The sequence below is a fragment of the Candidatus Nitrospira nitrificans genome, assembly GCF_001458775.1.
GTDB lineage: Bacteria > Nitrospirota > Nitrospiria > Nitrospirales > Nitrospiraceae > Nitrospira_D > Nitrospira_D nitrificans.
The window spans coordinates 57672-173014 of sequence record NZ_CZPZ01000001.1; the positions used below are offsets into that span (position 1 = coordinate 57672).

94 protein-coding genes (2 of these 94 cut by a window edge) are annotated in these 115343 nt (G+C 57.7%); 21 read left to right on the top strand and 73 right to left on the bottom strand.

The features are described from left to right. A protein-coding gene (locus COMA2_RS00270; protein ID WP_090893605.1) for a J domain-containing protein crosses the window boundary here: on the bottom strand, positions 1-302 show its beginning. The gene continues 328 nt to the left of window position 1, outside the view; only the first 302 of its 630 coding nucleotides appear in the window; its start codon is at positions 300-302; its stop codon lies off the left edge, out of view. Positions 303-427: 125 nt separating this feature from the next. Next, positions 428-1870, bottom strand: coding sequence for an NAD-dependent malic enzyme (locus tag COMA2_RS00275; RefSeq protein WP_090893607.1), 1443 nt, complete (start codon positions 1868-1870; stop codon positions 428-430). A gap of 250 nt (positions 1871-2120) precedes the next feature. Between COMA2_RS00275 and COMA2_RS00280 the strand changes: the two genes are divergently transcribed. The 5 genes from COMA2_RS00280 to COMA2_RS00300 all read left to right on the top strand — a co-directional run bounded on the left by COMA2_RS00280 (position 2121) and on the right by COMA2_RS00300 (position 9506). Continuing rightward, positions 2121-5801, top strand: coding sequence for an aldo/keto reductase (locus tag COMA2_RS00280; RefSeq protein WP_090893610.1), 3681 nt, complete (start codon positions 2121-2123; stop codon positions 5799-5801). Between the two features lie 33 nt (positions 5802-5834). Continuing rightward, positions 5835-6407, top strand: a complete 573-nt coding sequence (locus COMA2_RS00285) for an OmpA family protein (protein ID WP_090893611.1) — start codon at positions 5835-5837, stop codon at positions 6405-6407. Positions 6408-6536: 129 nt separating this feature from the next. Then, on the top strand, positions 6537-8084 hold the full coding sequence (locus COMA2_RS00290) for a Ppx/GppA phosphatase family protein (protein ID WP_090893613.1): 1548 nt from the start codon (positions 6537-6539) through the stop codon (positions 8082-8084). A gap of 2 nt (positions 8085-8086) precedes the next feature. Then, positions 8087-8836: a dTMP kinase gene (tmk, locus tag COMA2_RS00295; protein WP_090893615.1), complete on the top strand. Its 750-nt coding sequence runs from the start codon at positions 8087-8089 to the stop codon at positions 8834-8836. Then, the gene (locus COMA2_RS00300; protein WP_090893616.1) at positions 8784-9506 is read left to right on the top strand and encodes a dTMP kinase; all 723 of its coding nucleotides are present in this window, start codon (positions 8784-8786) and stop codon (positions 9504-9506) included. Before tmk ends, COMA2_RS00300 begins: the two co-directional genes overlap by 53 nt. Here COMA2_RS00300 and COMA2_RS00305 read toward each other — a convergent pair. Next, entirely contained in the window at positions 9503-10036 is a 534-nt protein-coding gene (locus tag COMA2_RS00305) for a SixA phosphatase family protein (protein ID WP_090893618.1), read from the bottom strand. The two genes, COMA2_RS00300 and COMA2_RS00305, sit on opposite strands and share 4 nt — an antisense overlap. 133 nt (positions 10037-10169) lie before the next feature. Here COMA2_RS00305 and COMA2_RS00310 point away from each other — a divergent pair, with 133 nt between their 5' ends. Both COMA2_RS00310 and COMA2_RS00315 read left to right on the top strand, forming a co-directional pair. Then, on the top strand, positions 10170-10688 hold the full coding sequence (locus tag COMA2_RS00310) for a phosphate-starvation-inducible PsiE family protein (RefSeq protein WP_175304283.1): 519 nt from the start codon (positions 10170-10172) through the stop codon (positions 10686-10688). Further along, the gene (locus COMA2_RS00315) at positions 10685-10888 is read left to right on the top strand and encodes a hypothetical protein (protein ID WP_090893621.1); all 204 of its coding nucleotides are present in this window, start codon (positions 10685-10687) and stop codon (positions 10886-10888) included. Before COMA2_RS00310 ends, COMA2_RS00315 begins: the two co-directional genes overlap by 4 nt. Before the next feature lie 13 nt (positions 10889-10901). Here the strand turns inward: COMA2_RS00315 and COMA2_RS00320 are convergent, their stop codons facing one another. The 23 genes from COMA2_RS00320 to gmd all read right to left on the bottom strand — a co-directional run bounded on the left by COMA2_RS00320 (position 10902) and on the right by gmd (position 42406). Further along, positions 10902-11330, bottom strand: a complete 429-nt coding sequence (locus tag COMA2_RS00320) for a tetratricopeptide repeat protein (RefSeq protein WP_090893623.1) — start codon at positions 11328-11330, stop codon at positions 10902-10904. A 155-nt stretch (positions 11331-11485) separates the two neighbouring features. Beyond that, positions 11486-12892 carry an AAA family ATPase gene (locus tag COMA2_RS00325; protein WP_090893625.1) on the bottom strand — a complete coding sequence of 469 codons (1407 nt, stop codon included), beginning with the start codon at positions 12890-12892 and terminating at the stop codon, positions 11486-11488. 30 nt (positions 12893-12922) lie between these two features. Beyond that, positions 12923-13750 (bottom strand): CpsD/CapB family tyrosine-protein kinase, encoded by an 828-nt coding sequence (locus COMA2_RS00330; protein WP_090893627.1) that lies wholly within the window; start codon positions 13748-13750, stop codon positions 12923-12925. 14 nt (positions 13751-13764) lie between these two features. Then, positions 13765-15495 (bottom strand): Wzz/FepE/Etk N-terminal domain-containing protein, encoded by a 1731-nt coding sequence (locus COMA2_RS00335; protein WP_175304284.1) that lies wholly within the window; start codon positions 15493-15495, stop codon positions 13765-13767. Between the two features lie 37 nt (positions 15496-15532). Next, a complete protein-coding gene (locus COMA2_RS00340; protein ID WP_090893631.1) occupies positions 15533-16753 on the bottom strand; it encodes a porin family protein in 1221 nt (406 codons plus the stop codon). Between the two features lie 14 nt (positions 16754-16767). Continuing rightward, positions 16768-17370: a polysaccharide biosynthesis/export family protein gene (locus COMA2_RS00345; protein ID WP_090893632.1), complete on the bottom strand. Its 603-nt coding sequence runs from the start codon at positions 17368-17370 to the stop codon at positions 16768-16770. A gap of 9 nt (positions 17371-17379) precedes the next feature. Then, positions 17380-19767, bottom strand: a complete 2388-nt coding sequence (locus tag COMA2_RS00350) for a tetratricopeptide repeat protein (RefSeq protein WP_175304285.1) — start codon at positions 19765-19767, stop codon at positions 17380-17382. 74 nt (positions 19768-19841) lie between these two features. Continuing rightward, complete coding sequence (locus COMA2_RS00355; protein WP_090893635.1) at positions 19842-21476, bottom strand: glycosyltransferase family 4 protein; 1635 nt, start codon at positions 21474-21476, stop codon at positions 19842-19844. 32 nt (positions 21477-21508) lie between these two features. Then, the gene (xrtD, locus tag COMA2_RS00360; protein WP_175304286.1) at positions 21509-23083 is read right to left on the bottom strand and encodes a VPLPA-CTERM-specific exosortase XrtD; all 1575 of its coding nucleotides are present in this window, start codon (positions 23081-23083) and stop codon (positions 21509-21511) included. 181 nt (positions 23084-23264) lie between these two features. Further along, the gene (locus COMA2_RS00365; RefSeq protein WP_090893639.1) at positions 23265-23930 is read right to left on the bottom strand and encodes a hypothetical protein; all 666 of its coding nucleotides are present in this window, start codon (positions 23928-23930) and stop codon (positions 23265-23267) included. A 350-nt stretch (positions 23931-24280) separates the two neighbouring features. After that, the gene (locus tag COMA2_RS00370) at positions 24281-25543 is read right to left on the bottom strand and encodes a glycosyltransferase family 4 protein (protein WP_090893641.1); all 1263 of its coding nucleotides are present in this window, start codon (positions 25541-25543) and stop codon (positions 24281-24283) included. Then, on the bottom strand, positions 25500-27059 hold the full coding sequence (locus COMA2_RS00375) for a heparinase II/III family protein (protein ID WP_175304287.1): 1560 nt from the start codon (positions 27057-27059) through the stop codon (positions 25500-25502). The genes COMA2_RS00370 and COMA2_RS00375 overlap by 44 nt, the downstream gene beginning before the upstream one ends. A 232-nt stretch (positions 27060-27291) precedes the next feature. Next, a complete protein-coding gene (locus COMA2_RS00380) occupies positions 27292-29454 on the bottom strand; it encodes a glycoside hydrolase domain-containing protein (RefSeq protein ID WP_090893645.1) in 2163 nt (720 codons plus the stop codon). 43 nt (positions 29455-29497) lie between these two features. Beyond that, positions 29498-31375: an asparagine synthase (glutamine-hydrolyzing) gene (gene asnB, locus COMA2_RS00385; RefSeq protein ID WP_090893647.1), complete on the bottom strand. Its 1878-nt coding sequence runs from the start codon at positions 31373-31375 to the stop codon at positions 29498-29500. Between the two features lies 1 nt (position 31376). Next, positions 31377-32417, bottom strand: coding sequence for a glycosyltransferase family 4 protein (locus tag COMA2_RS00390; protein ID WP_175304288.1), 1041 nt, complete (start codon positions 32415-32417; stop codon positions 31377-31379). A gap of 215 nt (positions 32418-32632) precedes the next feature. Then, positions 32633-33847, bottom strand: a complete 1215-nt coding sequence (locus COMA2_RS00395; protein WP_175304289.1) for a glycosyltransferase — start codon at positions 33845-33847, stop codon at positions 32633-32635. 5 nt (positions 33848-33852) lie between these two features. After that, positions 33853-35352, bottom strand: coding sequence for an O-antigen ligase family protein (locus tag COMA2_RS00400; RefSeq protein WP_090893652.1), 1500 nt, complete (start codon positions 35350-35352; stop codon positions 33853-33855). A 57-nt stretch (positions 35353-35409) separates the two neighbouring features. Then, complete coding sequence (locus COMA2_RS20860) at positions 35410-35961, bottom strand: acyltransferase (RefSeq protein ID WP_281176414.1); 552 nt, start codon at positions 35959-35961, stop codon at positions 35410-35412. Positions 35962-35969: 8 nt separating this feature from the next. Further along, positions 35970-36998, bottom strand: a complete 1029-nt coding sequence (locus COMA2_RS00410; protein WP_090893654.1) for a glycosyltransferase family 4 protein — start codon at positions 36996-36998, stop codon at positions 35970-35972. Then, the gene (locus COMA2_RS00415; RefSeq protein ID WP_090893655.1) at positions 36995-38449 is read right to left on the bottom strand and encodes an oligosaccharide flippase family protein; all 1455 of its coding nucleotides are present in this window, start codon (positions 38447-38449) and stop codon (positions 36995-36997) included. The genes COMA2_RS00410 and COMA2_RS00415 overlap by 4 nt, the downstream gene beginning before the upstream one ends. A gap of 687 nt (positions 38450-39136) precedes the next feature. Further along, on the bottom strand, positions 39137-40237 hold the full coding sequence (gene wecB, locus COMA2_RS00420; protein WP_090893657.1) for a non-hydrolyzing UDP-N-acetylglucosamine 2-epimerase: 1101 nt from the start codon (positions 40235-40237) through the stop codon (positions 39137-39139). A 158-nt stretch (positions 40238-40395) separates the two neighbouring features. After that, positions 40396-41331 carry a GDP-L-fucose synthase family protein gene (locus tag COMA2_RS00425; RefSeq protein WP_217490570.1) on the bottom strand — a complete coding sequence of 312 codons (936 nt, stop codon included), beginning with the start codon at positions 41329-41331 and terminating at the stop codon, positions 40396-40398. A 67-nt stretch (positions 41332-41398) separates the two neighbouring features. After that, positions 41399-42406 carry a GDP-mannose 4,6-dehydratase gene (gene gmd / locus COMA2_RS00430; protein ID WP_090893661.1) on the bottom strand — a complete coding sequence of 336 codons (1008 nt, stop codon included), beginning with the start codon at positions 42404-42406 and terminating at the stop codon, positions 41399-41401. 148 nt (positions 42407-42554) lie between these two features. Between gmd and COMA2_RS00435 the strand changes: the two genes are divergently transcribed. The 11 genes from COMA2_RS00435 to gspK all read left to right on the top strand — a co-directional run bounded on the left by COMA2_RS00435 (position 42555) and on the right by gspK (position 53567). After that, a complete protein-coding gene (locus COMA2_RS00435; RefSeq protein WP_090893662.1) occupies positions 42555-43466 on the top strand; it encodes a hypothetical protein in 912 nt (303 codons plus the stop codon). Between the two features lie 74 nt (positions 43467-43540). Beyond that, on the top strand, positions 43541-45406 hold the full coding sequence (gene gspE / locus COMA2_RS00440) for a type II secretion system ATPase GspE (protein WP_090893664.1): 1866 nt from the start codon (positions 43541-43543) through the stop codon (positions 45404-45406). A gap of 209 nt (positions 45407-45615) precedes the next feature. Continuing rightward, on the top strand, positions 45616-46854 hold the full coding sequence (gspF, locus tag COMA2_RS00445) for a type II secretion system inner membrane protein GspF (protein ID WP_175304291.1): 1239 nt from the start codon (positions 45616-45618) through the stop codon (positions 46852-46854). Positions 46855-46931: 77 nt separating this feature from the next. Continuing rightward, positions 46932-47501 carry a type II secretion system major pseudopilin GspG gene (gspG, locus tag COMA2_RS00450; protein WP_090893666.1) on the top strand — a complete coding sequence of 190 codons (570 nt, stop codon included), beginning with the start codon at positions 46932-46934 and terminating at the stop codon, positions 47499-47501. A gap of 6 nt (positions 47502-47507) precedes the next feature. Beyond that, positions 47508-48224: a prepilin-type N-terminal cleavage/methylation domain-containing protein gene (locus tag COMA2_RS00455; RefSeq protein WP_090893668.1), complete on the top strand. Its 717-nt coding sequence runs from the start codon at positions 47508-47510 to the stop codon at positions 48222-48224. Positions 48225-48350: 126 nt separating this feature from the next. Next, entirely contained in the window at positions 48351-48788 is a 438-nt protein-coding gene (locus COMA2_RS00460; protein WP_175304292.1) for a prepilin-type N-terminal cleavage/methylation domain-containing protein, read from the top strand. A 127-nt stretch (positions 48789-48915) separates the two neighbouring features. After that, the gene (locus tag COMA2_RS20400; RefSeq protein WP_217490571.1) at positions 48916-49548 is read left to right on the top strand and encodes a type II secretion system protein GspJ; all 633 of its coding nucleotides are present in this window, start codon (positions 48916-48918) and stop codon (positions 49546-49548) included. Beyond that, on the top strand, positions 49524-50429 hold the full coding sequence (gspN, locus tag COMA2_RS00470) for a type II secretion system protein GspN (RefSeq protein ID WP_175304293.1): 906 nt from the start codon (positions 49524-49526) through the stop codon (positions 50427-50429). Before COMA2_RS20400 ends, gspN begins: the two co-directional genes overlap by 25 nt. A gap of 78 nt (positions 50430-50507) precedes the next feature. After that, positions 50508-52091, top strand: coding sequence for a pilus assembly protein PilM (pilM, locus tag COMA2_RS00475; protein WP_175304294.1), 1584 nt, complete (start codon positions 50508-50510; stop codon positions 52089-52091). After that, complete coding sequence (gspM, locus tag COMA2_RS00480) at positions 52088-52636, top strand: type II secretion system protein GspM (RefSeq protein WP_090893674.1); 549 nt, start codon at positions 52088-52090, stop codon at positions 52634-52636. The genes pilM and gspM overlap by 4 nt, the downstream gene beginning before the upstream one ends. Beyond that, a complete protein-coding gene (gene gspK, locus COMA2_RS00485) occupies positions 52623-53567 on the top strand; it encodes a type II secretion system minor pseudopilin GspK (RefSeq protein WP_090893676.1) in 945 nt (314 codons plus the stop codon). Before gspM ends, gspK begins: the two co-directional genes overlap by 14 nt. A gap of 62 nt (positions 53568-53629) precedes the next feature. Here the strand turns inward: gspK and COMA2_RS00490 are convergent, their stop codons facing one another. The 12 genes from COMA2_RS00490 to COMA2_RS00545 form a co-directional block, all read right to left on the bottom strand. Next, a complete protein-coding gene (locus COMA2_RS00490; protein WP_090893678.1) occupies positions 53630-54529 on the bottom strand; it encodes an ATP-binding response regulator in 900 nt (299 codons plus the stop codon). After that, the gene (locus COMA2_RS00495) at positions 54526-54885 is read right to left on the bottom strand and encodes an Hpt domain-containing protein (protein WP_090893679.1); all 360 of its coding nucleotides are present in this window, start codon (positions 54883-54885) and stop codon (positions 54526-54528) included. Before COMA2_RS00495 ends, COMA2_RS00490 begins: the two co-directional genes overlap by 4 nt. 111 nt (positions 54886-54996) lie before the next feature. Further along, the gene (locus COMA2_RS00500; protein WP_175304295.1) at positions 54997-56232 is read right to left on the bottom strand and encodes a PP2C family protein-serine/threonine phosphatase; all 1236 of its coding nucleotides are present in this window, start codon (positions 56230-56232) and stop codon (positions 54997-54999) included. Between the two features lie 52 nt (positions 56233-56284). After that, complete coding sequence (locus tag COMA2_RS00505) at positions 56285-56635, bottom strand: STAS domain-containing protein (RefSeq protein ID WP_090893682.1); 351 nt, start codon at positions 56633-56635, stop codon at positions 56285-56287. Positions 56636-56793: 158 nt separating this feature from the next. Further along, entirely contained in the window at positions 56794-57864 is a 1071-nt protein-coding gene (locus tag COMA2_RS00510; RefSeq protein ID WP_090893684.1) for a protein-glutamate methylesterase/protein-glutamine glutaminase, read from the bottom strand. Between the two features lie 94 nt (positions 57865-57958). After that, positions 57959-58576 carry a chemoreceptor glutamine deamidase CheD gene (gene cheD / locus COMA2_RS00515; RefSeq protein WP_090893686.1) on the bottom strand — a complete coding sequence of 206 codons (618 nt, stop codon included), beginning with the start codon at positions 58574-58576 and terminating at the stop codon, positions 57959-57961. A 3-nt stretch (positions 58577-58579) separates the two neighbouring features. Beyond that, positions 58580-58981 (bottom strand): four helix bundle protein, encoded by a 402-nt coding sequence (locus COMA2_RS00520; protein ID WP_090893688.1) that lies wholly within the window; start codon positions 58979-58981, stop codon positions 58580-58582. A gap of 85 nt (positions 58982-59066) precedes the next feature. After that, positions 59067-59885, bottom strand: coding sequence for a CheR family methyltransferase (locus COMA2_RS00525; RefSeq protein ID WP_090893690.1), 819 nt, complete (start codon positions 59883-59885; stop codon positions 59067-59069). 272 nt (positions 59886-60157) lie between these two features. Then, a complete protein-coding gene (locus tag COMA2_RS00530) occupies positions 60158-62944 on the bottom strand; it encodes a methyl-accepting chemotaxis protein (RefSeq protein ID WP_090893692.1) in 2787 nt (928 codons plus the stop codon). 234 nt (positions 62945-63178) lie between these two features. Continuing rightward, on the bottom strand, positions 63179-65575 hold the full coding sequence (locus COMA2_RS00535; RefSeq protein ID WP_090893694.1) for a methyl-accepting chemotaxis protein: 2397 nt from the start codon (positions 65573-65575) through the stop codon (positions 63179-63181). Positions 65576-66010: 435 nt separating this feature from the next. Continuing rightward, positions 66011-66769 carry a response regulator gene (locus COMA2_RS00540; RefSeq protein ID WP_090893696.1) on the bottom strand — a complete coding sequence of 253 codons (759 nt, stop codon included), beginning with the start codon at positions 66767-66769 and terminating at the stop codon, positions 66011-66013. Beyond that, positions 66759-71318: a PAS domain S-box protein gene (locus COMA2_RS00545; RefSeq protein ID WP_090893699.1), complete on the bottom strand. Its 4560-nt coding sequence runs from the start codon at positions 71316-71318 to the stop codon at positions 66759-66761. Before COMA2_RS00545 ends, COMA2_RS00540 begins: the two co-directional genes overlap by 11 nt. Before the next feature lie 828 nt (positions 71319-72146). Here COMA2_RS00545 and COMA2_RS00560 point away from each other — a divergent pair. Further along, positions 72147-72704, top strand: coding sequence for a Uma2 family endonuclease (locus COMA2_RS00560; protein WP_090893705.1), 558 nt, complete (start codon positions 72147-72149; stop codon positions 72702-72704). A gap of 258 nt (positions 72705-72962) precedes the next feature. Here the strand turns inward: COMA2_RS00560 and COMA2_RS20405 are convergent, their stop codons facing one another. The 13 genes from COMA2_RS20405 to COMA2_RS00630 form a co-directional block, all read right to left on the bottom strand. Continuing rightward, the gene (locus COMA2_RS20405; protein WP_090893707.1) at positions 72963-75632 is read right to left on the bottom strand and encodes a methyl-accepting chemotaxis protein; all 2670 of its coding nucleotides are present in this window, start codon (positions 75630-75632) and stop codon (positions 72963-72965) included. Between the two features lie 60 nt (positions 75633-75692). After that, entirely contained in the window at positions 75693-76274 is a 582-nt protein-coding gene (locus COMA2_RS00570; protein WP_090893709.1) for a hypothetical protein, read from the bottom strand. Positions 76275-76407: 133 nt separating this feature from the next. After that, positions 76408-76926, bottom strand: a complete 519-nt coding sequence (locus COMA2_RS00575) for a chemotaxis protein CheW (protein ID WP_090893711.1) — start codon at positions 76924-76926, stop codon at positions 76408-76410. Between the two features lie 409 nt (positions 76927-77335). After that, positions 77336-79507, bottom strand: a complete 2172-nt coding sequence (locus tag COMA2_RS00585) for a chemotaxis protein CheA (protein ID WP_090893715.1) — start codon at positions 79505-79507, stop codon at positions 77336-77338. A 91-nt stretch (positions 79508-79598) separates the two neighbouring features. Then, complete coding sequence (locus COMA2_RS00590) at positions 79599-79970, bottom strand: response regulator (protein WP_090893717.1); 372 nt, start codon at positions 79968-79970, stop codon at positions 79599-79601. Between the two features lie 115 nt (positions 79971-80085). Next, complete coding sequence (locus tag COMA2_RS00595) at positions 80086-80628, bottom strand: hypothetical protein (protein WP_090893719.1); 543 nt, start codon at positions 80626-80628, stop codon at positions 80086-80088. A gap of 68 nt (positions 80629-80696) precedes the next feature. Continuing rightward, positions 80697-80999: an STAS domain-containing protein gene (locus tag COMA2_RS00600; RefSeq protein ID WP_175304296.1), complete on the bottom strand. Its 303-nt coding sequence runs from the start codon at positions 80997-80999 to the stop codon at positions 80697-80699. A gap of 94 nt (positions 81000-81093) precedes the next feature. Further along, positions 81094-81933: a flagellar motor protein MotB gene (locus tag COMA2_RS00605; RefSeq protein ID WP_090893723.1), complete on the bottom strand. Its 840-nt coding sequence runs from the start codon at positions 81931-81933 to the stop codon at positions 81094-81096. A 185-nt stretch (positions 81934-82118) separates the two neighbouring features. Then, positions 82119-82889, bottom strand: a complete 771-nt coding sequence (locus tag COMA2_RS00610) for a flagellar motor protein (protein ID WP_090893725.1) — start codon at positions 82887-82889, stop codon at positions 82119-82121. 165 nt (positions 82890-83054) lie between these two features. Beyond that, a complete protein-coding gene (locus COMA2_RS00615; RefSeq protein ID WP_090893727.1) occupies positions 83055-83642 on the bottom strand; it encodes a protein phosphatase CheZ in 588 nt (195 codons plus the stop codon). 46 nt (positions 83643-83688) lie between these two features. Next, entirely contained in the window at positions 83689-84051 is a 363-nt protein-coding gene (locus COMA2_RS00620) for a response regulator (protein WP_090894190.1), read from the bottom strand. 61 nt (positions 84052-84112) lie between these two features. Beyond that, entirely contained in the window at positions 84113-84304 is a 192-nt protein-coding gene (locus tag COMA2_RS00625; protein WP_090893729.1) for a hypothetical protein, read from the bottom strand. A gap of 86 nt (positions 84305-84390) precedes the next feature. Continuing rightward, positions 84391-84624 (bottom strand): helix-turn-helix domain-containing protein, encoded by a 234-nt coding sequence (locus tag COMA2_RS00630; protein WP_090893730.1) that lies wholly within the window; start codon positions 84622-84624, stop codon positions 84391-84393. 179 nt (positions 84625-84803) lie between these two features. Between COMA2_RS00630 and COMA2_RS00635 the strand changes: the two genes are divergently transcribed. Continuing rightward, positions 84804-85703 carry a P-loop NTPase gene (locus COMA2_RS00635; RefSeq protein ID WP_090893732.1) on the top strand — a complete coding sequence of 300 codons (900 nt, stop codon included), beginning with the start codon at positions 84804-84806 and terminating at the stop codon, positions 85701-85703. Positions 85704-85727: 24 nt separating this feature from the next. Here the strand turns inward: COMA2_RS00635 and COMA2_RS00640 are convergent, their stop codons facing one another. The 22 genes from COMA2_RS00640 to COMA2_RS00745 form a co-directional block, all read right to left on the bottom strand. Continuing rightward, a complete protein-coding gene (locus COMA2_RS00640) occupies positions 85728-86333 on the bottom strand; it encodes a PilZ domain-containing protein (protein WP_090893733.1) in 606 nt (201 codons plus the stop codon). Between the two features lie 19 nt (positions 86334-86352). Then, entirely contained in the window at positions 86353-87507 is a 1155-nt protein-coding gene (locus COMA2_RS00645; RefSeq protein WP_090893735.1) for a GGDEF domain-containing protein, read from the bottom strand. 19 nt (positions 87508-87526) lie between these two features. Next, the gene (locus tag COMA2_RS00650; protein ID WP_090893736.1) at positions 87527-87853 is read right to left on the bottom strand and encodes a hypothetical protein; all 327 of its coding nucleotides are present in this window, start codon (positions 87851-87853) and stop codon (positions 87527-87529) included. Further along, entirely contained in the window at positions 87850-88242 is a 393-nt protein-coding gene (gene fliS / locus COMA2_RS00655) for a flagellar export chaperone FliS (protein WP_090893740.1), read from the bottom strand. Before fliS ends, COMA2_RS00650 begins: the two co-directional genes overlap by 4 nt. Positions 88243-88263: 21 nt before the next feature. After that, the gene (fliD, locus tag COMA2_RS00660; RefSeq protein ID WP_090893742.1) at positions 88264-89670 is read right to left on the bottom strand and encodes a flagellar filament capping protein FliD; all 1407 of its coding nucleotides are present in this window, start codon (positions 89668-89670) and stop codon (positions 88264-88266) included. A 19-nt stretch (positions 89671-89689) separates the two neighbouring features. Continuing rightward, positions 89690-90052, bottom strand: a complete 363-nt coding sequence (locus COMA2_RS00665; RefSeq protein WP_175304297.1) for a flagellar protein FlaG — start codon at positions 90050-90052, stop codon at positions 89690-89692. A gap of 70 nt (positions 90053-90122) precedes the next feature. After that, positions 90123-90947: a flagellin N-terminal helical domain-containing protein gene (locus tag COMA2_RS00670; RefSeq protein ID WP_090893746.1), complete on the bottom strand. Its 825-nt coding sequence runs from the start codon at positions 90945-90947 to the stop codon at positions 90123-90125. Positions 90948-91138: 191 nt separating this feature from the next. Further along, a complete protein-coding gene (locus COMA2_RS00675) occupies positions 91139-91669 on the bottom strand; it encodes a hypothetical protein (RefSeq protein ID WP_090893748.1) in 531 nt (176 codons plus the stop codon). A gap of 14 nt (positions 91670-91683) precedes the next feature. Then, complete coding sequence (locus COMA2_RS00680; protein ID WP_090893750.1) at positions 91684-93348, bottom strand: glycosyltransferase family 9 protein; 1665 nt, start codon at positions 93346-93348, stop codon at positions 91684-91686. A gap of 91 nt (positions 93349-93439) precedes the next feature. Continuing rightward, positions 93440-95257, bottom strand: coding sequence for a CgeB family protein (locus COMA2_RS00685; RefSeq protein ID WP_090893752.1), 1818 nt, complete (start codon positions 95255-95257; stop codon positions 93440-93442). Further along, positions 95254-96480 (bottom strand): glycosyltransferase family 9 protein, encoded by a 1227-nt coding sequence (locus COMA2_RS00690; protein WP_090893754.1) that lies wholly within the window; start codon positions 96478-96480, stop codon positions 95254-95256. The genes COMA2_RS00685 and COMA2_RS00690 overlap by 4 nt, the downstream gene beginning before the upstream one ends. A 57-nt stretch (positions 96481-96537) precedes the next feature. Further along, the gene (locus COMA2_RS00695; protein WP_090893756.1) at positions 96538-102957 is read right to left on the bottom strand and encodes a glycosyltransferase; all 6420 of its coding nucleotides are present in this window, start codon (positions 102955-102957) and stop codon (positions 96538-96540) included. A gap of 21 nt (positions 102958-102978) precedes the next feature. Then, positions 102979-104595 carry a B12-binding domain-containing radical SAM protein gene (locus COMA2_RS00700; RefSeq protein ID WP_090893758.1) on the bottom strand — a complete coding sequence of 539 codons (1617 nt, stop codon included), beginning with the start codon at positions 104593-104595 and terminating at the stop codon, positions 102979-102981. 46 nt (positions 104596-104641) lie between these two features. Continuing rightward, on the bottom strand, positions 104642-106471 hold the full coding sequence (locus COMA2_RS00705) for a thiamine pyrophosphate-binding protein (protein WP_090893760.1): 1830 nt from the start codon (positions 106469-106471) through the stop codon (positions 104642-104644). Positions 106472-106489: 18 nt separating this feature from the next. Then, a complete protein-coding gene (locus tag COMA2_RS00710) occupies positions 106490-107998 on the bottom strand; it encodes a B12-binding domain-containing radical SAM protein (RefSeq protein ID WP_245630788.1) in 1509 nt (502 codons plus the stop codon). Further along, the gene (locus tag COMA2_RS00715) at positions 107982-109169 is read right to left on the bottom strand and encodes a pyridoxal phosphate-dependent aminotransferase (RefSeq protein ID WP_175304299.1); all 1188 of its coding nucleotides are present in this window, start codon (positions 109167-109169) and stop codon (positions 107982-107984) included. The genes COMA2_RS00710 and COMA2_RS00715 overlap by 17 nt, the downstream gene beginning before the upstream one ends. Before the next feature lie 23 nt (positions 109170-109192). Further along, positions 109193-109957, bottom strand: a complete 765-nt coding sequence (locus COMA2_RS00720; protein WP_090893766.1) for a sugar phosphate nucleotidyltransferase — start codon at positions 109955-109957, stop codon at positions 109193-109195. After that, the gene (locus tag COMA2_RS00725) at positions 109954-111024 is read right to left on the bottom strand and encodes a GHMP family kinase ATP-binding protein (protein ID WP_090893768.1); all 1071 of its coding nucleotides are present in this window, start codon (positions 111022-111024) and stop codon (positions 109954-109956) included. The genes COMA2_RS00720 and COMA2_RS00725 overlap by 4 nt, the downstream gene beginning before the upstream one ends. A gap of 33 nt (positions 111025-111057) precedes the next feature. Next, on the bottom strand, positions 111058-112005 hold the full coding sequence (locus tag COMA2_RS00730; RefSeq protein ID WP_090893771.1) for an NAD-dependent epimerase/dehydratase family protein: 948 nt from the start codon (positions 112003-112005) through the stop codon (positions 111058-111060). 7 nt (positions 112006-112012) lie between these two features. Further along, a complete protein-coding gene (locus COMA2_RS00735) occupies positions 112013-112975 on the bottom strand; it encodes an NAD-dependent epimerase/dehydratase family protein (RefSeq protein ID WP_090893773.1) in 963 nt (320 codons plus the stop codon). Further along, positions 112972-114168: a DegT/DnrJ/EryC1/StrS family aminotransferase gene (locus COMA2_RS00740; protein ID WP_090893775.1), complete on the bottom strand. Its 1197-nt coding sequence runs from the start codon at positions 114166-114168 to the stop codon at positions 112972-112974. Before COMA2_RS00740 ends, COMA2_RS00735 begins: the two co-directional genes overlap by 4 nt. A 185-nt stretch (positions 114169-114353) precedes the next feature. After that, complete coding sequence (locus COMA2_RS00745) at positions 114354-115073, bottom strand: flagellar brake protein (RefSeq protein ID WP_090893776.1); 720 nt, start codon at positions 115071-115073, stop codon at positions 114354-114356. 243 nt (positions 115074-115316) lie between these two features. Between COMA2_RS00745 and COMA2_RS00750 the strand changes: the two genes are divergently transcribed. Beyond that, on the top strand, positions 115317-115343 hold the start of the coding sequence (locus COMA2_RS00750) for a cyclic di-GMP phosphodiesterase (RefSeq protein ID WP_175304300.1). It continues 1233 nt past the right edge of the window; 27 of the gene's 1260 nt are visible here — the first part of the coding sequence; its start codon is at positions 115317-115319; its stop codon lies beyond the right edge, outside the window.

Sequence of the window (115343 nt, forward strand, 5' to 3'; positions counted from 1 at the left end):
CGAGGGCGCTCACGAATTTCGCTGTCGAATTCATCCCACCGGTCTTCGACGAACTCCAGTCTGGACTCGAGACGCATGGCTCCCGTCAGATCTCGGATCGCCTCCAATTCTTCTTCGATCTCGACGAGGGATTTGATGACTTCCTCAAGCCCCTGTTCAACCTGAAAGAACCCATCCACTCGTTCTTCCATCATCGTATCAACGGCGATTTCCAGGCTGTCTTCCGTCTTTGAACGGAGCGAACCGATGCGTTTTTGCATGCCGCTTCGGAATTTCAGAAATTTCGCGGTCGAGAACGGCATGGCCCCTCAATCTTCAAAGAAGGCACATTGTACCACAGCCTGATCCCCGGCCTGAAGGCTGTCGTCGAAGATCGGCTGCTCTCAGCTAGAATGGGATGCGATGGGTCTTGGCGATGAGAGGAGGGTTACTCAAAGATGGGGGAATCGTCCGCTTTGGCCCGCCGTCTGGCGACCCCGCTGGCTCGCGCGGCGGCGGCGACGGCCCGCGCGACACAAGGAACGACTTCCTTATCGAACACGCTGGGAATAATGTAGTCTTCGCTCAACGTGCCCTCCGGAATCACATGGGCAATGGCTTGCGCGGCGGCCAACTTCATGGCTTCATTGATCTCGCCGGCCTGAACATCGAGCGCGCCCCGGAAAATCCCGGGAAATGCCAGCGCATTGTTGATCTGGTTCGGATAATCCGATCGTCCGGTCGCGAAAATCGTGGAGTGCGCGGTGCCGAGCTCCGGCGGAACCTCCGGATCCGGATTCGCCAGTGCAAAAACAATTCGCTCCGGCGCCATCAGCTCGAGATCGTCGGCTGTGACCACATTGCCGACAGACAGGCCGATAAAGACATCGGCGCCTTTCAACGCATCACGGAACGTGCCTTTCGGATGATCTCGCGTGAAACAGGCGCGAAGATCGGACCGGCAAGCCCGTAGTTGCTCGGCCTCCCCATACAGGATGATGCCCTCCTTGTCGCATCCCAGCACATGCGCCGCGCCAGCGGCCAACAACATGCGGCAGCATGCCGTTCCCGCGGCGCCAAGGCCATTGACGACAATCCGAACCTGGTCCAGCGGTTTCCCCGTGACCCGAAGCGCATTCGTCAACGCGGCCAGAAGCACTACGGCCGTGCCATGCTGATCATCATGCATCACGGGAATGTCGAGCGACTGTTTCAGTTTCCGCTCTATCTCGAAACAACGAGGCGCGCTGATGTCTTCCAAATTGATCCCGCCGAATCCCGGCGCGATCCCTTGGACAATCCGCACGATTTCGTCCGGCTCTTGTGTATTCACGCAGATGGGCCAGGCATCGATATTCGCCAGCTCCTTGAAGAGCATCACCTTCCCTTCCATGACCGGAAGCGCCGCCTCGGGGCCGAGATTGCCCAACCCCAACACCGCGGACCCATCCGAGACGACCGCGACGCTATTGCTCTTGCTCGTAAAGGTGTAGACTTTCGACCTGTCTTTCGCGATCGCCTGAGCGACGCGACCGACGCCGGGGGTATAGACCATTGAAAGGACATTTCTGGTGCTGATCGGGAACTTGCTCCCCACCCGGATTTTGCCTCCCAGATGAAGGAGAAAAATACGATCGGAGGCCGACAGCACGGTCACATCCGGCAACTCACCCAATCGAGCGAGAACTTTTTCGCCGTGCTCCTCGTTCTGCACGTCGAACGTGATGTCCCGGACCATGCGCGTCTTGGTCGCCGATACAAGATCGACGGCGCCGAGATTGGCCTGTTCTTCCGCCAACAGCGCCGCCACTCCGGCGAAAATGCCTGGTTTGTTCGCCAGTTCGAGGCGAACCGTCAACCGGTAATTGGAATATGGCCCGACGTCTCTCATGGGTGCGGTGGTGCCTCCATCGTCAAGCCTATCACAGACTCGTATTTCATGAAGAGTATTCCGCCGATTCGTTTCAGGTTTCTCGTTTCATGTTGTCCGGAAACAGTCTTCGAAAAACTTGAACCTTGAAACTCGCAACGTGAAACTCCTACACGAAGCCCGCTTCACGAGATACGCTCACGAAATACGGGCGACCGCCCGCGTTTCACCTCCGTTGACGCTGTTCTCACCACGATGCTAGGTTGCTCCCATGTCTTCCAATTCCGAGAAACGAACTCCCAATCGACTCATTCACGAAACCAGTCCTTATCTACTCCAACATGCCTATAACCCCGTGGATTGGTACCCGTGGGGGCCGGAAGCCCTCCGGCATGCCGCGGAAAAGAATCGTCCTATTTTGCTCTCGATCGGCTATTCCGCCTGCCACTGGTGCCATGTCATGGAACGGGAATCGTTCGAGAACGAGGCGATCGCGGAACTCATGAATCGATGGTTTGTCTGCGTCAAGGTCGACCGGGAAGAACGGCCCGATCTCGATGAGATCTATATGGCCGCCACGGTCGCGATGAATCATGGTCAAGGCGGATGGCCGATGACGGTGTTCCTGACGCCCGCGCAAGAGCCATTTTTCGCGGGCACGTATTTTCCTCCTGAAGACCGGTGGGGGCGCCCCGGCTTCGGCTCCGTCTTGCAGAAGATTGCCGACTATTGGGACACGCGTCCATCGGAAGTCCGGGAGCAGGCCAAGGAACTGACGGCCCAGTTGCAAGGCGTCAAACAGCCTCCCTCCCCCATTTCCATCAGCGAATCGGTGCTTGAAGAAGCGGTCGCCCAATTCACGGAGGACTTCGACGAAACCCACGGGGGGTTCGGCACGGCGCCTAAGTTTCCTCCGGCGATGGGATTGTCCTTCTTACTCCGAAGTCACCGACGCTCTGGACATCCCCACACGCTCACGATGGTGACCAAGACCCTCGACATGATGGCTGCCGGTGGAATCTACGACCACATCGGAGGCGGGTTTTCCCGCTATTCAACCGACGCGCGGTGGCTGGTGCCGCATTTTGAAAAAATGCTCTATGACAACGCGCTCCTGGCCCGCGTGTATGTCGAGGCCTATCAGGTCACCAAGAAGCCGCTCTATCGACAGGTGGCCACCGAGGTCCTCGACTATGTGCGCCGAGAAATGACCGGACCGGAAGGCGGCTTCTATTCGTCGACGGACGCCGACTCCGAAGGTGTCGAAGGAAAATTCTTTGTTTGGACCCCTGCAGAAATACAAAACGTCCTCAAGAACGACGAGGACGCACGGCGGTTTTGCGCGCTCTACGACATCACGGAGTCAGGCAATTGGGAACAGACGAACATCCCCAATCGACTGCGGCCTCTCGACGACGTGGCCACACAACTGAATCTGACGATGGAGGAGTTGATGGAGCTCGCGTCCCGCGCGAAGCCCCTGTTGTACGAAGCGCGCCGACATCGCGTCGCCCCCGGACTGGATGACAAGGTGATCACCTCGTGGAACGGCATGATGCTGTCGGCCATGGCCGAGGCGGCCCGAGTCTTCGGACAAGCAGCCTATCTCGAGAGCGCACAACGAACGGCCGACTTTCTGCTCCGCCGTCATACCAAATCGGACGGCCGTCTCCTGCGCACCTCGCGGGGCGATCGCGCCCATCTCGACGCCTACTTAGAAGACTACGCGTATCTCACAGAGGGATTGCTGGACCTCTATGAAGCCGGCGCCGCCGAATCCTACCTCCACGCGGCCGCGCGACTGGCGGAGTCTCTGGTGAGTGACTTTATGGACCACGAGCTGGGTGGATTTTTCACAACGGCGGCGCACCATGAATCCCTGATTCTCCGGCACCGGGAAGGCACGGATGGAGCCACGCCCAGCGCCAATGCCGTCGCCGCGTCCGCGCTCGCCCGACTGTCATTTCACTTTGATCGTGACGACTGGCGCCGCGCCGCAATCGCAGCCATACGCGCTTACGGCCGGCAAATGATCCGTTACCCGCGCGCCTTCGCCAAAAGTCTGGCCTTGGTGGATTTTCTGATCGAAGGACCAGTGGAACTGGCCCTCGTGGGTCATGGGTCGCGCGATGACCTTCGCGCCATCCGTGAGGCGGTCGCGCACTGCTACCTTCCCAACCGTATCGTCGCAATAGGCTCTCCGGAACACCCCTCTTCGCTTCCGCTCTTGAAAGACCGTCCGGCTGTTTCCGGCAAACCGACACTGTACATCTGTCGGAATTATACCTGCCGCCAACCGATCACCGACCCTCGTGCGGTAAGAGAAGCGTTGCAAGCTGATCAGACGGCGCCGAGGGAGCGCGGAGCTGAGCCAAAGCTGTTGCAAGGAGCTAGCCTTTCAGGACATGCCACAGTCCAGGGTACAGCGGCCTATGCATCTCGAGCGATGGCACGGAACGGCGAGACAGGCCTGGCACAGGGTTTTACGGTGCTCGGCGCGACAGGCTTGACCACGACACGGATCGGGTTCGGAACATACCGCGTCGATATGCAGAATGCCGACCACCGCAACGCGCTGAAAAAGGCGTTGCGAGAGTCTTGCAATCTCGTCGACACCTCGACGAATTACACAGACGGCGACAGCGAACGGTTGGTCGGCTCCGTACTGGCCGAGCTGGCAGCCTCGGGTGAGGTTCGTCGCGAAGAAATCATCGTGGTCTCCAAAATCGGATATCTCCAGGGGCAGAATCTCAAACTTGCCGAAGCCAAGGAGGGATCCGGCCGCCCCTACCCCGAACTGGTGAAGTACGGAGAGGGTATTTGGCATTGCATTCATCCTGAGTTTTTGGCGGACCAGCTGACGCTGTCCCTCGATCGTCTGGGACTGACGACACTCGATTGCTGCCTGCTGCATAATCCTGAATATTTTTTGTCGGAATCGAAGCATCGTGGCACGGCTGATCTCACCGCATCGCGCGAGGAATTCTATGCGCGCGTGGAACGGGCCTTTCTCTATTTTGAAACGCAGGTTGCAGCCGGACGACTCCGGTTCTACGGCGTGTCGTCCAACACCGTCACCGCTGCGGCCGGCGATCCGGACGCGACGTCGCTCTCGCGTCTGGTGCAAGCAGCTGAAGCCGCGGCCCGATCCGCTGGTGCGTCCGTCCATCATTTTCGAGTGCTTCAATGTCCGATGAATCTCATCGAGGCCGGAGCCGCCGGAACCGCCAATACCGGCCGGCCTCAGCTCCAGACCGTGCTCGACTATGCGCGCCAAAACAATATCGCGGTGCTCGTGAATCGGCCTTTGAATGCCATGGTGACTCCAAACAGGATGTTGCGGCTGGCGGATCTCCCTCTCGAGGATCCGCCCATCGATATCGATCACCAGCTGAGCGCCGTGGGCGCGCTCGAACAGGAATACCGGGATTCCATCGCGCCGAATATCCCACCATCCGGAACCGGGACGGCGCCGGCCGAATACTTCATGTGGTCCGCCGAGCTGCGCCGCATTCATCCGCAGATTCAGGGTCTTGAACATTGGGAACAGATTGAGCACCATATGATCGCTCCACAGATCAACCAAGTCTTGCAGCTGCTCTCGCGCCGGCTTTCCGGAGAGGGAGCCGAGCAATGGGAACGCTGGCGTCAGCGCTATATTCCAGAGCTCCTGACGTTGTTGCGCGCATTCCGGCGCGAAGCCACCCTGCGGAGCCACGCGCAGACAGGACGAATCGTGCGAACGATCGACCCTCTGTTGCCGGCTTCGCACCGCGCCGCATCACTCTCTCAAAAAATATTGTGGCTCCTCACGAGCACGCCTGGAGTCACCTGCGTGTTGAACGGCATGCGGACGCCGAAGTATGTTGCGGATTCGTTGGCGGTCTTGAGATGGGAACCGATCAGCGATACCCAGCCGATCTATGGAGCGGCACTGACGCTTCCTTGGTAAGGATCGGCTCATCCTTCCTGGGGAGGAGGATCTATGACACAGGTTCGCGGCATCCTTGCGTCAAGCACGTTCGTCCTGGCCATACTCCTTTTCCAGGGTTGCGCGGCAAAATGGTGGTGGGGATCGGAATCGGGGCAAGAGGGGCCGGCGCAAGTGGAGCTGATCAAAGAACCCGTGATCAAAGAGATTCCTCCCGACGACAGACAACTGACCGACTCGCGAACAAACCCGGCCATGCAGTCAGAGCTCTTCTCTCGAAACGCGACCGGCCAGGCCCGTGAGACGTTCGGTGACATCCTCTTCGATTTCGATCAAGACATCCTCCGGATAGAGGCCATGCGCGCCGTTGAGTTCAATGCGAAGGAGCTCCGGCATGAACGAGTGACGCATCTCGTGCTGGAAGGGCGCGGCGATGAATTCGGCACATCGGCGTACAATCTCGTGATCGGCGAACGCCGAGCGCGGAACGTACAATCCTACCTGCGTGAATTGGGGCTCTCCGTCGATGTCCGGACCATCAGTTATGGGAAAGATCGCCCGCTGTGTGTTGAGCATTCCGACGAGTGCAGGCGGAGAAATCGGAGCGTCCATTTCGTCGTCGACTGATAGACGCATCCCTCTCCGCGATGCTCCCCTGCCGGCCCGTGCCTGTCACACGCAGTTTACACGCTGATTGTTGACAGGCGCCTGCGCTTTCATTAAGGTCCAACGAGTCTCCGATCGTGGGAAACCTCTGTGTCTAAACTCGCCGTCATCGACATCGGAACCAACTCGATTCATATGGTACTGGCTGAGATTCTCCCCGATGCCAGTTTCAAGATACTCGACCGTTTTAAGGACATGACGCGGCTGGGCAACGGCGTGTTCGCCACCAAACGGCTCTCGGACGAAGCCATGTCCCGAGCGCTGGACGTACTTAAAACGTTGGTCACGCTTGCCCGGAACAAAGGCTTCGAACGGATCGTGGCCGTCGCAACCAGCGCCGTGCGCGAAGCTCAGAACGGCGGCGATTTCGTCTCCGTGCTCATGGAGCAAACGGGACTGATGGTCAAGGTGATCAGTGGGACAGAAGAAGCCAGGCTGATTTTCCTCGGAGTCAAACACAGTATCGCCCTCCCGGACGGACCGACACTGGTCGTCGACATCGGTGGCGGATCCGTCGAATTGGTCGTGGGGAATCGAGACGGCCTGATCCACGGCAAGAGCCTCAAGCTGGGCGCGATCCGCTTAGCGGAACAATGCCTTTTCAAGACACCTCCGTCGGAATCGATGATGCGCGCCCTCGAGCAGGTCGTGCTCGCGGAACTCCGGGATGCGCTCGGATGCTTCAAGCTCAAGAAATTCCACTCCCTGGTCGCCACCTCCGGCATGGCGGGAAATGTCGGCGAGATCATCCATCTCCGTCATACCGGCCGACCGTTGCCTCAGCTGAATCTCGCGACCGTGTCATTAAAGGATATCCGTGGTCTCGAAGCGGAGTTGGCTCGATCATCGGTGAAGGCTCGTTTGGCCATACCCGGCCTGGACCCCAAGCGGATCGACACGCTCTTGCCGGCTACCGTGGTACTCCGGTGCCTCTTGGAGCTGTCGGGTCTTCACGCAATCACGCTGTGCGACAAGGCCATTCGCGAGGGTGTGATCTACGATTTTATCGTCCGGCACCGAGAAGGGCTGAAAGCCGAACAGGATATTCCCGACGTTCGTCGTCGCAATGTGATCGGCTTCGCTCGACGCTGCCAGGCGCCGGAGGCTCATTCCCTGCATGTGGCCGACTTGGCGCTGAGCCTATTCGATCAAACGAAGAGAGAACATCGTTTAGGCCACCAAGAACGCACCTGGCTGGAGTACGCGGCCATCTTGCATGATGTCGGGTACCTCATCAATCCGAGGCAGCATCACAAACATGCGTACTACCTGATCAAGCATAGCGACCTCGGGGGATTCACGGCGGAGGACATTGATGTGATCGCCACCGTCACCCGCTACCATCGACGGGCCGTGCCGGCGCTGAAACACGAAGAATTCCACCGTCTGACGCCGCGCCTGCAACGGGTGGTCAAGATCCTTGCCTCGTTGCTACGGATCGCCGACGGACTCGATCGAACGCATTTCTCCCTCGTTCCGGCCGTGCACGTCAAATTGGGGAAGCAGATCACGATGGAGGTTCGGCTGACCGGGGATGCGGAGATGGAGTTGTGGGCCGCGAAGAGCAGAGCCGACCTCTTCGAACAAATCTTCCGCCGACGGGTTCAGTTTTCCGGAGTGCCGCTGGAAACCAAATAGGCATGAGCGAATTCCACATCCATAAGACAGCGCCTCATCCCCATCCGGGAAAGCTGATCATCGTCGAAGGCATCGATGGGTCAGGCAAAAGCACCCAACTTCAACTGCTGCATAAATGGCTCGAGTCCAAAGGCCACAAGGTGTTCTTTACCGAATGGAACTCCTCTGAGCTGGTGAAGGAAACCACGAAACGAGGGAAAAAGTCGAAGAGCCTCACCCCGACGACATTCAGCCTGTTGCATGCCACGGACTTTGCCAGCCGCCTGTATCATCAGATTCTCCCTCCCTTGAAGGCCGGCATGATCGTCCTCGCCGATCGCTACATCTACACGGCATTTGCGCGCGATGTCGTGCGCGGCGTGGCGAACGAATGGGTTCGCAAACTCTACGCGTTCGCGATCCGGCCCGATATGGCATTTTATTTCAGCGTCCCCATTGAAGTCGCCATCTCCAGACTTCTGCGAGGCACGCGCGGCCAATTCAAGTACTATGAAGCCGGCATGGACATGGACCTGAGCCCCGACGTCACCGAAAGTTTCCGACTCTTTCAATCGCAAATCCTCGCGGAGTACGGCAAGATCGTCGACGAATATGGTCTCTTGACGATGGACGCGACGTTGGAGATCGAGACGCAGCAAGAGCAAATGCGGGCGCTCGTGGAAGAAGCGCTCCGTGGCTATAAACCAAGACGAGGCACCTATGGCCGACGCACGCTTTTTTGGAGACGGTTTGAAGTACCTCGATCCGAGTGACCTGAAAGGCAAGTTGATTGCCATCGAGGGAACCGACGGAGTGGGGCGCACGACTCACATTGAGATGTTGCAGGAATGGCTGGAAGTCCAGGGCTACGGGGTCATGACGACCGGTTGGACTCGCTCCAACCTCATGTCCAAAACGATCGAGGTGGCCAAGGCCGGCAACATTCTTGACCGTTGGTCGCTCAGTCTCCTCTATGCAACGGATTTCGCCGATCGCCTCGAACATCAGATCATTCCGGCTCTTCGTTCAGGGTTCGTCGTCTTGGCGGACCGCTACATCTATACGGCATTGGCTCGCGATTTCGTGCGAAGCGCCGATCGGAAATGGATCCGGGACGTGTTCGGATTTGCGTTGATTCCGGACCTTGTGTGTTATCTCCGAATTGATGTCGAAACCCTGGCGCTGCGGGTCATCGAGACCACCGGAATGAACTACTGGGAATCCGGCATGGATCTCAGGCTCGGAGGGGATCTCTACGACAGTTTCAAGAAATACCAGTCGCTGCTGATCGAAGAATTCGACAAGATGGCCATAGAATTTCGCTTCAATGTCGTCGACGCCAGAAAGTCTCCCGAGGAGATCCAGGACGAGCTCCGAGGACATATTCTGCCGGTACTGCGGAACCACACGCCTACGATCGATACCAAATCGGCGGCATCTTAAGAATCTCCCGTTCCTTTCTTGGCATGAGAGCGCTTCCCGAACGCCCGCAGCTGGACCGGCTGAAGCCACCAGCACAACCGCCCCCGAGCCGGATTGAGCATGCCCTCGGACTGGACGCGCGCGGCGCCGGCCTTCTTGAGCGGAAAGCTGGGAAAGGCCTTGCCACAGAGCAACAGACTCACCGCTTCACCAAGCTGAGGCTCATGTCCCACACATATCACCACCGAGTCCGAGGGAAGCGTGTTGAGAAGCGCGACAAGCTGCTCCGGTTTCGCTCCGACAGCCAACTCTTCCCGTGTCTCAACCTTGAGAGCCGGACAGACAACCGCGCGTAGCAGCCTCGCCGTGTCGTAAGCCCGCACGAACGGACTCGTCAACAGATGGGTCGGCTTACAGTCGAGCGCGGCAAGCCCTCCGGCGGCCTGCTTGACGCGTTTTTTGCCTTTCTCCGTCAGCGGACGATTTTCTTCTGTTCCTTCCCATTCGTCGGGCTCTACTGCAATGCCATGGCGAACCACAATACAGTCCATGCGGCCTCCCTCTAGTGGACATGAGCCTACCACACCGCAACCATGCAGTTAACACAAGTTTTACCTCTTCGTGACCGTTCCGAAACGATGGCCCGATACTCTCATGGCGGATACAAGGGAAAGGAAGGACGCCATGCCGACACTCGAAGCAGCTCGTCTCTTTGATGGAGGAGTTTTCCGGCGTCGAATCTTTCACCTCGACCTTCTCGATGTATGGAGCGTGGCCATGAAAGGTGTGCTCAGCCTCGTGATTCTGACGCTCCTAGCCGCCCTGACCGGAGGCGCGCTAAAAACGTTTTGGGATATCCGCTTGCTCGTCGATCACTCGGCCGAAGTCGTGTTGCGGCAAATCATCGTCAATACGCTCATTTTGCTGGCCATCGTCGAAGTCTTCAAAACCACGGTGACCTACTTTCGAGAAGGTCGCGTCAAGGTGACGTTCATCGTTGATACGATTCTCGTCGTCATGCTGACGGAAGTGATTTCCCAATGGTTCAAGGGAGGAGACTGGCAAGCCCTGACGGCGCTCTGCGGCATTGTGCTGGTATTAGGAATCGTTCGCGTCATGGCCGTTCGGTGGAGTCCGGCCGTGAGGACCGAGCCCCATGATTCCGTTCACGATGATCTGCGTAACCAGGGAAGATGTCGATGACTCGACATGCTGCGGCAAAACTATTGGCCATCGTCCAAGAGCGGCGACAGATCCAGCTTGAAGAACTGCTCTCCTCTCTTCCCGAGCTCACTTGGAATCAGGTGTTCTCGTTGGTGGATGAACTCAGTCGTCGAGACGTGATCCATGTGCAACGGCGCGGGTTCGACTACGAATTGCGAGTCGCTTCTTTGCCTCCATAGGAGACGACTCGAACTAAAGTTTTTTCGTGGCTACTATCCGGCGGCGAGCGCTGAGCTGCTCGATACGTTCCGCCACATCCCGATAGGCCGCATCCTCCCGCCTGATCCAGCGATAGGCTTCCAGCGTTTCTGCAATTCTGCCCAACGATTCCAGCGTGCGACCCAACACATAGAGGATCTGGACGGTTTCCTTGGAAGAGCCGGGTGTGGTCTTGAGCGCTTGTTGAAATGCCGTGACGGCATCCTCATAGCAGCCGGATAATTTATAACAAAGTCCCATCTGCGCATACGCCTTGACGGCCAAGGTGACTTCTACTGCGGCCATTGTAAACTGGTCGATTGCGGCCTTGTACAGCCCGGCCTTTTTCAGCGCGATCCCCCGCTCATAGCGCTCCGCTGGGCTTACGTCTTGGTCGGACAGGTCCTTGATCGAATCCGACATGATTCACTCATCACTCCTCACCGCTTCCGATCGCACCGTTCTATCAAAGCAGAAATCACCCCGTTTAGACAGAAAGAATAGAAAACTCCCTCCGCTTCCTGACTCGCCTCAGTGCGAGGCAGACAGGGAATCACTATCGAACAATTGAGGGACGTTTACTTCCGACTACCGATAAGCAAGCGTTGGACAGTCTCTACGACACCGGCGATCCACGAGTGCTGTTCCGTGGCGGATTTCTTGTTGGGGCTCGACTGTTTCTGAGTCGACTGCAATTCTCGCAACCGGCTCGTGATATCTCGATATGTTGGGGCCGACTGATGGATGCGATGGTAGACGTCGACCGCTTGGCCGACCTTCCCGATAGACTCGAGACTGCGCCCCAAGACATAGAGCACGTCAAGAATATCCTGCTGTGGGGCGGTGGAATCGTCCAGAGCCGTGCGGAATGCCTGTATCGCCGCATGATGTTCTTTCATCTTGACGTAACACAATCCGACTTGTGAATAGGCCTTGAACCACATGGACTTGTCCTTGGCCGCCGAGTGAAACAACTCAACCGCTTCTTCCAATCGCGCTTGTTCTTTAAGATCCATCGCTCGCGCATAGTCTTCCTCCGGAAAGCTCATCGGATGGGCCTCGGCCGATTCAACGGACTCTGCGTTCAACCCTGGGCTTGGAATGGGATCATTCAGTTCCCCCGGATCTTCCGGAGCCGCCGCGAGTCCGACCAGCTCCTCTTGCTCGGCCAGGGGAAGGATGCCTCCCTTGCTTCGATCCAGCGCGGCTTGGGCCACCAACTTGGAGGTAATGATTCTCACCTGTTCGGCATACCCGTAGGTCAAGGCGATATCGGAGACTTGATTGATCAGCCTCGGGTTCCCTCGGCTCAATCGATGCACCAGCGCGCACGCCTTGTTCGTAAAGAGGGCCGGCGATCCGCCGGCGACTCGCAGTCGATGTCGAATACAGTTGGCGGTATCGCTCTCGGAGAGCGGTTTCAGATGGTAGTCGACGACGATCCGCTGCGCGAATTGAGTCATGTCGACACGCCGAAGCAGCGTGTGGAGATCGGGTTGACCGGAGAGGATGATCTGGAGTTTCAAGGTCTTGCCGTCGTTCATGTTGGACAACAGCCGCAGCTCTTCAAGCAACTCAGCCCCCAGACTTTGCGCTTCATCAACGATGAGAATCACCCGTCGCGAACGCTTGGCTTCTTGAGACAGAAACTCTGAAAAAAGATGGTAGGCTTCGATCGGATCAAGCCGCTTGGTGCTTAACCCAAGGGACAACAAAATCCAAGGCAAGAGTTGATCGATATCATAACGAGCATTGGTGACCAGCCCGATCTTATGTTTATTGCCGTGCTCGGCGATGAGTTTCCGCAGCAGGGATGTCTTGCCCATGCCGGGATCGCCTGTCAGCACCATAAACGGCGCCTGACTCAGAACCCCATATTCCAACAAGCTATAGGCGGCCTGATGCTCCGAGCCATGGTACAGAAAGCTGCTGTCCGGCAAGAGCGCGAACGGCTTAGCCTTGAATCGATAGAATGCTTCGTACATGGGTGCGCCGGTCGACAGTCGATTCGGGAGCTACGTGGCCAGCATGGTCTTCATCTGCGCAAGAGTCAGCGACGATCGGCCGGCCTTGTTGAGCACCGTTCCCAGAACGGGACGTGAATTCTTGACCAACGCCAGGGCCCGCTGCAGTTCTTCGCCCGTCGTCCTCCCCTCTTCCACCACCATCAGCAGCGCGTCCGTGTACGGGGCAAAGGCCAAGACATCCGCCGTATGGAGCAACGGAGGGAGATCAAAGACAACGATTCGAGAAGGGTACCGGTGCTTCAACTCCTCAACGAGCGCCACCATTTTGGGCGAGGTCAAAATTTCGGTCGAGCTTGAGATCGCCCGCCCCCCCGGCAACAAGACAAATCGTCCTATGCCCGGATGAAGCAACAGATCCTCGACCGGCTGATCGTCCAGCAAATAGTCGGCAAGACCAAGACAGTCCTTCAAGCCGAATACCTGATGCACAGAAGGGTCCTGCAGATCCGAATCGACGAGCAGCACCGTCTGGGTGGTTTCCATGGCAAGACTCACGGCCAAATTGACGGCCGTCAGCGTCTTGCCCTCGCCGTAACCCGGGCTCGTCACGCCCACCACATTCCACCCGTTCTCCCGCAATCGCTGCGTGACCTGTGTTCGAAGAATCTTGTACGCATCAACGAACGGTCCTTTGTTGTGCGCCGTCATGACTCGATGCCTGTGCAATACCGTGTGCGGAATACTCAGCGATCTGGTTTTGGTATAGGTGATCGGCGGCGGGACCGACTGAGTGGCCGCCCGCTTCGGGCTCTCCTCATGAGAAGAGGCGCCTCGCAAATCCTTATACAACTCAAGCGCGGTCCGAATACGATTCATAGCGATCTATTCCCTTATTCCACCCCAAACCGCCGCAGAGCGGTAAACCACAGGACATCCAACGGGACGATAAACACATGTAAGACGACAAGGACTGCCGCGACGGCGCCTATCCCCGCCGTTTGAACCACACGCCGTCGTAGTTTCGCGTAGGAGACATCGTCCTCGTTCGGCATGAACGGAATCACGGCCAACGGGAAATGTTGCGTCAAGGCGACGAGCTGATCGGGCGTCCTGATTGAATGGTCGAGTGATTCGGCCGCCGCCCCTAAGCCGACTCCGGTGCCTATGGAAAGAATGCAGCCAAGAAGGATGATGGCCAAACGATTCGGCTTATACGGTTTTTCCGGCAGACTCGGTGGATCGATCAGGGCAAACCGTTCGCCTTTTCGCTGAACCTCCAAACCTTCCGACACCTTCGCTTCCAATAATCGCGAGCGGATTTCCTGATACTTTTGCCCCGATGTATCACGATCCCGCGTCAACACCAAATACTCGGGTTCAATCTCAGGAGCCCGCTCCAGGCGCGTCGCATACTCCTGAAGTCGGCGTTTCACATCCACACGAGTCTTGCGAAGGGCTTCCAAGGAAGAGGTTGCGGAATTCAGCTGGGCTTGAAGATTGATATAGGCTGGATTTTCAGGTCTCTGATTCTTCTTCGCGAGCGACACGGTTCCGATCCGACCCGCCTCCTGTTCGAGCGCGGCGATTTTCCTCCGCGCTTGAAGAATATCGGGATGCTCGCTTCCCAACCGTTCCATGTCGGTCGCGAGAGCGGCACGGGCATCGAGAAGACGCTTGGAGACCTCCTCCGCATCAGGGACCTGCCCGCTCTCTTTCTCCAAGGCATCAATCTCTTGTTTCATCTTCATAATATCGGGATGATTCGGCGACAGATTGGCGGCTGCCCCGGCAAATTCAGCACGAAGCGCGCGCAAGCGCTCGGAGGAGTCCAAAATACGTTCCCCCGTGACGGATAGAATCGGCGTGTTCGGCTTGATCGTCGCCAATTCTCCTTCAAGATAGCTTTTCCGCTCTTCAAGGCCTCGGATCTGTTGATCGATATCCATCAACTCGCGCTCGGCTTGATTCATCATCTGCTGATTGAGCGGCATCAGCTCAGGAAGCGCTCCGCCCGCTCGATGTTTAAACGACGCAACTTTTTCATCAATCTCACCGATGTGTCGTGCAAGATTTTCGGCTTCCTGCTGCAGAAAGGACGTGGCCTCCTGCGCTTGCCGCTCGCGACTCTTCAAGTTTTCTCCCAAAAACAAGCTGGTCAGCTCATTTGCCACCTTCTGCGCCACCTCCGGGGACCGATTTTGATACGCCACTGTAAAGGCAATGGTCGCCTTGGTCGCATGCTGCGTGCGCTTATCCACCACGTCGGCGCTGATCACCTCCACCTCGATGTCCTTGATAAATCGTTTGACGATTTCCTCGGCCGGACTGTTCTGTCGCAGATCCTGGTAGAGATCGAATTGTTCGACCACTTTCCAGAGGGTCGTGCGGCTCATCACCTGTTGTTTGATGGTCTCTATCCGTTGATCGGCATAACTGGTAATGGTCGATCGCACGAGGTCCGAGGGAATCTCCTGCTCCTCAATTAAGATGGTGGCCGCCGACTTATAGGTCGGCGGCCACAGAAATGCCACCGTCAGGGACAGGGTCAAGAGTCCCGCACCGGTGAGGAGAATGAGTTTCCGTCGGCGGTGAAAGGCCGCGAGATAGTCCTTCATGCTCATGGTCGATCCGAATGCTTGTAACGCCTGTGCCATGGTCTTAATGAGAAAATGAAAGTTTCGGTGGGTAGTAGGTCACCATGAACGTCGTCGCATGGGACTCGGCTGAATTTTCGGCTGTGTCAACATCACGCCATCGGTACATATACGAGACCTCCGCCTGCCACCATTCGAGAAACTTCCAGGAGAGCTTCGGCGTCAGGCTGACATAACTGTTATCCGGAAAGACTCCGCCGACGGCCGCGCTGCTTTTCCCGGACGTGAGAATTCCGGCCACATTCAGGGAACCGGTCACAGTTTCTGAAAGCTCATATGAACCGGCGATCTCTCCGCGATTGGTCTGAATCAATAATCCGAATCCGCTGGGAGCCAGATCTCGGTCAAACGAAACACGCAGCGTACCCCTCTCCCAATTTTTTGTCATACTTGCTCCTGCCAACCACACCGTATCGTGAGCCGTGATGGCGTCAAGCGCTGTCTGTGAGCGTGAAGCCAAAAATCTGGGTCCTCCGTGGATGGTTCCCGTAAGTGATTCAGTAAATGCACGCGTCACCCTCATGTTGATCCCCGGATAATTGGCTCGAAATGAAGCGGGAGCGCTCGTGGTATGGAAATCCACATACGACCCGGTTACGTGGATTTCATCCCGCTCTGTCAGTTGATACCGGAATCCACCTGAGCCACCGACTAATCGATAGTCCACCAACCTGTCAGTCTCATACGTGGTATCGGACAGCTGTGCACCCGATTGAAACGACAGCTTTTCAGTCAACTTTCTTGTCCATGTCGGGTTCAATGTCCACTGATTTCGCTGAGCGAATTGCAGGACGACCCCCGTCTCTTGCAATTCGCTCAGCAACGTATTGTCGCGGGTAAAGCCACCTGTAAACCCAACAAGATCCTTCTCGGTCTGGTACCGTACGGACAAGGGCGCATAAACATTGGTAAACTGCCTCTCCTCTCCACCGAAATATCCGACAACATCCGCGGCAATCCGGCTGTTGACCTCAAGCCGTTCGGTTTTGCCGGCCAACTCCGTCGCCGGTGTCACCCAATACCCATAGGTGTCGTGATGCGGTGACGGGGTCAAGAGCAAGTTACTGTTATACGCCCCTTTCACCCCGAGAGAAGGTGCCAACGACCATTCAGCAGCCTCGCTTCTCGGCGCCACAGTGGCCATCATGATCACCGCCAGGAGAACAGGATTGACGGTGTCGTTCCGACTCCAGCCATGACCGCTTTCCTTGCAGCTCGGTGACATGCACGTGGCGTCGATCAAGGCACCATCACGACGTCACCGCGCAGGAGAAGAATATTCTGTTCCAGATCTCTGCCTTTCCGCACGTCTCCATAGCGAAAGGGAATGGCATATTGTTCCCCCCTCACTCGACGCATGACCTTGATCTCGTTTTCCGCGGCAAACGGAGTGAGCCCACCGGCAAGACTGAGCGCCTGCAGCACATCGGTGTAGTGGCCAATCACATACTCACCCGGCTTATTCACTCGCCCGATGACGTAGACCTTGTAACTGATGACCTTCGTGACCGCGACGGACACATTGGGATTCGGAATATACTTGGTCAGCCGTTTTACGAGGTCGCTACGAATATCCTCGACCGTTCGCTCTTCGGCCTGGATGTCGCCGACGAGTGGGAACGAAAACATCCCGTCCGGACGGACAATAACTTCACGCGTCAGCTGTTCATCCTTCCACACAGACACCAGCAGGGTATCCTCGGCACCCAGGCGGTATCCGGGATCGACTTGCGAGACCACTGCGAGAGCCCCCCCCTCACCTGCATGCACCGGCAAGGCCGATCCCACGACCGCCGCCATCATGAGCACGACACCCATCACCGATCGAACGATACGAGCCATAGACTAGCCTTACCCCCTTATCTGCGCGAGAACATGCTCTGCCTCTTGCCGCCCTTCGAACGGATCGGAACTCTTGAGCGCCCTTGAGAGATAGGTACGGGCCTCGGCGCGTTGACCAGATTGAAAACAGGCGATCCCAAGGTGATAATTTAGGACGGACATGTCCGGAGATTTGCTGACGGCTTGCTTCATCAAACGAATCGCCTCTTCCTGTTGCCCCATTTTGAATCGCACCCAGCCGAGCGTATCGATAAAGAACGGATGCGGCGCATCCCGTTCGAAATCTCGACTGAGCGCGAAGGCCCTTTGTAAACTCGCTGGATCACGCTTGTGGTCCACGAGGAGAACCGCCAGGTTATTCGACGCCAGCAGGTTTCGAGGATTCAAACGTAACGTCGTCTCATAGGCGGCCATCGCGAGATCGATCTGCCCTTGTTCGAACCGAGCGGAGGCCAACAACATGTGCAACTCCTCGCTCTCCGGGTTGGCCTTGAGTCCTTCGTTGAGAACCTCTACGGCGACGTCCGGTTTCTTCTGGGACAACGACAACATGGCCCAGTTGAGCCAAGGCGTCATCCATTTTGGATTCAGTCGCACAGCCTCACGATAGTGCAGTGCAGCCTCTTCGTGCTTCCGACTGAGAGACAACACCTCTCCCAGTAATCCATGCGCAAACGGATGGTCCTTGTGGGAAACCAGAAGGGCTTCCAGGCGAATTCTGGACTGCTGGGCTTGCCCCAACGCCGCCTCCACCTTCACGAGCGATAACAGCGGCTCTGGTTCGTTCGGAACCAGCGCTGTGGCACGCTCGTAGGCTCGACTCGCCTCGCTCAGACGGCGCTGGGCTTCATAAAACCGTCCTTCGGCTAACAGAGCCACAGACCTATTGCCGGAAGAGACCTGACGAAGGCGCGTCAACGTCCGCTCAGCCCCCGGCCAGTTCTTCGTCACCAGATCCAACGTCATCAACATGTCGAGAGCGATGACATCATCGGGACGCTGTTTCAGCAAGTCCTCGATCCGAGCACGGGCCTGTTCGTAACGACCGCTTTTGCTCTCAAGAACGGCGAGAGACCGTTTCGCATCCACCTGGTCCGGATACAGAACGACCGCTCGCTCGAAACTTTCTTTTGCGAGATTAGTGTCTCCCGTCAGCTGATACGCTTGACCGAGAAGATAGTGGATGGTGGCCAACTCCGGTTGATCGTGCAGAACAGTGCGCAACGCCTGCACCGCTTCTTTTCCGTTTCGTCTGGCCAACGCCATACGCCCTGTAAGAATCAGTCCATCCGATGAGCGGGGATTGGCCTGCAATACCTCCTGCACGCGATGCTCCGCGTCCGCTTGCTTGCCCTCCGCAAAATCCATCTCGGCCAGTTTAACCTTGGCTTCCAGACCGACGGGTTTGTCTTTGTATTCCTCGATCAACAGAGCATAGAGCCGGCGAGCCTGGAGGTCCTGTCCGCTCTTTCTGTAGAGCGCACTGAGTCCGAACTGAATGTGGGTTGCGTGCGGGATTTGGGCCGCCGCATCAAGAAGCGCCTGTTCGGCAGCCGCCACATCTTGCGCGTTCACAAACAACTCCGCAAGCATGAGACGACGCTGTTCGTTGGTTGGATCCAATGCGATCGCCTCTCGTAACACAGCTTCCGCTTTATTCCGTGCTCCCTGTCCAACATAGAAACGGGCAAGCCTCATCCGATGATCAAAGGATGTCGGTTCAGCCGCGACCATCCGGCGCATCACAGTCTCGGCACCGGCCATATTGTCGGCCTGCGTCAAGATCCTATTCAAATTATTCAACAGATCGAGATCCGTCGGATGGGATTCAAGAGCGCGCCTCAATGTCGTCTCCGCTTCCCGATAACGCCGTTGTTGGCCGTACAGTGTCGCGAGGAGGATGGCAACATCCGGCTCTGCGGGAAATTCATTCGCCAGCGCCTCCGCGTCGGGAATGAGCGAAGGAATCGCTGCTTCCGTCACCGCCTGTGCCGCAATCTTCAGCGCACTGGCCTGCGGGTGGCGAGAATGGCTTTTGAGCACCGTGTCCGCGGCTTCGGCCACACGATCCGTCAGCCTCGCTTCAAGATAGTACTTACCCAGAGTGATGAGGGCGGCCGCGTGATCGGGAACCAGACGCACCGCCTCCTGATACAGCTGAACGGCATTGCGCCAGTTTTTCTCTTTCTCCTCGACTTGAGCGAAGAGATAGTAGGCCTCCGCATCTTTAGGGTCGATCTTCAACACGTTTCTCAAAGCGACCCGCGCCTTGGGATAATTGGCCGCGTCGATGTACTCATTCGCCTTGGCAAAATACTTTGCTTTTCGTTCCTCGGGACCACCGCACGCCGTCAGCGTGACGGCGGCCAAAAGCACGATGCCGCTTATCACACGCATGCACGACATCTCTCGACCGCGGTCGTATAAACGTAGTGCGCTCATAAGGTTAGGTTATTACGTAACCCCATTCGCTACAACAAAATCCGAATTCCGAGTCCGAATAAAATCCAGAGCGATACAAGGCCGAGCTGCCGGACGCGATTGGCAAAGGCATGGAGCAGCAACTCGAAAGAAAAGAAGAGCACCATCAGCTTGGCGGCGAAGACACCCAAGTGCGCAATGTCGGCGCTCACCTCGGGAAGCAGCGGGAGAGTTATCGCCAAAAACACCATCAGATAGTCGAGCGGTGTGGTTTGAAAACGGTTTTCCTCGTTGAACCGCAGACTCAAGAGAACCATCACGGCCACCACGACAAAAAATGCGTTGTGGAGCATCGCCACGGCGGATATGGATCGATATCGCGACGCTTCACAGGCATAGAGCAGGAAGGTCGTCCCGACATAGAGCCCACCACGAACAAAGTATGGCGCCACCTGAGGAGAGAACGAGAGGCCGGCCAACACAATCCCAAAAATGACGATCGAGAGGTACCCGACATCGGCCGGCACATTCGATGGGACAAATACCAGCGCAATGAGGAAACAGGGAACCGTCACGGCCAGAAACTGCATCGGTAGATCCGTCAACCAGGGACCACTCATCACTCGCCTCACGACCACATTCGAGAGGAAATGCCCACCTCGCGCCGCGAGATTGGGAAGAAGGCCGCGCCCTGCTGCGATGAACAGCAGCAAGACCGATCCTGTAATCAGGAGATAGAGGGGCAGGATCAATGTGTCGGACTGCCATCGCAGCGCATAGGCCAAGCCCAACATGCCTGCCTGAATCACATAAATGACGGTCACGGCCTCATAATGCGTGAACCCAAAGCGGAGCAGTTTATGATGAATATGCGCGCGATCGCCGATGAACGGAGAACGGCCTTCTGCCAACCGTTGTCCCGTCACCCCGAGCGTGTCCAAAAACGGCAAACCTAATAAAAAGAATGCGAGGCTTGGACTGAATGGGCCTCGCGAGGAATCCGTCAGCAGAACGGCGAGAACGCCCATGATGAATCCCAACAATTGACTGCCGCCGTCTCCCATAAAGATGCGAGCCGGATAGGTGTTGTAGCGTAGGAACCCTAAAAGCCCGCCCAGAAACGGGACCGTCAACAACAAGACGGTCGAGTCATTGGAAAGATAGGCCAAATAGGCAATCCCCGATAGCGTAATGAATGACAGACCACCGGCTAGCCCATCTAACCCGTCCGTCAGATTGACGGCGTTGGACACGCCGACCAGAAACACAACGGTCACACACATCCCAACCCATGCCGGCACCTCCACATCAGGGAGAAAGGGAAGAGCGGTAAACCAAATACCGCCGCCCAACACGACGGCAAGCGCGGCGAGCAACTGGCCGACGAGTTTGCTTCGATAGCCGAGATCGACGCGGTCGTCCCATACTCCGAACGCTACGATGGTCACGCATCCGAACAGCACTGAAAAGGTTGTCGCATCTCTCCCCCCCCACCAAGCGATTGAAACGCACGCGCCGACAGCAAAGGCAATCCCGCCGATCCGTGGAACCGGATGTTCATGAACTTTCCGACCTCCGGGCTGATCCATGATCTGAAACCGCTCTGCTATGAGCCGCAAGAGGGGGATCAGCGCCATGCACACAAGCAAGGCGGTCATGGAACTAAAGAACAGCTCGTTCACCATAGATAGGCTCTCAACGCTTTGATTACCGTCGTTCAGTCCGGCACGTACGTCGTCAGGGCTTGCCCGGCTGCAACCGCGAACTCCTGAAGACGTTGATCAACTATGGACTCGGATTCGCCTGGACCAACCAGCGATGCCAGTCTCACGAGGGCTCCATCAGTCCGTTGTCGGAAAAAGGCATCCCACACCAGATAGATTTTGACCAGATATTCACTGGTGAGATGTCGCTCGCGTTGCTTGAACCAGTACCAAACGATTTGCTTCTGGTCCCCCTTCTGAATGACCGCCCGATTGACTGTGAGCGGCTGCATCACCCCCTGGGACATCAGTAGTTCTCGTTGCGTCAGGGACGTGATTTCCCATCCGCCTCCCGGCAGACAACTTTGAGGCGAATGAGCTGATTGCCCCTTCCGTTGTGATCGGTAGTAGGCCGCATAGAAATTCACCGGCTGCTGATCATTCAATCGGTAGTCCGCCAGGACATAATCGTCGAACCGAAGCGTATCGATGTATTGTTGCTCGAGAGGAAACGACGATCCTTGCCAGCTGTCGATCTGCATCGGAAAATTGACGAACGCCGCTCGCGGAGGAGGACTTTCTTCACGATCCACAACCACCGTCGAGAACACAGTAAATGGTGCGAGCAGGGCTACGCTGCACAAATAGGCGGGGTGTGGAGACGATTGGATAAGGCCTGGTCCCATGCAGACGGATTGATGGGCGCAATCTTCTGATTGCTCTCTCCAGGTGAACCGGTCAAACAACGACCTGTGCGACTTCACCTTTCCTATTCTGGCTAAGAGCGCCATTTCTGCGATCAGCAACCCAAAACTCACCATGAAAATGACCCACCCTTCGAAGAGATGATAAAAGCCTTCCGCGGCGCCTCTCCCATAGAGTTCCACCAACACTCCGATCACGCCGATACGAAAACCGTTCAGCATGATCGAGATCGGAACTGACGAGAGCACGAGCACCACCCGTTTCCACATCTTGTCTTTGAACAGATACGAACAGAGCAGTGCCAGGGCAGTCAGCGGAAGCAGATATCGAACCCCGCTGCATGCCTCGACAACTTGGAGTTGCACCGGCCCCAGATCAATGACATTGCCTTCCCGATACGCCATCACACCAACAAGCTGTAAACATCCGACACCGAGGGATGAGGACCATAATTGGAGCTGGCTCGACAGATTCGCGTAAAAGAACATCGGTAGAGGGATCGCGCTCAGGAGATACCCGAGAGGAAACGCAATGATCTTGGCCCCATGAAGCCCGAGCAGCGTGACGGTCAACCCGACGAGTACGACCCACAAGGAGACGTGAAGGATGACAAACAGTGTGGACAATTCCCCCACCACATAGAGGATGAGCCCCAGCGCCATGACAGCAATACCCCACCACGAGTTCTCCCTCGCCACTTGACTGAGACGATGCCGAGATTGCCAAACCAAATACCCGCTAATGAAAGGCACGAAAACTCCGTGACTATAATCCTCAGTGCCCAACCACTGACTGAACAGGTAGGCCAGGCTCTCCGCGTACATGTAGCCCAACAGCGCCACGACCAGGGTTGAGGTGAAGATCAGATAGCGATTGCTAGTCATGCGACAGAAGTCACTCATATGATGATGAGGAATGAGTCACACGCGCTACGACGATCCGAAAGAGCGGGGCGAAAGCTGATTATCTATGGCAACCAGTGATCTGTCGATTGATTTTGAAGAAAGAACGGGCTTGATACCCACGGTGGGTATCAAGCCCCGGTCGTCAAAACGAGGTTTGCGATTAAGCCTTGGCTCCGCGGAGATTTCTTAACCCTCCCGCACCCAAACCGACCAACGAAATAAGACCTGCGCCGAACAGAAGAACTGCAGCCGGCAACGGGACTGCCGTCAGGTGAGCAAGCGAACCAACGATATAGTTTCCCGTCCCACCGAAGTCCAGCCGCCACTGATTTCTGGCAAACGAACTTAAGCTTGGCGGGGCGGTGGGAACATTCACGTCCCCGAACGCGTTCCCGCTTGGATCGCTGAGCGACAACTGAAAGCTAGACGGCAATACTCCATTGATTGCCCCACCCGTCACGGTGGAGAAGGCGGTGAGACTGTCGACCCCTGCCAGTGGAGGGCTGTTCAGCACCAACAGGCCATTGGCGCCGGAAGCATACGAGAATATATGGCCGTTAATGTTGAGGTTGAGTCCTGTGATCGAGTTGAGATACAGTCCCGTTCCAGGAATAATCGGAGCAGTACTGGTATCGAATGTGATATTGCCCGACATGACTCCAGTCCCCACGGTTGGGAACAGCACACCTCCAACCTCACCGATTGACCCGCTAAACGAAAAGCTGACAAGGCTGGCCTCCGATGGTCCGGCAACCAAGAGAACCGAACTCAATGCGATCGCCGGCAAGGCGAGTCGTCTACCAAATAGGCGCTTCATCATCCGCATAACACCACTCCTGCTAGAGGTTGACACATAAGGAACACGTGTGAACAGGGAAGCGTTCAGCAAATCCCAGGCCATCCAGGACCAGATGCATGTCACTGAAAACTAAGGAACACGATTGAGACTTTCGTCGGCAACTGTGTGCATGACACCACAACGATGTTCAATTATGTATGGGCCCTGTGCAGGGGGAAGCTACCTACCGCGTTTCCTCCTACCTGGCAAAACCCATTCATATCGTTGCAATGTCCCTGATGGATACCTCTCCAGTGCCCCTACCTTTTATTGGCCGTTCGGCATGCCCGGATCGAAGCGTGACCGGATGTTGTGGAGATCAGAGTTCTTCGGCAAGGTCATCTCACAGGGGTAGAAACCTCCTCATCCTCCAGAACTGTCTTCCCATCAACAGCCTCGAGCACAGAAGCGAGTTTTCTGGCGAGCACGATGCGATCGAAATGTTCAATGACATATCGGCGCCCATTCCTACCCAGCTGTTGGCACCGGTCAGTATTTTGAGAAAGCTCCAGAACACGCGCAGCGAGCTCCTCAGCCTGTTCCGGCTCAATACACACGCCTGCCTTGGCTGCTCGGATAAGATCCGCGCTCTCCCCTTCCACTCCAAGAATGATCGGCTTCGCCATCGCCAAGCTTTCAAAGATCTTCGAGGGGATGACCGTCTTGAACAGGTCTGATTTTTTCAGGAGAACGAGACTGATGTCGGATAACGCCCAGAAGTCGCGCATGCGGCTTTTGGGTTGCTGATCGACCATCATCACGTTGCCCAGCGCCATGTCGTCTCGCATCTGAAGAAGCGCCCGCCGCTCGGCTCCATCACCCACCATCAGGAAAACAATGTTGTTCGAGCCGCTTAATCGGTGGGCTGCATGAAAGATCGTTTCCAGATGGTGAGCCATGCCATGGGTCCCAAAATAGGACACCACGAACTTTTCTTTGACCCCAAGCTCTTCAGCAAGAGCACTCGCGCCATCCAACGGCGCATACTGATCCAGATCGACACCGTTTTTGACGACGTCGATTTTTCCAGCGTCGATGCCCTTGCCCAACATGTAGGCTTTGAACGAGTCGGTCACCGGCACGATTCGATCCGCCTTTCGATAGGCGAACCGCTCGATCCATTCCAACAGGGTAATGATTGTGGGGCTTTTAATCGCACCTACGGCAACGATCGATTCCGGCCATAGGTCACGGATCTCTAATACCCAGGGTATTCTCCTCAACTTGCTGACAACGTAGCCTGCGAGCCCATTGAAGAATTGAGGAGAGGTAGAAAGAACGACGTCTGCTTTGGGGAGAAAAATGGAGACCATGACTGCAGAACACATATACGAGATGTAGTTCAACGTTCGTTTGAGGAAACCTTCATTAGCCGTCACGAACGTCCAGACCCTGACAACGCTGATTCCGTCTCTCGTTTCTCGTTGATAGATCCGATTGCGGTATCCTTCGTAGACCTTTCCTTGAGGATGATTCGGCGCGCAGGTCACGACCGTCACATGATGCCCATCTCGGACCCATTGTCGACAATGTTCGTAAGCTCTCGTTGCCGGCGCGTTAACCTCGGGAGGGAAGTAATGTGACAGAAAGAGGATTCGCATGCTCGTGCGCCTGGGTTTGTCGGTTTCTCGTTTTCTGGATTCGATAACTCAGCTGGAGTGGACCTTCTCCAGAACAAGAAAAGGCTAGCACAGGGTTCTTCCGGCTCAAACCAAACTCAGGGAAATAGCATCCCGACCCACTCTGGACTCGGCAGGGACTCAGCGCCTCAATCATGGCAACAATCTCCCAACCTCGCTCGATTCTGAATGGACCCTCCCCCGATTCCAGGATTGTAAAATCGGGATGAATATGAACGAAACTTTCCATCCGATGTATTCCTCTTCCCTCCAATACATCCGTAACGACCCAACTTCCACATCCATCGTAAGAAATCTTCCTCTTGTGGATCGGCCTCCCCTTCAATCTCGTATATCCGTCATGAGCTCCTTCAAACAGGACCGACCCCTCTCCTGCCTTGTCGATATGGGCCTGGATCGGCCTCGCCCGCCGTGCCACCCGAAATACGCCCCACATTTCTGATTGTTCTTCTTCATCGACCATCACGGTATTATGAGCGCTCGTACTTCGCGCATAGGCCCGTTCCCGACTTAGCTCATAGTCATAGACCCCGCTATCGACCACAACTCGCCGTCCGTCAATCGCGAGCTCATAACTCAACGTATCACAATGGGCATGGCCGGGCTGATAGTCAGGACCGATCGGCCCACAATCAATAATGATCATATCGTCCGCCTTGCGACAGACATAGTAGCCGTTTGACGGAAAGGCATTGACCACCAGATCCTTTGTTGGCCTTGGTGTCTTGTATCCAATCACCCTCTCCGCGTAGTCGAAGATCCGATGAGGAGGTGGCGCAATGCCGAACGCCGAATCATTGAACAGGGGAATTGCTCCGTCCGGCAAGCAAATCGCGTGCAGGAAATCCAGGGCTGCGGTCACCTTGCCGCTAAATTCGCCCGCTATGTCACTTGAGATGGCAGCAGATGAGTTCTCAGCTAGATTCAATACATCAAGATAATCGACCAGGCAGATGGAGTGGTACATGGGGCTTCGCTCAAAATGCCCCCCATCGGCGAGAAACTGTTCCTTCAGTTCGCCTCGCAGAATGCCCAGGCCCTTTTGAAGCCATCGGTCTGCATCAACCCCCTCGAAGTACACTCCGGCGAAAAATAGAGCCACGCCATTTTTGAGATAGTGATTGGCCAGAATGTGATATTCGATGTTTTGTTCAAGCCACAGCGCTTGTTGATAGAGACTCTCAAGCCATTCATGCTTGGGCAGTCGATCACTTTCTTTAAGACCGGCCACCGCCCGCGACAAGAAAAACTTTACCCAATTCACGATTCTGAGCGAAGCCGTATAGGGCTCCCATGCATCTTCAGTCCCTGGTGGATTACTTCTAATCCAATCAGTAATCAGGAGACACTTGTTTTCAAAAGAACGCTGCGGATCATGCAAATAATCAAAATAGTGCAGGTTATACCGCCAAAGCTTCGGCATATCCCGACTGACCCAATCAATCCGCTCGGTGGGAATCGCGTTCGTGACATTCAAGAAATGAAATGTTGTTCCTCCGCTGGAAGTCTCTCGATCACACCAAGCCGTTACGAGTGCGATGGACATCCTCCGGTGAATCGGACCGGAAGGGAGGGGCACAGCCAATGAGGGAGGCAAGCGATGCGCAAGCAACTGCACTACTTGGCGAGGCTTTAGATGACTGAGCGTCCGAATCAGCAGCACTGCCTGATGGATCATGCACCTGTTTCCAAATTCCGCTTCATCGCGCTCAATGGAGGCGGTCAAACACATCGTGACGCATGCTAGTGATCTTATCGGATGTCCATGCGTAAAGGTCCAAGGTCGATGGGTTCCACCCGACCGATGAGCCGAAAAGGGCTTCAACGGTCTTGCGATCTAAGGCCGATAACAAGGCATAATCCTCCAAGCCCTCGCGGAACGCTTCCCAGCGTCGACTGCTGACGACCTGATTGTTCCCTTCGTAGACAACGGCCCAGTCCGGATACTTGCCGTCCACATCATTCCATGCCGAACTGCCGTTCGTGTCGCTATACGACCAAAAGCCGACACCTTTGGCCCCGAAAATCCAACTCCACCAGGCGAGCAATCGATAATGCTGCAAAGGCGAACCCAGTTTAGCGGGTGACGGCGGATTTCCATACAACCACCACGGCTTCTGTAATCCGGAAAAAAACATATGCGCCTGACCTCTCACGAACTCGAGATTCGGCTGCCAGATATCGATGACCTCATCCAACCGCCGCAGGTCATCCAGTGACGTGTGGCCGCTTTTCCCGGAGGTGGGATCGGCATAGACACGGATCTGAGAATCCGTGCTTTTGATTGCTCTCGCTACGGCTTCAAGAAACACGATGTTGTCGCCACGAGGTTCATCGACAGGATAGAGCGCCCATTGCTGCTTGCTGAAGCCGCGCTGGTCCAGATAGGTCGACATACGATCCAGCCATTGACTCAGGCGGCGCTTGGCATCCGAAGAGATGTCGGGGCGATGCTTGGAAAGTCCAAGCGGATTTCTCGTGACATCCCAGCCCAGGTACAAGAGGAGCATCCCCTGACCGCGTACAAGCCGGAGCATGTTATTGAAGGCTGCCCAGTGCTCGGCACTCCACATCCCGTCCAGCCCCACACCAGGGATATCAGCCGGATGGAGCACAAAGACATTGATGCCATGAGCCTGCAAGTCCTGAAAAGTTACATCGGGGTTGCGCCAGATTGGAGTATCGCGAATATAGGCCCAGTTGACAGCCGCCGGTTGAGTGGTCTGTGGCAACGGTGGATGCACAATGATCTCACCTGAAATTGTCGTCGCCTCGGCTCCGCCCTCCCTCAACGCTGCAACTGTGAATGTATGGGTCCCCACGGGAATCAAGCGAAGATCAAGCGAGATCCAGGCATAGTTGAGGCGTTCGGCGCGAAGTGCCAGCTTTCGGTCTGTGCCGAGCGGCACAAGCGGGTCATAGACCAACTGCCCGCTGGCGGCCACGACCGGAGCCACGTAGAATAGGCGGACTGCTTCCGAGGGAACTCCTGTCACTTGAAGACGGACGTCTGTCATTGCGCCGGACGCCCAAGTCTTGAGGCCCACACAGATGGACTCTTGTTCACCTTGAAATCCCTCTACGACCACTCGCTTAGGGACCTTGTTCAGTTGGGGAGTAGCCAAATCAGATGGCAACGCGCCCCATGGATCCTGGAGCCACATCACAACATTGACGCCGGCAGGAGCCGGTGGACTTTGAGGGCTGGGGGTCAGGGCACGGGCCATGAGATTGTCCCGCAAACTCTCCGTGCTGTCGGTGAGCGCCTGTGTTTTCGATCCGACCAAGCGCTCTTTCGGCAGAGCACCGGCTTTCCCGCTGTCATCCCAGACTACTTCATCGACAAAGAGAAACTCCCCGCCGGCATGCAAGACCACCAGAAGCCCTGTCCCCGCAAAAGACACCGGCACGGTGATCCAATGATGCGCTTTGTCGGCCAGCTGCTTGCTAATCGGCGATCCACTGCCGGTTTTGTAATAAGTACCGTCCGCCCCCTTCGAATAAACATCGATTTGGCGTGGAACATCCACCTCGGCATAGAGACCCTTGGCTGTATGAATGCGCAAGGTCCCCTGCCGTGATTCCATCGATTGCGTCCGCTCGCGCCCAAGCTCGATTGAAAGCGTGACGGGAGTGGCATGCGCCCATCCCACAGCGTCTCGCTTCGTCCACATCGGGAATGCCGCCGTCGCTCCATCCGTTAATTGGAGGGCATCATTGTGATCACTCGTCGTCGCATAGTTGGGCGGATGAGAAAATTCCCGCACTAGGATTTTGGTCGTCTCAGCCGAACAGAGCTCTGCCAGCGTGCCGTTTATCACAAGCCCTACGACCGCACACCACCAGGTGATTGCACGTGTGTAACTCCGCATATCCCCTCCCCTATTCTCTTATGACGCAATGGATTGCAAGCAGTTAGGCCGCCCGTTGGAGCCAGCGTTCCAACGTAGCAAGGCCCCATAAAAACGTTGAATTGTCACGGCGAGATGTCTCGAACGCTTCCACCTGCTGGCGTACAAAGCGCTTCTCGAGTACGGTATTCACGCGAGCAGTCGAACTCAGGAGATACTCTTTCAAGACGGGCAGATTGTCTCTCAGCATAGCCCGAATGGGAGGATTGAAGGGGCGTTTTGGTTGCCTCACAACAGCGGCTGTTAGGTCCTGGGCATAGGGCACGGTCACCAAGGCTTTCTTTTGCTTCTGAACTTTGATCCTTGACGGAAGACCGAGAATACCGTGAATCAAAATGGTCGATAAAAAAGGGGTGCGCAATTCAAGCGAATGCGCCATGCTGGTCCGATCCGCGCTCTGCAACAAATTACAGGGCACAAATGATTTCATATCAACGATAGCGGCGGCGCGCATCGGGTCCGCTTGGTGACGGGTGAACGTGGCCAGCAACTGCCTATAGAAGTCAGTACGGGCATCGGCGATGCCGGAGGCGAACGACAACGCTGGCGTATCAAGATACGTCGACCAATCCAGGAAGGCTTCAGCCATTGGCTTTCCCAACGTACAGAGAAATTGTTTGGCACGACGAACAGACACTGCCGTCGCCCCAGTCTCCGGAAGCCCCATGAACAGCCCTCGTAAGGCCCGATGCACAAGCGAGGGCCAGCGCTGCATCGCAGCAAATCGAGTCAGCGCGTGATAACGTGGATATCCGATCAGCAACTCATCCCCTCCGTCACCGACCAGACAGACCTTGCATGATCCGGCAGCCTTCGCCGCAATCATATCCGACACAATGGCGGTCGAGTTGCCGAACGGCTGATCAAAAAGGGCAACCACCCGATCAAGAGTCGTACAAAAATCCAACTGCGTGAACGAAATGGTCTCATTGGTTAAACCACGGCCATGGGCAATCTGCTTGGCCTGCCGGCTTTCATCGGCCTGACCCATATACTCCAGCGTAAATGTCTCCAGCGGGTACTGAAGCGGAACGTCCTTCATCGCTGCCAAGATCGCATTCGAATCGATACCTGCGCTGAGGAATAGACCCACGCGCACATCGCTGATCAGCCGGCGCTGCACGCTCTGGGAAAAGAGCCGACGGAAGCGCTCAGCGGCTTCCGGAAAAGAGATCGAGTCGGGGTGGCCCAGCCGGGACTCGACATCGTAGTATTCGTGTAGGACCGGCGCGGTCCGATCATCCAGTCTCATCTTGAAATAGTGACCCGGGGGCAACTCCTGAATGCCTTGATAGAGCGTGTGAGGGGGCGCCGTGTAGAGAAATCGCAAATAGTCCAGGAGGCCGATCCGGTCCAGCGATGTATCGACATCCCCTAACGTCAACAGACTCTTGATCTCAGACGCAAATGCAAAGCGCGGACTTCCCTGAAGCGTCGTGAAGGAATAGTAGAGCGGCTTTTCCCCAATCTGGTCGCGAACCAGCAACAGCGTGTGCTCATCACGATCGGCGAGACAAAAGGCAAACATGCCTTCTAATTGCGCCAGGCCCGCTGTGCCATAGCGAATCATCCATTGCAGCAGCACTTCCGTATCGGAAGTCGTACGAAACCGGTGTCCAAGCGCTTCAAGGTCCGCCCGCAGTTCTTGGAAATTGTAAATTTCCCCATTGAAGACCAGTGCGTAACGACGACAATCCGAGAGAAACGGTTGATGGCTCCGCTGGTCGAGATCAAGGATGCTGAGGCGAACATGGCCGAGGTAGCCGCGCCGGTTCGGAAGGGCCATCGTGCCGAAATGGTCGGGACCGCGATGCCGAATGCGGGTCAGCATCGTACGGAGCGCCGCCTCGTCGTAGCCGATGACACCGGCAATCCCACACATGTCAGCCTCGCCGTCCTGCCGTCAGCCCTTCACAGAGCCGAATGAAATACGTCGTCCATTGTTCGGCATCAAACTCGGTCGCCTTCTGCCGAGCGCCTGCCCTCAACCGCGCGCGAAGCGCTTCCGAAGTCATGATCTGCCGCATCGCACGCGCGAGGCCCTCGACATCACGCGGTTCGATAAGAATCCCTGTCTCCGACGTCACGATCTCCGGAATCCCTCCCCACCTGGTGGCAATGACAGGAATCCCTGCGCAATAGGCTTCCAGGATGACCCCGGGGTAACCTTCCCCCTTCCAATAAGTCGGGAGAAGCAACGCATCATACCCTTGCAAAGTCGATACAACGCGCTCGTTTGCAAGCAATCCGCAATAGGTCACTGAGGCCTGATCGAAAGTGGATTCAGTAATGCCCTCTTGCATTGGCCCATAGACGTCGACCCTGACATTCTCAGTCCGCAGTAATTTGCACGCTTCCATCAGTTCTGGAATCCCTTTGCTCGGTTTGACGTGCCCGACATACACAAAGCGACCGCCCCGAGGCTTACTGCCATTCTGCCGTTGAATTGCCGGGTCGATTTTTCGGCTATTGGGATACCAGTGCACTGCGCTTTTCGTAAGGGCTCGGAAAAATCGCACGGACGATTGCCGTTCCAACAACACCGCATCCGCGCTGAATACGGTTGACCTGCAGAGGAATCGTCGAACCGGCCCGATGGACTGATACCACTCATCGCCGCACCCGCCAAAAGCCCTAAAGATCCATTTTTTTCTGAAGACACGACAGAAGATATGAACAAAGGGGCCGAAGAGAAGCGCACCTTGCATCGAAGCATGAAAGGACACGACATCCGCACTGGCGATGTGGTGAATCATTTTGACCAAACTCAGAAGGCCTTGGAGACAGGTCGACACAAGCCCTTGAGACAACCGCGACGTGTTAATGAGCGTCACGGAAAGCGAGGGCGTCTGCTGAAGTCCGTCGATCAGGTTTTTGAAGAGGACAGTGGTTCCACCGACGGGAGGAGGCATTCCACCGATCATAAGAACGCGCCTTGCCGGAAGAAGCATTTCGGCCATATCAGATGCCATCACGATAAAAAATTCCAGTAAGGTTTAAGCCGGGAGTTCGGGTAGAGAGCCCAATACGCAACGATTAATCGACGATACTAATCCGGTCATCAAAGAATAGGCGGCATCTGCACTCATATAGTCCCCGCGCGTCGCGGATAGAAATGAATCGCACTCCACATCCTTTGTCACGCGCGTCGCCGTTCGAGATGTGATTCCGAATCGATCTCATACAAATATCGATAGCGGCTCCAATTCGCTTCCAGCGTCAGATGTTCTACGGCATAGCGAGACGCGCATGCGCGCAGCAGATCGAAATCGGGACGTGCGAGAAATCGGATCACCTGCTCCGCGAGATCAGCTGTCTCATCCAACAAGAGGCCGATGTCTCTCTTGGGGAGGTCGTCGCTGTAATCTCCGATTCCTTTCGTCATCACCAGGGGAAGTCCGCATGCTAAATACTCCGCGACTTTGATGGGGCTGGCGACATTATTCACTACGGTGTCGTATCGCATGATAATCCCTGCATCGCAGCCTGAGAGATAGCGCGCCACCTGATGATGCGGGCATGATTTCACAACATAGCGATCACAATGTGGAGAGGATGCAATTGTTCCTGAAAATGCGTCCGGATCAGGAGTCAAAACGACAAACCGGACATGTTGAGTCAGATGAGCGACCTGTTCAAACAGCATCAGAATTTCTTCTATGCGTTGCCAGGGCGCGGTGCCGCCTGAATAACAAAGAACCCTGTCTTTATCTCCTGCTCGCATTTCCCGGCGCATTGTCTTGCGCCAGCTTCGATCGACTGAGAACCGTTCGGGGTCATAACAGGAAGGAATGACGACCGCGCAAGCTCGGCCGATTTGATGGTCGATATGACGCGCCAGCTTTTCCGAGACCGTCGCAAGTCTTGCAGCATGCGTCATCTCGTGGGATTCCAGCAAATTGATGATCCAAGAACGTACGCCGCGGAGAGGCCCCGCTAACGCGCATTCTTCCGATACCACGCCACGAACATCATAGATAGAAATTGCATTGTTCTCCTTGGCCAAATGTCTGCCGAACATGGAAGCCATGAAGGATCGCGAGTAGACATGAGTCGGAGCAAAGGATTTGATCAGATGCCTTGCCTCTGTGAAGGCTTTGTATGTCGTGTATCCCAAATTCAACGCGTTGGGACGCGCGGCATATAACCCAAATATTCTGGCCTGAATACCGTAGGTATTTTGAATGTGAAGCTCGGTTCGTCGTGCCTCCGGATTTGATCGGTCGGTTCCTATAAAAAGACACGTGACGCCCCGCCGAGACAGAAATCCTGCGACGACGAGCACTTGCGACTCCAAGACGCTGCTATTCGAGGCCGGCCATTCCGGCACAAAAAAGACTACCCTGGACCGCATAGACTTCATGCCTCGCCTATTATCCGATGGTGGGAAACGATGGGCGGAGGCTGGTCCGCTGTGGCATGACGGCTTACCGTAAACATGGCGGCATACATCCCCAGCGCCAGCCAAAACAACTTGACATCCTGATACGTGACCGTGGAAATCATAAAGCAAAACCCGATTAGTCCCGCCCGCGTCATCGCGCTCAGCTCGATCTCCCGAGAGTCACATGCATGCGGAACGCCTGCATGCAGTCGTTGTCCGATTCGGACGGCGGTAACGATCACCATGAGATACAGCAGAAATCCCACCAGCCCCGTTTCCGCCAATACTTGGAGATAACTGTTATGAACAGCCCCATGGTACCGATCGTAAAACGACGACATGCCGCTCCCGAACACCGGAGACTCAAGCCACATGTCGATCGCTTGCTGCCAAAGATCAAAGCGACCCGTCGCGCCTTCCTGCACGGCTCCGCCGATGCCGAAGATTCTCTTATGCAAAGACGGAATCAGTGTGACGGCTGCAATAAACACTCCTCCCAAGAGTCCCAGTGGAACCACAGCCTGAGCAAGGTTTCCACGTAAGAGATACAGCCCGCCGATCAAAGCGATCACGAGAAATCCGCTCCGACTGTAGGTCCCCACGCAGGCGACGGCAGTCAACCCTGCGATTACCGTCCAGAATATTTTGCTGCTCCCCCGGCTGTTGCGGTAAAAGGCCAATGCCATGGCAAAGGGGAATGCAAGACCCGCACTCGTGTAGTTCGGTTCCTCTCCAGGCAGCAAGAATCGCCGACCGGTCTCTCCTCCATGACGGATGTGAATACGATGCTCAAGGTCGAATGCATCATTCGCAAACATCTTCTCCATGGTGCGATACAACACGGTATCATCGCCCATGTAGATGTGAATCGCTTTCACGAGAGTAGCCAGGCCGGCAACGATCGCCCACCAGCTCAACACTCGCCTGAGATCATCGGATGATCGAATCGAAACAGAGAGAATGCCGAGAAGCACGATGCCTTCAAGATATTTCTTGTAGTACGTCAGCGCCAACATGATGTTGTCCGAAAACATCGTTTGTATGGTGACGAACAATACAAACACCCCCGCCCAGAGCAGTACGCGGCTAGGTCGCAGCAACAAACCAGCCAACGAAGCCGGATTCATCAGGACGGTGCGGACAAGCACCAGGGACGCGGTCACAGTGAAAATATTCGGCAGGCCGACGGTGATCGCCGGAGCGTAAAAAATCAACAGTAGTATCAGCAGCCCATTGCTGGGGTTGCGGACGATAAGAATGGTGGCAATGAGCAAGAAGACTGTCGGAGCGGCGACACCAAGACTGATGACGGAGCACACCAGCACCAGTCCCCACAAACACATAAGCAACGAGACATCTATCCAACTCAACTCCAACGGCTTCATGTCGGACGTCGAACGGGACTCGTGCTTGTGCGTGGGCGCGGTGAGTCTCTCTTCCGCGCCGGTATTGCCTATGATTTCACATGCAGACATATGAGACCAGGACCCGCTTGAGTTACGACGATACAACCGGACGTAACGGACGCAGGCTCAGGTGCGCACCTCCTCAGAAATCCTGGAACGGATAACCTTCGCCGGATTCCCGCCGACAATGGCATACGCAGGCACGTTGTTTTTGACGACCGCTCCTGCGCCCACAATCGCGCCCTTCCCGATCGTGACACCCTTAAGAATGATGGCATTCGCCCCAATCCAGACGTCGTCTTCAATCATGATGCGATCGTACTCACCCATTCCTTGGTCCATCATCGGAATATCGACTCGATCCCATTTGTGATACCGGCCATAGATGGTGACCCGAGGTCCCATCATGACATCACGCCCTATCACGAGGTCTGCGCGAATGAACGCATCGATTCCGATCCCGCTCCTATGGCCGATCTCAATTGTGTCGCCGAACATGAAATCCGCCCCGTGCTCGATATTGACGGCATGACCACATCGTCGAAATAGTCTGCGACAACAAGCTCTGCGTAACCGTTGTCCAAACTGTCCGAGAGGATACGAGCTGATGGGTAAATGCTTGGCCACTCCATGGTAGAGGATAAAAAACGTCCACTTCTTGATCTTTGCAAAATCCACATTACTCCCTACTGACAGCAGAGAAGATCTCGATACAGGGTGGCGATTTTCCGACCGACCTCCCCCCAGGACGCCATCAACGACGCGGCCGCTTGGAGGCGATTATCAGAAGGGCGGTGCAATTCTCCGGCAATCAAGACGGACAATGCGGCAATGTCGGAAGGGTCGAATCGGGCTACGTGGGGAACCAGGTCGAGGTGCAGCGGGAAAGAGCGAGCGGCGATAATGTTGCATCCCGCCAAAGCCGCTTCGTAGAGACTCAACGGCATCACTTCAGAAAAACTCGGTAAGGCAAACAGGGTTGCCGCAGAAAACGCAGACGCAAGCATCGGATCGTCGTGGCGAAGCTCGCCGATAAACAACACCTTCGCTTTAGACGCCGCCTCGTGGCACTGCCGATGATACTCTTGATATTTTTCATGGATGCGCCCTATCAAAACCAATGAGGCATCCGATCCCTGCATCGCCCGAATGAGCGCCAATTGATTCTTATTCGGCTCTATGGAGCCCACGGCCAAGACAAACCTATCCACGCCATAGTGCTGAATGAAAAGAGCTGGATCTCCTTTCAGAAACCGCGTGTCGATGCCGTTCGGGACAATGGTGATGCGTTTCCGAGCTACATCGGGGAATGCGTGGGAAAGCAAGGCCTCTTCCTCGCGATTCAACACCAGAATCTGAGATGCCATGTCCAGCATGTGTCGAGCGCGCGTCAAATCGCTGTACATTCCAGGAAGTGAGCGGGACAGGAGCGCCTTGATTCGCGTCAACAACACCCCGTGACGAAAGGCACTGAACACCGGAGAAATAACGATGGGTTTGCGTAGCGTCCGAGCTCGTTCCAGATGCGACAGCATCGATCCGTCGATACTGAAGACATGACACAGATCTACGTCCGGAATTTGATTGCTCCACGGATCATAGAACACGACCTCGACCCCGAGTTCAGCGAGTGCCTTGGCGGTCTCCTCAATCTGAATCTGTAATCCGCCGCGATTGAGGCCGATCCGCGGATATGTCAGAAATAAGACCCTCATAGGCGTTTAACGGATGCCGGTTCGAGAAGTACGCCCGATGGAGCCGGAGAGGTCGGCGTACGTTTCACCAGGCCGACCAGCATCGCTCGGAATGCCTTGACATCATCCCCTAACAACGCTCCGGTGATGACTAGGAACACGATCGTCAGACAGGCGAGGCCAAACTCAATTACAAAGGACTGTGGCACATTCACCACCAGGCCGAGGCAGACCAACAGCGGCACTGCGACTCTGAGAAACCCCACAGCCAATCTGCATCGCTCTGTCCCGTCTGCTCCGAGCAGCCATGCCCCCACCAGGTTGCCGACAAAGGCCGTGACGAGTAATGCCAGGGCGGCGCCGAATCCATGATAGCGCGGGACCAAGACCGTCGCGGCAATCAGCATGACGACGAACTGAGGCAATGTCAGCAGAAACGCAGCCCTTGATTGTCCATTCCCGATCAAGATGACCGAATAGAGATAGTTGATCACAGTAAAAACCGCCCACACGCTCAACGTCTGCATGATGTGCACGCCCATGGCGTATTTCTCAGAATAGAGCAGGGTCATCAACGGGCTCGAGAGCCAGATTAGACCGGTGGCGACCACCGCCAAGAGCGCCGACATTATCCGGATCAACCTCGTTTGCGGATTCGTCCCGGCATTATCTTGCGAGGAGACATACCCCAACAGTGTCGGGCGGATAGACTCAAACACTCGCTGCAGGGCACTCGGCACTTGCATCGCGGCGGAGTAGACGGCGAGCGCTGCGGGTCCCAGGTACGTCGTCAGGAGGGTATCCGCCGTCCGCACCATCGCCACCGACATCATGGAACAGCCGTATAACCACCCCCCAAATTTGAAGATCTGTGAGCGTTGTGGGTGATGAAATTGTGGAATAAATACGAACGGCATCCATGCCCACGCGAGGCTGATGCCGATGAGACGAGAAATGATCATGCCCCAAAGGAGTGAGCCGACACCGAACCCTATCAATAACCCACCGATGGACAGAATCGCGCGCAGGGTTTCCATCCCGGCACTCAATATGGAAAGCCTCCTAAATTGCCTCGCCCCGATCAGGAGTGCCATCGAAACTTGTGTTGTCGCTGTGAGGAATGCTACAGGAGCCGCGAGAACCGCATGGTCGTGAAAGTATTGGTACGGCCATAGCGATGTCACGAACGGCAAGAGACAGATCACGCCAAGAGATGCAGCCAATGCGGTCAGTGCCGCTATTGTCATGATATATCGGGATGTGTGAGTGAAATTCGGGGAAGTCACGGATAAAGAAGAAAGCGTTTTAATCGCAGTATTCTGGAAACCAATATCACCGAATAATGCCGTACACTGCGCAAGCAGCATCACAAGAAAAAATGCCCCCAGCTCTTCCTGAGATAAAAGACGAGCGGCGACCATAACGGTGATGAGCGAGGCTGCCATCCCTAACAGGTTCGCTCCCCCGGACATAAGTATTCCAAGTAAGTATTGCGGTTTTTCTTTTATCACCTGAACCCTAGCTCTCCTGCACTATCGTGGCAGTTGATTTACGGAGCCGATATTTCACAGATGGCAGGCTTATTGAGAGTGAATCATGTTCGGCTGCTTACGAGTATGAGAGCGAGTAACTTCTTGCGCATGTCAGCTAATTACCCACCTTGCAATCCGCTGCTTTGCAACCTCGCCTCGGTGGCGCAATGCCAGTTCAGCTGCCCCACCAGAGATCGCGACCGCTGATTTCCGCCTGTTCGTCCAAAGTTATGTCTTTGTTTCCAAGCGCCGCTCGCCGCCACTGGCTGTCCGCGAGCAGCATGCGCAGTCAGCCGACAGCGCACCGACTCATTCATGTCAAATCAGCCGGGAAGGCTACCGTGATGATATTGACCATAGACACATGTGACAAATTAAAATGATTTTTCGGACAGCAAGACTTGGTCCTGCATGAGGGCATTGAATGGTGCACTGAATCAGTGAGTTGCGAATCAGGCAAGGGAACTGTGACTTACATGAACGAAGGCAAGACCGTACAGAGCTGTACTAATTAGGACAGACAAGGACGCGGAGGACTATTCAACGCGAAGTTTCACGGATTGACCTGTGAATTACCAGAGCGCGCACAATTCGGTTGAGTGCGGCTCTCCAGAAGGCCGCTCATGATCACCTATTGATCAACACTCGTTCCAGCTGTGCCACAATCCGTTCCGCCGCCTTGCCGTCCCATTTCGGTGGAATCGCCCCTTTCTTCCATTGCCCGGCCATCAAGCGCGCAAGCGCGGGTGGCAGCTTGCTCGGATCAGTTCCGATCAGTTCGTTGGTGCCGATGGTGACGGTCTCGGGACGTTCGGTGTTGTCGCGCAGGGTGAGGCACGGCACACCAAGCACCGTCGTTTCCTCGGTAATCCCTCCTGAATCGGTGATCACACCCTTGGCATGCTTCACCAGGTAATTGAATTCCAAATAGCCCAGTGGATCGACGTAGTGCATGGACGGGAGCGTGTTCTGCGTGTCTCTCAGATTCTTAGCCGTCCTCGGATGGACCGGAAAGATAACGGGCAGGCCTTTGGTTCCATCTGCAATGGCGCGCAGCAATCGGAGCAGTTGTTGTTCTCCATCCACATTGGCCGGACGATGGAGCGTGATGACCATATAGCGACCGGGCCGCAAGGCGAGGGACTCCCAGCAGGCAGGCTGACGCAGCCGAGGCAACTGTTTGAGCAAGGTATCGATCATCGTATTGCCGACGAAAAAGATCTGATCGTCGGTCACGCCGGCCCGGCGCAAATTGTGGTTGGCCGTTTCGCTCGTCGTAAAAAACCAATTGGTGATGGAGTCGGTCACCACCCGGTTGATTTCTTCCGGCATGGTCCAATCGCCGGACCGAATCCCGCCCTCCACATGAGCCACCGGCACGCCGAGCTTGCGCGCGGCAATAGAACAGGCCATCGTGGACGTCACATCGCCGACAACCAGACAGAGGTCGCTCGTTTCCTTCAGTAAGACCTGTTCATACCCGACCATGATTCCGGCGGTCTGTTCGGCTTGAGTGCCCGACCCCACCTCGAGATTGATGTCCGGATCGGGGATCCCGAGTTCTTCGAAAAAACTGCCGGACATCGCGCGGTCGTAATGTTGGCCTGTATGAATCAATCGGTATCGGAGCTGCCCGCCACGGCGCTCAGCTGCGTTGAGCGCTTCAATGATCGGGGCGATTTTCATGAAATTCGGCCGGGCCCCCGCGATGATATCGATACGCTTCACCGTTCACCTCAACTTGGATGTGATTCTCATCAATCTACCTTGGCAGACTTCGAGGCGTACGCTTCGGTACAGTGAACCTCTGCGCGATGGGGGACCCGCCTGCGCGAAGCGCTTCGGCGAGGCAAGGAACGCCGGCGGCGGACTTTTTCGGCATCTCATTAGAATTGCACTTCCCGTATCATCTGACGATTGTCATGAAACCATTGGATCGTCTTCTTCAACCCGTCGCGCAAGCCATGCCGGGCTTCAAAGCCGAAGAGTTGCTTGGCCCGACTGACGTCCAGACACCGCCGAGGCTGGCCATTCGGTTTTGACGTATCCCACTGAATGTGCCCCGTGAACTCCACCTCAGTCGCAATCATCTTAGCAAGATCCCGAATGGCCACTTCTTCACCGGTTCCTAAGTTGACCGGGAAACTCCCCTCATACTGTTCGGCCGCCAAAAGAACGCCCTCGGCCGCATCCTCGACATACAAGAACTCTCGGCTTGGCGACCCGTCTCCCCAGAGCGTCATCGAAACCTGCCCCGCTTCCTTTGCGGCAACGCATTTCCGTATGAGTGCCGGAATGACGTGAGACGTTTCCAAATCGAAGTTATCGCGAGGTCCATACAGGTTGACGGGAAAGAGCACGATCGAATTGAACCCGTACTGTTGCCGGTAGGCCTGGGACTGCACCAGCATCATTTTCTTCGCCAGCCCGTAGGGGGCATTGGTTTCTTCCGGGTACCCGTTCCAGATGTCGTCTTCTTTGAAGGGAATCGGAGCGAACTTGGGATACGCGCAGATGGTTCCAAGCGCCACAAATTTCTTCAATCCTCGTTGACGGCCGACTTCGATCAGCTGCGTCCCCATCATCAGATTCTCGTAAAAGAACCGACCGGGATTGGCCTGGTTGGCGCCGATGCCGCCGACACGCGCGGCGAGATGGATGACGATATCGGGGTTCGCATCGCCATAGAGTTGCCGGACGGCATCCATCCGGACGAGATCGTAATCCTTGCTGCGTGGAACGACGATCTGTCGACAGCCCTTCGCGCGCAACTGCTCGACGACGAACGAACCGAGAAATCCGGCGCCGCCGGTGACGACCACGCATTGCTCTTCCCAAAATGACCTTGTTGAGTTCCGCCTCCCCTCCAACCTCTATCCTCCTCCAACCTCAAGTTCTCTTTCTCGTCCCATCTAGTTTCTCTTTCTCCGCCGCCAAATCCGCATCGACCATCATGGCGATCAGTGCTTCGAACCGGACTTTGGGCTGCCACCCGAGATGGGTCCTCGCCTTGCTGGCATCGCCGATGAGCAAATCGACCTCGGTCGGGCGGTAGTACTTGGCATCGATCTTCACATGTTTGGTCCAGTCCAGTTGCAGACGGTCGAATGCCAGCTCCAGCATCTCCTTCACGGTATGCGTTTCGCCGGTCGCGATGACATAGTCATCCGGCCTCGGGGCTTGCAACATCATCCACATGGCTTCGACATAGTCCCCGGCAAAACCCCAGTCCCGCTTGGCATCAAGGTTGCCGAGAAACAACTCCTGTTGAATACCGAGCTTGATCCGCGCCGCCGCTTTCGTAATTTTCCGCGTCACGAAGGTTTCACCCCGCCGCGGCGATTCATGATTGAAGAGGAGGCCGTTACAGGCGAACAGATCGTAGGCCTCCCGATAGTTCACGGTGATCCAGTACGCATACACCTTGGCGGCCCCATATGGACTCCTGGGATAGAACGGCGTCGTTTCTTTCTGGGGCACCTCCAGCACCTTGCCGAACATTTCGCTGGACGAGGCTTGGTAAAACTTGGGCTTGAGCCCTGACTCTCGGATGGCCTCCAAGAGACGGATGGTGCCCAATCCGGTGATCTCTCCGGTATATTCCGGAATATCGAAACTGACACGCACATGACTCTGGGCCCCGAGATTATAGATTTCATCGGGCTGGACGGTCCTTAAGATACGATTGAGGGAACTGGCGTCGTTCAGGTCGCCATAGACCAAGTGCAGGCGCCGGCGCGGGACATGCGGATCTTCATAAATGGAATCGATCCGCCCCGTATTGAACGAGCTGGACCGCCGGATGATGCCGTAGACTTCGTATCCCTTCTCCAGCAACAACTCAGCAAGATACGACCCATCTTGGCCTGTAATCCCGGTAATCAGCGCTTTCTTCACGTGGAGACTCTCCCGATGAGCGAGGAAGGGATTATTGCGTGCTTCGGTCCCTTTGTCTACTCATGATCTGAAAAGAAGTCGCTAAAAGATTCTTGCGACCACGGATAGGAGGCATGTACGATGGGCAGGTAGAACCAGAGGCGATATCGTGGCATCACTCCTTCATCAACATCGGCGCCGCATCGGGCTCTTCATCTGTCTGGTCGGAAGCGGCCTTCTGATCGCCCACTCCATCAATGCCTTTGTCGCCGAGGCCTTGTATGTGATCCCGACGCATTCGGTCGGGTCCGGCGATGATCGCCGGACGGCTTCGTTGCTCGCCTCCTATTCGCCGACCCAGGCAGTGGAGGATGTGCGCGCCAGCGGCCTGTTCGTGCTCCCCACCGCGCCTCAGGATGGAGTCACGAATGCCAACGGGCGAGGCTCCTCCTCCGGCCGCCCCGTTCGAGCGTCGCTCGGCTTGGCAGCCAGAATGCGGGTGCTCGGGATCGTATTGGGCGATCAGCGCGGTGTCTTTGCGATCGTCGAGGAGCTGGCCTCCAAACAACAGATGTTGTATCGCGTCCATGACCAGGTCCTCGACCTGGGAGAAGTGAGTGAGATCCGGCGGAACGGAATCCTGGTCCGCCAGGGCGACCTGGAGGAATTATTGGAGCTGGCAATGTGGGAAAACCCGGCGGCTCCAGGCGGTTCGACTGCTCCCGCGCCGTCTGCCGCTCAGACGCCGACCGGCGGCGTTCCGCTCCGCAAAGTCGTCGATCGGCGTGAAGTGGAGCAGGCCATGAACGATCTGCCGAAACTCTTATCCCAAGCCAGGGCCGTGCCTCATATGGTGAATGGAAACGTCAACGGGTTTCGCCTGGACTATATCGCGCCGACCAGTTTCTATGAAAAAATCGGGGTCCAGACGGGAGATGTCCTGCAGCGCGTCAACGGAGTCGATATTCGCGATCCCAGCACCATGTTGAATTTGCTTCAACAACTGAAGAATGAGCAGATCGTCAAGCTCGACATGCTCCGAAACAATCAGCGCTCGACGATTACGTACGAGCTTCGCTGACACGGGCGTCAGCGCGCTTCTCCTTCGTATCCCTGTCAACGTGGACTCCTCGGCGCCGTCATGGTGCGCAAGGCATGCGCGCCGTCCTTGCCAGGCCGTCGGAAGGGAGAGTATCTTTACGACCGAGATGGAAGCGGAGCGGAGACCCGACCGATTATGGCGCGTCTCCAGGCCGGAGAGGTCAAGACCAATTGTCCGAACAACTCGACAACGATCACCCCACTCCTCACGTTCGCCGTCCTCTATTGGGCCGCATTCTCGGGGAAAAGTTCAACCTCTTGGACTCCAAACTCGAAGAAGCCTTGGCCTATCAGCAGGAAAAAGGCGGCCTGCTGGGAGAGGTCCTGCTGCATCTGCGCCTCCTGAGGGAAGAGCACGTGCTGGAGGCGCTCGCCCATCAATTCGAGATAGCCTGGATGCCTCAGCTCGAGACCACCCATGTGGACCACGAGCTGATCAAGAAGGTCCCCATCGCATTTTGTCGGCGCTACCGCGTCTTGCCGCTTCGCTATGAGGAAGGGGCCATTCTGACCGCATCGACCGATCCTCTGGAAACCGTCGCGCTGGATGACCTTCGATTACTGTTAGGCAAACCGATCAAACCGGTGTTGACCACCAGCGTCGTGCTGCTGGCCTGCTTGAACCGAGCCTACGACGAAATCGCCAACCCGGCCGGCGCGGAACAAGTGATGGAGGACATCGCGGCCAACCAGAGTCTCGACCAACTCGCGCATGAGCTCGATGAGCCGCAAGACTTGCTGGATGCCACCGATGAAGCGCCGATCATCCGATTGGTCAACTCGGTGTTGTTTCAGGCGGTTCGGCAACGGGCGAGCGACATCCATTTCGAATCGTTCGAGCGCGGGTTGGTGGTGCGATATCGCATCGACGGCGTGCTCTACCCGGTCCTCACGCCGCCCAAACATTTGCAGGCCAGCATTATCGCGCGCCTCAAAATCATGGCCGGCCTCAATATCGCCGAAAAGCGCTTGCCGCAGGACGGCCGGTTCGCCATCCGCACCTCCGGAAAAGACGTCGACCTTCGAGTCTCGGTCTTGCCCACCTCGCACGGCGAGCGGGTGGTCTTGCGATTGCTTGAGAAGGAAAATCGTCTGCTGAACCTCTCGGAAATGGGTTTTTCGAAAGATCGACTGGCCGTGATCCATCAGCTGATCCAACTGGCGCACGGGATCATTCTCGTCACCGGCCCGACAGGAAGCGGCAAAACCACGACTCTGTATGCCGCCTTGAGCCACATCAATGCGCCGGACAAAAATATCATCACGGTCGAAGACCCCGTGGAATACCAACTGCTCGGCATCGGACAGATGCAAGTGAACCCCAAGATCAACCTGTCGTTTGCCGCGGGGCTGCGCTCGATTCTCCGGCAAGACCCCGATGTCATCATGATCGGCGAAATTCGCGACCGCGAAACGGCGGAGATCGCCATTCATGCCTCCCTCACCGGACACTTGGTGTTTTCCACCCTGCATACGAACGATGCGGCGAGCGCCGCCACCCGTCTGATCGATATGGGAATCGAACCGTTTCTGGTCGCTTCGTCGGTCGTGGCGGTCCTGGCCCAACGACTGCTGAGAAGAATTTGCCCGGACTGCAAGCGTCCCTATGCGCCGAGCGAGGACGAACTCAGTCGCTTGGACGTCGCGCCCGGATCCGACGTGACCCTCTATCGAGGAGCCGGGTGCGCCGCCTGTTCCCAAACCGGCTATCGCGGGCGCACCGGAATTTTCGAGCTCATGGTGCTCAACGATGAAATTCGGCGGCTCATCGGCGGCAAAGCCGACTCGACGGCCATCAAGCATGCCGCCCTCGCCAACGGTATGGTGACGCTGAAACAAGAGGGGACCGAACGAGTTCTCCAAGGCCAAACCACACTGGAAGAAGTCATGCGGATCACGCAACAGGAGATCGATGTCTGAGAAGAAGACGTGAAGCCTAACTCGTGAAGCCCGCTTCGCCCGCTCAGCGAGGCTGAGCGTGAAGCACCGGACGGAAAGAGAGCGCATTTCATCGTTATGTGCGGGATACGCGTCACGAACGACGAGCCACGTTTCGATTCGAGAACCGGACGATTGCAGCAAACGAGCTATGAATCATACAGGCAGTAGCGGCCACGGAGTGTGTTGACGTGCCGGTCTATCAGTACCAGGGTTACCGAAACGACGGCGGAACCGCAACCGGCATCATTGATGCGGAGAACGCCAAGGTCGCCCGCCTCAAACTGAGGAAAGAGGGCGTCTATCCCACCGACGTCGTCGAGCAGGGCCAAACCCCGCCTCAATCGCAACACACAACCCGCGGCCGCGCCGAGCGATCCCTGGGCCGATCGGCCACCCTCGGCTCCACCGACCTGGCCCTCATGACCAGGCAGTTTGCGACACTCCTCGTAGCCGGCCTTCCGTTGGTCGAAGCCCTCGGCGTCTTGGTGGACCAAGCCGAGAAGAAACCGATCAAGGCTCTCCTCGCCGATATCCGAGAGCAAGTCCGGGGCGGGAAAGCGTTGAGCGCCGTCTTGGAAACGTATGAGAAGGATTTCTCTCTGATCTATGTGCATATGGTGCGGGCCGGCGAAACCAGTGGAGCGCTGGATCAGATTCTGTTCCGGCTCACGGAGTTCCTGGAGAAACAACTGGCCCTGAGGAACAAGGTCACCAATGCGATGCTCTACCCCCTCATCATGCTCGTGATCGGGTCGGCGATCCTCTTTTTCCTCATTACGTTCGTCGTCCCCAAGATTACGATGGTGTTCGCGCAACAGAAACAAGCCTTGCCGTGGCCGACGGTCGCCTTGATGTCGGTCAGTCAGTTCTTTGCCGACTACTGGATGGTGTTGGTCGGGGTTCTCCTCGGAGGCCTCTACCTGATGCGACGCTTCATTCGGACCGGGGCGGGTCGCATGATGGCGGACCGGCTGATACTCAGGGCTCCGTTGATCGGAGACGTCGCGCGGATGGTGTCGATTTCACGACTCACCAGCACCCTGGCCACGATGTTGGCCAGCGGGGTTCAGCTGCTCGACGCGATGGATGTCTCGAAGCGCGTCATGAACAATCGCGTGCTGGAAGAAACGGTCGAAGCGGCACGGCAGAACATCCGCGAGGGCGAGACGATCGCCGATCCGCTCAAGCGGAGCGGTGAATTTCCGGCCCTGGTCACCCACATGATCGCCGTCGGGGAAAAGAGCGGTGAAATGGAAGAGATGTTGCGCCGAGTGAGTCAAATCTACGACGGAGAGGTGGAACGGGTCATCACCCGCTTGACCTCGCTCATGGAGCCGGTCATGATCCTGGCCATGGGCGCCGTTGTCCTTTTCATCGTCGTCGCGATTCTCTTGCCCATCTTCGAAATGGGCCAGATGGTTCGGTGAAATGCGCACGGCACCGAGAATCGCGCGCCGAGTCAGCGTGGGTTGAAGGTCGAACAAGACAGAGGGAGAGAAACAGCATGGACAAAGAAGGACGGATCTTGGGCTCGTTAAAGAACGGACGGGCATCGCTTCGTGGAAACACCCCACTCGCTTCACGCTTCACCTGCCTGCGCCGCCGTCTCGGCAGGCAGGCGCTTCACGCTTCACGCGCGACGGGCGGCTTTACATTCATCGAGATCATGGTCGTCGTGGCCATCCTGGCCATCCTCGCGGCCCTGGTCGTCCCACGCATCATGGGCAGAACGGATGATGCCAAGCGCACCGCGGCGAAAGTCCAGATCCGCAATATCGAGGGCGCGTTGCAACTCTACAAACTGGATAACGGCGTTTATCCCTCGACGGAACAGGGGCTCAAGGCGCTCGTGGAAAAACCCACCGTCGGCGTGATCCCGAAGAAATGGAAGATCGGCGGATACCTGCCGAAACTTCCGGAAGATCCCTGGGCCAATCCCTATAAGTATCTCAGCCCGGTCCAAAGGGGAGAATACAAGGTGGAGTATGAAATCACCTCCCTTGGAACGGACGGCGAGGTCGGTGGAGAGGGCGTGAACGCCGACATCACCAATTGGAACCTCGACAAAGAGTAAGCGTCAATGGTTGATGGGCACTGGTTGATGGGCACTGGTCATCGAGTATCGGGCAGGCGATTCAAGCGCACTGGCCGCTCTCCCCTCACGCTCTCTTCATCGCCTCACCGGTCACGCTTCACGCTTCACGTTTCACGTTTCACGTTTCACGTTTCACGCTCTTCCGCCGGTTTCACCATCCTCGAAATGCTGATCGTCCTGTTTCTCCTGTCCGTCGTCGTGGTCGTCGTCTTCCCGCGGATCAGTCTTACCGAGGACTTGGGCTCCACTGGACGGAAACTTGTCGGCGTCCTTCGAACCGTTCAAGGACTGGCGGCCACAAGCCAAAAGCCCTTGAAGCTCTATCTCGACCTCGATCAGGGAACCTATTGGATGATGATGGTGGAGGGCAAGGAAGAACGGATTCCCCTTGACCCAGCCTGGAAGCTCCCTCGGTCGCTGCCGGAGTCGATCCGATTTACGGAGGTCTCCGTCGGACAAGAGAAACGCTTTTCCGGGCGAGTCGACGTGTCCTTCTTCGGCAACGGCCGGATTGAGCCGGTCACACTGTATCTGATGGATGCGAAGAACAATCTCTTGGGTCTGGCGGTCGATTCATTGACGGGAGGGATTCGGGTCAGCGACGAGCGGCTCGACCCTCCCCTGAACCCAATCATCCCCGACCGAGTCCGGTTGTTGTTGAAACCGAACCAGCAAGCAAAGGCCGGAACGCCGGCGGGATGATTGTGTCCGACTCAAACAGAAATGCCCCAGGATGTTCAAAAAGATTGTCCGGCGAGGCCGCTTCACCTGTTTTCAAATGACGCGAGAACGCCGCCGGAAGACTTTGCAACATCCTGCTGGATCGCAATGGCACGAGATAGGCACCGAACCGAGCCCGATGACGATGGATTCACGCTGCTCGAAGTACTGTTGGCCATCGCCCTGCTGGCGATCGCGCTCCCGATTCTTCTCGGCCTCAGGAATTTCGACCTGGGGCTCCAGGAGAGAGCGTCCGAATTGACCGCCGCCACGCTGTTGGCCCAAGAGAAACTATTGGAGACCGAACTCTCAGGACAATATGCCATCGGAGAAACCGCCGGAGAGTTTCTGAACCTCCCGCTTGGGGCACAAACCACCATCCAGGCGGTTCCGAGGGCGGTCGGGTACAGATGGAAGCGGACGATCGCTCCCACGCCGCTGGAGTTGATTCGGGAGATTCGGATCAAGATCTCGTGGCTGCGGGGCGAGGTGGAAGAATCGATAGAGGTCAGCACCTATGTCTTTGCCGGCCGTTCCACCTTTTAGCAGGATGCTGAAAAAGTCCGCCGGCTTTGTTCCCCGCCTTGCCGAAGCGGCTTCGCGAAGCAAGGCGCGTCGCTGGACGGCCATTTTGAGCATCCTGCGGGTTCCGCTGATTCCGTCGATATCAAACATGCGTGAACGTAACATACTCATTCAACGGTCTTCTAAATCCGAGGCGGGCTTTACGCTCGTCGAAGTCATGGTGGCCGTGGCCTTGCTGGGCATGATCGGCGCCATGGTCTTCGGATCGCTCGTCATGACGACGAGAGCCGTGGAGGCGGGACGAGACCATGTGGCGAAGGAACAAACGATCAGACGAATCTTGCGTCTCATGGCCGAAGAAATTGCGCTCAGCAAACGCACGTCCCAGTACCCGTGGGTGGGAACGAACGGAACACAGGACGGACAACCGGCCGATATCCTCGCCATCCTTGCGATGAGTCAGGAATTGAGCACGTCGGCCGCCAAGGAAAGCGAGACGGTTCGCGTGGTGTACACGCGTGAACGAGATCGGCTGATTCGGTTCGTCCGCCGGAACCTCTATACGCTGACCGACACGCAGGAGTCGTTGAGCCAGATGGAACTGGCCGACCGCGTCCACGCGTTCAATATCCGCTATTACGACGACCAGAACCGGATCTGGATCGACGAATGGCCGGCGGTCACAAAAATCCCGAAGGCCTTGTTGATCGAAGTGACGTTTCAATACCCCGATGCCGATCCATGGACGGTGCGGGAATGGGTGACGATCGGCGCATCATGACCATCACGTGGCCTGAAGCATGGCGAGAGATCCTGGCGTGGACGGGAGGGGGAATCTCCATCCTGGCGCTGTGCCTGATCGCGACGTTCCCGTACGGAATGCTCCAGGCGCGGATCGTGGCGGAACTCACGCGGGCCACAGGGATGGACGTCCGAGTGGCCGATTGGACGGTGGATCTCCCCCCGAGCCTTGAATGGCGGAACGTCACCGTATCGAAACCGGACTGGACCCCGATCCAATTGGCCGCGTTGCAAGCCAAGCTCGGCGTCCTGTCCGCGTTAGGCGGCACGCTCGGGCTCGATATCGTCGCCAAACTCACGGAGACCGCGTCTCCGACGGATCTCGCGAAAGGCACCGTCACGGCCTCGTCGCTGTCCTTGGACGGCCCCGTCACGATCAAGGGACACGTGCAACAGGTAGACCTGTCCAAACTCCTTCGCCGCTACGTCACGCGCGGCACGCTGACCGGCAATTTTTCCCACCGAATCGATTCCGGCCGAGCGACCGTCGCCACGATGAAAGGGGAAGGAACGTGGACCGCCGAAGCGACGGACCTGGTGATCGATCAGATTCCGCTCGGAAACGGGCGCACGCTGTCGCTCACATTCAGCCAGGTCTCGGCCGGACTGGCATGCCGCGACCTCCGTTGCGATGTGACGCAGCTGAAGGGCGACGGCATCGATGGCTCCTTTACGGGCGAAGGATATCTCACCCTCCAGCAACCCCTCCAACACAGCCAAGTGAATCTCACGGTGACGGTCGTCCCAGGCCACGGATTCGTCTCGAAAGCCGGCGCGCTGGGTTTTCCCTCGCCGCAGCCTGGCACGGCCATGACCGTCAAGATCGTCGGGACCTTGGCACAGGCGAGGATCGCATTGTAAAGTACGGGTCCATGTTTCGAGTTTCATGTTGCCGGAAAACTTGAAACCTGAAACTTGAAACGCATGCAGAAGGGATTCATGTCTATCACAAACGAATGTGTCGGACTGGATATCGGGCAAACGGGACTGAAGGCCGTGCGTTTCCGCCGCCGTCTGAGCGGGCGGGAAACGATCGATTACTTTCAACAGCCCCTGCCGTTTTCCCGTCCCGAGGATCTCGAGCCGGCTCGACGCGTACAGTCGCTGCGTGGATTCCTCTGGCGAAACGGACTCTATGCCACGGACCGGTTGGTGACCGCGATTCCCTGTCAGGATCTGTTCGTCAGAACCCTGTCTTTTCCCTTCAAGGATTCGACCAAGCTCGCGCAAGTCGTCCCCTTCGAGGTCGAGAATCTCGTCCCGATGCCGCTCGAAGATCTTGCGATCGGAAGCCTGATATTGCCGCCCGGACACACGGCGGAAGGCCTGGCCCGCGAAAGCAAGGGCTCGGAGATCCTGGTCACGGCCGCGCCGAGAGACAAGGTCGCGGAGCATCTTCGGTTTCTGGCCCAAGCCGATGTGGAGCCCTCGGCGATCAATGTCGACGCGATGGCCCTCTTCTCCGTCACGCAATATCTACAAGAAGAAGGAGCGGCCGTCCCGCAAGACCTCGCCATCATCGACGTTGGAGCCTCGAAGACGACGCTCTGCCTCGTGCAGGGAGGACGTCCCCTGCTCCTGCGAACCATCCTGTGGGGCGGCAATCATCTGACGCACGCCTTGGCCGTCCGGCATGCCTGTAGCTTCGCCGACGCGGAGCGTCGGAAGCGGACGATGGACGTGGATCAGGTCCACGGGCTATTGGAGCCGATCCTGAAAGAGCTCCGCATCACCTTGCAGGCCCAGCTGGGCAACGAGCGCAGCCGCTTGACGCACTGTTGGGTATGCGGAGGCGGGTCAAAACTTCAAGAAGTCGCCGGCTACCTCTCGCGACAATTGGGGCTGTATCCGGTCGGACCTCGCCAAGGGTTCGGAGCCGACACCCCACGGGCATTCTCCATCGCGTTCGGCTTGGCGATTCACCCCAAGATCATCCGGCCGCGGTGGCGATTCGCGTCGGCGCCCATGGAACTCGCGCTCGATCTCAAAGGCGTCACCGACGCATCGTTGCCGGACAGCGCCACGACCAAACAAGACCGCCGCCTGGCGATCGCCGCCGGTCTGGTCATTGCCGTCCTGGCGATCGTGGATTTCTCGATTCACTTCTGGCTGCACGACCAGCGGGTCGCTCGGCTGAAAGCGACGCTGCACAGCCACTATGAGCAATTCTTCGGAGCGGGCGCCGCGCCGGGAGAAGAGCTCGATCAAGCCCAGTACCGCATCGGAGTCCTGGATAAAGCGCTCGGGGTCGTCGACACGGCGGAGGGCAAGGTCTTGCACACCCTCTCCACGTTCGTGAAACAACTCCCGCTCGGAACGACGGTCAAGGTGCGCGAGCTGACCGTGGACGGAACGACCGTCCTCATGGAGGGTGAGACGACCTCTTTCGACGCCGTGGAGCGACTCAAGCAAACCTTCGCCTCAAGCCCTCGATTGAAGAATGTCGCGGTGACGGAAACCCGAGTGGGCGCCGGTCCCAATCAAGTCGTCTTTCGAATCACGGTCACGGTGGAAAAGTCATGACCCAGAGCTTTCGAGAACGCTGGCGCCAGATGTCGCAGCGTGAGCGCACCCTCGTGCTGGGAGGCGGCATCGTGCTCGGACTCAGCCTCCTCTTTATCCTGATCGTCGACCCCCTGTTGGACAGCCTGGACCGCCTCGGACGCCAAGAGGTTCGGAAGCAGAGAGAGCTGGCCGAACTGGCGACGCTCGGCCATGCCTATCTCGCCAAACGGGACCGCTTGACCTTGACCGAAAGCCGCATGCCGGGAGCCGACAGCCATTTCTCTCTGCTGACGTTCATGGAGGAAGCGGCCACCACCGCCCATGTGCGCGAGCGCATCACCAGCATGCAGCCGCAAGTCCAATCGCCGGCGCAAGGCTATCAGGAAACGGCCGTCGATCTCCGATTGGACGGCATCCAATTGACGGACTTGCTGGCATTACTCGTGGCCATCGATCAAGCCCCGTACGACCTTCAGGTTCGCCACCTGCAGATCCGCCCCAAATTCGATAATCCGGTCAATCTCGACGCAACCGTGCGGGTCCTGAGCTATGCCAAGAGCTGATGAACGAGGCGTCGCGCTGCTCTTGGCCCTCCTGGTGCTGACGCTGCTCACCGCCATGATTCTTGAGTTCGATGCGGAAGCGCGCCGTGAATACCGGGCCGCCGCCGCCTTTCGGGACGATTACAAAACAGGCATGCTCACCCGAGCCGCCGTCCAGGCCGCGCGAGCCGTGCTGCTGCAAGATCTCTTGCGGGAGAAGATGACGGGGCAGAAATACGATGCGCCGACCGATATCTGGGCCATGCCGATCAAAAACTATCCGATCGGGGACGGATTCCTGACCGCGCAGATCCAGGATGAGACGGGGAAATTCAACCTGAACGACCTCGCATCGACCACGGGAGGCGATCTCGAACAGAAGAAGAAGATCCTCCGAGCCAAGCGATTGTTCGAGCTGCTCAGGGTCAGCCCCACCCTGGTCGACGCGCTCATCGATTGGATGGATCAGGACGAAGTGCCCCAGCCGGCCGGCGCCGAGAGCCTCTACTACCAATCGTTGAGGCCACCCTATCGGTCCGCGAATAGCCCGTTACCCGGCCTGGGAGATCTCCGGCTCATCAAGGGGTTCACGCCGGAGATCATCGAACGAATCTCCCCCTACGTCACGGTCTTCCCGCAAGATGGAGGCGTGCCGATGAACATCAACACCGCGGATCCCATCGTGATTCAGACCCTGGATCCGACCGTCACACAAACCATGGCGATAGAGATCGTCCAAGGTCGCCCCTACAAGACGAAAGTGGACCTCGATCGAGTAAGCAGCTTTCAAGAAATCGGTCGGACGCTCAGAAGCGACTATGATGTCAAATCGGACTATTTCTCCGCGCGTCTCGCCGTCACCGTGAATGAAACGACCAAAACCTCATGGGCCGTCCTGAAGCGAGACGCCACCAAGGGTGAGAGCTCCGTCGAATACTTGAAGATTCTATAGGAGTTTCAGGTTGCATGTTGCATGTTGAGAGAGGCTTAAAACTTGAAACTTGGAACTTGAAACTATTCGATCGACACCGTCAGCGTCACTTCGTTGCCCCGCTCGTTGTACGCCAAGGACGGGAACAACGAGCGAGCCAAAAATATCCCGCGCCCGTTCGCATCCTCCGACGCGCAGACCTCTTCGGATCGCGTCATGAGACGTTGCCACTTGAACCCCTTGCCCTCGTCGGTGATCTGGTACACCAAACTATGGGCATCCTTGTCGTGGGCGACATGAATGAGCACCCGGCGATCCCTCAACCGAGTTTGAGCGAGCCGACGCACGAGCAGCTGCTCATAGCGGCCCTCGGCGAGCGCTTCTTGTTTGTCCTGGCACACGATCTCGAGGTTCCCATGTTCAATGGCGTTAAAGAGCAGTTCTTGCAGGGCGCCACGAAGATGCAACCGTCGGATGGGAGTCAGGGTCGAGGCCGTGGTCTTGATGAGCCAGGAGATTGTTGCCGGGATATGGGTCGGGTCGGAGTCGACGGTCAGTCGATAGTCCGCTCGGCAGAGTCCCGGGATATCCGCAAGGTCTTCAGCCAGGTGATTCTGAGCATGCTGCAAGGCCTGCACCAGCTCGGCTTCGGTCACGGGTTTGTGCAGATAGTCGGCGGCTCCCATCCGAAGCGCCTGGATGATCATCGATTCCGGCGCATCCTTCGCCATGACGATCACAGGGCAGAATTCATGTCGTGCCCTCAATTCCGAGAGCAGGGTCAGGCCTGTGGCTTCAGGGAGAAACAAGTCGGTGATCACAATATCCGGCGCCGCCATGTCGATCGTGGTCAACGCCGCGGCCGGGTCGGACGCCGCAACGACCGAATACTCTCTCCCCTGCAACTGTTCGGCAATACGCGCCTGTGTGTCCGGACAGGGATCGATGACCAAGAGATGATCGGACGTCGTCTGCCTACTCATGCGGCGATTCCTTTGTCGTCCACCTGACGGAGCGCGGCGAGAAGCCGTTGAATTTCCTGCTCCAACACGGCATACAGCTGCCTGCCGCTCGCGAGATCTCCCGCTTTCGCGGACTCCTCCAATTCTTTGCAGGCGCGCAGCGCCGCCGGGGCGCAAAACTGTAAGATCGCGCCCTTCAACTTGTGACTAGCGCGCGCCACAGCGGGCGCGTTCCCGGCCTCCAAGGCCGCGTGAGCATCCGCCAAGTCCTTCGGACCATGCTCCAGAAACAATTCGACCATCATCTGAAACGTCTCTCGGTCGTCATCGACACGGGCGAGGGCCTCATCGAGGCTGAAGGCGGGGTCATGGTTCATACGATAAGCCCTAATCGGTGAAGCGTTGGGTTTCAAGTTTCAGGTTTCGGACAACATGAAACCCGAAACTCGCACCACGAAATTCGAAACTCGAAACTTCAAACCTGAAACCTAACCAAGCTCGCACGCGAATTCGACACCCATCAAGGCTACATCATCGGGAAATTGCTCATGGCCCTGCCAGCGCACCGCTTCCGCAATCGTCTCCGCGATGACGGTCTCTAAGGGTTGCCGACCCAACGCTCGAATCGTCGTTTCCAACCGGCCCTGCCCCCACAATTCCCCGCTCGCTGAGGGCGCTTCGTACAGTCCGTCGCTGAGCAAGTACAACCGGTCGCCCGGGGCAATGGGAAGCGTCGCCGTAACATAGGTTGTTGAATTATCGAACCCAAGCGGCAGATTGGGTTGGGCCATCCAACAGACTTCACCGGATCGCCGATGAAGACACGCCCCGCTGTGTCCCGCCATCGCATAGGACAGGGTATGGGCACGGAGGTCGAGTCCGGCAAAAACGATGGTAAAGTAGTGTCCGTTCTCCGTCAGGGGAAACTCTTTATTCGCCTCGGTCAAGATAGTGCCGGGATCGTTCGATCCGACATGGCGCAGCAGACTGTCTTTGCGCAGAAACGTCGAGAATGAGGCGGATCGCAACGCCGGCGACACACCATGGCCGGACGCATCGAGCAGATAGAACCCCAGCACATCCTCGCTCCACTGCACGACATTGAAGAGGTCGCCGCCCAACCCAAGAGACGGTCGGTAGGCATGGGCCATGCGCACGCCGGGCAAAACGGTCCCCGACGCCGGAAGCAGCGACTCCACATAGCGCGCGGCGGACTGAAGCTCCTGTTCGAGCGCCTCCTGCTTTTGCCGGATCTCCTCCGTGGCATCCTTCAACCTTCTGACCAACGTCGCGGCGCGCATCCCGGCCTGCACGCGAGCCGTGATTTCATACTTGCTGGCGGCCTTGCTCAGAAAGTCATCGGCGCCGCGGGCCAAACCCTCGGCGATCTGCTCCGGCTGATCGTGGCTCGTCATCATCAAGATCTGGCTCGTCTGGAGTTCCGGATCTTGCCGAACCTGTTCGCAGAAAGACGGCCCATCCATCTCCGGCATCATCCAATCCAGGATGATCAGACTGGGCCGCTCACGTCGCAGCACCTCCAGCCCGGCCTTCCCGTCGCCGGCTTGGATCACCCGATAGCCGAGCCGTTTCAGCCGAGCCGCCAAGGCCATCCGCGCCGTGGGCTCATCGTCCACGACGAGCACGGTATGGGGCGCCATGAACGCGTGAAGCGTCGTTCGTGAAGCGTATCCCGTTCCGGATTCTGACGGTTCATGTTTCATACTACTTCCCATCGCTTCACGCTTCACGGGATACGCTTCACGCTCAAGCGGGCTACGCCGCGCGTTGATGTCCGGTCACGGCATCCTGCTCATTGTCATAGACAGGAATCAGTTTCTGAATGTTTGCCAAGCTCATGATTTCCCGCACGTAACTTTGCGGCCTCAACATGCTCACTTTGCCTTGGCTCAACTTGAAGTTCTGAGACACGAGCGCCAACAAGCCAAGCCCGGAGCTGTCCACGAACCGGACCTCGGCCATATCCAAGATCAGATGACGGCAGCCCTTCTGCCGGACCGCTTCGACCGCTGCCTTGAACTGTTCGCGATTGGTATAGGTGAGATCTCCCGTCATCTCAAGAATGAGACCGTTCGGCACAGGGCGTTCTTTCGTCTGCATCGCCATAACTGACTACCTCCTTCATTTAAACGGCAAGATCGCCTCATATATGTGAAGCGTATCTCGTTCAGGATTCGGACGTTTCACGTTACGTTCCATCGCTTCACGAACTACACGTCGCGCGCTGAATCCGTCGGGTAATCGGCCTAGAACCTGAAGATTGTTCAGCCGCCCACATGGACAAGGATAGCACCGGCAATCTCATCCAGCGGCAATATTTTGTCGACCCCGCCCATTTTGATCGCCTCTTTGGGCATCCCGAACACGACGCAACTCGCTTCGTCTTGAGCGATCGTGAAGGCGCCGGCCTGTTTCATCGTCAACATTTCCTTTGCGCCGTCGCCCCCCATCCCCGTCAGGATCACCCCGACGGCGTTCGCCCCGGCGGACTGGGCGACCGAGGCGAACATCACATCCACCGACGGCCGATGACGGTTGACCGGGGCATCTTGATTGATGCGCACGATATAGCGCGCGCCGCTCCTGACAAGCGTCATATGAAAGTTCCCCGGCGCCACCAAGGCATGTCCCGGCAAGACACTGTCTCCGTCTTGCGCTTCCTTCACGACGATCCGGCAGAGACTGTTCAGCCGATCGGCCCATGTTTTCGTAAACCGTTCCGGCATATGCTGCGTAATCAAAATCGGCGGCGTATTCGGCGGCAACATTTCCAACAGTTCTTTGACGGCCTCGGTGCCGCCGGTGGACGATCCGATCGCGATAATGGTGTCGGTCGTCTTGATCATCGAGGTTCGTGAAACGTCGTTCGTGAAGCGTGAAACGTCCGGCTCTGAAGACGACATGCGCTTCACGATGCGCGCTTCACGTTTCACGTTGGCATGCGCGGCCGCCTTCACTTTCGCGATCAGGTCCCTCGCGATCTCCTCCATGCCTTCGCGAAGGTCGATCTTCGGTTTGGTAATGAAATCGACGGCGCCGAGTTCCAAGGCCCGCAAGGTCGTCTGGCAGCCGGCTTCCGTCAGCGAACTGACCATCACAACGGGCATGGGGTGTCCGCGCATCAATTTCTCAAGAAACGTCAGGCCGTCCATCTTGGGCATTTCGACGTCGAGCGTAAGCACATCGGGGTTCAGCGCTTTGATCTTCTCTCGCGCGATATAGGGGTCCGGAGCCGATCCGACCACCTCGATGCCGGGATCCTTCGCGAGCAACATCGCGAGCACTTGCCGCATCAGGGCGGAATCATCGACTGTCAGGACACGTATCTTTGCCACAGCCCCTCGCTTATCTCGTGAAGCGTATCTCGTCTTCGGATTCAGACGCTTCACGCTTCACGAGATACACTTCACGCGGTCCGCTTCACGCCACTCAGAACAGCGTCACATCCTCCTCCACCACCACCTGTTTCTTCTCTTGGATTCTCGACGCGTATTCACGCTCGCGCACAACGATCGTTTGATTCTTCACCCGTTCGATCTTCTTCATCAGCGCTCGCCCGGACTCGGTAAAGTAATAGATTTTCCTCGGGCACACGTCGCCGAGATCCGTCTTGCACGCGGTCAGCCCTTCCGTCTTGATGTAGTTCATCACCCATTCGGCATTTCTGGACCCGACATCGATCTTTCCCTCATAGATCTTGCCTGCGCCGAACAGCTTGATTTCCAAACGGCTCTTCAATCCCCCGCGCTTGAGAATCTCGTTGATCAGCGACTCCATCGCATAGGATCCATAGCGGGTGGACTCGCCCCAGGAATCGCTGCCGCCGTCTTTCGGCTCCGGCAACATGAAGTGATTCATCCCGCCGACGCGGGCAATCGGATCACGGATGCAGGCCGAGATACAGGAGCCGAGCACCGTGTAGACGATCATGGGCTCGCGACTCACAAAGAATTCTCCCGGCAGAATGGAGGCGATTTCATACGGGAACCGGCTGTCGCGCATGCGGCGGATGTGGGCGAATTCCATATGTCGAGTTTCAAGTTCCATGTTTCACGTGTGACGAGTTTTGTACTTCGTGCCTTTGACTCCTGCCTTGCGCAAGTAATTCATGAGTCCGGCAACCATCCTTGCCGCATCACCGGCCAATCCGGAAAGTCGGCCGAAGTCCTCTCGTGCGATATAGCCCTGATCGAGAGCAACATAGAGCTGGCTTCTCACTTCACCGGCGGATCCCTTGGCGATCGCCAGAAATTGAACGAATTCTCCGCTACCGCTTCGCTCAAACCCCTCGGCTATGTTCGACATGATCGAAACGCTCGCTCTCCGAATTTGATCCCGCAGTCCGAAATCCTTGGCGAAAGCTCCCTTTCCGGAAACTTGATACATCTCCACGCACAGAACTCTGGCTTGCCGCCATGCCTCGATATCTTCAAACCGTTCGAATGTCGGCATCGCATTCCCTTGACCTGAAACATGAAACTTGCAACCCGAAACGTGAAAGTCGCACCACGAACCTGAAACTAGAAACGCGAAACTCTCACGCCTCCTTCCGATAGATCGTCGGCTCGATGTTCTTGAAGGGATGCGTGACCCATTGGAGGCTTTCGGAATGCCCGATGAAGAGATGTCCGCCCGGCTTCAAGTATCGGTAGAACTTGTTGACGAGCTGTTCTTGCGTCGGACGATCGAAATAGATCATGACGTTCCGGCAAAAAATGACATCGAGCGGACTTTTGATCGGAAACCACTCATCCATCAAGTTCAACCGCCGAAATTGAACCATCGCGGCAAGATGAGGCTTGATTTTGAGCAGACCTTTGCTGTCCCCCCGTCCCCGGAGGAAATGGCGCTTCAGAAGTTCCGGCGGCACATCGTGAACGTGATCCGCGTCGTACAGGCCGGCCGCCGCCTTGGCCAACACGCGCATGGAAAGATCGGACGCCAAAATCTTGAAGTCCCATTGGGCCGGATCGGAAACGCCTTCCTGCAGGGTCATGGCGATCGTGTACGGTTCTTCTCCGGTCGAACAAGCCGAGGACCAAATCCGAACGGTTTTTTCTTGAGCCAGCTCGGGAAGAATCCGCTCTCGGAGGAAGTCGAAATGCTTGGGCTCGCGGAAGAAGTCCGTCTTGTTGGTGGAGATCAGATCCAGCATGCGGGTGAATTCTTCCCGGCTCGAATCGCTCATCAGCTGGTCATAATATTCGGAAAACGTCGTCAGCCCCAGTTCGCGGAGGCGTTTCGAAAGCCGAGAAACGAGCAGCGACTGCTTCTGATCGCCGAGAGAAATGCCGCTCTCGTCATAGATCAACGTCCGAAACCGTTGAAACTCTTCCGTTGATATCGCCAAATCCATGTCGCGCGATCCCGTCTCCTGAAGGAGACCCGGTCATGACGACGAGCCTCTCCCTATCTATCGGTTGCCCACGGTTATTTCTGAAGGAGCGGGTAATATGGAAGCTCGGATCGAGAGGATGGCCGACAATCGCCGCTGAATATCACGTTCCTGACGAGAGAATCGCTTCAGGATGCTCAAAAGGCTGCTGTTCCCGTTGTTCTATTTTCGTCTCACGCGTCACCTGTTTCTAAATGTGCGAGAACGTGCCGGCGGACTTTTTCAGCGTCCGTCTAAAACTCTTCGAACTCCTCGCGGCTCTTCGCGTTGCCGTTCGCCGCTGCCGTCATCGTCTTTCGTCCTGCCGAGGGGCTAGAGGCTTGCGCGGATGTCCTGGCGGGAGATTTGGGCGCAAGGCGCGACCTATCCCGTCCCGCAGGCGTCGAGGACGCGCTCGCTCCCTCGCCCTGCGCAACCTTGAAGACCTCCACTTGATGCATCAGCTCTTTGGCCTGGTCCTTCATCGATTGACTGGCGCTGGTGGTCTCTTCGACAAGCGCGGCGTTCTGCTGCGTCGTCTCGTCCATCGACATGATGGCCTGATTCACCCCTTCGATGCCGTTCGATTGTTCCTGCGAGGCCGCGCTGATCTCCGCGATGATGTCCGTCACGCGTTTCACCGAGCTGACGATTTCCTCCAGTGTTTTGCCGGACTGATTCACCAGCTCGCTGCCGTCCGTGACCCGTTGGATGGATTCTTTGATCAAGCCCTTGATCTCCTTCGCGGCCGTGGCCGAACGTTGCGCCAAATTCCGCACTTCGGCCGCCACCACCGCGAATCCACGCCCATGTTCGCCGGCCCGCGCCGCTTCCACCGCGGCATTCAAGGCCAAGAGATTCGTCTGAAACGCGATCTCATCGATCACAGTGATGATATCGGCGATCTGCTTGCTGCTCTTGTTGATTTGCCCCATGGCCTCCACGGCCTTCTGCGTCACCATCCGCCCCTTGTCCGCCGTCTCCCGGGCCATGATCGCCAATTGATCGGCCTGTTTGGCGTTGTCGGCGTTCTGTTTCACGGTCGAGGTCATTTCCTCCATCGAGGCGGCGGTTTCCTGAAGCGCCGCGGCTTGTTCGCTCGTGCGTTGCGCCAAATCCTCGTTACCCTTGGTGATTTCCTCGGAGCCGGTAAAGACGCTCTCGACCACGGTCCGCACGGCCGTGATCGTCCTGGTCAGGTTCGCGAGGGCCAGGTTTAACGTGTTTTTCATTTGCTCGAATTCGCCCTGATAGGTCCCTGTCATGGTCCTGGTCAGATCATTGACCGACAAGGCGTTGAGCACCCCTTGGGCTTCATGCAGAGGCAACGTCACGGCTTCCACCAACCGATTGACCGAGTCCGTCAGATCCCGCAAGTCGCCGGTAAAGATGTCGGTTTTGATGCGCTGCGACAGTTGACCGACCGCCGCCGCCTTGATCAGTTTGTCGACCTCCGTCAAGGCCAGTCGCTGCGGAGTGACGTCCGTGGCGAGTCCGATCACTTTGAACGGCTTTCCCACCTCGTCCATGACCGGGTTATAACTGGCCTGAAGCCACACTTCTCGCCCGCCTTTGGCGACATATTTGTACTGGCCGGCATCATACTCGCCCCGCCCGAGTTTCTCCCAGAGGACAAGATACTCGGGGGTCCCGCCGTGCGACGGCTCGACGAACATGCTGTGGTGCCGGCCGTTGACTTCGTCCAAGCTGTATCCCATCGTTTGCAGGAAAATGGCATTGGCCGCGCGGATGTTCCCTTGGAGATCGAACTCGACGGTGGCGTACGCCTTGTTGATCGCGTCCAAGATCCCCTGCATGTTATGACGCGCGACCTCGTATTCCGTGATTTCGTATCGGACGCCCAAATATTTTCGAGGTTTTCCGTTGGCCCCCATGATCGGTTTGATCACCGCGTCGACATAGTACGGCGTGCCGTCCTTCGCGCGGTTCTTGACGACCCCGCGGAAGATCTGCCCTCGGCCGATCGTGGCCCACATCTGCTTGAAGACCTCCTTGGGCATGTCCGGATGACGGACGATATTGTGACCTCGTCCGATCAATTCTTCCCGCGAGTACTTGGACACTTCGCAAAATTTATCGTTGGCGGTGACGATATCGCCCTTCAGATTCGCCTCCGAGACAATGCTCGTCGTGTTCAGGATGTCGATGCGGGCATTCATCTCCTCCAACGCCTCCTGCTGCTTGGCCATGGATTGCGCCAGCTCATCGGCCATCTGATTGAAGGCGTGCGCCAACTGCCCGATCTCTTCGTTCGTCGTCACCGTCGACCGAAATGTCAAGTTTCCGCCGCGCAGTTGCTTCGTGGCTTCCAACAGATTCTCCAGCCCCGAAACCAGAAATTTGGTGACGGCCCAGCTGCTGAGCCACCCAAACATCACGGAGCCCAGGATGACGGTGATCAGGACCATGGTCAGCGTCGAGGTCAGGTCTTTGCTCGCTTCATGGTTGTCTTGGGCTTGGACCTCGTTCTCCTTCACCAATTCCGCGACTGCGGCGAGCATCGCCTCAAGTTTCTCCGCGAGTTCCTTGTTCTGCATCTCGGATGCGGCATCTTTGCTGTACTCCGCGCTTTTCTTGAGCACAGTCGCGCGAACATCTTTGTATCCGGTCCAGGCCTCGTGGAATCGCTCGAACATCTTCCGTTCCCCGTCGTTCTGAATGATGGGGACATAGTCCGCTTCGAACTTGTCGATGCCTTCGTCGAGCTTCTTAATCTCCTCATCCCATTTTTTCATCGTCGTCGAGTCATGCGCCAGGATATGCCATGCGATGAGGGCGCTCATCCGTTGAGAGCGTCCTTGCAGTTCGCCGAGCTGTTTGAGCGGGAGCACATTGATCGTGAAGATAGATTCGATGCGATCGCTCACCTGCGAAAGACCGTTGATCGAGAGAACTCCCCCGATGACGAGGAAAAGCAGGAGGGCCCCTGAGTTGATCCGCAGCTTTGCTTTTGTCGTCAGGTTGGAGAACTTGTTCACCAAGACCCCCCTCAACCCCGTGACTGGGCGCTCATCTTCCATTGTTTCCCCCTCAGATCGTCACATGGCGTCCGACAGACTATCGTATCGGCCATCCCATCCCCGACCTTGAGGCGGATGCTTTAGAACCCACGGTGTTAAGGCGAGCATACTTCAGGATGCTCAAAAAGGCTGTCCAGCAAGGCCGCAGCGAGCGAAGAGGCGAGGCGTACGCTTCGGTACGTTTAGCCTCTGAGCGATGCGAGAACGCAGCCGGCGGACTTTTTCAGCATCCTGTCAGAATTCTTCGAACTCTTCGCCCGTAGCGCCGTGATCTGTACCACCGCCCGCCCGGGCTCGGGGCAGGCCGGAGACGACCTTGTCCATGGAGACTTCCGTCAGGGGCGCCTTATGAGCATTGCCCCGGCCCTTCCCAATGGCTGGAATAGACTTGCGCGCTCGAACCGCTGGCTCGCTCGTCTGACCGTACACGTCATGAATGGTGCGCGCGACGAACTGCCTGAGATTGTCGACCGGCGGCATCTCGGCCTTCTGCGCTTCTGTCGCCTGAAGATGGAACTTCATCACGCGCTGATGGAGAGCCTGCGCCTGGGATTGAAGAGATTGGCTCGCGCTGGTCGTTTCTTCCACGAGCGCGGCGTTCTGCTGCGTGGTGTCGTCCATCGACATAATGGCTTTGTTGACCTGGTCGATGCCGCTCGCCTGCTCCTGTGAGGCCGCGCTGATCTCCACGATAATGTCGGTCACCCGCTTCACCGAACTCACGATCTCCTCCAACGTCCTCCCCGATTGATGCACCAGCTCGCTCCCGTCCCTCACACGCTGGATCGATTCATTGATCAACCCCTTGATCTCCTTCGCCGCCGTGGCCGAGCGCTGCGCCAGGTTCCGCACCTCCGCCGCCACCACGGCGAATCCCCGCCCATGCTCCCCCGCCCGCGCGGCTTCCACCGCCGCGTTGAGGGCCAACAAGTTCGTCTGAAAGGCGATCTCGTCGATCACGGTGATGATGTCCGCGATCTTCTTGCTGCTCTTGTTGATCTCCCCCATTGCTTCCACCGCCCGTTTGGTCACCGCCCCGCCCTTGTCCGCCGTCTCTCGCGCCGCCATCGCCAGCTGATTGGCCTGCTTGGCGTTGTCGGCGTTCTGTTTCACCGTGCTCGTCATCTCTTCCATCGAAGCCGACGTTTCCTCCAGCGCCGAGGCCTGTTCGCTGGTGCGCCGGGAGAGATCTTCGTTCCCTTTGGTAATATGTTCGGAACCTAACGATACACTTTCGACCGCTTCTTGGACCGCCCAGATGGTCTGCGACATGTTCCGGACCATGGAATTGATATTGGTCTTGATCATGTCGAACTCACCCTGGTAGGCGCCGGTCATTTCTTGCGTCAGATCATTGGCCGCCACGCGCGACAATACTTGCTGCGCCTCGTGAAGCGGTGTCGCCATCGAATCCAGCAACCGATTGACGCTTTCCGTAAACTCCTTCGACGCGCCGGTGAATTCATCGGACTTGATCCGCTCGGACAATCGCCCGGCTGCCGCCGCCTCAATCAGCTGTTCGACTTTGTTATGAGCCCGTTTTTGGCCCGTGACGTCGGTCGCGAGTTTCACCACCTTGAACAGTCGCCCCATCTCATCCTTGACCGGATTGTAGGAGGCTTGGATCCAGATCTCCTTGCCGCCCTTGCCCAGTCGACGATAGACCCCGGTGTCAAACTCTCCGCGATTCAACTTCTGCCAAAAGGCGGCGTAGTCGCCGCTGTGCGCGTAGGCCGGATCACAGAACATCCGGTGGTGCCGGCCTTTGACCTCATCGAGGCTGTAGCCCATGGTCTTCAGAAAATTTTCGTTCGCCGTGAGGACCGTCCCGTCGAGCGTGAACTCGATGCAGGCATACGATTTATCGATGGCCTCGACGATGCCCTTCATATTGTGGCGCGCGATTTCTTGCTCGGTCAGGTCGTAGCGAACCCCCAGATACTTGCGGGGCTTGCCGTTCTTCCCGAGAATCGGCTTGATCACCGCGTCCACATAGTAGGGCGTGCCGTCCTTCGCGCGGTTCTTGATGATGCCACGGAAGATCTGCCCCCGGCCGATCGTCTGCCACATGGTCTTGAACACTTCCTTGGGCATGTCCGGATGCCGCGTGATGCTGTGCGGGCTGCCGATCAATTCCTCCTTCGAGTATTTGGAGATGTCCATATATTTCTTATTGATGGTGATGATGTCGCCTTTGAGGTCGGCTTCCGACACGATACTGGTCGTATCCATGATGTCGATGCGGGCGTTGAGTTCATCCCGCAGATCCTCACGCTCGCGTTGTTGTTGAGTCACATCCACGGCGAACTCGATGACCCCGGTCGGTTTACCGAGGGCGCTCAGCATAGGGGTCCCCACAGCCTGCACCCAGACCTCTTTGCCGCCCTTGCCGATCCGCTTATAGACACACGCGCCTGATTCCCCGCGCTTCATCTTGTCCCAGTACGCTTGGTAGTCCGATCGCTCCGTTTGGTCGGGGTCGATGAACGTCCGATAGGGTTTCCCTCGCACCTCGCCGAGCGTGTACCCGAGCATGTTCAGGAAATAGTCGTTCGCCGTCACGACGGTTCCGTTCAGATCGCATTCGTGGACGGCTTGCACTTTGTTGAGCGCTTTATCCCACTGGCCCATGTGTCACCTCATGTCTCGTCGATCTTCTCCGGCCTTTCAGAAGAAGACCCTCTTGAAGATTGCCTATCAACTCCGGCGCCGTTGTTGTGCGTTTTCATGAGAGGCATGCGCCAGGAAATAACTGAAATCGATGGATGTCCCACAAAACACAAACGCGCACCCATAACGTTCTTGCGACAACGTTACGATGCGCCTTCAACTGACAGGTCTCGCTCCTGCCCGCCCAGGCGGTCTGAGCCGTACGCTCGACCGACATCCGATGTCTTGCCCAACACTCTATCGGTTTGGAATGGGAAATCTTAAACAGCGTGAGTTCAGGTTTCGAGTTTCAAGTTTCAGGTTTCAAGTTTCGAACTCTCAGAGTCCTCCCTCTCAACATGAAACCTGAAACTATGAACTTGAAACCTAGTGTAGCGTAACCAGTTGGTTACGCGTTCATACATCTTCGCGGAGCAACTGCTCGATTTTGGCCCTGAGCAACCCCAGCTCCTTGGACCGGAACGAGTGTTTGGTCTTGGCGAGCGCCTCCACCGTCCCCTCCAGCGCTTCCCGATACACGGCGAGTCTCGGGCATTCCATCATGCGGCACACATCCATGGGCGCCTCGGCGCGGCCTTGCATCTGACTGGCCAGCACGGACCGGATCCGGGAAGACACGATCGCCATCGACGAGAAACCTTGGGCCAGGAACGTATCGAGCGACCATGCCAACTCTCGCTCGTTGGCGCCACTGTTCAGCCGAGGCAAGTTTTCCTGAAGCTGCTCCAAGGACGCCACGAGCCGACCGGCTTCTTCTCGCGCCGAGGTGGTCATGCGCACAAGACCGCTCTTCTTGACCGCGTCGGCCACCGCCCGGCGCAGATCCGGCCAATCCACCGGCTTGATCAAATAATCCGTGAACGACAAACGAAGCGATTCAACGGCCGTTTGAACGGAGGGATAGCCCGTCACCAGCACGATCGGAAGCAGGGGAAATCGGCCACGGACGTCTCGGAGAAATTCGAATTGCATGTTGCCAGGCATCCGAATGTCTGAAATGAGCGCATCGTGTTCCTTTGTCAGCACCCGGCCGGCTTCCTGAGAATCCTGCGCGCAGTCACACTGATATCCCTCCTGCTCCAACAGCCTTGCCGTCGAGCGACGAAAGGTATCTTCATCATCGGCCAAGAGAATCCTCGGAGCTTCAGCAACCATGTGTGATCACCTCCTTGTTGATGTGTCTCTGATCGGGCGGACCGGCCATGACTCCGTGGCCCGGCAACAGAACCGAAAAAATCGATCCTTGCCCGAGCTGCGTCTGGACGTCGATCCTCCCCCCCATCGCCGCCACCAGACTTTGAGAGATAGAAAGACCCAGTCCCATGCCCTTTTGCTCGCCCTCGGTCTTCGTCGTGAAGAACGGATCGAAGATATGCGATAGAACCTCCGGGGAAATCCCTGTCCCTTGATCGGCCACCGCGATACGGATGCCCCCGGCCTCTTCACGGATGGTCATCATGATCGTCCCTCCCTCTCGGGAACAATCGATGGCGTTATTCAGCAGATTCATCAATACTTGCAGGAGGTCGCTCCTCGGCGCATCGAGTCTGTCGAACGTAGGCGCGGCCTCGACGACCAGCGTGAGTCGGCGCTGCTGCAACTGCTTGGCAAACAGAGCTTCGATATCCCCGATCATCGTCCGAAGATCGACGGCCTCCACCTTGCCGGACTCCCGCCGGTAGAGCTGGTACATATTCTGCACGATCGACGAGACCCGCGCGATTTCGCGATCGATCAGACCGACGAATTCGTATTGCGCATGCGCGGGATCGACCGCCTGCTTCACCAGCTCAAACGCGTTCTTGATCCCGGCGATCGGGTTGTTGATTTCATGGGCGACGCCGGCGGCCAAACGGCCCAGCGCCGCCAGCCGCTCCGTCTGTACCCGCTGCGATTCCAGCCTCGCGATTTCGGCGGTCCGCTCGACCACCTGACGTTCCAGCTCTTCCGTATACCGAGTCCGCTCCATTTCCAAGTGTTTTCGCTCGGTGATGTCACGGCCCGCCACCAGCCGGACGTCCTTGCCGCGATAGCGATAGGGCCTGACCACCACCTCGCCGGGAAAGGTGGTGCCGTCCTTGCGAAGACCGATCGCTTCGTAGGGCCCTCTCACGTCATTCCGCATATTGGCGATCACCTGCTCGCGGGACTCATCGCCGACGAGATCCAAGATCGGCCGGCCGATGAGTTCGCCCGGCCCATATCTGAACATTCGCTCCAAGCCGGTATTCACTTCGAGCAAAATACCCTGATCGTGGAGAGCGATCCCGTCGAACGTCGCCTCCGTCAGCAGCTTGTACCGCAATTCACTCTCCTGCACCGCCTGTTCGGCCTGTTTACGCTCAGTGATGTCGCGCACGACGGCGTAATCGAGCTCCTGACCTTCATGAGAGAGGCAGTTCGCCACTACCTCCACGGGGTAGATCTCGCCGGACTTGCTGCGGTGCCTGGTTTCCAGCCGAAGTTGGCCGGTCCGCTTAAACTCCTCGCACGAGCGGCCCCACAACTCGCGTGAATAGTCCGGATCGAGGTCCGTCATGGACATGGCCAGCAACTCCTGCTTCGTGTGGCCCAGTCGGCGGCAGGCTGCTTCATTCACATCGAGCAACCGCCCATCCGTGGCGATGAGGAAGATTTGGTCGGAGGCATGGTCGACGGCATACTGAGTCCGTTGGAGACGGTCTTCGACCTGTTTCCGTACAAGAATCTCATCCTGGAGAAGTTGGTTGGCCATGGCCAGCTCTCTCGTCCGCTCATGCACTCGCTGTTCGAGCTCGGCATGGGCTTTTAGGATCGCCTCTTCAACGTTTCTTTGCTCGGTCACATCGGAGATGGATCCGACCATGCGCACCGGTCGGCCGGCGCTGTCCCACACCGCCTGGCCTCGATCCCGGACCCAGCGATAACAGCCGTCCTTCATCCTCACCCGCGCTTCGATATCGTACGGTTCACGCGTCTCAAGATGGCGACACGTGGCTTGGTGCACCCGATCGGCGTCATCGGGATGCACCAGCCCAATCCAGGTCGCATAGGTGGGCGTGACGGCGCGTGGCTCAAGCCCGAACAGTTCAAGGTGGCGGTCGGACCAATACCGTTCTCCCGTCAGAATATTCCAATCCCAGATGCCGTCGTTGGTGGCGCGAGCAGCCAATTCAAATCGCTCTTGACTCGCGCGCAACGCTCCGTCCAATCGCCTCTGTTCCCTGATGTCACGGACAAAGGCGCAATGGAATTCCCTGCCGTCGTAGGCAAGGAAACTGACGCGGATCTCGATGGGAATCCGTCGTCCATCCTTCGTCAGATGGACGCCCTCCAATGAAACGACCTTTTTCTCTTTCGTCTCCGCCCACCACTCAGGCCACGCCTCCGGCGGAACATCCGGATTCAGATCGTGAACCGTCATCCCGAGCAATTCGTCCGCGGTATAGCCCAGCATCGCCCTGGCCGCGTCGTTCGCATAAAGAATCCTGGCCTGGCGATCGATCCAATACACCGCGTCGACTGCGTGATCCATGGCAAAGCCGGCGCGCCGCAGACCATCTTCCATCTGTTTGCGGGCGGTAATGACTTCCGTAAACATGATGATGCCGCCGACCTCCCCTTCCGCCGTCCGCCAAGGATGGATCTCCCACCGGATCCAGTCGATGCGACCGTCGGCACGCACGAAGGGATCTTCCTCGCAACACTCGACCGCCCCGTCTAAACATCGACGATGAATAGTCCTCCAGCGTTCAGGAATCTCCGGAAAGATCTCATAGTGACTCCGACCGATCAGTGGTCCATCGCCGACACGATACGCCTCCCGCCACCGACGACTGACCGCCAGATACCGCATCTCCCGGTCGAACATGGCCAACGAGACCGGGCTGTGCTCGATGAACAGCCGCAAATGCTCCTCTCGCTCGACCAACGCCGCCTCCATCTTTTTTCGGGCGGAGATGTCTTCGCAGACGATGAGCGCCACTGATTCAACTTCTCCCGCGCGCACGATCCGCAACCGCTCTCGCACCCAGATGACTGTTCCTTCCTTTGTTCTTTTCCTGAACTCCAATGACTTGACGCCGCCCATCGCATCGGCGAAGGCCTGGGCCAGTTCCTGACGAACGAATGCCTGGTCCTCTTCATGCACGATGTCGGAGACCTGTCCGCCGATCAGCTCCTCCGTCTGGTACCCCAGCTGCTGAGCTCCGAAGCGGTTCACGGACAGAATACCGCCGTCCGACGTCACCGTGAAATACATGGAGGGATTGTCATCGTACAAGGCGCGTAGACGTTCCTCGCTTTCCCGTTGAGCCGCGTCCGCTCGTTTGCGCTCGGTGATGTCACGAAACGACGCGACCACGCCTGACGGCAGCTTGTTCTCGCCCACGGTGATGGGCTGCGTGTTGATTGAAACCCATACGAGCGTCCCGTCCGGCCGATGCACACCCATGATGACCTTTTCACAGGCGCGGCCGGTTCGGAGCGTCTCCGTCGCCGGATGGGTGTCCCCGGGAAACGGCGAGCCGTCTTCGTGGATCGCGCGCCACCGTGGATCGAGCGAGGTGCGGCCCACCATCTGGTCTTCGGTCAGTCCTAGAATCCGGCAGGCGCCGGCGTTGCACGAGCGTATGCGTCCATCCTGGTCCTGAATGACGATCCCTTCCGCCATCGCCGCCACGACGCTCCGATGCCGTTGTTCCCTCTCACGCAGGGCCTCGTTCATCCTGATATGTTGAATCACCATGGCCGCCAGGTGGCCGGCCCGCTCGACGACCGTCGATTCAGCGGGAGTCGGTGCGCGTGGCTCCCGATAGTACGCGGCAAAGGTCCCGAGCACCGTCCCCGTTGAACTGAGAATCGGTTGAGACCAACAGGCTCGCAAGCCATGTGCCCGCGCGAGTTGAATAGAGTCCTTCCACAGAAGATCCTCCTCGATATCCGTCACAATCGACGGCTTTCCGTAGTAGACGGCGCTGCCGCAGGAGCCGACGGTCGGTCCGATGGACATGCCGTCCACTGCGCGATTGTACTCCTCGGGCAGGCTGGGCGCGGCGACACAGCGGAGATGAGTTCCGTCCTCTGTGACCAGCATCATCGAGGTGAGCATCGGAGCCGTCTGCGCTTCGATAGTCCGGCAAATGAAGGTGAGCACCTCCTCGAGTCCGGCACCCTGCGCCACGAGTTCCAGTGCTTGTTTTTCAGCCAAAAGGAAGACGTCCTCTCTCTTTCGTTGCGTGACGTCCCTCATGAAACAAAAATGGCCATGGATTTTACCCGCCAGTCCATTGGGCTTCACAATCACGACGTGCTTATAGATCAGACTGCCGTCTTTTTTTACCGCCTGAATTTCCGCCTCCGCTCTCCCGATCGCGAGCATGTGGGCGAAGGCGTCTGACACAACTGTCCGGTCCTCCGAAGAGACCGTGATCTCCCAGGATCGTCCGATCAATTCCTCCGGACGATAGCCCAGCAGAGCGGCATATTGCGCGTTCATAAAGACATAGTGTCCCCTGTCATCGAGTTTCGAGATGCCTTCCATCGCCAACTCGATGACCGCATGTGCTTCGAGCAACGCCGCTTCGAGCTGCCGGCGTTCAGCCGTCTCCGAGCCTAGAGCTCTATTGGGTTGAGAGCCTGCAACGGCTCGCGTATAGCTCCGCTGTTTCGAGTTATTAGGCGAGCCTTTCAACACCCTTCGGCCCTTCGGTTTTTTACCAGCCACCGGTCGACTCCCCAGCGCACAACACCTGCGAAGAAAGAGCGCGCATCTGATGGATCGGACCAGGCCGGTGCATCCCGACACCGAGAGTCCGAGCTCGACCCTCTACCGGGACAGGACGACACCCGTCATGACAAGTCCGCTTCGAACGCTCTGCCGCCATTCGGAAAAAACTATCGACGGGACATAGAGTGGCCGCGAGAGTAGGAAAAACGGTGAGCCGCTGTCGATCGATGATCAACCAGGTGAGAAAAGAGGCAGCCGACCGAGCCTTGAATAGGCCAGGAATTCCTGTCCTGATTATTCAGACCCTTTCATTAAAAATTAGGCTTCCTACTAGATATACGATTTACAAAATCTTGTCTAGAATCCGAACAGCCCTACTCAAAGGCCAAAAGGTACACCAGGGAATAGATGACCACCGCGTTCTGACTGGGTATTAAGCAATGAGCGGATCAGGCGTGAGCAGCACACAATCGTGCTCGATGGCCTGGCAGATATCGAGGAGACACCTCAGACTTTCTCGCCCTCGCACGCGTGGAGCAGGTCATCGGGAAGTGGCTCGAAAAATGACGCTGGGACGGAAAACGTCCGCCAAGACAATCGTATCTCGCTGAGCCCATCTCGTAGGCCTTCGGCGAGACTTCGCCTGCTCAACCCATATCGTTGACCTCGCGAAACGTGTATCGTTCGTTTCTTTGATCCCACTGTATTGCCGGTTTTTTCGACCACTCCCACATTTCGCTGCATCGTGTGATCCATCGACTTGACCGTCTTGCCGGTGCTTGCTACAGTCTGATCGGTTGTGCGCTTCCCCTGAGGAGAGAGGTCATGTCGCTTCCACGCAGCGTGCGGTTCAACTATGACGATTTCCTGCTCTTTACCGAGGACGGAAAACGCCATGAGATCATCGACGGAGACCACTTCATGACCCCTTCGCCGAATACCAAACACCAACGAATCTCAGGCACCCTGTTCAACGCTCTCACGAACTTTCTCAAAGCCAGAAAGAGTGGAGAGGCCTTCGCAGCCCCTCTTGATGTCGTGCTCTCGCATGAGGATATCGTCGAGCCGGACTTGCTCTTCGTCTCCGCCGCCCGCGCAACCATCATCACGGAGAAAAACATACAAGGGCCGCCGGATCTTGTCGTGGAAATCCTCTCCGCCGGCACCCGTAAAACCGACGAGGTCGTCAAACGTAAACTCTATGAGCGCTATGGAGTGTGCGAGTACTGGATCGTGGATCCCGAATTGGAAACCGTCAAAATCCACCGGCTGACCGACCAAGGGTATGTCCGAGCCGCGGAACTTGCGCGGGAAGCGAACGAAACCCTGCGCACCCCGCTCCTGCCGGACTTCCAGATTCCACTCACAGAGCTGTTCGAATAGCGCGATCGGGGTGAGTGTCCGATTCCACGTTGAAAAGGACGCGATCTATGTCAAGAGCACATGAGAAGCCTGAAACCTGAAATGCTCCGGCTCGCGCGCCCGTCTTTCAGGCCGTGGCGCGTATCTTGTGACGCGTCGTTCAGACTCGAAGTTTCTGGTTTCTCGTTTCAGGTTTCATGTTGATCATTTCGAACCGCTGAAATTCCGGGAGACGAACTCGAAACAAGAAACTTGAAACAAGAAACTTCTTCGCAACTTCTAAAATTCCTCGAATTCATCGCCTGAACTGCGGCGATCCTTCCCGTTGCCGGTTGCCACGCCGCTCAACTCCGCCGGCCGGAGCGTCGCTCGGCCTGGAGTTTCACGTTTCGGGTTTCGAGTTTCAGGGTGAGGATTCTTCCGGTTACTTGAAACATGAAACTTTGAACTCGAAACTGTGGGCCTCGACGCGTCACGCGTCCCGGAGATCTTGAACACTTCCACCTGCCGCATGAGTTCCCTGGCCTGCTCCTTCATCGACTGCGCCGCCGAGGTGGTCTCTTCCACCAGCGCCGCATTCTGCTGCGTGGTCCCGTCCATCGAGACGATCGCCTTGTTCACCTCATCGATCCCGCTCGCTTGCTCCTGCGAGGCCGCGCTGATCTCGGCAATGATGTCCGTGACGCGTTTGACCGAAGTGACGATCTCCTCCAACGTCTTGCCGGATTGATGCACCAGCTCGCTGCCGTCGGTGACCCGTTGGATCGACTCGTTGATCAAGCCCTTGATCTCTTTGGCGGCGGTCGCCGACCGCTGCGCCAGGTTCCGCACTTCCGCCGCCACCACGGCGAATCCCCGCCCGTGCTCCCCCGCCCGCGCCGCTTCCACGGCCGCATTGAGCGCCAACAAGTTCGTTTGGAAGGCGATCTCATCGATTACGGTAATGATGTCCGCGATCTTCTTGCTGCTCTGATTGATCTCTCCCATCGCCTCGACGGCTTTCTTGGTCACCGCCCCGCCCTTGTCGGCGGTGTCCCGCGCCGCGATAGCCAACTGGTTGGCTTGCTTGGCGTTATCGGCGTTCTGCTTCACGGTGCTCGTCATCTCTTCCATCGACGCGGAGGTCTCTTCCAGCGCGGAGGCCTGTTCGCTCGTCCGCTGAGACAAGTCCTCGCTGCCCTTGGTGATCTGCTCCGATCCGGAGGAGACCGCGTCGACCGCGTCCCGCACCGAGATGATCGTTTTGTTCAAGTTGTGCACCACCGCGTTGATGCTGACCTTGATTTTTTCAAGGTCTCCGACATAGGTCTCGGTCATGTTTTGGGTCAAGTCGTTGGAGGCGAGGCGCCCCAGGACCCCCTGGGCTTCCTGTACAAGCCGTTCCATCTCCATCGCGCCTGTTTTCTGCGCGGTGATATCCGTCGCAAACTTTACGACCTTGTATGGCTTGCCCTTCAAATCGAAGATTGGATTGTACGTAGCCTGAATCCACACCTCCTTGTTGCCCTTGCCGAAACGTCTATACACCCCGTCATGAAATTCCCCGTTGTTCAACTTTTTCCAGAATTCGGTGTACTCCGCCGAGCTCGTAAACACCGGGTCGCAGAACATCCGGTGGTGCTGTCCCTTGACCTCGTTGAGCCCATAGCCCAGCAGGTTCAAGAAGAGCCCGTTTGCGTTCCGCACGGTCCCGTCCATATTGAACTCGATCGCCGCCTGGCCACGATCGACCGCCTTGAGAAGGCCCTCCGATTCCAATGCGGCCAGCTTCTGCGCCGTGATGTCGGTCGCGTGCTCGATCACCTTGTACGTCCGCCCATTGGCATCCAATATCGGGTTGTACGACGTCTGAAGCCACACTTCCTTCCCGTCCTTCCGCAGGCGAGGGTAGACGCCGGCGACATACTCGCCGCGCCCCAGTTTCTGCCAGAAGTCGGCGTATTCACCGCTGTTGACATGGACGGGATCACAGAACATGCGATGGTGTCGGCCCTTGATCTCGTCGAGGCCGTAGCCCAGACACTGGAGAAAATTGTCGTTGGCCGTGATGACGGTACCGTCGAGGTTGAACTCAATGACCGCTCGCGACTTGCTGATGGCGGTCGTGATGCCCGTGATCTCCGCCGCTTGAGCGCTCAGGGCTTCGGCCTGTTTGGCCGCCGCTTGCTCCAGCGCGCCGGCCATCTGGTTGAAGGCCAGCGCCAGTTGTCCGATTTCTTCGTTGGTGTGCAGGCCGGAGCGGTGAGCCAGATTCCCTTTCTGCAATTCTTGGGTTGCCTTCAGCACATCGTTCAAACCGCCGACGATAAACCGCGTCACCTTCATGCTTCCGAATACGCCCACCGCGCCGGCGAGGAGGCAGAACACGATGACGGCCATCGTCGCGCTCCAACTGACCGTTTGACTCACTTCAAAACTGTCTTTCGCCTGCTGCTCATTCTCCTTGATGAGGCCTTCGACGGCGTCATGGATCTTCTCCAGCTTTTCCGCCAGCTGCGTTTTCTGAAGCTCGGCCGCGGCATCCTTGCTGAAATTCTTGCTCAGCTCCAACACCTTGCCGCGAACCTCTTTGTACTCGGACAAGCCGGCCGTGAACTGTTCGACGTATTTCCGTTCCGCCTCCGACACGATCACATGATCGTAGGACTTCACGAGTTCGGTGATTTCCTCATCGGTCTTGGCGATTGCCTCGGCTTGCTTCGTGACCGTCGCCGAGTCATAGGCCAAGATGTGCCACGACACATAGGCGCTCATCCGTTGGGTCCGTTCCCGCAAGTCGCCCAGCATTTTGATCGGGACGAGGTTGATCTTATAAATACTTTCCGTGCGATCACTGACCCACCTGATGCCCCCGATAGAAAACACTCCCAGGACTAAGAAAAACGCAAGGATGCCGCCAAAGCCGACGAGGAGCTTCTTCCCGGTCGTGAGATTGTCGAATTTATTCATCGCGGTCCTCCACGAAACATGATTGACGATCCATTCAGCCTGCGATCTTCCCGGACACCATCAGTGCGAGGCACGGATACACAGACTGCGACTAGTCCACAAACTTCCTAAGCGACAAGGAAATGGGCGTGAGTTCAGCAATGCCCTGCTCATCACAAAGGCTGCGGCTATCGCGCCACGGTTGTTCGACGGCAGCCGCTCGATAGGCACATATGATTGAATCTCTTGAGGAGGGAGGGGAGCGGTCGCCGGCGGAAGCGCACAATGGCCTTGTTCACCTGGTCGATCCCGCTCGCCTGCCTCCTGCGAGGCCGCGCTGATCTCCCCGATGATGTCCGTCACCCGCTTGACGGTCGTGACGATCTCATCCAATCTCTTGCCGGATTGATGGACCGACTCGCTGGACGCCCGCATCGCGCTCCCCGCGATTGAGCGTCTGCCAAAACGCTGCATAGTCCCCGCTGGTCGTGTAGGCCGGATCGCAGAACATCCGGTGGTGTTGCCCTTGATCTCCTCCAGCTGATACCTCACCGTCGCCAAAAAATTGTCGTTCGCTGTCAGCATGGTCTCGTCCGGATTGAACTCCATGACCGCCTGAGTTCGATCGATCGCTTCGATCAAACCGGCAACGATCCTTCGCATTCAAGTTATCCGATTTGAAATTGCCGAACATGATAATTCCTCCCTAAGAGAGGTCCGGCCCTTATCGCTTCTTTCAAGCGAGCGGTCCGCAACCCGTGACATATCGTCTGTATGCGCCGGCTTCGTGATCGAACTATGTCGCCTGCGCCACAGCCTCTTCCGTGATCTCCCCATCGGACAACAACCGATCCATGTCCAGAAGCGCCACGAGCTTATCCCCGGATTTCCCGATCCCGTTCAAGAAACTCACATCCACCTTGGCTCCGAACTGCGGCGGGGTTTGGATGTCCTTTTTATCGATATTCAACACATCCGAGACGGAATCCACGACCAGCCCCATGATTTTTTCCTTTACGACCACCACGACGATCACCGTAAACATCGTGTAATCGATCGTCGGCATGCCGAACTTTGTCCGGAGTTCGACGATCGGCACGATGGTCCCTCTGAGATTCAGAACTCCCTTAATATGCGGCGGGGTATTGGGAATTTTCGTGACGGCGGTGTACCCCTTGATTTCTTGCACGCGGAGGATGTCGACGCCGTACAGCTCGCTGCCGAGCTGGAACGTCAAAAACTGGTTTTCGTCCGCGGCCAACCCGATCTGCTGCTGCGGGTCTTTTCTCGTGGATTCCAACGCTGCTGCGGCCATGAGGTCCTCCGTGATGAAGCCCGCTTCGCAGGTTCCGCCCGCGTCGACGAATCCGCAAGGCGTGCGAGGCGGGCGTGACGTGTCTCTCGTGAAGAGTCGTTCGTCCGGACTCGAAGTTTCAAATTTCAGGTTTCGAGTTAACGGGAACCAGCTCCGCAAACATGAAACTTGCCACGCGAAACTCTACAGTGTCCCTGCTTCTGGGCAGTTAGGATCTGTATCGGCTGAACACAACATGTTCTTTAACGAGAAGCCGGCTCAAGATTTGTTTGCCGGGCCGATGGTCCTGTGTCGAGAGCAGGCTGAGATGGAAAAGAAAGGAGAGCCTGCGCCGGACCTACCGCTCGGCCGGCAGCTCCGAAAACATGAAACTCGAAACCCGCAACTTGAAACTGAGGCGCATCGCGCCTCACGCCGCCACCGGCTCCCCTCGGCGGGCGATTTCCAATAGTCCACGGACATCGAGAATGAATCCGACCGTGCCGTCGCCGAGTATCGTCGCGCCGGCGATGCCCTCGACCTTCCGGAAGTTCTGCTCCATGCTTTTGATCACGACCTGCTGCTGGCCGAGAATTTCGTCCACCATCACCGCCACGCGCTCCCCTTCCGTCTCAAGGATGAGCAGAATGGCTTTGCTGGGGTCGATGATCTCCGGCTGCAGGGCAAACACCTCGTACAGGCGCATCATGGGCAAATAGGTGCCGCGCACATTGATCAGTTCCCCCTTGCCGACGACGGTTTTCACATCGCCTGACTTCGGCTGGATCGATTCCAAAATGGACAACAGCGGCACGATGTACGTGTCGTGGCCGACCCGGACGGTCATGCCTTCGATAATGGCCAGCGTCAACGGGAGCTTGAGCGTGAAGATCGACCCCTGCCCCTGTGTCGTGTGAATGCTGACGGTGCCGCCCAGCTCTTCGATATTTCGCTTGACGACGTCCATGCCGACCCCTCGCCCGGACACGTCCGTCACCTTCTCCGCCGTCGAAAACCCCGGCCTGAAAATGAGAGGCCAGATCTGGTCGTCGGTCAACTTCTCGTTTTCGCCGATCAGACCCTGTTTGACGGCTTTGGCGACGATCTTCTCGCGATTCAGTCCGCGCCCGTCGTCTTCAACGGTGATGCAGATGTTGCCCCCTTCATGATAGGCGTTGAGCTTGATCGTGCCGGTTTCCGACTTGTTGTTGTCGAGGCGTTCTTCCGGCATCTCCAAGCCATGGTCGGCCGAGTTCCTGACCAGATGCGTGAGGGGATCTCCGATGGACTCGATGACCGTCTTGTCGAGTTCGGTTTCTTCGCCGGAGAGGATCAGTTGAATTTTTTTTCCTGACTTGGCCGACAGGTCTCGGACCAGTCTGGGAAAGCGGCTGAAGGCCGTGCCGATCGGCAACATGCGGATACTCATGACTCGTTCTTGGATTTCGCGCGTGTTCCGCTCCAATTGCGCCACCCGCTCCAGCAGCAGGTGCATGTGGCTCATCTCGAAGCGGGCGCCGAGGTCGCTTAACATCGACTGCGTAATGACCAGTTCACCGACCAGGTTGATGAGCTTGTCGATTTTATCGGTGTCCACGCGAATCGACGCGACGTCGGCTTTCTTGGTTTGCACGGCGGCTTCCTGCTGTTTCTGCTTTTGCAGCGCCTGCGCCAACTGTTGCGGCGTGACCGCCTTCTGCTCGACAAGGATTTCTCCGACTCGCCTTTGTTGCGCCAGGGCCTGATCCAGAACGGCCGGAGACACCACACCGTCCTCGACGAGGATTTGCCCAAGGGGTTTCGCCTCGCCTTCGGCGGTTTCTGGTCTCTGGTTTCGTGTTTCATGTTGAGAAGCTGAACCTGAAACTTGAAACCCGGAACTTGAAACGACGGTTTCTTCGATCGTGAGTACGCTGTCTTCTCGGACGAACTCAAATACGGCCTCGATGATCTTCTGATCCTTGCCGGTCGTGAGTGACATCTGCCAAGAGAGATAGCACTTCTCGGGATCGATCTCGTCCAGACTCGGCAACCGGGACAGGTCGATCGTGACCTCGGTCAGACTCCCAAGATCTCTCAACTCTCTCAACACTTGCAGTGGATCGAGCCCCCGCTGGAACAGCCAGGCGGGGGGAGTCCAGGCGATTCTGTACGTCCGATCCCCCTGCCGCTCATGAGTCTGATCCGGTGTGACCGCCCTGACACCGGTATCCGACTGTTGGCTCTCCGACGCCAATTCGTCCGCGAGTCGTTGCACCGTGGCCTCATCAACCGCCGACCCCGTCTTGACCGATTCGATCAAGGTTTTCAAGCAATCGGTCGCTTTCAGGAGCAGATCCGCGATCGCCGGCGACACGGCTCGTTGCCCGTTTCTCAGCAAATCGAGCAGCGTCTCCATCTTGTGCGTGAATTGCGCAACCGCGTTGAAGCCGAACATGCCGCTCGCGCCCTTGATCGAATGGGCGGAACGAAAGATCTTATGCAGAAGGTCCCGATCTTCCGAATGTTGTTCCAGCGCCAATAGCCCGGTTTCGACCACCGCCAGATGCTCCGCCGCCTCATCGAAAAAGGCGTCTTGAAATTGCGCGAAGTCGTTGCTCATCTTAAACCCCGTCGTTCGTGAAACGTCGGTCGTGAAGCGCTTGATGGGTTCGATTCGGACGCTTCACGCTTCACGAGATACGTGCGACGCGTCATGCCGGCAGCACCTTGGCGATGGTTTTCAGCAAAACGTCCGGGTTGAACGGCTTGACGATCCATCCCGTTGCGCCGGCTTCTTTACCCTCTTTTTTCTTTTCTACCGTCGACTCCGTCGTCAGCATGAGAATCGGGGTGAACTTGAACGTATTCATTTTGCGAAGTTCTTTGATGAGGGTGATGCCGTCCATTTCCGGCATGTTCAGGTCCGTCACGACGATATCCATCTTCACGCCGCCGGAAACCTTCTTGACCGCGACTTTCCCGTCCTCCGCTTCGATCACGGTAAACCCGGCGTTCGTGAGGGTAAACGCGACCATTTGCCGCATGGTGCGTGAATCATCGACGATCAGCGCGGTCCTGTTCATGTGTTCCTCCACGGCTTTGGCGATCCCGGGTGTCTCGTTTCGAGTTTCACGTTTTAGGTTTAAAGTTTCATGTTTGGCGAGAACTTGAAACCTGAAACGTGAAACGCCCTCGAATTCAAAACAACGTGACGGAATCCGGCTCGTTGCTCGACGTGTCCATGGGCACCGGCTCTCCGTAATCCAGCCCTAATGCCGCCGTATGCAGGCGACGTTCTTCCTCCATGGTGTAGTGATGCTCGACCAGTTGCAGCGCGGCGATCTCTCTCTTGGCTTCTTCGTCACAGGGCCCTTTTAAGAGGGCCTGAAGGTGCGCCTTCAGCCGATCCAACGCCAGACCGACGTGCTCCAACTTTTGACGCGTGATGTCTTGGAACTGCATCGCCATGACGACCTTGGACAAACTTGTCGAGTCGTCCATTGAGGTCGCCGCCCCATCAGGGGATGTCAGCATTCTGAGATGCAGCAATAACTCCATGGCCGCTCTTTCCGTCTCCTGTGTCACGGCGGTCATCTGAGCCTTCAACACCGGGATCATGTGGATGGTTTCGGTCGCGAAGGTCTCCCACGCCCGTTGATGTTCGAGAAACGCGCTGCCGGCTCGCTCATTGTCGGCAAGAGACTGCCCGAGTTTGCCGTCTTGGTTTCCCGAAGAAATCATAGCCTTGCTTCACATTCCAAAGCGCCGTACTCGCCTTCAATCCCGTTTCGACCTTGGTGCCTCGTCCATTACTCGCTCAGCGACCCGGTGAATCCGAGCTGGTGCAATCGTGTCTGCAAGCTCTCGGAAATCCCCGACACGAACATTCGGTTTTGTTTCTTGGCGGCCAGCAGCAGCTGAATCGCCGCCGTATCGACTCTGGCGACGGCGCTGAGATCTACCGACACCAGTCCATCGTTTGTGAACAACTTCGCCAGCGAGTCTTTGAATTCGTCCGCTTCGAAAATAGTGATGTCCCCTTTCGGAGCGAGATGTCTGGGGTTCTGATCTTCCGCCTGAGACGGTTGCGGGGATGATGATTCCGTGGTCATAGCGCAAGCCCCTCCTAACTGAACGCACTGAATCCTATTGTCGGCTGCCGAGGACCAAGACTTGAGTGCCGACCGCATGACACACGTGCCCCGCCTACGGGGTCGGCGATCGTCCCACGCCGGACAGCTCGGGAACAAACTGCGACGCGTTCACCGGCTCATCGCCCGTCGATCGTCCGAACACATCCGAATCGGTCTCCGTCTGAATCATAGGCGCGGGCGGGGCTTGTTCAAGAATGACGACCTCCACTCGACGATTCTTCGCCCGCTGTTCCGCATCCGCATTGGCCGTGATGGGCCTGGTGTCGGCATGACCCACGGCGGCAAGACGCCCTGCCGGCACGCCATAGAGTTCGGACAACACTCTGACAACCATGACCGCCCGGGCAGCCGACAATTCCCAATTGGAAGGAAATTGCGCCGTCCTGATCGGGACGTTATCCGTATGCCCTTCAACGCGCGTATGCCGATCGAGCTCGAGGATGGCCGCTCCGAGACCTTCGAGAAACCGCAGCGCCTCCGGACGCACGGCGGCTTCTCCGCTGTTGAAGAGAAGCTGGTCGGGAATGACAATCACGATATCCCCGTTCACTTGTTCTACGATGCGCACGAGAGACATTTGCGGAACGCCCTTGATGACCTGCACCAGATTGCGGAGCCGGCGCATGGCCACTTCCCTGCTCCCCGGAGTGTTCGGCGCCGTCAGCGCCGGTTTGTTGGCGTTGAGGCTGAACGCCGAAGGAGACGAAGGAGGCGTCACGATCGGGTTGAGGGCCGCCTTGATCGATTCACTGACCGTCCGGTACTTTCCGACATTGACCGAGGAGATCGAATACATCACCACGAAAAACGCGAACAACAAGGTGATGAAATCGGCATACGAGACCAGCCACCGCTCGTGATTTTCATGCTCTTCGTGTTTTTGCTTCGCCATAACTTAGATCGTCGCTCGTGAAGCGTGAAGCCCGCTTCGCCCGCTCAGCGAGGCTGAGCATATCTCGTGCAAGCGTTTCGTGTTTCAAGTTTCTTGTTTCAAGTTTGTTCTCTAAATTTCATTGGTTCGAAAATGATCGACCTGAAACCTGGAACTAGAAACTTCTAGTCCGGACGCACGACGCTTCACTTCTTCGCCTCCTTCGTGCGTTCGTTATGGGGAAGAAAGCTTTCCAACTTCTCCTGGAGCAATCTGGGGTTCTCCCCCTGGGCAAGTCCCACAAGCCCCATGATAATGACGTTGCGGGACCCCGCTTCCTCCTTCAGCTTGAACTTGATCTTATTGGCCAGCGGCAGGAAGAAGAGATTGGCCGCTCCCACGCCGTAGACCGTGGCGACGAACGCGACCGCAATACCGCCGCCCAGCTTGGAGGGATCGGCCAGATTCTCCATCACATGAATCAGCCCGAGCACCGCTCCGATAATGCCGACCGTCGGCGCGTAGCCACCCGCGGCTTCCCATACCTTAGCCGCATGGACTCCTTGCTCCTCATGGTGCTCCACCTCGATCTCGAGGATCTCATGCACGGCTTTCGGTTCGGTTCCATCGACGATCAGTTGAATCCCTTTTTTCATGAACGGGTCATGAATGTCTTTCAGTTTTCCCTCGAGCGCCAACAATCCTTGCTTTCGCGAAATGTTCGCGAGATCCAAGATCAGCTTGATGGTGCCTTTATTGTCGATATGGGGGCTTACGATCGCCAGCGACAATGAACTGAACGCCTTCAGGACCACCGACAGCGGATTCTGAACACAGATCGCTCCGATCGTGCCGCCGATCACGATGATGAAGGCCGTGAGCTGCATAATCGAGCCGATGTGCCCGCCCTCGAGTATTTGGCCTCCGATAATGGAGCCCAACGCCAGCACCAGCCCGAGTATGGTTGCAATATCCATTCGTCATTGCCCTCATGCATGCGATCGATCCGGCGTTACTGGTTCTGATTGGAGTTTCGTGTTTCAAGTTTCAGGTTTCATATTTTCCGACAACATGAAACTCGAAATCATAAACACGAGACCGGCATCGCCAAATCTGAACTTGAAACCTGAAACCATGCGGCCCTATTTGAATCCGAACTGAGCCAGGATATCGTCGGCGACTTTTTGTTGCATCGCCGTCGTTTTGGACTCTTCGAGCTGTTTCAGCAAGTGCCCGGCCGTCCCGGCGTCACTGGCTGCTTCGCCCTTCCCCTGCAGGCCGAACACGACGACGAGCTCCATCAACTTTCCTTGCACTTCGTCGAGAATGACGACGAGTTTTTTCACTCTCTGGGCCACCAGATCTTGAAAGGAGAGAGCCGTCATGATCTCCGTCAGATATTTATTGTCCTGCGCGAGAACGGAGCTCACATTCCCAAGACGTCCGGCAAGGGCCACGCAATCCATCGCCTGCAGAACCTCGACGACCGCGGAAAGATCCTTGGCGACCCGCTCGTGATTGTCCTGCATTATCTCCGTCAACCGCATGACTTCGAGCGTGCCGTCCTCCGTCATCTTGCTCAGGTCGCTCAGATGGGACGTGGCGGCCGGAAGCTGCGTGTTGATGGACGTGATCTGGGGGGTGGCCGTCGAGATGGCGTTCCTCGCATTGTCGACAAAGCGGGCCAGGGCGCCGAGTTCTTCGTATAATTTATGTTCTTGGTTGTACACAGTCCCTCTCTCTGCTCGTGTGAGGACGGATCTGCTTGATCACGGACTATTTGAAAATCTTCCCGATCTTCTCCTGCAGGGTCTCAGCGGTGAAGGGCTTGACGATGTAGTTGCTGACGCCTGCCTGCACCGCTTCAATCAAATTTGTTTGTTGCGCCTCGGCCGTCACCATCAGCACGGGAATGGCTTTGAGCTTTTCATCCGCCCGAATGGCCCGGAGCATGTCGATGCCCGTCATGACCGGCATGTTCCAGTCGGACACCACGAATCCGAAGGTGTCGGCCCGCAGCTTCTGCAGAGCTTCTTGCCCGTTTTCCGCTTCGTCTACATTCCCGAATCCCAACTGCTTCAGAATATTTTTGACGATTCTTCTCATCGTCACCATATCATCGACCACCAGGATCTTCATGCTTTGATCGGCCGGCATAACGCCTCCTTTCTCTCGCTCGACAGGCACAGCGTGCGACAACTCATGGTCTGTCCACGGCGGGATGGTCGGACCGTTCCGCAATCTCTCGATGCTTCGTCAGATATCGGCACATTCGCCCAATGACCTGAGCCGGAACGGCCCGCATCGACTTGACTTGATTGCATGGGTGGAACAGGATCGACGTGCGTTGGATGAAGACGTTTTCTCGAGCGGCGATCTTCGGTTGGATCATGCCGCCACTCATGACCGCGGCGCCTTGCCGTCCGAGAGAGGGAAAGTCGAGTCCTTCTGCAGATCAACCAGGCAGCCACTCTCAGATCACGAGCCTTGCCGGGACCGACCATGCATCCAGTCATGGATGTCACGGCGCAGGAACCGCCAGTGCTTTCCGATTTTCGATGCCGGCAATTCACCGACTCGGGCGAGTTTATAGACCGTGGACTTCGGCACTCGGAGAAACCGAGCCACCTCCATTACCGTGAGGATTTCTCCCTCCCGCACGGTGACTTCCTCGGTCTGAATCGCTGTTGCTGTAGATACTTCATTATTCATGACAACTGAGGTATCGGCGTGGCGGTTTGAAAACTTAAGCACCCAATGGAAGCGAATCTCGGCCTACACCCTGCGCTTCGCGCCCGTTCCACTCGGATGCCTGACTCCCATTCATGTTTCTCCACGACCGACCGACAAAGAAGCTGCGACTGGGCCCAAACCAATAGGAACCGAACACAATGGCGCGCGTGATTTCAGTCGCGTCGGGAAAAGGCGGGGTCGGCAAAAGTGTGGTGGCGGCCAACCTGGCTCTCGTCTTGGCACAGAAGGGCAAGCAGGTAGTGCTCGCGGATCTCGACGTGGGCGGCGCCGACGCGCATGTCCTGGTCGGCCTCCTCAACCCGCCGCTCACCTTGACCGACTTCCTCAACCATCGCATCGAGCAGCTGGACGATCTGGCTCAACGTCTTCCCCTTCATCCGAACTTGCGGATTATTCCCGGCACCGGCGACACCTTGGCGACGGCCAACATGTCCTATTCACAAAAGCGACGCCTGATCCGGAATTTTCAAGATATCCGCGCGGACGTGATCGTCGTCGATATCGGAGCGGGAGCGAGCTATCATACTCTCGACTTTTTTCTCATGGCCGATCATCACGTCGCCGTCGCGACGCCGGACCCCACCTCCGTCCTGGATCTCTACCGGTTTCTTAAGCTCGCGGCGATTCGTCGTGTTTTATCGATGTTCGTGATGCGGGATGTGATGACGGATGGTCTTGCGAACCGGGATTACAGCAGCGTGGAAGAGGTGTTGGATGTCGCGGGCAAGACGGATGAGTCCGGCCGCGCGATCGCCGAAACCACCCTGCGAGCGTTTCAGCCGACCCTCATCCTCAATCGCGTATCGGGACGCGCGCGCGTCAACGTGCTCCAGCTGAGGAAACTGCTCAAGGAGTATGTCGGCGGCGACTTGACCCTGCTGGGTGAGATTCCGGACGACCCTGCGATGGAACAAGCGGTGCGCGCCTACATCCCCGTGGTTCAGCACACTCCTTCTTCTCCGTCCGCCGCCGCCCTGGTAAAGACGGGCGAGACGCTGCTCCAGCTCCTCACACGCCCTGCCGTCCAAGCGGCATAGCCGCGTTCTCACGATTGCCTGTTTTTACGCGGTTGCGGCCCGGCGAGCTCTCAGCCGTTCGGCTTGTGTATGGAGGATGTGGCGGATCAGATATTCTTGATCGTCGGGCTTCAGATCCACGAATTCGGTGGCGACGACAAACGCGAGTCCGTTCGCCTGGGGGACGGAACGAATGACTTGTACCACCGCTTGGATGAGCCTGAACGGCGGAAGGATCATCTTGATCGCGAGTTGGTCACCGGCCGTGAACTCCCGAGGGGAGACGAACCCCACCCCCCCCCCGCTCAGATTGACATCTGTCGGTCGCGCCATAGTGACACTTGCCGGATGAGTCATCGCCAAAGAATTGAGGATGACTTCAAGTATGTAATCGACTTTCATGATCCAGGGAAGCACCGGTGAGCCGATCAATGACTCTCCCGTGCGCGCGAGCAAATCCGCGGTCGGTTGGGTGACGACCGCGGAGATGATCTCCGGGGTGGCGCTGGTTGCTTCGACAGGAACAGCCGTGCCTGTCTCGGCCAGCACCCGATATTCCATCAGCACCCGATCATCGATTCTGATCCATTCTCGCCGTTCATCGGCGGCGCTCGTGGGTGGGGTGGACGGTGTCATGACAGGAGACGCCATGGTCAGGTCCCTTTCACGGTTAGGCGGCGCAACTCAGGGCCACGGCGCACGCGACTCCCGGCGGTTTCGGAGCATGAAGGACCACACGATTCCGCCCTTGAGTCTTCGCGTCATTCAGAGCGGTATCGCCGACCATCATCCACTCCGCAATGGACACCACGGTGGCGTCCGGAACCGCGGCCAAACCGATACTGGCCGTGGTGCGGACGTGCCCGTCCTCGACCGTAAAGGGGTGTCGCTCAACCTTCTCTCGCAACCGCTCCGCGAGCGCACGCGCCTGTTGCCGGTCGGCATGAGGCAATACGACCGCGAAGGTGTTGCCTTTGCATCGCCCGACGATATCGCTGTCGCGCACCGTCCCTCGCATCAGATCGGCTGCCTCCTTGAGCACCTGATCCCCAGCCGTATGGCCAAGACGGTCATTGACGATCTTGAAGAAATCCAAGTCCAGCAGCAACAGGCACGCCGGCACCCCGTAACGAAGCCCGACGCTCAACTCCCGCATCAACGCGCGCTCGAATGCGTGCGTGTTGAACAGGCCCGTGAGCGGATCGTGAAGAGCCATCGCTCTCGCGCGTTGTTGCGTCTGGGCATGACGGAGGGCGAGAGACAGCGCTGCGCCGACCGTATCGAGCACTTCCCGATCGCGCGGAGTAAACCGATCAGGATCCTTCAGCTGCACAAGAAGAAGACCTGTTTCGTCCGACCCGAGAGCAAGCGACACCTCCTCTCCGAAGGTGGCATCCTGTTCTTGTATGGCCTGTTGCGGCGCCGACGGTGGAATGAGTCGAAGGTGACGCGGACGCCCGCGCCGAAGAGGAGCGTTCGACTCAGTCTCGTGAGAAGGAGATGGACCGAGTCTACGTAGCAAATACCGGCGCGCTTGCGCCTCCCGTTCCCGATTCTGGGAGTCCGACCATACCCAGGCTCGGTTGCGATTCGCCCTGGCAACCCCGATCATGGCAGGGTCGATCAGGGGAGGCAATCCTTTCGTCAGAACCTTAATAATTTCTTCTTCGTCCGGCGAGGACGCGAGTGCATCCGTGAGACGATACAACGAGGTCAGTCGTTGGTGGGAATGTTGCAATTCACCCTGAGCGTGCTCCAACTCCCGCGTAACCCTGGCCAATTCATCGGATAACCTGCTTGCATCGGAGACTGTCTGCTTGGCCATTGTCTGTTCCTGCCCTCTGCTACGCCTTCATGGATACGGTCACAACGGTCGACGGCTGCCCCCCTAATCGTTGATGGAGGCCTTGAAGACGTTGCCTGGTCGCCGCCGCCTCTCCCAGTAACGTCGCCAACACAGCGTGCACGGTACGCACACGGTCGCGGATCTGTTCATCGAGTTTCAACAGATGGCTCGCCTTTTGAACCGGCGTCTGCATGGTGGCCAAGAGAGCGCCACGCTCGTCATAGCACTGGGCAACGGCGTCCCACTGTCCAAGCGCGGCCGCTTCTGCCGCAGTCTGCGTAAGCCGCAGGATATCTTCCTGGGCGTTCGCTCCTGTGGAGTTCATCGTACACCAGCCGGATGCGTCTGTTGCGCCGCGATCTCACGCCACCCCTCGCGAAGCGTCGTCAGGCAACGGTGCGGACCATCGAGCCGACGCACATCGTTACGGGCATTGGCCATGACCAGTTCGCTGAGCATGTACTCGTAGAGACGATGCAAGGACCGCGCGATCTCACCGCCCTGTTCGAAATCGAGGACGCTGTTGAGCTCTCCGATGATGGAAATGGCCCGACCAAGGAACCGGCCTTTTTCCTTTGGATCATTGGACTCGATCCCCGTCCGGGCGAGTTCGATCGATTGGATGGCCGCGTCGTACAGCAGCACGACGATCTGAACTCTGGACGACGTCATCACCTGTGTCTGCTTATACTGGTTGGTGTATTGAGTGAGCATAGGTCCTTTCCGTGGACACTCCTAGGTTTTTTTCGTGAGCGAGGAATTGTTCTGGAGAAAGCTGATCTGACTCTGGAGTTGTCCGAGCAGCCCGTCGAGCGCGGCATACTGCAGGCGAAGCCGCGCCTCATATTGCGCGATGAGGTCTTCTTTTCGAGCGATCTCATCGGTCATCTCCTCAATCTGATCGGTAAGCCCCTTCTTCCTGAGAGTGAGCGCCCCGGATTGAATATCCGAAAGCGAATCCACCGCGACATTGACAAGTTGCGCCACCCCGACGCTGCCGGTTTGAGTCACGAACACATTTTTGACCGCGGCGTAATTCGAACTCAGCGCCGCGCTCAGCTTGGTATCTTCGACGGTCACCGTACCGTCACGCTCTGTCTTGAACCCGATGTCACCCGCCGACGCATACGTGGTCAATCCCGGCACGACGGAGGAGAGGGCGCTCTTCATTTGGCTGAGCACCGTCCGCACCGTCGGCTCGTTGAAAAAGATTCCACCCTCCTTGGAGGCGACGTCGTAGGTATTTCGCTCGTTGATGAACGTGACCACCTCGTTGTAGGCCGTCGCCAGATTCTTGATGCCGGTTTGGACGGCCGTCACATCCCGCGAGACATTGACCGAGACGGTGTCCGAACCGGCGGTCTTCTTATTCAGCGTCAAAACCACCCCGGTAATCGCATCCGTCAGGGTGTTGCTGCTGCGTTGGAATGTCATCGGGTTGAGCGCAGGGTCACCCACGACGATCACGGCGTCTTGAGCCGCTTGCAGTATATCGGGCCCTCCGGTTCCGCTGGCGTTCAGAAAGTCGAGATCGGTGTCGTCCGCCACGATCGTGATCCCGTTACTGGCGCCGGTACTGACGGCGGTCAATGCCAAGCGGTAGGCCGGAGTCGATTCGCTCCCCGTGTTGACCACCGAAGCCGTCACGCCGGCGCCGAGATCATTGATGGCGGTTTTGAGATCTTCGATCGTTGCCGTGGCGCTCAGACTGACGGTTTGATTCGTGCCGCTGCCGACGCGAAAGGTGAACGTCCCCGAGCCTCCGCTCACGATGTCAGTCGTCATGGACGCGACCGCCTTGGCCGCCTTATTCGTGATCTGGTGCGCTTGCGCCAGTTGCGTGACCTTGACGGTGTAGCTTCCCTGCACGGCCGACGGCGATCCCGTCGCGGTCAGCACGGTTGAGTCGCTGACCGACACGCTGGAACGATCAAAATTTGAGGGCAAACGCAATTTGTCGGCCGCGCTTTGGAGGGCGATCAACTTGGTGCTCAGCGTGGCGTAGTCAGTCGACTTCGAATTGAGCGTGCTCTTCTTGGCTGTGAGTCGCTCGACAGGGATGCGTGACGCCTTCACCAATTGGTCGACCACCTGACCGAAGTCCAGTCCGTTTCCCAGGCCGCCGAAACTTATCGTCGCCATACGCGCTCCTCGCGATCACTTATCCCTGCTCTTGCAGCAGCAGCCCTTTCGGGCTCGACAAGTACTTTTCCAACTCCAACAACTCTTCGGGTGGAATCTGGCGGATCACCTCGCCGGACTCCTGCTCGACCACCTTCACGACGACTCGTTCGGTTTCATCATCCACTCTGATCCTGAGCTGCGGGTTCGCCAGACTCAGAACCTCGTTGACCCTCGTAGCCGCCTCTTCGATTCTGGACCGTTCAGCTGATGCCCGGGGAGTTGAGCGCGCTTCTGCATCCTCTTTTCTTGCCTTCGGTTTTTGCTCTACCGCACCCGATGGTTCGCCCCCACGATTGCGTTCGACTCGAAGATCTGCCTTTGGTGTAACGCTGTATATCACGGCAGCCTCCACATAAATTCATCGGGGCCGCGCCCTCATGAAAAGGAGGCGCGGCCCCGATGGCCAGTGATTACTGGAGCAATGCCAGCGCCTGTTGCGGCAATGTATTCGCCTGCGCGAGCACGGCGATACCTGCTTGCACCAGAACCTGGTTTTTGGTGAATTGTGATGTTTCATAGGCGATGTCCGCGTCGCGGATCCGCGACTCGGCTGCCGTCAAATTCTCGCTCGACACCTCCAAATTCGCGATCGTCGCTTCAAACCGATTCTGGAGTGACCCGTACTCGGCGCGAGCGGTTGCCACAGAGCTGATCGCGCTGTCGATGTTGCTCAGCGCGCTCTGCGCATTGGCTGCCGAGGACACGTTCACGCTGCTGATCCCCAGCGCGGAAATCGTCAGCTGGTTCAGATCCATCGACAACGTGTTGCCCGATCCGCTCTTGAACCCGACCTGGATGCTGAAGCTGATCGAGCTCCCGCTGGTCAAGGCTTGCCCGTTGAATTCCGTCACCTGCGCAATGCGGTCGATTTCCGAACGTAGCGCTAAGAACTCCTGATCGATGTATGACCGTTCAGTGGCGCCCACCGTGCCGCTGGATGACTGCGACGCCAGTTCCCGGAGCCGGCCCAATAAGTTGCCGACCGTGGCGGCCGCGCCGTCGGCGATCTGCGTCAAACTGATGCCGTCCGATGAATTTCTCACGGCTTGGTTGATGCTGCGAATGTGCGCCCGCAAGGTTTCGGATAACCCGAGACCGGCCGCGTCATCGGCGGCGCGGGTAATGCGAAGGCCGGACGAGAGACGCTCAACCGAGCGACCCAAGCTCGCCGTGCTCACACCCAAATTGCGCTGGGCCGAGATGGATGCGGGGTTGTTGTTGACGATAATTGCCATAGCCCATTCCTCCTTGAGACAAAAACTTGACCAGCCTGTTCGCTTCCGGCATCCGTGCAGAAGCGCGTGCCCGACTCATCACTTTGAGCGGGTCTGGTTGCCTTATCGGCTGAATCAAGACGGACTTGAGCACCGCACCAATCGAGGACGAAGAGGCTGAGCCGCTGCTAACGGACACCAATCTGCCGTCATCATCGGACATCCAACCGCGGGAAAATTTCGTATTCCAAGAGATCCGCCACACGAACGAGGTCTGAGACCGCTCGCGCCTCCAGCAGCTGTTGCACCCAAGGTGCCAAGGCCGAGCCCCCGGCCCCCCCCTCCATCGTGGTCGAAGCCCCCTCGACGAATTCGAGGTAATCGGCCAACTGCCCCAGCCAGCCGTCGAGCCTGGACAGCGACCACGGTCCGAATCGCAACGTCGAAAGCAAGGCCGTCCCCTCCGTGCGCAGCGTAGCCGCATATTTCCTGATGGACCCTTCGGCAGCCTGTATAAGCTCCGGCATCGGCTGCGACACCGCCGTCAACTGCTGGAAGCGCCCGACCGATTCGGCGAGAAATGCAGGGTCCAAGTCGCGATCCGTAATCGTGCGCTGGTCGAGCTGCAATCTGGTGACGATACGAGCTCGGGCATGGGCGCGTTCGCTGACCTCCGTCAGGACATGTTCCATCGTCAGCGGCGCGTCGACTTCCCAGTGGTCTTGATCGAGCATGATCTGCATGGGTCGGTCTCCTCTCATTCGATACCGGCATACAATATAGGCATGTGTGACATCGGAGCGTCCGCCTCCGGCGCGGATGCGAGATGGGAGGCCACGAATTCCGTCTCCCGGCGCCACCGCTGATATGCCGCCGCATGATGTCTCGCCATTCGCTCCAGCCCTTGCACATTGTCCTGATGCAAAAGGCGAAGCGCCGCCGTGGTGAGCGGTTTGGTGGCCCACGTCGACGTGCCGGCCTGAGCAACCTTCTGCCGCTCCTCCGTTTGTGCCCGCTGCAGCGCTTGAATCGCCTGAACGGGAATCGGTGTTTGTCCGGTGAGCCGAACAATATGGTCGGCCCGTCGGCAGAGGCTGTGAAGCAGCGGCATCATTGTCCGAATACAGGACACTCCCTCGTCGTGGTTCGGAGCGGGGCGGTCGAAAGCCGGGAGTCGGCTCGGTCGGCCGGTGAACGACTCGTACCAGCGGCGACGCCAGAAGGCCGCATACCAGGCGACCGCTGCATCTTCGTGGCCGGAGACGAGTTCAAAACTCCCCAACTGATCCGCATCGATGCCCGATCGATATAAACGATAGCCCGGCACCGCCGCAGGCGGCGAACCCTGTCCCACCACATGCTGCATGACGGCGGCAACGGCATCGATTGGGATTCGTTCTTTACAGGCATGGTGCGAACAGACCTGCTCAAACCCGCAGGGCGCGCACTCCAGATCCGGCTGCATCACCCAATGCCCCGGCCCATACGGACCGGTCTCTTGAAAATCAACATGGCCGACCGATAGATCAATGACCGGAGTCTGCACGCCCACGGCCAAATGCATCGGTCCCGTGTCGTTCGTGAGCAACAACCGACAGTCCGCCAACAGCGCGACGAGCTGCGCCAGCGTCGTGTGCCCGGCGGCATTCTTCATCACGCTGCGCCCACCTGCCTCTCGATACGTCCGAATGACCTGGGCGATCGTGTCCTGTTCCGAGGAGGATCCGATGAACAGAATGCCGCCGTCCCACTGTTTGCTGAACCGGGCCAACGTCATGCCGAAATGCTGCGGCCGCCAGGCTTTCATGACGTCACTTGCCCCCGCCTGCACCGCGATCCATTCCCGCTCCGGCCCAGCCTGGCTCGACAGAAAACGCTTCGCCCAGTCCGTGCTTTCAGCCGGTGCCGCCACATGCAGCGGCGCAAACGCGCCCGGTCTGCTCCCGCCCATGGCATAGACATCGACGAGATTGAATCGGTTGATCCGGCGAATCTGATGGATATCCGTAAAGTACGCCATCCAGGGATTGTCGATGACCGTCCCGCCGTCCCACGCGCTCCGTGCGCCTCGGATATCAGGGGCGCCGACATACTCAGCCAACAGGGCGCTGGGCCGGTTGAATGTCAGATTGACGATGCGGTCGTAGCGGCGCTGACTCAAATCTCCGGCCCATGTCGCGACCTCTCGATACAACACCACGGTATCTTTGACGCAGGCGCGGCTCTCATCGATCAATGCATGAAAATCATACGCCATGATGTCACGCAAGCCGCTCAGCATGGAGGCGACGGGGGCAAATTGCCGATCGACCACGAGGTCCACCGCCACGTCCGGCCATTCTTCACGGAGCCGTGCCAACAGCGTGCCCATCTGCACGAGATCGCCCATGCGGGTGATGTTCACAATCAATACTTGTTTCATATCCAATCTGTAACGGGCGCGTGTTTCACGTTTCGAGTTTCAGGTTTCAAGTTCAACGAGAACCATGACACGTGCAACTTGAAACTTGCTTTCATACGAGATCCCTCGTTTCCGTGCGATAACTGTCCAGCATCAAGATCAGCAATTCTTCTCGCGCCAGTTCCCGACCGGCGCCGTTCGCCTTGATCCGGGCTGCCACATCTTTGAGCTCCACGCGTTGGTTGGGCGGAAATCCCCGGAGCAGCGCCGCAAGCTCGGGGGGCGAGTCGGCGCGCTGAGCCAGGGCGCCGGCGTTGCGATCGCCCCGCACCATGGCTCCTATTCGATCCGGCTGGTGCATGCCGATCACCGCCAGCAGCTCGCTCATGCGATGCGCGTACGTATGCTGCTCCAGCACACGGCGGCGCGCGGCGGCGGCGATTTCACGCCGTCCGGATGGATCGGCAAGCCAGGCACGGATGAGTGACGGAACATCGGCCGCCGCGGTGAAGCGGACCATCTCCTTGGAATTGAACAGATCGGGGAAGAGCGCTCGCTCGTCGACCAGCTGAAACGCGCCGCACGCAGCCAATTCAAACGTCCGAGGATTGACGAAGTCCGCCTCTGGGTCGAGTCCGTCACCGGCACAGGAATGAAGATTCAGATTGACGGCCGTGGCGTTGAAGACTTTGATGCAGGTCTCCGTATCGATGCGGGCGCCGCCGCGCTGAAGCACCGAGAGAAGAGCATCCGCGCCTTCCCATTCATTGCCCCACAGTTTGAATGACCAGTCCTTCGACAACCATGCCGGGAGCACCGTGCGCCGGTTGGCGTAGCCGGCTCCGACGAACGACACATCGGCGCCATATTCGGTCTGTTCAGACTCGGTGAGCTCCAGGGGGCGATGCAAGGCGGGATCGGCGGCCATCGGCAGATAGTTGACCCGGCGAGCGCCCGCTCGCATGAGCGCGTCGACGCACGACGCTTGCTGGATGACGAACCAATAGTCGTACCCACCCGCCAACTGCTGCCAATAGGTCAGATGCCGGTAGTTTTCGACAAACCATATCGCGGTCAAAAATTTCTTCTTGCGCAGATGCTCGAGCACCGCGAGATTCAGCGGCGCCTGCGCGAGCGCCAACACAAGATCCGGAGGGTCTTCGGCGAGATGCGTCACCACACCCAAACTCAGCAAATCGGCAAACCGGCTTTGCATGGTCAGGCGATGCCTTGGTTCCCGGCCGGAGGCAAACAGATCGTAACTCGCCCGATGCGGACTCTGATCCAACCAGCTGACCCGATGGCCCAGCGACTCCAGCGCCGCGACCGCATAACGTGCGATCGGAAGCGAACCGCCGTAGATGGGTCCGACGACTGCGACATGAAGCCGGCCGCTCTGCTTGGCCAGAACGATCCGACGAACTTCCGTCTCCAAATCACGATGGGCCTCGCCGTGCAGACACGCAGCCGGCTTATACGTCATGAATCGGAGCGGCCCCGACTGCGCGGCCAGTTGCTCGGCCATGGCCACCGATGTTCCCCAGACCCATTCAACCCTGGTGATCCAGGCCTCCATCGACCTGGTCGATGCGGCATCGTTGAACTCGGCCACATTGGGCACGACGACCGCCAGCATCGCTCCCTGCGGCTTCAGCGCGACCAAGGCTTCGACGTGATAGAGCAAACCGACACCGAGCACGACCCCGAGTTCGCCCGCTTTCCACTCGAGCAATTGCGCTTCGGCCCACGCCCGGGCTTCTTTACGCGGATCGTATCCGCTGTGAACCCATCGACCTTCATGCGTCGCCGATGGACTCCCCTCCCGGGAAGGCACGACGGTCAGCAGACCGCCCGAGTTCTCCCGCGTGGCCTGAACAAGGGCCGGAAACCGCGTGCGAAGGCCTTCGAGATTCTGCACGAGATAGTTCATGAAAGGGCCGGCTCCAGTTCATGCCAGAGCGCTTCCCGTTCGCGCGGGGGGATGGCTGCTTGACCGACCGGCGAATAATAAGCCCCCCACGTATCACAGTGGCTTGTCCATACAGTCCAGCCGATCGGCGCCTGATATCCCTGTTCGCATATCGCGGCAATGGTTTCGTCGACCGGCCAATAAGAGGGTGAAGCGTGAAAGGCAGAGGGTGAGGCGACAGGCTTCGATTCTTCATTTCTAGGGTTCACGTCGAACGCTTCACGTCGAACGTCCTCGGCCTGCCACACCACATGATGGAAACCATACGGCCCCGTTTCATGAACCCGTGCCCGCGCAAAATACCACCCGATCACCGGCCTGCCGAGCGCCGCCGCGAGATGCAGAGGACCTGTGTCCGAGCCGACCACGCGATGGCAACGAGCGAGAATGGCGGCGAGCTGCGACAGCGAGGTGCGACCCGTCGTATCCCAAATTCGACCCAGCGCCGAGAGAGGCACCGACGCTTGAATCTCGGCGGCTCGTTCACGCTCTGCTCCGACAAGCACAACACGGCCCTGCGACGAAGACGCAAGAAATGCGTTGATCCACCGGCGCCAGACCTCTGCGGGCACACACCGCTCGGCCTCCCCTGCTCCCACGATGAGCGCGATCCACGGAGCGCCTCGTTTGCCGATCGGCTCCAAATCGTCAGGCAATCGGACAACCGGAGGATCGAGCGTGACGACATATCCCGGCGGAGAGACTCCACAGAGCCCGCAAAAAGCATCGGCCAGATGCACACGTTGCCCCAGCCGCCGCTGCGCCACGGCGCGTACGTAGGCGGCCCAGGGTGTCAATGCCTCGCCCAGCGGCCCATGCAACAATGGTCCTTTCATCTCTCGAGCCAATAAGGAGCCTGTCACCAGCGCCCGGCGATGTTGATTGAGAACATAGGCGCAGTCATACCGGTCCGGCGCCAATGCCGCCAGCGCGGTCTCGATTTCCATAAGATGATCGGCTCGCAAATCCTCCTGGACGGCCATCGCACGTCGCTGCCAGGCCGCTCCATCCCACTCAAGAACCTTCCCAAGGCCCGGCAATAGCCGTCCCACCTCAGCGAGATGTGAGGGACAGAGAAGATCGAACTGCGTCTCGGGATGACGCGCGCGGAGTTGCGTCATCGCCGGCAACGATTGCACCAGATCTCCCAATCGGGCCAGTTGTATGACGAGTGCGCGTGACATTCTTCCTGTCTTTGGTTCGCCCTTAAGCCGATAGCGGACAGGGCACAGTGCCGCGCATCACGAATGCGCGGCTTCCATGGTGGATACGGCTTGTTTTCTAGAGATCGCTTGCCCGAGTTCACTCAAGCCGTCATACGTGGGCGCCAGTGCGCGCAGGATGTCGTATTCTTTCTGCGCAGCTTCGATTTCCTCTCCTCGAACCAGCACACCGGCCAGCGCAAAACGAACCGCCAAGTCGGCCGGGTTGCGCAACAGGTACTTGCGCAAATACCGGCTCACCTCATCCCACCGGTTTTGTGCCGTACCGGCGCGCAAGAGCCAATGAACGGCCTCGGCATCATCCGGATATTCCTCCAGCACTTGCAGAAACCGTTCCCAAGCTCCCTGCGTATAGGCGCGGCCCAACGAGGCCATCCCCATCCCCATCAGACATTTTTTACGATTGGCCCCGCCACGTAATGCTGAATCGAATGCGGTCTCGGCTGCCTCGTATTGTTCCCGCTGCATGCATAGGACGCCGTTCAGCAACTGTCCTTCCGCATGACTCGGGGAGGACGAGAGCAAGATCCGGAGCTGTTCCTCTGCTCCCGGCACGTTCTTCTGCTCCAGCAAGGTCCGGATCAGCGCGAGCCGCTCTGCAGGCGCCTCGACCAACTCCAAATAGCGCGAGAGAAACTTGGTTCGACTGATCGGTTCTTGGAGACGCTCGGCCACCTTCGCGCCCCAGGACAGCACAAACTGGTCGTTCGGCCAATCGTCCGCCGACCGTAGTTCACGTTTGACGGATTCCCAATCCTGCTTCAGCGCGGCGGTTTGCGCCGCCGCCACATGCGCCCAAACGGCTCCATCCTTCACATCTTCCAACGGCACGATATCGCCGCCCAGTTGCCCATTACGAAAGATGCGTTGTAATTTGCACCCACCGACGTAGAAATGCAGGTCTTCATCGGCCGCCCACCATTGCCCCTCCCACCGCTCCAAAAAGCGCATCGCGTTTGCGTCGTCGTGAATCTTCCTTCCCGCAGTTTGGCTTTCGAGATGAAGCACGACGCTTCGGGGTTGATAGACGACCGCGTAGCCGCGCTCCCGCACTTTCAGGCACAGATCCGCATCTTCGAATCCGTTCACGTATCCTTCGTCGAACCCGCCCACTTCCTCGAACAACGATCTCCGGATCAGCAAACACGCGGCCGTGACGATTTGGAATTCACGCCGTTGATTGACGGCCGGATGGTCGCCGGGGAAGGATTTGCAGAAATGATAGGGCAGGCGCTGCTCCAGGTCCCGAACGACGCCGGCATGTTGCACCGTGCCATCGGGATACAAGAGCTTGCTGCCGACGATGCCCACCTCCGACTGGGCCTCCGCTTCGGACACCAGCGAGGAAAGCCAGCCCGGCTGTGGAATCGTGTCATTGTTCAAGAACACCAGGTATCGGCCGCGCGCGGCTCGCGCTCCTTGGTTGCAGGCCTTTGCAAATCCCTCATTCTTCTCATTTCTGATAATTTGCACGTCACCGTTGAGTTCGGCAAGAAACTCCTTGGTTCCATCAGTTGATCCATTGTCCACGACGAGGACTTCATATTCCGGCTGATCCTTGATCCGCGCCAAAGCCGTCAGGCAATCTTTCGTCAATTCCAGACGATTCCACACGGGCATGATGATAGAGCAGACGTAGGACTTCTCGGACGCGTCGGCATGGAATCGTCGGAGATGCCGCTGCTGGCTTTCCCGCACACCGGCAATGAGCTCCGCATAGGGCGCATACTTGCGGTAGATGATCTCGGTTGTGCGCCGATAGGTCTCTCTGGTCGCGCTCGTCATGGAACTCCCGTCGTCGCGCCAGGTGAACTCCGCCGTCGTCACAGGCAGGTGCTTGAACGGAAACCGGGTGGCCATTCTGATCCAAAGATCCCAATCCTCGTGCGCGAACAGCGATTCGTCGAAGCCCCCCACCTCGTCCAAACATTGCCGCGCATGCATGACACACAATACGGGGAAATAGTTGCTGACCAGAAGATCGGCCGGACTAAACTCATTCGAGTACGGCACGTCTCGCGCGATCTCGACATACCGGCCGTCGATCTGTCGTTCATGCACGCGCCACGCATCGGTGTAGGCGATACGGCATTCGTGGCGATCGAGATACGCGACCAGCGTTTCCAGATGATTCGGGAGATACCGATCATCATCGTCAAGATAGGCCACGTACGCGCCCTTCGCCGCGCGCAATCCGCTGTTGCGCGCCGCCGCCAACCCCCGGTTTCGATCATGGCAGATCGTCGTGATGCGGGATCGATCGGCGCAGGTGGCGACGACGGACTCCACCTCGCAGCCCGCGTCGTTCACCACGATAATTTCGAAGTCCTGATAGGTTTGCGCGACCAGACTGGCGAGCGCCGTCTTCAGACGCTCCGGTCGATTGTATGTCGGCACGATGACGGACACTTTTGGAATGCGTGTAAAAGGAATGGGCGCTGAGTCGGCGGTCCGCTGGCAGGCCCACACTTGATAGATCGGGATCAGATTCATGGAACGCGCGTCGGCCGGGGTCGGAGCCGGTATGTATCGAAGATTCGGCACTTCGACATGAATGCGCTCGAGCCCCAATTCCGCGAACCCTTCGCTTGTCAGCAAGGCGCGGAGTTGCTCTTCGGTGACCCAGTCTTCGACCGGCTGATTCGGCGGCGCGATCGTCTTCCACCGCTCCCACATTTCGCCCCGCGGAGTCGTGAGGATGAGATAGCCCTCGGGCTTGAGGAGCTGGGCCAGCTGCGCCAGAAACTGTTCCTTTTGTCCATGCGGGACATGCTCGATTACCTCCGAAGTCAGGACGACATCGTAGGGCGCAAAGTCGGGCCGACTCAGCACACTCTCCGCCATCCCCGCTTCAAACCGCAGATGGGGAAACAGCGCGCGCGCGTGCTCGACGACGCCGGCGACCGGCTCGACGCCTTCACAGGTCCCGTACATCGTGGCAAGCTGGGTCAGCCAGCCGCGCCCGCAGCCGATGTCCAACATTCTCAACCGCTTGTTCGGCTCCTGCCGGCGTACGCGGCGAAGGATGTACTCCAGGAAGGCCGCGATCTTGCTCCACCGCGCCGCTTCGTCGGCGTTCGGATGGGGCGTAGACCAGGCCGGAGCATTGACGAACAGATTCACATAAAACGCGTCTGAATTCATGACCACTCCGTTGGCCTGCTTCGCCGCATCTCGTATCGGCGGCCCGCCGAATTCGGGCTCGACTCGGCCTAATCGTCTCGCGAATGCCTTCCGTTGCGCAGTCGTACGCTCAACCAGGTCTGGGGGCATCCTATACGATCTGGTCATGTGCCCCGTTTCAATCAGTTCTATCCATCCCTCCAACACAGCAGCCCATTGACGACACGCGTCCCAATGCGCGTAGCCCGCTTCACCGAGCGCTCGGCTCAATGCCGGTTCTCGCATCAGCAATTCGACGGCCCGTCGGAAGTCGACTAAGGGAATCACCACACCGCCGGCATGTTCCTGCGCGGCGTCGCATTCGGGTGTTGCCATCCACGGCAATCGATGGCTCATCGCTTCAAGGATGCACAGCGGAGAAGCCTCCGCATGCGAGGGCACCACCAGGACATCCGCCGCTCGCATGGCCGCGGCGACGCCCTCGGACGAAAGCCCTGGAATAGAGAGCACCTCCGGCCGGCCTGCCAGCACCCGCCGGACGCGGGCGACATACTCCACGTCGTCCGTCTGGTGGCCGACCAAAACGAGTTTCGCCCCTTGCGGCACGGACGCAAACACCTCAAGCAACCCCACGTGGTTTTTGACCGGATAGAGGTTCGCGACATGGAGGACGACGAAGGCGTCGGGCGCAATGCCGTACTCCTTGCGAAACTCCGTGTGGGACTGCTGGGCCGGGACACCGTTCGGTAAATAGATCGTCTTGAGACCATGTTGACTGAAGAATGACGCATCACAGCCTTGCTCCGACAACACCACGAGATGATGGGCGCGAGCCGCCAGCCGAACCACAAGGTCTGTGGCCTGTTTCATGCCGGGCAATAAGTCACAGATTTGTTTATTCAACGTCGGCTGAAAGATCAGCCGGGTCTTCTTCGGCAACAATCCCGTCATGGCTCCATAGAACAGACCATTGACCGGTGCGCCCACCATCACGCAGGCATCGTATTCTCCTAAACTGATGAGCCGCTCCACTTCCAGAGCACAGACGTGAATCGTCCCTTCTTGGCGATCATGAGGCGACAGGGTCATGATCGAGAGCCCTCTGTGGGTCGTGAGGTGACGATCGGGATTCGGGTAAGTCGCAATATCGACGCGATACCCACGACCTACCAATCCGACTCCAAGCTCTTCCGCGACGCGCTCCACACCTCCGATTGACGGCCAAAAATGCGGCGTCACGATCAACGCCGATTTGGTCGGCGCTCCGTTCTGTTTTTTCGTGACGCGGTCCGCGACCATGGGTGTTGAATGCCGATCGCGTTCGCCCTTCCACTTGACCTGTTCAATCGGGATTGGCCCGTGCACAGGCAGCGCCTGTCGCGCAGCGCTATAGGGTTGCGTCAACGGGGGATCCGTCAACAACAGCCGTCTGAACACGTCCAGTTCGTGAAGACCGTAGACGCGGGCATCCTTCTCGCGATCAGCCGCCAGCGGCGCGTTGATGATCCCATGCGCGGCCCCCAACAAGGCAAAGAGCTGGAGTGGATCGCCGCTTTGGCGATAGGCATCCGCCTTGCGACGGATGTCGGAGGTCAGGACATTCCATTGCCGAACGTCTTTTTCATACATCGTCTTGTAGCGCCGGTAGATGCTGTCAACCGTGTAGGCCGTGCCATGACGACCCTTCACATCCGGATGGAGGATCCAGTGAATGCCGCGACGGCCCATCTGCTCCAGAAGATCCATCTCGCTGGCCTTGACATCTTGAAACGCCAGCGACCTCATGAGCGCCGTTCGATAGATCTTGACTCCCTGGATCGGCAAATCGCGATCGTCGTCGAACAGGTGGAAGCAAATCATGCCCACATCGTCGGGCGCGGCCGCCATGACCGCCTCCATTGAGGCGACGGCATCCGGCTGTAAAATCATGTCTTCGTCCACTTGGATGAAGTAATCGGTCCGACAATCCGTAATCATCCGTTGAGCCGCGGCGCTGAAGGGGCAGACGTTTCGAATGATCTCTAACCCGAACCTCGTGCCCCGCTGCGCATCCAACGCCGCTTTGCATGAGGAAAAGACAGGATCGTCTACCGTCAAGACAAACACCGTTGTCTTTGATTCCATCATGCCGGCTGGACGAGGAATCGGGACCGCCCCGCCCCTCGATTCTGATGATTGCGCGATGCCGTAGTCCGGTTGTTCCCCCGATTCGATCCAGCGGAGGGTGTCCGCCAATCGCCTCTCACTCGTATGGTATCGTTGCATCTTGCGTCGAGCATTCGCCGCGATGCGTCCGGCTAAAGCGCGGTCGTTCAGCACTCTCTCGAGACAGGCATCGAGCGATACTGCATCGTTCGGCGAGAAACACAGGATCTCCTCCCCTTCAATGAACAGTGAGTTATTGAGCGGACGACCAGCTACCTGATAGGTCAGCACAGGACGGCCGGCCGCCATACCTTCATAGACTCGACCTCCGTAGAATTTCGCTAAGCTCGGCAGATTCACGATGGCGGCCCACTGCGGGAGCTGCGCCATCCATTCCCTGAACTCACCTTCACGCACCTCCTGCAACATCGCGACATAGTCTGCCATCCGCTGGCCCGTCATAGGCGCCGGGTCGGCTACGCGTTTGAGTGCCGCCGCTTGCAGCTGGTCGAACGAGGTCTGATATTGGCTCTGTGGCATGCCCGGCCCCACGAAGGTCATGTGGGCTCGCAACCGTTCGTGCTCAAGCCACGTTCGACGAGGCCCATACGGATGGCCGTGGAACACGCCTGTGGAGAAACGAGGCTCCGACTCAGCCGGGACGATGAACCGCTCGGGCACCATCGTCGGCCACCATAAAGAGCGAATGCCGGCACGCCGCGCCAAGGGTTCGGTGTCCCGCTCATCGGGTACCAGCACATGCGTGAAGGCTCGGGATTGTTCGGCCACCGTCTGCATCCTGGTCCGAAGATGTCCGGCCCATGCATAATCGGTTTCATCGTAAGTCAGCGACTCCATGACGATCCCGACACGAACCGGCGTCAGGCCCGAGATCCACTCGAGCACGGGTGCGGTCAAAGGGGAATGAACAAGCCAAACCCAAACTTGATCGAAACGTCGGCAGCCGGTGACGGCCCTGGCCTGTTCCAGCCATCGATCCGGAGACAGAGACGTATTCGCAAACAATGGGATCGTCGTACAGGTTGCGCCGGCTGCCCGTAATCCTTCGGCAACACCGAAACAGGCTGGATAGGTCCAAGCCCTGGCCTGAGTCCATGTCGGAAACTCCAACTGCAGCAACAAAATCTGCGGTGATGATCGATGATTCATGGGTGCTTGTCTTTTCCGGGTTTAACCATTGGGCCGCGTCGGCGAACCGTAATGACCGGCCGGAGCCACCAGTTCTCTGTCGAGTGGCTCGATCTGCACCAGATCCGGTGACTTGACTGCTTGGCCCGAGTCTGCCGCGATTGCAACAGGCATATCCGTGACGCTCCCAAATCCGCCGTCGCCGAGACTGACCAGCTGCTCATCCGACCGTCGTCCGGATAATTGGAACAACTTCTTCGAGAGGAGCCGCGCAACCCGTATCAGCATAAGCGATCCACCGATGACCCCATGCTTTTGCAGCATGGGAATCCAGCGCCAAGGCGCGCTATAGATGCTGACGAAGCCTTCGTTTTGTAGATCGATCAGATCTTGGGGCTTCAGATCGCCGACGATCGTGACGGCGGAACCGTAACGCCGATATTCGGAAAAATCCTTCGTCATCAACTTGACACCCTTGTCGCCGTTCACGGCCAGTTCGTGAAATTCGGTTCCGGGATACGGTACCGCAATGGCGAAGTTTGCCTGTTTGACTTCCCGCGCGTTGCGCAGAAACTTCAGCGTGGCGCGGACTGTTTCCCGCGTCTCACCCGGCAGCCCGATCATCACGCTGTTCAGCGCTTCGACGCCGTGCTTATTACAGATGCCGTTAGCTCGCACATAGTGCTCCAAGGGCACCTGCTTCTTCATCGTTCTTCGGATTTCAGGATCCACGGTTTCCAGTCCGAACGACAGACGGATCAGGCCGCTGCGGACCAAACGGGCGATAACCTCGTCCTCCACCAAGTTGGCTCTGGTGCTACCCTCGAACGTGATATTCAATTTTTCCTGATCTATACAGTCCGCAATTTCCAGAATGTGGTCCTTCCACAAGGTCATGACGTCGTCGACAATGTAGAAGTGCCGCGTGCCGAATTTCTCCACGACGGACTTCATCTCGTCGACCACCGTGCGGGGGGACCGTACCCGCATTTCGGTCGTCTTGAGCGCTTCCGACGCGCAGAAAATGCATTTCCAAGGACAGCCCCGCATCGTCTGAATCGACGTAAAGGGCAGCCGGCCTCGGAGCGTGCCCAGCTTGTAAAGCGGCATCTTCAGCTGATGCCGAGCCGGAAACGGCAGTGCGTCCAGATCCGTGATGTCGGCCGGTGGCCCGGTGGAGACCGCGCAACCGTTCTTCCAGTAGATAATTCCCGCGACAGAGGCAATGTCTTGGCCCCGCTCATACCGGTCGAGAAATTGCGGCCACGATTCTTCCGCCTCCCCGATGAACGCGTAGTCGAAGGCGGGAAGCAGCGCCCGCTCTTTCATAATCGTAATGTGCGGGCCGCCCACGGCGATCGGTATGTGGGGAGCGAGGCGCTTGATTCCCTCGGCAACCGCCTTGCTGAGATGGAAAAAAGGGCTGGTCGCCGTAAACCCTACGACGTCCGGCTGGAGCGCCACGGCTCGCTGTGCCATATCTTCCAGCGTCATTTGCTCCGCCTCACCGTCCATGACGGTCACATCGTGACCGTGCCGTTCGGCAATGGCGGCCAACAGCGCCAGATTCAGCGGAGGCCAGGTGGAGTTGCGTCTCGCAAAGTGGCCAAAGAGACCGTACGCTCCCGTCCAACTCGGATACAGCAAAAGCACTTTCATCGCAAACCTCCGGTCCGGTCCGATCGCATGATCACAAGCCCCATCCTCATGGTTGCATCGACTTCACGACGTCCGGGTACTCCGGACTCATCCATCCCTCTGCCGGGTCAATCAGCATATTCTCCTTGAACTCCTCACGAGGCAGATAGGGATACATGTCTTCGATCGGCGTCTTCCATCCGAAGATTCTGGGTTCGTAGGTGTGATACTCGTCCATGTCGACGTCGCACACGACAGGCCCGTCGTAACGCAGCACTTCCTCGATCTTGACGTCCATCTCCGCGTGATTGATGATGGTCACGGTTTTGATCCCATAGGCCTGTGCCAACTTGACGAAGTTGGGAGGGCGATAGCCCTTCGGCCCACATGCCTCCGCCCGGCCCTGGAAGTTTGTTTCTTGATAGGCCTTCGTGATCCCATAGATATGATTGTTCAGTATGAACGTCTTGACCTTGACGCCATAGTTCACGAAAGTCTGCATTTCTTGAGGGTTCATGTTGAATCCGCCGTCTCCGATCGTACACACCACCTGCCTCGATGGATCGGCGAACCAAGCCCCCATGGCACCCGCAAATGAAAACCCCATGGGAGAATTGCCGTTGTTCGTCAGATTCCGCTGGCCATACTTCGTCTCGAACGCGTGGTTGCTGACGACGATATTGCCGCCGCAATCGCCGACCAGAATATCGCTCGCACCCATCTTGTCCGACAGGCGCCGCATGAAGGCGTAGGGATGCACCCGTTCTTTTTGCGCGAAGAACTCCGGCCTGACAGGATCGTACTTGCATTTCCACTCCATCACCCGTTCCGTCCATCCCGCACGCACCGGCATCGGCTTTGAGGACCGTTCCAACGCCACCATAAGTCGATGCGCGAAGACTTTGGCGTCGCAGAGAATATTGACGTCGAAAGGGACTTGCTGGAACTTCCGCTGCACCATGGCCGGATCAATCTCGACGAGATATTTTTTAGCCGTCCGCGCAAAGCTCCGGACATTGCCGCCGGTAATGCGTCCTGATATCCGGCTTCCGATCGACAGGAGCAGATCGCTGTTTTGAATGCCGAAGTTGCGCCCGGCTCCCCCGTAAGTCCCGACACGGCCTCCATACCATTCATAGTCGGAGGTGATCACGTCCAGGGCATTCCAGGTCGGGAAACAGGGAATCTTCAGCCGGCGTCCCAACTCCCGCACATCGTCCTGCGCGTCAGCGAGGCGCACACCCCCGCCCACGAGGATGACAGGTCGCTCCGCCGACCGCAGATCGTCGAGTAACCGTTCGATCTGCGCGTCGACCACGCCCAGATCGAACGGGGCCATCGCCGGAATATCGAATCCGATGAGCTGCTTGGCGTCGACCGTCGCCTTCTGAACGTCGAGCGGAATATCGAGCAACACCGGCCCCGGTCTCCCGCTCTGACACAGCCAGAGAGCCTTTTCCAACTCGTAGCGGATATCTTCAGGCTGCACAATCATCTTGGCGTACTTCGTCACGGGAGCCGCCATCGCCACAATATCCGTTTCTTGAAATCCGACCTGTCTGATCGATGGATCCGGACGCAGAAACCTCGAGTTGATCTGTCCGGTGAGAAAAACGCACGGAATCGAATCGTAGAAACAGTTCCCCATCGAGGTGAGGAGGTTCATCCCTCCGGGACCGCTGGTCGCAATGGCCACCCCAGGAAGGCCTTTCACCTTGGCGTAGCCTTCGGCGGCAAATCCACCGGCCTGCTCGTGCATAACCGCAACGTATTCAGTTGCAGCGGTGCGGGTAAACGCATCAACGAGATCGCCGTTAGCCGCGCCGTAGACGACGAACATCTTGTCGATGCCCCGCTCGGCTAAGCTATGAATGAGAAAATCCGCGACTTTGACCATGCTGTTCTCCTTCTCAAATCATGAGACCGCCGGAGCGACCGACTCATGGTGACGACGCCCGATCTTACGGGTGCACATGTCGCGCACGTGCCGGACCGCCGTGGAACCGAAGGTGCGTTGCATCATCGCCAGGTACCCGTCATTCGTGAAGTACTCCTGGAAAGCCCTATCCCGAAAATCCAAAACTTGCGTGGCCTGAAGCGTCTCTGTCGGCAACGGCAGACAGTCGTACGCGTGCTGTGAATAGCCGATCCAGCCCGGTCCTCCGATATCGTCCGGCAACGGCCACTGTCGCTGTTTGGCCAGGTCGTAGAGCGGCGAGCCCGGGTACGCCATCGCGCAATAAAAGTTGGCCCACTCCGTGTTCAATTCGAGCGCCAGATTGAGCGTGGCGCGCATACTGTCCAGATCGTCGTCCGGCAAACCGAAGATGTAATTGGCGGCCACATGGATTCCGTGCGACTGAATCTTCCTGATGGTCGAAAAAATTTCCCGCTCGCCGAACCGGCCCTTTTCGACGCCGTCTCGCACATGCTGGCTGCCGGACTCAATACCCAACCCGAGCCAGTTGAAACCCGCAGCTTTGAGCCGTTCGAGCACCTCGTCCTGTACGGTATCCACTCGGGCATAGGCCCAAAGATTGAGGCTATACCGGCGGTCAATGATCCGGTCGCAGATGCCGAGCACATGCCGGCGATTCAAGACGAACATCTCGTCCGGAATTTTGATGTTCGTGACGCCGAACTCGTTCACCAGACGGTCGATCTGCCCGATCACGTTATCCGGACTCCAGGTCCGCAGCATCGGCTGCTCGAAGGGCGCATTGATGCAACAGAATGAACACTTGAACGGACAGCCCAGGCTCGTCTGTAACGACGCGTAGGGGCTGCGGGAATCCAACTGATGAAAACAATGCCAGTTGTGGGCCCGGTACCGCCCCATGTCCAGAATCTCCCAGGCTTGGCCCGGGAGCGTGGCGTCAAGATCCATGATGAGCGGCACGGGAGGATTGGAAGTCGGTCGGCCTCCATCGAAATACCATAATCCAGGCACCTCTCTCAGCCGCCGGCCCTTCCCGATTAGGACCTCGAACAATCCAAGGACCGTCTGCGGCCCCTCACCTTGGCAGACATAGGTATAGGGCTCTTCCTCTAACGTCCGTTTCGGGAGCGCCGAGGGATGCGTGCCGATGACCAACGTTGGAATGTCGGCGAGCTCGTTGAGTCGTTCACAGACCAGCCGACCCGCCGGCATACATTGCGTGGAAGCAGACGGTTGTTGTCCATACATCACGAACACCGCGAGAGCGGGATCCGCCGCGACGATCGCCTCCGCGGTCTGCTGATGATCGAAGCCGGAGGCTTCCGCATCCACAATCGCGACCTCATAGCCCTGCCTGCGCATGAAGGCGGCCAGGAGTCCGGCCCAGACCGGTGGCTCGATTGCGGCCAAGTCCTTGCCGAGATCTTGATAGACCTGGATTCGGCTCGGAGGGGCCACGAACAACACGCTACGCGGCTTTGACACGATAGCCTCCCAACTCGCCGGCCAATTCCACGATCCGGCGCGTGCCTTCCATGACATCGTCTTCCGATCCGCACGTCGCGATGCGCACGTGCGAATCGCAGCCGACTCCGAAACTACGGCCCGGTGTCACGGCGGTATGCCGTTCTTCGAGAAGACGTTTGCAAAACGCGACGTCATCGAGACCTGTAGCGCGGATATCGATGAACAGGTAAAAGCCCGATTCCGGCGTTGCGCAACGGACAGCGCTCGAACGATTGATCCACTCGGCGCACAGGCTCGTCACGCGACGGTATTGCGCTCTGACGCGCTCGGCATACTGATCGAACACCGACAGCCCGGCGACGCATCCCAACTGACTGAAAATGGGCAGGCACGAGATGAGCGTGGACGTCGAGAGCGCGAATTTTTCCGCGACAGCCGGATGCGCCAGAGCGTAGCCGACTCGATATCCTGGAATGGAAAGCACTTTCGAAAAGGAAGACATGACCACGAGTTGTGGCGACTCGCAAGACGCGAGACTGAAAAAGGTCCGCCCAAACGACAGGTCGGCGTACGTCTCATCGCTCAACAGCCAGATGCCTGCGTCTTCGCAACGTCGGACCAGCAACCTCAGCATGGATTGTGTATAGACCGCACCGGTTGGATTGTTTGCGGAGTTCACGATGATCGCCTTTGGACAGGCAGCCACGGCAGCCTCGATCCGCGCTTCATCCAAATGAAATCCGTTCTCTTGAGACAGAGGGATCGCCGTCACAGTCAGACCGCTATGGGCAGCCGCAGCCCAGTAGGACGGAAACGCAGGGGTGAACAACACCACCCGATCCCCGGAATTGCAGGTGAGGTCGAGAAATTGACTGATGAGAAGATTGGCGGGGCTGATGACCACGGAACCGCCGTCGATTCGACGGCCAGTTCTTCGCGCGATGCGATCCCCCACCGCATCCCGCAACTCTCGAATCCCCGCCATGGGCGCGTACCCAAGCTGTCCGGCACGAATGGCCTCCATGGTCGCATCGATGATTTCACGAGGCGGCGCGATCCGAGGATTGCCGAGTTCGAGATGGTAGATCGTTCGGCCCTCTCGTTCGAGCGCTTGAGCGCGATCCATCACTTTGAACATTTCTTGGCCGATGAGTCGTTCGGCGCGGGTTGAAAATGGAAACATGGTCATTCGTTCTGTCGTTACCATTGTCCTCACCCGCACGAGGCCGACCTGTTGGACGCACAACCTTCTCGTAGAGAATCGGCGGAACCGACGATCGATCGGAATTCGGAAAGACGTTCCGGTGTGCCGATGTCATACAAGGGCGCCTGACTGACGAATCCATAGACACCCAATGGAAGCAGCGTCGGAAGCCAATCGGCCTCAAGCGAATAGGGTCGGGAGGCGGGAATCGATGCAATCGCCGATCGATTGAATACATAAATGCCGGCATTGCAAAACCCGGTCCGTTGCGCCGGCATTTTTTCAGAGAACCGGGTGATGCGCTGCCGGGCATCCATCGCGACGAAGCCGACGTCACTCCGATGATCGGCATGAATCAATGCGACGGTCGCGCAGGCCCGCCTTTCGACATGAGCCGCCAGCAGCGAAGGCAGATCGATCCCGCACAGAGAATCGCCGTTGGCCACTATGAAGAAATCGCCCCTGATCCACATGCCGGCATGGCGTATCGCTCCGGCCGTTCCCAATGGCGTTGTTTCCCGCGCAAATACCAGCTCGATCTCGCAGGGATGCTCCGCATACCAGGATTCAAACTGATCACCCAGATGCCCAGTGCACAAAACGGCCCGCCTGACGCCCTGCCGCACGAACGGATCAAGCACGAAATCCATGAATGGGCGCGAACCGATCATCGCCAGCGGCTTGGGTCGATCGATCAGGACCGAGCGTAATCGCGTCCCCTGGCCTCCGCAGAGGACAAGGAGGTCCGGAGGGGTTGACGGGACGACCTTCATGCCGCCTTACCTACCGGCGTTAACCGGGAAGAGAGCAACGTGTGCCGCTCATTCGGCCACAATGCATCCCGCTGGATGGGAATCTCCTGCTGATAAAATACGATTTGGCTGCCTAATCCCTCAAAACGGAACGGGACCTCCAGTAATCCGGGCAAGGCCGCCCTGATCTGCGGGTGAATCTCCGGCTTCGCAAACAGCAGCATGAAGCCGCCCCCACCGGCACCCAATAGTTTTCCACCCAGCGCACCGGCGCGCCTGGCCGCATCGTAAATATCATCGATCATCGGCGTGGCGATTTTCGATGTCAGGCTTCGCTTGACCATCCACCCTTCGTGCAATAACTCTCCAAACTCGGAAAGATCACGGTCTCCCGTCAGAAGGGACACTCCCTCTTGCACCATCTGCAACATCGCGAAGAGTTCCACGCGCCGTTGCTTGGTACGTTCGATCTGCTCTTTGGCGATTTCCGAGGCGGTTCGCGAGAACCCCGTGAAGTACAGCAGGAGATGGTCCTGAAACAGGGTGAGCCGCTCCGGTTTCATGACGATGGGGGTGTACCCGATCTCCCCGCCTTGGAAAAAATCAATGCGGCACAACCCTCCGTGCGCGGCCATGACCTGATCCTGGCACCCGACGGCTTCTTGCAGGACGTCCTGCTCGATATGAATGGCCGTGTGGGCCAGCTCGGCCTTGCTCGGCATCGTATGTTGCAGCGCATACAACGAATGCAGCAGCCCGACCGTAAACGACGAACTCGACCCCAAACCGGTACGCGCCGGCAAATCTCCGTCGTGGTGAATTTCGAGGCCTTCCGAAATGCGCATATGCTGGAGCACGCCTCGGACGGCCGGATGTTCGATCTCGTCGTTGTTCTTGGCCTGTTCGATGCGGGAATACGCAATCCGCGTCCTATGCTCAAAGAACGGCGGCAAGTATCGACAGCTGATATAGCAATATTTGTCGATGGTTGTAGCCAATACGGCGCCGCCGTGCTCTTTGAACCACACAGGATAATCGGTGCCCCCACCGAAGAACGAAATCCGGAACGGCGTGCGGCTGATGATCATGCTGCTCCTTCCCGTGCCCGTCCACGGATGGCGCTACACATTCCCGTACCCGGTTCCACGAACGATGGTGTAGCACTTCGTCAGTTCCCGTATTCCTCGTTCAAGCGACCAGTCCGGACAAAATCCGGTTGAGAGAATCCGCTCATTCGACACGATGTAATCTCGCTTGTCCGGGTCTTCCCCGATGGGAGCTTCAAAAAACACCATGTGCGGCACGATGCGCTGAATTTCCCGACAGAGTTCGAGCTTGGATAGATTGGCATCATCCAATCCGATGTTGTATGCCCGGTCTTTCATCGCCTCAAATCGATCCATGGAATGAAGAAACACCCGCACCACGTCACGAATATGGATGTAGTTGCGCTTGCAGTGCCCCTCGAACACGACCACGGCGCGATCGGAGACGGCGCGCCACACGAAATCGTTGACCAGCAGATCCATCCGCATCCGAGGCGATACACCGAAGACTGTCGCCAGCCGCAAGGTAATGGCGTTGCCGCGGTCCAGAACGACCCGTTCCGCTTTGACTTTTGTTTCTCCGTACAGACTGATCGGGCGGAGCGGAGATTCCTCCGTACAGGGAACACCCGCCTGCCCGATCCCATAGCCGCTGTTGGTGACGGGAAACACAATACGTTGGCTCGGCGACGACAGCTTGCAAAGCAGCTGGACCGCCTCAAAGTTGACGGTATAGGCGCCGATTCGGTCTCGATCACAGAGCGGCGCGCCGACCAACGCCGCGAGGGGAATAATGATGTCGGCGTCGCGCAACAGATCCGTCATGATGCGCTCATCGCGACAATCGCCGCGTACGACGCGAAACGCATGGGAAAAACAGCAATCCAGCAGACTGTTCTGTCGATACATGAAATTATCCAGCACGGTAACGCGATACCCTCGGTCAAGGAGCTGTCGAGAGAGAACCGACCCGATGTAGCCGGCGCCTCCGGTGACAAGCACATGTACGGATGCGGTGGTCATCGGTAATTCATCTCCTATCGACATGCGCATCACACACCGGCGTCGCTCCCACTGTCTCGGCCAAGGACGTCTGTTGCGCGAACCAGCGTACGGTCTCCGCCAACCCGTTTCTGAGAGCGGTAAACTGAAATGCCGGAAATCGGGACGTGAAACACGTGCTCTGTAACCGCTTGATCAACATCCCCTCCGGCTGACTGCGATCGAAGTGGATCGGTCCTGTGTAGTCCATGGCAGCCGCGATGGTCTCGGCGAGGGATCGGATCGTTATGCCTTGGTCCGGGGCGATAATCGTGGTCCCGGGGTCAAGATCGCGCTCGGTGGCATCCAGCGCCACGCGCGCGACATCCCGCGCAAAGACGAATTGCCGCACCGCCCGGCCGCTCCCCCACACCACGTACTGAGTTCCCGTCGTCTTGGCCTTCCAACAGCGCTGAATCAACGATCCGACGACATGCGAATGCTCGGCATCAAAAGAATCGTGAGGTCCGTACATGGTAACCGGTGTCACTGTCGTCCAGGCCAACCCTTCGTCCTTCACCGCCAGTCGCGTATGGAAATCCAGCATGCGTTTGGCATGGCCATACCCTGCATTCCCGTCATAGAGGAAGCCGAGCTGGAGGTCTTCTTCGCTTGTGGCCCGATCGGAAAACATCGGAAAGGCACAGCTTGAGAGAATGCTCACCAACCTTGGGATCCGAAGCGCCCGGGCGGCAGACAACACGGACAGATTGATGAGCGCATTGTCTTCGAAAAATCGGCTGTTTTCCTCGGCGTTGGCTTTCACGCCCCCAACCAGACCCGCGAGATGCAGGATCTTGCTCGGGCGGACTTCATCGAACAACGCCTTCGCCACATCCGGGCGGCGCAGATCGCCATCCGCGCTGGTCACAAACACCGCCTGTGGGTGCAACTCCCTCACAGCCGATCCCAACAGACCCGAGCCTCCGGTCACCAACAACGGGCCCGTCATGCAACCTCCATGACCGCGCGGGAGATGGCGGCGATGTCATCTGCGGTCAACCCGGCGTGGTTAGGCAGGAAAAACCCGCAATGATGGATCCGGTCGGCGACAGGAAAACTGGTCACGCCATACCGTCTGACCCAGAAGGGATGGAGCCCTAGATTGCCGGCCGAGAAAATACGGGTCTCAATGCCGTGCTGGGCGAGATTTTTCACAATACGCCGCCGCTGTTCTCGTGAATCGGCGATCAACCCCACGGAAATACTCGCCACCTGACTGCCCACCGGAGGCCGCTGCACATAGAAGTGTGAGCCCAGACGGTCGAGATACTGCGCATGGTTGCGTCGCCGTTGCTCCGTCATCCAATCCAGCTTTTCGAGTTGGCCGACTCCGATAAAGGCGTTGAGGTCGGTCGAACGAAGATTGAACCCGGGCTCGTAAAACACAAAAGGAGAATGAAAATCATCGATCATGTGCTGCGTGACCAGGGCACCATGGGTCTGAGAATCCAAATCCTTGCTCCAACCATGGCTGCGGAGCATGAGCAGAAGGTCCGCGAACGCCTTCTCATCCGTGGAGACCATGCCGCCTTCAACCGTCGACATCTGATGGCCGAAATAGAAGGAAAAACTGGCCAGATCCCCGAATGATCCGATCTTACGGCCTTCGTAGCTGGCTCCGATGGCTGCGCAGGCATCTTCCATCAAGATAAATTCATACCGATCCTTCAACGCCAGCACCTCCCGCATCTTGTGCGGAACGCCCAGCACTTGAACGAGCATGACCGTCTGAGCCTGATGCTGTTTCAGAAGCGCTTCAAGATGGTTCAAATCCAGACCGAACGTCTCGGGATCGGCCTCGCACATGATGGGCTCAAAGCCGAATTGGATGGCCGGCGCAATCGAGGTGACCCATCCCACGCTGGGAACAATCACCTTCTTGTTGCGCAAGCGGCCGGAGGCGAGCAGTGCGTAGTACATCAGGAGATTGGCCGACGATCCCGAGTTACAGAATAGAGAATGCGATCGGGTCAGCCAGGTCGACCAACGCGACTCAAAGTCGAGGGTGATCGTCCCTTTGGTGAGGCGTGGATAGGTCTGAAGCCACTCGATCAAGCGGTCGATATCGTGACGGTCGATCGTGTCGTAGGCAAGACACCATCGCGGATTGAGCATTGGGTGCGTTGAGCTGAGGCCATCCATGGCGTTCACTCCAACTTTGTTGGTTTCGAGCGGCTGAAGCGACTATGTTCAAGATACATGCCACTGCAATCGTCTGGATTTCCGGTATAAAGCCAGGATTGCGATCCTCACATAAGGAAGGAGTAGGAAGAATTTACCGATCGGTATGGAAAGAAAGTGCTTGGGAAGGATGGGAGTGCCGGTCGTCACAAGGGCGGTAAGCCGATCGATTTCTGTGTCCATTGTTCGATGGCGTTTCGGACTGATCCGCCCCACCCGCGGTATTCGATGTACTCCATGCGGTTGAATTGAAACTCGATACCGATGATGTCCTCACCCTGCCGCGTGTCGACATTCTTCACGATACCCGTCAGGTTGGTAATATGTCCCAAGCCCGACAATTCGAACTCCAGATGCACCGTCGTTCCTGGACGCAGCCAGGTCGGAGTTCGAGCCATGAGCACACTGCATCCTCCCTCACTGAGATCTTTCAACAGACCGCCGAAATAGTCGTTGGTCGGCAGCGCGGATCCGGAGAAACTGTCGCGAGCGGCCCGCATCAGCAACGTTGGTTCGTTGGCGGAGACACGGAGGTGTTTCCGCAAATGCATCTCTTCCACCGATGTGGGATACGCAACGAAGAGCAACGGAACCGGCACAGCCATCAGCTCCCGTATTTCACTGCGGTACCCGACCAATTTCCCGTCATGAAAATAACTGATCGTGCACGGGGTGTCGTTGTCGATCCGCTGGTCATGGCCGAGCTGAAGCGGCCATTCGCAGACAAGCCACGCATGATCCTTCCATCCAAGGAGCGTCGTGCCGTACATGACCTTCTGCTGATCACGCGCGAAGGACAGTTTCAGCGCGAGGCCGACCGATAAAAACGATGCCGCGGGGGGGACGGATACTACGATGTCGTTCATATTCCTTGCTCCGACACAATCACCCGACACCAACCGACTCTGATGACCTCTATCGGAACGTCATCGGTCAATCTTGAGCGTCAGCGCGGTCGGCCGCCGGCCGTGACTTCAAGCCGATCACTGCGCGTCATGATGCGCAAACCACGATCAAGTCCGAGGCCTGGTCCGCCGATAACGGCCATGGAATCTTGCTTCCGTCGGCGCGTCCGACCGGAGCTCCTTCTGACCCGGAGTCCTAAGACTATGGCGACAAAACGTATCCCGATCGAG

What these genes read in the sequence shown, in the direction of transcription:
- COMA2_RS00275 (WP_090893607.1), bottom strand. Translation starts at nt 1,870, where the DNA reads ATGAGAGACGTCGGGCCATATTCCAATTACCGGTTGACGGTTCGCCTC.
- COMA2_RS00280 (WP_090893610.1), top strand. Translation starts at nt 2,121, where the DNA reads ATGTCTTCCAATTCCGAGAAACGAACTCCCAATCGACTCATTCACGAA.
- COMA2_RS00285 (WP_090893611.1), top strand. Translation starts at nt 5,835, where the DNA reads ATGACACAGGTTCGCGGCATCCTTGCGTCAAGCACGTTCGTCCTGGCC.
- tmk (WP_090893615.1), top strand. Translation starts at nt 8,087, where the DNA reads ATGAGCGAATTCCACATCCATAAGACAGCGCCTCATCCCCATCCGGGA.
- COMA2_RS00300 (WP_090893616.1), top strand. Translation starts at nt 8,784, where the DNA reads ATGGCCGACGCACGCTTTTTTGGAGACGGTTTGAAGTACCTCGATCCG.
- COMA2_RS00305 (WP_090893618.1), bottom strand. Translation starts at nt 10,036, where the DNA reads ATGGACTGTATTGTGGTTCGCCATGGCATTGCAGTAGAGCCCGACGAA.
- COMA2_RS00310 (WP_175304283.1), top strand. Translation starts at nt 10,170, where the DNA reads ATGCCGACACTCGAAGCAGCTCGTCTCTTTGATGGAGGAGTTTTCCGG.
- COMA2_RS00315 (WP_090893621.1), top strand. Translation starts at nt 10,685, where the DNA reads ATGACTCGACATGCTGCGGCAAAACTATTGGCCATCGTCCAAGAGCGG.
- COMA2_RS00320 (WP_090893623.1), bottom strand. Translation starts at nt 11,330, where the DNA reads ATGTCGGATTCGATCAAGGACCTGTCCGACCAAGACGTAAGCCCAGCG.
- COMA2_RS00325 (WP_090893625.1), bottom strand. Translation starts at nt 12,892, where the DNA reads ATGTACGAAGCATTCTATCGATTCAAGGCTAAGCCGTTCGCGCTCTTG.
- COMA2_RS00330 (WP_090893627.1), bottom strand. Translation starts at nt 13,750, where the DNA reads ATGAATCGTATTCGGACCGCGCTTGAGTTGTATAAGGATTTGCGAGGC.
- COMA2_RS00335 (WP_175304284.1), bottom strand. Translation starts at nt 15,495, where the DNA reads ATGAGCATGAAGGACTATCTCGCGGCCTTTCACCGCCGACGGAAACTC.
- COMA2_RS00340 (WP_090893631.1), bottom strand. Translation starts at nt 16,753, where the DNA reads ATGTCACCGAGCTGCAAGGAAAGCGGTCATGGCTGGAGTCGGAACGAC.
- COMA2_RS00345 (WP_090893632.1), bottom strand. Translation starts at nt 17,370, where the DNA reads ATGGCTCGTATCGTTCGATCGGTGATGGGTGTCGTGCTCATGATGGCG.
- COMA2_RS00350 (WP_175304285.1), bottom strand. Translation starts at nt 19,767, where the DNA reads ATGCGTGTGATAAGCGGCATCGTGCTTTTGGCCGCCGTCACGCTGACG.
- COMA2_RS00355 (WP_090893635.1), bottom strand. Translation starts at nt 21,476, where the DNA reads ATGGTGAACGAGCTGTTCTTTAGTTCCATGACCGCCTTGCTTGTGTGC.
- xrtD (WP_175304286.1), bottom strand. Translation starts at nt 23,083, where the DNA reads ATGACTAGCAATCGCTATCTGATCTTCACCTCAACCCTGGTCGTGGCG.
- COMA2_RS00365 (WP_090893639.1), bottom strand. Translation starts at nt 23,930, where the DNA reads ATGCGGATGATGAAGCGCCTATTTGGTAGACGACTCGCCTTGCCGGCG.
- COMA2_RS00370 (WP_090893641.1), bottom strand. Translation starts at nt 25,543, where the DNA reads ATGCGAATCCTCTTTCTGTCACATTACTTCCCTCCCGAGGTTAACGCG.
- COMA2_RS00380 (WP_090893645.1), bottom strand. Translation starts at nt 29,454, where the DNA reads ATGCGGAGTTACACACGTGCAATCACCTGGTGGTGTGCGGTCGTAGGG.
- asnB (WP_090893647.1), bottom strand. Translation starts at nt 31,375, where the DNA reads ATGTGTGGGATTGCCGGTGTCATCGGCTACGACGAGGCGGCGCTCCGT.
- COMA2_RS00390 (WP_175304288.1), bottom strand. Translation starts at nt 32,417, where the DNA reads ATGATCGGTGGAATGCCTCCTCCCGTCGGTGGAACCACTGTCCTCTTC.
- COMA2_RS00395 (WP_175304289.1), bottom strand. Translation starts at nt 33,847, where the DNA reads ATGCGGTCCAGGGTAGTCTTTTTTGTGCCGGAATGGCCGGCCTCGAAT.
- COMA2_RS00400 (WP_090893652.1), bottom strand. Translation starts at nt 35,352, where the DNA reads ATGTCTGCATGTGAAATCATAGGCAATACCGGCGCGGAAGAGAGACTC.
- COMA2_RS00410 (WP_090893654.1), bottom strand. Translation starts at nt 36,998, where the DNA reads ATGAGGGTCTTATTTCTGACATATCCGCGGATCGGCCTCAATCGCGGC.
- COMA2_RS00415 (WP_090893655.1), bottom strand. Translation starts at nt 38,449, where the DNA reads ATGTCCGGGGGAGCGAACCTGTTAGGGATGGCAGCCTCGCTCATCACC.
- gspE (WP_090893664.1), top strand. Translation starts at nt 43,541, where the DNA reads ATGCGCGCCGTCCTTGCCAGGCCGTCGGAAGGGAGAGTATCTTTACGA.
- gspG (WP_090893666.1), top strand. Translation starts at nt 46,932, where the DNA reads ATGGACAAAGAAGGACGGATCTTGGGCTCGTTAAAGAACGGACGGGCA.
- COMA2_RS00455 (WP_090893668.1), top strand. Translation starts at nt 47,508, where the DNA reads ATGGTTGATGGGCACTGGTTGATGGGCACTGGTCATCGAGTATCGGGC.
- COMA2_RS00460 (WP_175304292.1), top strand. Translation starts at nt 48,351, where the DNA reads ATGGCACGAGATAGGCACCGAACCGAGCCCGATGACGATGGATTCACG.
- COMA2_RS20400 (WP_217490571.1), top strand. Translation starts at nt 48,916, where the DNA reads ATGCGTGAACGTAACATACTCATTCAACGGTCTTCTAAATCCGAGGCG.
- gspN (WP_175304293.1), top strand. Translation starts at nt 49,524, where the DNA reads ATGGGTGACGATCGGCGCATCATGACCATCACGTGGCCTGAAGCATGG.
- pilM (WP_175304294.1), top strand. Translation starts at nt 50,508, where the DNA reads ATGTCTATCACAAACGAATGTGTCGGACTGGATATCGGGCAAACGGGA.
- gspM (WP_090893674.1), top strand. Translation starts at nt 52,088, where the DNA reads ATGACCCAGAGCTTTCGAGAACGCTGGCGCCAGATGTCGCAGCGTGAG.
- gspK (WP_090893676.1), top strand. Translation starts at nt 52,623, where the DNA reads ATGCCAAGAGCTGATGAACGAGGCGTCGCGCTGCTCTTGGCCCTCCTG.
- COMA2_RS00490 (WP_090893678.1), bottom strand. Translation starts at nt 54,529, where the DNA reads ATGAGTAGGCAGACGACGTCCGATCATCTCTTGGTCATCGATCCCTGT.
- COMA2_RS00495 (WP_090893679.1), bottom strand. Translation starts at nt 54,885, where the DNA reads ATGAACCATGACCCCGCCTTCAGCCTCGATGAGGCCCTCGCCCGTGTC.
- COMA2_RS00500 (WP_175304295.1), bottom strand. Translation starts at nt 56,232, where the DNA reads ATGAAACATGAACCGTCAGAATCCGGAACGGGATACGCTTCACGAACG.
- COMA2_RS00505 (WP_090893682.1), bottom strand. Translation starts at nt 56,635, where the DNA reads ATGGCGATGCAGACGAAAGAACGCCCTGTGCCGAACGGTCTCATTCTT.
- cheD (WP_090893686.1), bottom strand. Translation starts at nt 58,576, where the DNA reads ATGGAACTTGAAACTCGACATATGGAATTCGCCCACATCCGCCGCATG.
- COMA2_RS00520 (WP_090893688.1), bottom strand. Translation starts at nt 58,981, where the DNA reads ATGCCGACATTCGAACGGTTTGAAGATATCGAGGCATGGCGGCAAGCC.
- COMA2_RS00525 (WP_090893690.1), bottom strand. Translation starts at nt 59,885, where the DNA reads ATGGATTTGGCGATATCAACGGAAGAGTTTCAACGGTTTCGGACGTTG.
- COMA2_RS00530 (WP_090893692.1), bottom strand. Translation starts at nt 62,944, where the DNA reads ATGGAAGATGAGCGCCCAGTCACGGGGTTGAGGGGGGTCTTGGTGAAC.
- COMA2_RS00535 (WP_090893694.1), bottom strand. Translation starts at nt 65,575, where the DNA reads ATGGGCCAGTGGGATAAAGCGCTCAACAAAGTGCAAGCCGTCCACGAA.
- COMA2_RS00540 (WP_090893696.1), bottom strand. Translation starts at nt 66,769, where the DNA reads ATGGTTGCTGAAGCTCCGAGGATTCTCTTGGCCGATGATGAAGATACC.
- COMA2_RS00560 (WP_090893705.1), top strand. Translation starts at nt 72,147, where the DNA reads ATGTCGCTTCCACGCAGCGTGCGGTTCAACTATGACGATTTCCTGCTC.
- COMA2_RS20405 (WP_090893707.1), bottom strand. Translation starts at nt 75,632, where the DNA reads ATGAATAAATTCGACAATCTCACGACCGGGAAGAAGCTCCTCGTCGGC.
- COMA2_RS00570 (WP_090893709.1), bottom strand. Translation starts at nt 76,274, where the DNA reads ATGCGAAGGATCGTTGCCGGTTTGATCGAAGCGATCGATCGAACTCAG.
- COMA2_RS00575 (WP_090893711.1), bottom strand. Translation starts at nt 76,926, where the DNA reads ATGGCCGCAGCAGCGTTGGAATCCACGAGAAAAGACCCGCAGCAGCAG.
- COMA2_RS00585 (WP_090893715.1), bottom strand. Translation starts at nt 79,507, where the DNA reads ATGAGCAACGACTTCGCGCAATTTCAAGACGCCTTTTTCGATGAGGCG.
- COMA2_RS00590 (WP_090893717.1), bottom strand. Translation starts at nt 79,970, where the DNA reads ATGAACAGGACCGCGCTGATCGTCGATGATTCACGCACCATGCGGCAA.
- COMA2_RS00595 (WP_090893719.1), bottom strand. Translation starts at nt 80,628, where the DNA reads ATGATTTCTTCGGGAAACCAAGACGGCAAACTCGGGCAGTCTCTTGCC.
- COMA2_RS00600 (WP_175304296.1), bottom strand. Translation starts at nt 80,999, where the DNA reads ATGACCACGGAATCATCATCCCCGCAACCGTCTCAGGCGGAAGATCAG.
- COMA2_RS00605 (WP_090893723.1), bottom strand. Translation starts at nt 81,933, where the DNA reads ATGGCGAAGCAAAAACACGAAGAGCATGAAAATCACGAGCGGTGGCTG.
- COMA2_RS00610 (WP_090893725.1), bottom strand. Translation starts at nt 82,889, where the DNA reads ATGGATATTGCAACCATACTCGGGCTGGTGCTGGCGTTGGGCTCCATT.
- COMA2_RS00620 (WP_090894190.1), bottom strand. Translation starts at nt 84,051, where the DNA reads ATGAAGATCCTGGTGGTCGATGATATGGTGACGATGAGAAGAATCGTC.
- COMA2_RS00625 (WP_090893729.1), bottom strand. Translation starts at nt 84,304, where the DNA reads ATGATCCAACCGAAGATCGCCGCTCGAGAAAACGTCTTCATCCAACGC.
- COMA2_RS00630 (WP_090893730.1), bottom strand. Translation starts at nt 84,624, where the DNA reads ATGAATAATGAAGTATCTACAGCAACAGCGATTCAGACCGAGGAAGTC.
- COMA2_RS00635 (WP_090893732.1), top strand. Translation starts at nt 84,804, where the DNA reads ATGGCGCGCGTGATTTCAGTCGCGTCGGGAAAAGGCGGGGTCGGCAAA.
- COMA2_RS00640 (WP_090893733.1), bottom strand. Translation starts at nt 86,333, where the DNA reads ATGGCGTCTCCTGTCATGACACCGTCCACCCCACCCACGAGCGCCGCC.
- COMA2_RS00645 (WP_090893735.1), bottom strand. Translation starts at nt 87,507, where the DNA reads ATGGCCAAGCAGACAGTCTCCGATGCAAGCAGGTTATCCGATGAATTG.
- COMA2_RS00650 (WP_090893736.1), bottom strand. Translation starts at nt 87,853, where the DNA reads ATGAACTCCACAGGAGCGAACGCCCAGGAAGATATCCTGCGGCTTACG.
- fliS (WP_090893740.1), bottom strand. Translation starts at nt 88,242, where the DNA reads ATGCTCACTCAATACACCAACCAGTATAAGCAGACACAGGTGATGACG.
- fliD (WP_090893742.1), bottom strand. Translation starts at nt 89,670, where the DNA reads ATGGCGACGATAAGTTTCGGCGGCCTGGGAAACGGACTGGACTTCGGT.
- COMA2_RS00670 (WP_090893746.1), bottom strand. Translation starts at nt 90,947, where the DNA reads ATGGCAATTATCGTCAACAACAACCCCGCATCCATCTCGGCCCAGCGC.
- COMA2_RS00675 (WP_090893748.1), bottom strand. Translation starts at nt 91,669, where the DNA reads ATGCAGATCATGCTCGATCAAGACCACTGGGAAGTCGACGCGCCGCTG.
- COMA2_RS00680 (WP_090893750.1), bottom strand. Translation starts at nt 93,348, where the DNA reads ATGAAACAAGTATTGATTGTGAACATCACCCGCATGGGCGATCTCGTG.
- COMA2_RS00685 (WP_090893752.1), bottom strand. Translation starts at nt 95,257, where the DNA reads ATGAACTATCTCGTGCAGAATCTCGAAGGCCTTCGCACGCGGTTTCCG.
- COMA2_RS00690 (WP_090893754.1), bottom strand. Translation starts at nt 96,480, where the DNA reads ATGTCACGCGCACTCGTCATACAACTGGCCCGATTGGGAGATCTGGTG.
- COMA2_RS00695 (WP_090893756.1), bottom strand. Translation starts at nt 102,957, where the DNA reads ATGAATCATCGATCATCACCGCAGATTTTGTTGCTGCAGTTGGAGTTT.
- COMA2_RS00700 (WP_090893758.1), bottom strand. Translation starts at nt 104,595, where the DNA reads ATGAAAGTGCTTTTGCTGTATCCGAGTTGGACGGGAGCGTACGGTCTC.
- COMA2_RS00705 (WP_090893760.1), bottom strand. Translation starts at nt 106,471, where the DNA reads ATGGTCAAAGTCGCGGATTTTCTCATTCATAGCTTAGCCGAGCGGGGC.
- COMA2_RS00715 (WP_175304299.1), bottom strand. Translation starts at nt 109,169, where the DNA reads ATGACCATGTTTCCATTTTCAACCCGCGCCGAACGACTCATCGGCCAA.
- COMA2_RS00720 (WP_090893766.1), bottom strand. Translation starts at nt 109,957, where the DNA reads ATGAAGGTCGTCCCGTCAACCCCTCCGGACCTCCTTGTCCTCTGCGGA.
- COMA2_RS00725 (WP_090893768.1), bottom strand. Translation starts at nt 111,024, where the DNA reads ATGATCATCAGCCGCACGCCGTTCCGGATTTCGTTCTTCGGTGGGGGC.
- COMA2_RS00730 (WP_090893771.1), bottom strand. Translation starts at nt 112,005, where the DNA reads ATGACCACCGCATCCGTACATGTGCTTGTCACCGGAGGCGCCGGCTAC.
- COMA2_RS00735 (WP_090893773.1), bottom strand. Translation starts at nt 112,975, where the DNA reads ATGACGGGCCCGTTGTTGGTGACCGGAGGCTCGGGTCTGTTGGGATCG.
- COMA2_RS00740 (WP_090893775.1), bottom strand. Translation starts at nt 114,168, where the DNA reads ATGGATGGCCTCAGCTCAACGCACCCAATGCTCAATCCGCGATGGTGT.
- COMA2_RS00745 (WP_090893776.1), bottom strand. Translation starts at nt 115,073, where the DNA reads ATGAACGACATCGTAGTATCCGTCCCCCCCGCGGCATCGTTTTTATCG.